This window comes from Pseudomonas sp. Mb7 (assembly GCF_054790525.1).
Window position 1 is genome coordinate 6,113,555 of the sequence record NZ_CP186501.1, and the last position, 115,343, is coordinate 6,228,897.

The 115,343-nt window shown below is 60.1% G+C and carries 93 protein-coding genes and 2 pseudogenes (2 of these 95 running past the window's edge); 47 read left to right on the forward strand and 48 right to left on the reverse strand.

Annotated elements, in window-relative coordinates:
• From hslU to argS, 4 genes are all read right to left on the reverse strand, one after another.
• On the reverse strand, positions 1-275 hold the 5' portion of the coding sequence (gene hslU / locus ACOYXH_RS27710) for an ATP-dependent protease ATPase subunit HslU (RefSeq protein ID WP_220557399.1). Its footprint begins 1,063 nt before the window's first position; only the first 275 of its 1,338 coding nucleotides appear in the window; its start codon is at positions 273-275; the stop codon falls past the left edge of the window.
• 54 nt (positions 276-329) lie between these two features.
• A complete protein-coding gene (gene hslV, locus ACOYXH_RS27715) occupies positions 330-860 on the reverse strand; it encodes an ATP-dependent protease subunit HslV (RefSeq protein ID WP_016984593.1) in 531 nt (176 codons plus the stop codon).
• Between the two features lie 232 nt (positions 861-1,092).
• Positions 1,093-1,809 carry an SPOR domain-containing protein gene (locus tag ACOYXH_RS27720; protein ID WP_460410116.1) on the reverse strand — a complete coding sequence of 239 codons (717 nt, stop codon included), beginning with the start codon at positions 1,807-1,809 and terminating at the stop codon, positions 1,093-1,095.
• Position 1,810: 1 nt separating this feature from the next.
• Positions 1,811-3,547: an arginine--tRNA ligase gene (argS, locus tag ACOYXH_RS27725; RefSeq protein ID WP_095047202.1), complete on the reverse strand. Its 1,737-nt coding sequence runs from the start codon at positions 3,545-3,547 to the stop codon at positions 1,811-1,813.
• Between argS and ACOYXH_RS27730 the strand changes: the two genes are divergently transcribed.
• Positions 3,546-3,668 carry a hypothetical protein gene (locus ACOYXH_RS27730; protein ID WP_256579857.1) on the forward strand — a complete coding sequence of 41 codons (123 nt, stop codon included), beginning with the start codon at positions 3,546-3,548 and terminating at the stop codon, positions 3,666-3,668. The two genes, argS and ACOYXH_RS27730, sit on opposite strands and share 2 nt — an antisense overlap.
• A gap of 93 nt (positions 3,669-3,761) precedes the next feature.
• On the opposite strand, the gene ACOYXH_RS27735 is transcribed toward ACOYXH_RS27730, so the two are convergent.
• The gene (locus ACOYXH_RS27735) at positions 3,762-5,981 is read right to left on the reverse strand and encodes a primosomal protein N' (protein ID WP_258709122.1); all 2,220 of its coding nucleotides are present in this window, start codon (positions 5,979-5,981) and stop codon (positions 3,762-3,764) included.
• Between the two features lie 287 nt (positions 5,982-6,268).
• On the opposite strand from ACOYXH_RS27735, the gene rpmE reads away from it, so the two are divergent.
• The 3 genes from rpmE to ACOYXH_RS27750 all read left to right on the forward strand — a co-directional run bounded on the left by rpmE (position 6,269) and on the right by ACOYXH_RS27750 (position 8,763).
• Positions 6,269-6,496, forward strand: coding sequence for a 50S ribosomal protein L31 (rpmE, locus tag ACOYXH_RS27740; RefSeq protein ID WP_016984589.1), 228 nt, complete (start codon positions 6,269-6,271; stop codon positions 6,494-6,496).
• A gap of 14 nt (positions 6,497-6,510) precedes the next feature.
• A complete protein-coding gene (locus ACOYXH_RS27745) occupies positions 6,511-7,311 on the forward strand; it encodes a thermonuclease family protein (protein ID WP_460410117.1) in 801 nt (266 codons plus the stop codon).
• Between the two features lie 183 nt (positions 7,312-7,494).
• The gene (locus ACOYXH_RS27750; RefSeq protein WP_090280412.1) at positions 7,495-8,763 is read left to right on the forward strand and encodes a malic enzyme-like NAD(P)-binding protein; all 1,269 of its coding nucleotides are present in this window, start codon (positions 7,495-7,497) and stop codon (positions 8,761-8,763) included.
• Positions 8,764-9,083: 320 nt separating this feature from the next.
• On the opposite strand, the gene ACOYXH_RS27755 is transcribed toward ACOYXH_RS27750, so the two are convergent.
• Positions 9,084-11,531 carry a penicillin-binding protein 1A gene (locus ACOYXH_RS27755; RefSeq protein ID WP_095047204.1) on the reverse strand — a complete coding sequence of 816 codons (2,448 nt, stop codon included), beginning with the start codon at positions 11,529-11,531 and terminating at the stop codon, positions 9,084-9,086.
• A gap of 216 nt (positions 11,532-11,747) precedes the next feature.
• Here ACOYXH_RS27755 and ACOYXH_RS27760 point away from each other — a divergent pair, with 216 nt between their 5' ends.
• From ACOYXH_RS27760 to hemE, 11 genes are all read left to right on the forward strand, one after another.
• Positions 11,748-12,812 (forward strand): pilus assembly protein PilM, encoded by a 1,065-nt coding sequence (locus ACOYXH_RS27760; protein WP_093430076.1) that lies wholly within the window; start codon positions 11,748-11,750, stop codon positions 12,810-12,812.
• Entirely contained in the window at positions 12,812-13,378 is a 567-nt protein-coding gene (locus ACOYXH_RS27765) for a PilN domain-containing protein (RefSeq protein ID WP_095047205.1), read from the forward strand. The genes ACOYXH_RS27760 and ACOYXH_RS27765 overlap by 1 nt, the downstream gene beginning before the upstream one ends.
• A complete protein-coding gene (pilO, locus tag ACOYXH_RS27770; RefSeq protein ID WP_095047206.1) occupies positions 13,375-13,998 on the forward strand; it encodes a type 4a pilus biogenesis protein PilO in 624 nt (207 codons plus the stop codon). Before ACOYXH_RS27765 ends, pilO begins: the two co-directional genes overlap by 4 nt.
• Positions 13,995-14,522, forward strand: coding sequence for a pilus assembly protein PilP (locus tag ACOYXH_RS27775; RefSeq protein WP_258709124.1), 528 nt, complete (start codon positions 13,995-13,997; stop codon positions 14,520-14,522). The genes pilO and ACOYXH_RS27775 overlap by 4 nt, the downstream gene beginning before the upstream one ends.
• A gap of 13 nt (positions 14,523-14,535) precedes the next feature.
• A complete protein-coding gene (pilQ, locus tag ACOYXH_RS27780) occupies positions 14,536-16,614 on the forward strand; it encodes a type IV pilus secretin PilQ family protein (RefSeq protein WP_095047208.1) in 2,079 nt (692 codons plus the stop codon).
• Positions 16,615-16,618: 4 nt separating this feature from the next.
• A complete protein-coding gene (aroK, locus tag ACOYXH_RS27785) occupies positions 16,619-17,137 on the forward strand; it encodes a shikimate kinase AroK (protein WP_011332081.1) in 519 nt (172 codons plus the stop codon).
• A 152-nt stretch (positions 17,138-17,289) separates the two neighbouring features.
• A complete protein-coding gene (gene aroB / locus ACOYXH_RS27790; RefSeq protein WP_093430081.1) occupies positions 17,290-18,390 on the forward strand; it encodes a 3-dehydroquinate synthase in 1,101 nt (366 codons plus the stop codon).
• Between the two features lie 10 nt (positions 18,391-18,400).
• Positions 18,401-19,990 (forward strand): AAA family ATPase, encoded by a 1,590-nt coding sequence (locus ACOYXH_RS27795; RefSeq protein WP_095047209.1) that lies wholly within the window; start codon positions 18,401-18,403, stop codon positions 19,988-19,990.
• A 349-nt stretch (positions 19,991-20,339) separates the two neighbouring features.
• On the forward strand, positions 20,340-24,785 hold the full coding sequence (gene gltB, locus ACOYXH_RS27800) for a glutamate synthase large subunit (protein ID WP_258709125.1): 4,446 nt from the start codon (positions 20,340-20,342) through the stop codon (positions 24,783-24,785).
• Between the two features lie 33 nt (positions 24,786-24,818).
• Positions 24,819-26,237, forward strand: coding sequence for an FAD-dependent oxidoreductase (locus tag ACOYXH_RS27805; RefSeq protein ID WP_007909438.1), 1,419 nt, complete (start codon positions 24,819-24,821; stop codon positions 26,235-26,237).
• A gap of 247 nt (positions 26,238-26,484) precedes the next feature.
• Positions 26,485-27,552: a uroporphyrinogen decarboxylase gene (gene hemE / locus ACOYXH_RS27810; RefSeq protein WP_008077242.1), complete on the forward strand. Its 1,068-nt coding sequence runs from the start codon at positions 26,485-26,487 to the stop codon at positions 27,550-27,552.
• A gap of 178 nt (positions 27,553-27,730) precedes the next feature.
• Here hemE and ACOYXH_RS27815 read toward each other — a convergent pair whose 3' ends face one another.
• A complete protein-coding gene (locus ACOYXH_RS27815) occupies positions 27,731-29,005 on the reverse strand; it encodes an MFS transporter (RefSeq protein ID WP_095047211.1) in 1,275 nt (424 codons plus the stop codon).
• Between the two features lie 118 nt (positions 29,006-29,123).
• Between ACOYXH_RS27815 and ACOYXH_RS27820 the strand changes: the two genes are divergently transcribed.
• Entirely contained in the window at positions 29,124-30,026 is a 903-nt protein-coding gene (locus tag ACOYXH_RS27820) for a LysR family transcriptional regulator (RefSeq protein WP_099757784.1), read from the forward strand.
• A gap of 104 nt (positions 30,027-30,130) precedes the next feature.
• Here ACOYXH_RS27820 and ACOYXH_RS27825 read toward each other — a convergent pair whose 3' ends face one another.
• From ACOYXH_RS27825 to ACOYXH_RS27930, 22 genes are all read right to left on the reverse strand, one after another.
• A complete protein-coding gene (locus ACOYXH_RS27825; RefSeq protein WP_095120715.1) occupies positions 30,131-30,568 on the reverse strand; it encodes an excinuclease in 438 nt (145 codons plus the stop codon).
• 151 nt (positions 30,569-30,719) lie between these two features.
• Positions 30,720-31,523, reverse strand: coding sequence for a hypothetical protein (locus ACOYXH_RS27830; RefSeq protein ID WP_095047216.1), 804 nt, complete (start codon positions 31,521-31,523; stop codon positions 30,720-30,722).
• 25 nt (positions 31,524-31,548) lie between these two features.
• Positions 31,549-32,775 carry a beta-ketoacyl-ACP synthase gene (locus ACOYXH_RS27835; RefSeq protein ID WP_095047217.1) on the reverse strand — a complete coding sequence of 409 codons (1,227 nt, stop codon included), beginning with the start codon at positions 32,773-32,775 and terminating at the stop codon, positions 31,549-31,551.
• The gene (gene fabG, locus ACOYXH_RS27840) at positions 32,775-33,503 is read right to left on the reverse strand and encodes a 3-oxoacyl-ACP reductase FabG (protein WP_095047218.1); all 729 of its coding nucleotides are present in this window, start codon (positions 33,501-33,503) and stop codon (positions 32,775-32,777) included. The genes ACOYXH_RS27835 and fabG overlap by 1 nt, the downstream gene beginning before the upstream one ends.
• Positions 33,496-33,960: a hotdog family protein gene (locus ACOYXH_RS27845; protein ID WP_095047219.1), complete on the reverse strand. Its 465-nt coding sequence runs from the start codon at positions 33,958-33,960 to the stop codon at positions 33,496-33,498. Before ACOYXH_RS27845 ends, fabG begins: the two co-directional genes overlap by 8 nt.
• Positions 33,957-35,153: a beta-ketoacyl-[acyl-carrier-protein] synthase family protein gene (locus tag ACOYXH_RS27850; protein WP_095047220.1), complete on the reverse strand. Its 1,197-nt coding sequence runs from the start codon at positions 35,151-35,153 to the stop codon at positions 33,957-33,959. Before ACOYXH_RS27850 ends, ACOYXH_RS27845 begins: the two co-directional genes overlap by 4 nt.
• Complete coding sequence (locus tag ACOYXH_RS27855) at positions 35,150-35,617, reverse strand: hypothetical protein (RefSeq protein WP_309475310.1); 468 nt, start codon at positions 35,615-35,617, stop codon at positions 35,150-35,152. The genes ACOYXH_RS27850 and ACOYXH_RS27855 overlap by 4 nt, the downstream gene beginning before the upstream one ends.
• A gap of 140 nt (positions 35,618-35,757) precedes the next feature.
• A complete protein-coding gene (locus ACOYXH_RS27860) occupies positions 35,758-36,483 on the reverse strand; it encodes a class I SAM-dependent methyltransferase (protein ID WP_095047222.1) in 726 nt (241 codons plus the stop codon).
• Positions 36,480-37,727 carry an NAD(P)/FAD-dependent oxidoreductase gene (locus tag ACOYXH_RS27865; protein WP_095047223.1) on the reverse strand — a complete coding sequence of 416 codons (1,248 nt, stop codon included), beginning with the start codon at positions 37,725-37,727 and terminating at the stop codon, positions 36,480-36,482. The genes ACOYXH_RS27860 and ACOYXH_RS27865 overlap by 4 nt, the downstream gene beginning before the upstream one ends.
• Complete coding sequence (locus ACOYXH_RS27870) at positions 37,714-38,877, reverse strand: cation:proton antiporter (protein WP_258709131.1); 1,164 nt, start codon at positions 38,875-38,877, stop codon at positions 37,714-37,716. Before ACOYXH_RS27870 ends, ACOYXH_RS27865 begins: the two co-directional genes overlap by 14 nt.
• Positions 38,874-41,213 (reverse strand): MMPL family transporter, encoded by a 2,340-nt coding sequence (locus tag ACOYXH_RS27875; RefSeq protein ID WP_099757790.1) that lies wholly within the window; start codon positions 41,211-41,213, stop codon positions 38,874-38,876. The genes ACOYXH_RS27870 and ACOYXH_RS27875 overlap by 4 nt, the downstream gene beginning before the upstream one ends.
• Positions 41,197-41,799, reverse strand: a complete 603-nt coding sequence (locus tag ACOYXH_RS27880; RefSeq protein ID WP_095047226.1) for an outer membrane lipoprotein carrier protein LolA — start codon at positions 41,797-41,799, stop codon at positions 41,197-41,199. Before ACOYXH_RS27880 ends, ACOYXH_RS27875 begins: the two co-directional genes overlap by 17 nt.
• Entirely contained in the window at positions 41,796-42,221 is a 426-nt protein-coding gene (locus ACOYXH_RS27885; RefSeq protein WP_095047227.1) for an acyl-CoA thioesterase, read from the reverse strand. The genes ACOYXH_RS27880 and ACOYXH_RS27885 overlap by 4 nt, the downstream gene beginning before the upstream one ends.
• Positions 42,214-43,758, reverse strand: coding sequence for an HAL/PAL/TAL family ammonia-lyase (locus tag ACOYXH_RS27890; RefSeq protein ID WP_186621263.1), 1,545 nt, complete (start codon positions 43,756-43,758; stop codon positions 42,214-42,216). The genes ACOYXH_RS27885 and ACOYXH_RS27890 overlap by 8 nt, the downstream gene beginning before the upstream one ends.
• The gene (locus ACOYXH_RS27895; protein ID WP_095047229.1) at positions 43,739-44,686 is read right to left on the reverse strand and encodes an LpxL/LpxP family acyltransferase; all 948 of its coding nucleotides are present in this window, start codon (positions 44,684-44,686) and stop codon (positions 43,739-43,741) included. Before ACOYXH_RS27895 ends, ACOYXH_RS27890 begins: the two co-directional genes overlap by 20 nt.
• Positions 44,683-45,417: a glycosyltransferase family 2 protein gene (locus ACOYXH_RS27900; protein WP_220557426.1), complete on the reverse strand. Its 735-nt coding sequence runs from the start codon at positions 45,415-45,417 to the stop codon at positions 44,683-44,685. The genes ACOYXH_RS27895 and ACOYXH_RS27900 overlap by 4 nt, the downstream gene beginning before the upstream one ends.
• A 77-nt stretch (positions 45,418-45,494) precedes the next feature.
• Positions 45,495-47,174 (reverse strand): acyl-CoA synthetase family protein, encoded by a 1,680-nt coding sequence (locus tag ACOYXH_RS27905; RefSeq protein WP_258709134.1) that lies wholly within the window; start codon positions 47,172-47,174, stop codon positions 45,495-45,497.
• Positions 47,171-47,716: a COG4648 family protein gene (locus ACOYXH_RS27910; RefSeq protein WP_093430103.1), complete on the reverse strand. Its 546-nt coding sequence runs from the start codon at positions 47,714-47,716 to the stop codon at positions 47,171-47,173. The genes ACOYXH_RS27905 and ACOYXH_RS27910 overlap by 4 nt, the downstream gene beginning before the upstream one ends.
• On the reverse strand, positions 47,713-47,967 hold the full coding sequence (locus ACOYXH_RS27915) for an acyl carrier protein (protein WP_007909503.1): 255 nt from the start codon (positions 47,965-47,967) through the stop codon (positions 47,713-47,715). The genes ACOYXH_RS27910 and ACOYXH_RS27915 overlap by 4 nt, the downstream gene beginning before the upstream one ends.
• A gap of 9 nt (positions 47,968-47,976) precedes the next feature.
• Positions 47,977-48,252 (reverse strand): phosphopantetheine-binding protein, encoded by a 276-nt coding sequence (locus tag ACOYXH_RS27920; protein WP_093430104.1) that lies wholly within the window; start codon positions 48,250-48,252, stop codon positions 47,977-47,979.
• Positions 48,230-49,042, reverse strand: coding sequence for a lysophospholipid acyltransferase family protein (locus ACOYXH_RS27925; protein ID WP_095047232.1), 813 nt, complete (start codon positions 49,040-49,042; stop codon positions 48,230-48,232). Before ACOYXH_RS27925 ends, ACOYXH_RS27920 begins: the two co-directional genes overlap by 23 nt.
• Positions 49,018-49,743, reverse strand: a complete 726-nt coding sequence (locus ACOYXH_RS27930) for a beta-ketoacyl synthase chain length factor (protein ID WP_095047233.1) — start codon at positions 49,741-49,743, stop codon at positions 49,018-49,020. The genes ACOYXH_RS27925 and ACOYXH_RS27930 overlap by 25 nt, the downstream gene beginning before the upstream one ends.
• 356 nt (positions 49,744-50,099) lie before the next feature.
• Here ACOYXH_RS27930 and ACOYXH_RS27935 point away from each other — a divergent pair, with 356 nt between their 5' ends.
• Positions 50,100-50,870: a ParA family protein gene (locus tag ACOYXH_RS27935; protein ID WP_034152927.1), complete on the forward strand. Its 771-nt coding sequence runs from the start codon at positions 50,100-50,102 to the stop codon at positions 50,868-50,870.
• 126 nt (positions 50,871-50,996) lie between these two features.
• On the opposite strand, the gene trxC is transcribed toward ACOYXH_RS27935, so the two are convergent.
• Positions 50,997-51,431: a thioredoxin TrxC gene (trxC, locus tag ACOYXH_RS27940; RefSeq protein ID WP_460410118.1), complete on the reverse strand. Its 435-nt coding sequence runs from the start codon at positions 51,429-51,431 to the stop codon at positions 50,997-50,999.
• 195 nt (positions 51,432-51,626) lie between these two features.
• Here trxC and ACOYXH_RS27945 point away from each other — a divergent pair, with 195 nt between their 5' ends.
• Entirely contained in the window at positions 51,627-51,923 is a 297-nt protein-coding gene (locus ACOYXH_RS27945) for a type II toxin-antitoxin system HigB family toxin (RefSeq protein WP_095047235.1), read from the forward strand.
• Positions 51,920-52,321, forward strand: a complete 402-nt coding sequence (locus tag ACOYXH_RS27950) for a helix-turn-helix domain-containing protein (RefSeq protein WP_095047236.1) — start codon at positions 51,920-51,922, stop codon at positions 52,319-52,321. The genes ACOYXH_RS27945 and ACOYXH_RS27950 overlap by 4 nt, the downstream gene beginning before the upstream one ends.
• 7 nt (positions 52,322-52,328) lie before the next feature.
• Here the strand turns inward: ACOYXH_RS27950 and selO are convergent, their stop codons facing one another.
• The 5 genes and pseudogenes from selO to ACOYXH_RS27975 all read right to left on the reverse strand — a co-directional run.
• Complete coding sequence (gene selO / locus ACOYXH_RS27955; protein WP_460410119.1) at positions 52,329-53,792, reverse strand: protein adenylyltransferase SelO; 1,464 nt, start codon at positions 53,790-53,792, stop codon at positions 52,329-52,331.
• A 48-nt stretch (positions 53,793-53,840) separates the two neighbouring features.
• Positions 53,841-57,194 (reverse strand): mechanosensitive channel MscK, encoded by a 3,354-nt coding sequence (gene mscK, locus ACOYXH_RS27960; protein WP_095125321.1) that lies wholly within the window; start codon positions 57,192-57,194, stop codon positions 53,841-53,843.
• A 34-nt stretch (positions 57,195-57,228) separates the two neighbouring features.
• Positions 57,229-58,971 (reverse strand): potassium/proton antiporter, encoded by a 1,743-nt coding sequence (locus tag ACOYXH_RS27965; protein WP_007909521.1) that lies wholly within the window; start codon positions 58,969-58,971, stop codon positions 57,229-57,231.
• A 547-nt stretch (positions 58,972-59,518) separates the two neighbouring features.
• Positions 59,519-60,391 carry a methyl-accepting chemotaxis protein gene (locus ACOYXH_RS27970; RefSeq protein ID WP_371042268.1) on the reverse strand — a complete coding sequence of 291 codons (873 nt, stop codon included), beginning with the start codon at positions 60,389-60,391 and terminating at the stop codon, positions 59,519-59,521.
• Positions 60,392-60,421: 30 nt separating this feature from the next.
• Positions 60,422-61,213, reverse strand: a pseudogene (locus ACOYXH_RS27975) (MCP four helix bundle domain-containing protein); the annotation flags it as partial.
• A gap of 210 nt (positions 61,214-61,423) precedes the next feature.
• Here ACOYXH_RS27975 and ACOYXH_RS27980 point away from each other — a divergent pair.
• Positions 61,424-61,654, forward strand: a complete 231-nt coding sequence (locus ACOYXH_RS27980; protein WP_007909525.1) for a hypothetical protein — start codon at positions 61,424-61,426, stop codon at positions 61,652-61,654.
• Positions 61,651-61,953 carry a cell division protein ZapA gene (locus tag ACOYXH_RS27985; protein ID WP_016987569.1) on the forward strand — a complete coding sequence of 101 codons (303 nt, stop codon included), beginning with the start codon at positions 61,651-61,653 and terminating at the stop codon, positions 61,951-61,953. The genes ACOYXH_RS27980 and ACOYXH_RS27985 overlap by 4 nt, the downstream gene beginning before the upstream one ends.
• 58 nt (positions 61,954-62,011) lie before the next feature.
• On the opposite strand, the gene ACOYXH_RS27990 is transcribed toward ACOYXH_RS27985, so the two are convergent.
• Positions 62,012-62,383 (reverse strand): hypothetical protein, encoded by a 372-nt coding sequence (locus ACOYXH_RS27990; RefSeq protein WP_095047240.1) that lies wholly within the window; start codon positions 62,381-62,383, stop codon positions 62,012-62,014.
• 296 nt (positions 62,384-62,679) lie between these two features.
• On the opposite strand from ACOYXH_RS27990, the pseudogene ACOYXH_RS27995 reads away from it, so the two are divergent.
• Positions 62,680-63,705: pseudogene (locus tag ACOYXH_RS27995) on the forward strand (HAMP domain-containing protein); the annotation flags it as partial.
• A 135-nt stretch (positions 63,706-63,840) separates the two neighbouring features.
• Positions 63,841-64,572 carry a methyl-accepting chemotaxis protein gene (locus tag ACOYXH_RS28000; RefSeq protein ID WP_412072053.1) on the forward strand — a complete coding sequence of 244 codons (732 nt, stop codon included), beginning with the start codon at positions 63,841-63,843 and terminating at the stop codon, positions 64,570-64,572.
• A gap of 201 nt (positions 64,573-64,773) precedes the next feature.
• Here ACOYXH_RS28000 and ACOYXH_RS28005 read toward each other — a convergent pair whose 3' ends face one another.
• Together ACOYXH_RS28005 and putA are read right to left on the reverse strand one after the other, a co-directional pair.
• Positions 64,774-66,576: an acyl-CoA dehydrogenase gene (locus ACOYXH_RS28005; RefSeq protein ID WP_220557434.1), complete on the reverse strand. Its 1,803-nt coding sequence runs from the start codon at positions 66,574-66,576 to the stop codon at positions 64,774-64,776.
• A gap of 244 nt (positions 66,577-66,820) precedes the next feature.
• Positions 66,821-70,774: a trifunctional transcriptional regulator/proline dehydrogenase/L-glutamate gamma-semialdehyde dehydrogenase gene (gene putA / locus ACOYXH_RS28010; RefSeq protein ID WP_460410120.1), complete on the reverse strand. Its 3,954-nt coding sequence runs from the start codon at positions 70,772-70,774 to the stop codon at positions 66,821-66,823.
• Positions 70,775-71,232: 458 nt separating this feature from the next.
• On the opposite strand from putA, the gene putP reads away from it, so the two are divergent.
• From putP to ACOYXH_RS28030, 4 genes are all read left to right on the forward strand, one after another.
• On the forward strand, positions 71,233-72,717 hold the full coding sequence (gene putP / locus ACOYXH_RS28015) for a sodium/proline symporter PutP (protein ID WP_099757805.1): 1,485 nt from the start codon (positions 71,233-71,235) through the stop codon (positions 72,715-72,717).
• Between the two features lie 351 nt (positions 72,718-73,068).
• Positions 73,069-75,084, forward strand: coding sequence for a type VI secretion system Vgr family protein (locus tag ACOYXH_RS28020; RefSeq protein ID WP_460410121.1), 2,016 nt, complete (start codon positions 73,069-73,071; stop codon positions 75,082-75,084).
• On the forward strand, positions 75,074-75,787 hold the full coding sequence (locus ACOYXH_RS28025; protein ID WP_095047247.1) for a DUF4123 domain-containing protein: 714 nt from the start codon (positions 75,074-75,076) through the stop codon (positions 75,785-75,787). Before ACOYXH_RS28020 ends, ACOYXH_RS28025 begins: the two co-directional genes overlap by 11 nt.
• A gap of 336 nt (positions 75,788-76,123) precedes the next feature.
• Positions 76,124-76,444 carry a hypothetical protein gene (locus ACOYXH_RS28030; protein WP_095125325.1) on the forward strand — a complete coding sequence of 107 codons (321 nt, stop codon included), beginning with the start codon at positions 76,124-76,126 and terminating at the stop codon, positions 76,442-76,444.
• Positions 76,445-76,469: 25 nt separating this feature from the next.
• On the opposite strand, the gene ACOYXH_RS28035 is transcribed toward ACOYXH_RS28030, so the two are convergent.
• Positions 76,470-76,886: a hypothetical protein gene (locus ACOYXH_RS28035; RefSeq protein WP_095125326.1), complete on the reverse strand. Its 417-nt coding sequence runs from the start codon at positions 76,884-76,886 to the stop codon at positions 76,470-76,472.
• Positions 76,887-77,217: 331 nt separating this feature from the next.
• Here ACOYXH_RS28035 and ACOYXH_RS28040 point away from each other — a divergent pair, with 331 nt between their 5' ends.
• Entirely contained in the window at positions 77,218-78,057 is an 840-nt protein-coding gene (locus tag ACOYXH_RS28040) for a 23S rRNA (adenine(2030)-N(6))-methyltransferase RlmJ (RefSeq protein WP_095125327.1), read from the forward strand.
• 129 nt (positions 78,058-78,186) lie between these two features.
• On the opposite strand, the gene msrA is transcribed toward ACOYXH_RS28040, so the two are convergent.
• The 5 genes from msrA to aceE form a co-directional block, all read right to left on the reverse strand.
• Entirely contained in the window at positions 78,187-78,852 is a 666-nt protein-coding gene (msrA, locus tag ACOYXH_RS28045) for a peptide-methionine (S)-S-oxide reductase MsrA (protein WP_095047250.1), read from the reverse strand.
• A gap of 96 nt (positions 78,853-78,948) precedes the next feature.
• Positions 78,949-81,645, reverse strand: a complete 2,697-nt coding sequence (locus ACOYXH_RS28050; protein ID WP_093430121.1) for a putative bifunctional diguanylate cyclase/phosphodiesterase — start codon at positions 81,643-81,645, stop codon at positions 78,949-78,951.
• 252 nt (positions 81,646-81,897) lie between these two features.
• A complete protein-coding gene (locus ACOYXH_RS28055) occupies positions 81,898-83,295 on the reverse strand; it encodes an alkaline phosphatase D family protein (protein ID WP_460410122.1) in 1,398 nt (465 codons plus the stop codon).
• Between the two features lie 276 nt (positions 83,296-83,571).
• Positions 83,572-85,536: a dihydrolipoyllysine-residue acetyltransferase gene (aceF, locus tag ACOYXH_RS28060; RefSeq protein WP_095125329.1), complete on the reverse strand. Its 1,965-nt coding sequence runs from the start codon at positions 85,534-85,536 to the stop codon at positions 83,572-83,574.
• Between the two features lie 11 nt (positions 85,537-85,547).
• Complete coding sequence (gene aceE, locus ACOYXH_RS28065; protein WP_007915682.1) at positions 85,548-88,193, reverse strand: pyruvate dehydrogenase (acetyl-transferring), homodimeric type; 2,646 nt, start codon at positions 88,191-88,193, stop codon at positions 85,548-85,550.
• A gap of 384 nt (positions 88,194-88,577) precedes the next feature.
• On the opposite strand from aceE, the gene glnE reads away from it, so the two are divergent.
• From glnE to ACOYXH_RS28125, 12 genes are all read left to right on the forward strand, one after another.
• The gene (glnE, locus tag ACOYXH_RS28070) at positions 88,578-91,517 is read left to right on the forward strand and encodes a bifunctional [glutamate--ammonia ligase]-adenylyl-L-tyrosine phosphorylase/[glutamate--ammonia-ligase] adenylyltransferase (protein WP_258709142.1); all 2,940 of its coding nucleotides are present in this window, start codon (positions 88,578-88,580) and stop codon (positions 91,515-91,517) included.
• A 310-nt stretch (positions 91,518-91,827) separates the two neighbouring features.
• Complete coding sequence (gene waaF, locus ACOYXH_RS28075; RefSeq protein WP_449122624.1) at positions 91,828-92,862, forward strand: lipopolysaccharide heptosyltransferase II; 1,035 nt, start codon at positions 91,828-91,830, stop codon at positions 92,860-92,862.
• A 1-nt stretch (position 92,863) separates the two neighbouring features.
• Positions 92,864-93,925, forward strand: coding sequence for a lipopolysaccharide heptosyltransferase I (gene waaC / locus ACOYXH_RS28080; RefSeq protein ID WP_077570514.1), 1,062 nt, complete (start codon positions 92,864-92,866; stop codon positions 93,923-93,925).
• Positions 93,925-95,046 carry a glycosyltransferase family 4 protein gene (locus ACOYXH_RS28085; RefSeq protein ID WP_095047255.1) on the forward strand — a complete coding sequence of 374 codons (1,122 nt, stop codon included), beginning with the start codon at positions 93,925-93,927 and terminating at the stop codon, positions 95,044-95,046. Before waaC ends, ACOYXH_RS28085 begins: the two co-directional genes overlap by 1 nt.
• On the forward strand, positions 95,046-95,852 hold the full coding sequence (gene rfaP / locus ACOYXH_RS28090) for a lipopolysaccharide core heptose(I) kinase RfaP (RefSeq protein ID WP_258709143.1): 807 nt from the start codon (positions 95,046-95,048) through the stop codon (positions 95,850-95,852). Before ACOYXH_RS28085 ends, rfaP begins: the two co-directional genes overlap by 1 nt.
• Positions 95,852-96,586, forward strand: a complete 735-nt coding sequence (locus tag ACOYXH_RS28095) for a lipopolysaccharide kinase InaA family protein (RefSeq protein ID WP_093430128.1) — start codon at positions 95,852-95,854, stop codon at positions 96,584-96,586. Before rfaP ends, ACOYXH_RS28095 begins: the two co-directional genes overlap by 1 nt.
• A complete protein-coding gene (locus ACOYXH_RS28100; RefSeq protein ID WP_460066873.1) occupies positions 96,583-97,335 on the forward strand; it encodes a lipopolysaccharide kinase InaA family protein in 753 nt (250 codons plus the stop codon). Before ACOYXH_RS28095 ends, ACOYXH_RS28100 begins: the two co-directional genes overlap by 4 nt.
• Entirely contained in the window at positions 97,335-98,786 is a 1,452-nt protein-coding gene (locus ACOYXH_RS28105) for a lipopolysaccharide kinase InaA family protein (RefSeq protein WP_460066875.1), read from the forward strand. Before ACOYXH_RS28100 ends, ACOYXH_RS28105 begins: the two co-directional genes overlap by 1 nt.
• Positions 98,787-98,905: 119 nt before the next feature.
• On the forward strand, positions 98,906-99,241 hold the full coding sequence (locus ACOYXH_RS28110; protein WP_093430131.1) for a YceK/YidQ family lipoprotein: 336 nt from the start codon (positions 98,906-98,908) through the stop codon (positions 99,239-99,241).
• Between the two features lie 172 nt (positions 99,242-99,413).
• A complete protein-coding gene (locus ACOYXH_RS28115; protein ID WP_095047258.1) occupies positions 99,414-101,168 on the forward strand; it encodes a carbamoyltransferase family protein in 1,755 nt (584 codons plus the stop codon).
• The gene (locus tag ACOYXH_RS28120) at positions 101,161-102,069 is read left to right on the forward strand and encodes a glycosyltransferase family 2 protein (protein WP_095047259.1); all 909 of its coding nucleotides are present in this window, start codon (positions 101,161-101,163) and stop codon (positions 102,067-102,069) included. Before ACOYXH_RS28115 ends, ACOYXH_RS28120 begins: the two co-directional genes overlap by 8 nt.
• A gap of 75 nt (positions 102,070-102,144) precedes the next feature.
• Complete coding sequence (locus tag ACOYXH_RS28125; protein ID WP_245398016.1) at positions 102,145-103,584, forward strand: hypothetical protein; 1,440 nt, start codon at positions 102,145-102,147, stop codon at positions 103,582-103,584.
• A gap of 3 nt (positions 103,585-103,587) precedes the next feature.
• On the opposite strand, the gene ACOYXH_RS28130 is transcribed toward ACOYXH_RS28125, so the two are convergent.
• A complete protein-coding gene (locus tag ACOYXH_RS28130) occupies positions 103,588-104,241 on the reverse strand; it encodes a toluene tolerance protein (protein WP_095125335.1) in 654 nt (217 codons plus the stop codon).
• A gap of 125 nt (positions 104,242-104,366) precedes the next feature.
• Here ACOYXH_RS28130 and msbA point away from each other — a divergent pair, with 125 nt between their 5' ends.
• From msbA to ACOYXH_RS28165, 7 genes are all read left to right on the forward strand, one after another.
• Positions 104,367-106,193, forward strand: a complete 1,827-nt coding sequence (gene msbA, locus ACOYXH_RS28135; RefSeq protein ID WP_095047262.1) for a lipid A export permease/ATP-binding protein MsbA — start codon at positions 104,367-104,369, stop codon at positions 106,191-106,193.
• Positions 106,187-107,083: a GNAT family N-acetyltransferase gene (locus ACOYXH_RS28140; protein ID WP_116255770.1), complete on the forward strand. Its 897-nt coding sequence runs from the start codon at positions 106,187-106,189 to the stop codon at positions 107,081-107,083. The genes msbA and ACOYXH_RS28140 overlap by 7 nt, the downstream gene beginning before the upstream one ends.
• A 4-nt stretch (positions 107,084-107,087) precedes the next feature.
• Positions 107,088-108,488: a PIG-L deacetylase family protein gene (locus ACOYXH_RS28145; protein ID WP_220557452.1), complete on the forward strand. Its 1,401-nt coding sequence runs from the start codon at positions 107,088-107,090 to the stop codon at positions 108,486-108,488.
• A 64-nt stretch (positions 108,489-108,552) separates the two neighbouring features.
• Positions 108,553-109,974: a bifunctional D-glycero-beta-D-manno-heptose-7-phosphate kinase/D-glycero-beta-D-manno-heptose 1-phosphate adenylyltransferase HldE gene (gene hldE / locus ACOYXH_RS28150; RefSeq protein WP_093430139.1), complete on the forward strand. Its 1,422-nt coding sequence runs from the start codon at positions 108,553-108,555 to the stop codon at positions 109,972-109,974.
• Between the two features lie 130 nt (positions 109,975-110,104).
• A complete protein-coding gene (locus tag ACOYXH_RS28155) occupies positions 110,105-111,079 on the forward strand; it encodes a glycosyltransferase family protein (RefSeq protein ID WP_220557456.1) in 975 nt (324 codons plus the stop codon).
• Positions 111,080-111,787 (forward strand): hypothetical protein, encoded by a 708-nt coding sequence (locus ACOYXH_RS28160; protein WP_258709148.1) that lies wholly within the window; start codon positions 111,080-111,082, stop codon positions 111,785-111,787. It abuts the gene before it with no gap.
• A gap of 58 nt (positions 111,788-111,845) precedes the next feature.
• Positions 111,846-112,646, forward strand: a complete 801-nt coding sequence (locus ACOYXH_RS28165) for a hypothetical protein (protein ID WP_460410123.1) — start codon at positions 111,846-111,848, stop codon at positions 112,644-112,646.
• Positions 112,647-112,650: 4 nt separating this feature from the next.
• On the opposite strand, the gene ACOYXH_RS28170 is transcribed toward ACOYXH_RS28165, so the two are convergent.
• The 3 genes in view from ACOYXH_RS28170 to ACOYXH_RS28180 are tightly spaced (at most 31 nt apart) and all read right to left on the reverse strand, a layout consistent with a single transcriptional unit that may run on beyond the window.
• Complete coding sequence (locus tag ACOYXH_RS28170; RefSeq protein ID WP_095047269.1) at positions 112,651-113,613, reverse strand: metal ABC transporter ATPase; 963 nt, start codon at positions 113,611-113,613, stop codon at positions 112,651-112,653.
• 31 nt (positions 113,614-113,644) lie between these two features.
• Positions 113,645-114,457, reverse strand: coding sequence for an aldo/keto reductase (locus ACOYXH_RS28175; protein ID WP_460410124.1), 813 nt, complete (start codon positions 114,455-114,457; stop codon positions 113,645-113,647).
• Positions 114,454-115,343, reverse strand: partial view of an NAD(P)/FAD-dependent oxidoreductase gene (locus ACOYXH_RS28180; RefSeq protein ID WP_095047271.1) — the 3' portion only. The gene runs 286 nt beyond the window's last position; 890 of the gene's 1,176 nt are visible here — the last part of the coding sequence; its start codon lies beyond the right edge, outside the window; it ends in the stop codon at positions 114,454-114,456. Before ACOYXH_RS28180 ends, ACOYXH_RS28175 begins: the two co-directional genes overlap by 4 nt.

Sequence of the window (115,343 nt, forward strand, 5' to 3'; positions counted from 1 at the left end):
CCGACGTAGCCGACTTCGGTGAACTTGGTCGCTTCGACCTTGATGAACGGCGCGTTGGCCAGTTTCGCCAGGCGACGGGCGATTTCGGTTTTACCGACACCGGTCGGGCCGATCATCAGGATATTTTTCGGGGTCACTTCAACACGCAGCTCTTCAGGCAGCTGCATGCGGCGCCAGCGGTTGCGCAGGGCAATCGCGACGGCGCGCTTGGCATCGTCCTGGCCGATGATGTGGCGGTTGAGTTCGTGGACGATTTCGCGGGGAGTCATGGACATAATAATTGACGGTCCTCAAGCAGAAACAAGCCGTGGCACAGGGCCGCGTCAGGCTTATTCAGCGAGATCCTGCTCCTCAATGGTCTGAGTGTGGTTGGTGAATACACAGATGTCGCCGGCGATACCGAGGGCGGTTTCGACGATTTCACGGGCCGACAGATCGGTCTTTTTCAGCAGGGCGCTGGCCGCGGCTTGCGCGTAGCCGCCGCCGGAACCCATGGCGATCAGGCCGTCTTCGGGCTCGACCACATCACCGTTGCCGGTAATGATCAGCGAGGCGTCCTTGTTGGCGACCGCGAGCATGGCTTCGAGGCGGCTCAGGGAGCGGTCGGTGCGCCATTCTTTGGCGAGTTCGACAGCGGCGCGCACCAGGTGGCCCTGATGTTTTTCAAGTTGGCCTTCGAAACGTTCGAAGAGGGTAAATGCGTCGGCGGTGGCACCGGCAAAACCGGCGATGACCTGGCCGTGGTACAGGCGACGGACTTTTTTCGCGTTGCCTTTCATCACGGTATTGCCGAGAGAAACCTGGCCGTCGCCGCCCATGACGACTTTGCCGTGACGGCGGACTGAAACGATGGTGGTCAAGGGAAGAGTCTCCACACAGCGGGGCGAAAGTGCCTTATGCCCATTCATATGGGGGTGCTGGAGAGGATTTCAACCGTAGCGCGGCAGAGGGGACGAGCGGCGTGTTGCACCTGATCGTTCCCACGCTCTGCGTGGGAATGCAGCCCGGGGACGCTCCGCGTCCCTTCACTGCTGGGACGCAGGGCGTCCCTTGAGGCGTTCCCACGCAGAGCGTGGGAACGATCGGCGGTGATCAGCGGCTCTGGCGTTGTTGTAACAACAGGTTGCTGAAGCCGGCGCCAGCCAGTTGTTTCTGTGCAGTAGTCAGTTGCTCACGGTTGCTGAACGGCCCGACCAAAACGCGATACCAGGTTTCATCCTTCACCGTGCCGGACTCAACCGCTACCGCCTGACCGAGCAGAATGATCTGCGCACGAACCTTGTCAGCATCGGTTTCCTTGCGGAACGAGCCGGCCTGCAAGAAGAACTTGGTTACCGGTGCCGCTTTGCTCACCGGCGGTGCTGGTGGCGGGGTAATCCCGGCCAACGCTGCCTGCGCGCGCGCGGTGTCGATCTTCGCCGCGTCCGCCGGGGTCACCGGCGTGGTCGGAATGGCCGGCACTTGTGGCGTCGGCAAGGTCTTCTCCGGGACGGCGTCCGGCGGCACGATCACTTCCGATTCCGGCAGCAGGGTGTAGAAGTCGTACTTCGGCTTCACCGGTTGCGTCGGGCTCGGCGGGGTCTTGTTGGCCTCGGCGATCTTCGACGCTTTCTGCTGTTGCGCCTGTTCGACTTTCTCGCGCTTGACCGTGTCGCTGCCCTTGCCCGGCTCCAGCTTCATCAGAAACACGATGAACGCGCCGACCGTGAGGCCGATGGCCATCCACAGCCAACCCGGAATCGGTTGCTTCGCAGGAGCTTGGTAACGGCTGGCGCCACGCTTGGGTGCAGGTTTTTTCTTGGCAGCCAACTTACATACGCTCCAGAGTTTCCAGACCCAACAGCTCCAGGCCTTGCTTGAGGGTGCGACCGGTCAACGCGGCCAGGCGCAGACGGCTCTGCATCTGGGCCGGGGTTTCGGCGGCGAGGATCGGGCAGTTCTCGTAGAAGCTGGAGAACAGACCGGCAACGTCGTACAGATAAGTGCAGAGAATGTGCGGCGTGCCTTTGTCGGACACGTTGTTCAGCACTTCGCCGAACTGCGCCAGTTTCGCCGCCAGCTCTTGCTCATGTGCGGCTTCCAGCACAATCTGGCCATCGACTTCGCTGAAGTCCTTGCCCAGTTTGCGGAACACGCCGGCGACGCGGGTGTAGGCGTAGAGCAGGTACGGTGCGGTGTTGCCTTCGAAGTTCAGCATCAGGTCGAAGTTGAAGCTGTAGTCGCTGGTGCGGTGCTTCGACAGGTCGGCGTATTTCACCGCGCCGATGCCGACGACTTTGGCGATGTTGCGCAGCTCGTCTTCGGCCAGTTCCGGGTTCTTCTCTTTCACCAGGTTGTAGGCGCGTTCCTGCGCTTCGGTGAGCAGATCGATCAGCTTCACGGTGCCGCCGTCACGTGTCTTGAACGGACGGCCATCGGCGCCGTTCATGGTGCCGAAGCCCATGTGTTCCATCTCCATCGGATGGGTGACGAAACCGGCCTTGCGCGCCACGGCGAAGACTTGCTGGAAGTGCAAGGCCTGACGCTGGTCGACGAAGTACAGCGCGCGATCGGCTTTCAGTTTGCCGCTGCGGTAGCGCACAGCCGCGAGGTCGGTGGTGGCGTACAGGTAACCGCCGTCAGCCTTGACGATGATCACCGGCAGCGGGTCGCCGTCGGCGTTCTTGAACTCGTCGAGGAACACGCACTGCGCGCCGTTGCTTTCGACCAGCATGCCGGCGGCTTTCAGATCGTTGACCACGTTGATCAGGTCGTCGTTGTAGGCGCTTTCGCCCATCACGTCGGCCATGGTCAGTTTGACGTTGAGCAGTTCGTAGATCTTCTGGCAGTGCGACAGCGAGATATCCTTGAACTTGGTCCACAGCGCCAGGCACTCGGCATCGCCGGCCTGCAGCTTGACCACCAGGCCACGAGCGCGGTCGGCGAATTCTGCGGATTCGTCGAAACGCTGCTTGGCGGCGCGGTAGAAGTTTTCCAGGTCCGACAGCTCATCGCTGGTGATCGGGTTTTCCTGCAGATACGCCATCAGCATGCCGAACTGGGTGCCCCAGTCGCCGACGTGGTTCTGACGGATCACTTCGTCGCCGAGGAATTCCAGTACGCGCGCCACGCCGTCGCCGATGATGGTCGAGCGCAAGTGGCCGACGTGCATCTCTTTGGCCAGGTTCGGTGCCGACAGGTCGACCACGGTGCGCTGCGCCGGGCCAGCCTTGCGCACGCCAATGTGAGCATCAGCCAGTGCGGCATCGAGGCGGTTGGCCAAGGCCTGGGTGTTCTGGAAGAAATTGATGAAGCCCGGGCCGGCGATTTCGGCCTTGGTGACGTTCTCGTCGGCAGGCAGTGCGGCAATGATTTTTTCCGCCAGGTCGCGCGGCTTCATGCCCGCAGGCTTGGCCAGCATCATGGCGATGTTGCTGGCGAAGTCGCCGTGGGTCTTATCACGGGCGTTCTCCACCTGGATCGCCGGCGACAGGCCTTCAGGCAACACACCTTCGTTGACGAGTTGGGTGAGGGCTTGTTGGATCAGCTGGCGAATGGTGTCTTTCATGGTCTTCTCTTTCGACCGCAAGCGCGGCGGGCGCATCGATGCGCGGGTGGAAAAACTGGGCATTATCCGTTGCGAAGACGGGCTTGCCAACCTTAGCAGGCAGCTTATGGATATGTGGTGACATTCAGATCAAAAGATCGCCGCCTGCGGCGGCTCCTACACGGGGATACGCATTTTCCTGTAGGAGCTGCCGAAGGCTGCGATCTTTCGATCTTCAATACAAATCGACGGGATCGACATCCAGCGACCAGCGCACCGCGCGCCCACTCGGCATCTGCTCCAGCACCAGCAACCAACTGGCCAGCAACCGATGCAGCGGCGCCCGCGCCGTCGCCTGCAACAACAACTGCGCGCGATAACGGCCAGCACGACGCTCCATCGGCGCCGGCACTGGCCCAAGCAGTTCAATCCCGCTCAGATTCTGCTCGGTCAGCAAGCGCTCGGCTTCGCTGCACGCTTCATCGAGAAAGCCTTCCGCTTGCCCCGGCTTGTGCGCTTCGGCACGCAGCAGTGCCAGATGCGCAAACGGCGGCAACCCGGCGGCGCGGCGCTCGCTCAAGGCCTGTTCGGCGAAGGCGAAATAGCCCTGTTCGGTGAGTTGCACCAATAAAGGATGGTCAGCGAGGTGTGTCTGGATAATCACCTTGCCCGGCTCTTCCGCTCGCCCGGCACGCCCGGCCACCTGCACGATCAGCTGCGCCATGCGCTCGCTGGCGCGGAAGTCGCCGGAGAACAGGCCTCCGTCAGCATCGAGGATCGACACCAGCGTCACCCTTGGAAAATGGTGCCCCTTGGCCAACATCTGCGTGCCGACCAGAATGCACGGCTGGCCCTTCTGGATCGTCGCGAACAGTTGATTCATCGCGTCCTTGCGCGACGTGCTGTCACGGTCGACGCGCAGCACCGGGTAGTCGGGGAATAGAATCGCCAGCCGTTCTTCGGCACGTTCAGTACCCGCGCCGACCGGGCGCAGATCGACCTTGTTGCACTTTGGGCACTGGCGCGGCGTGCGCTCGACGTAGCCACAGTGATGGCAACGCAGTTCGCCGTAGCGCTGGTGCACAGTCATCCGCGCATCGCAGCGCGAACACTCGGACATCCAGCCGCAGTCATGACACAACAGTGTCGGGGCGAAGCCGCGCCGGTTGAGGAACACCAGCACTTGCTGGCCGTTGGCGAGGGTCTGGCCGATGGCTTGCTGCATCGGCCCGGAAATACCGCTGTCCAGTGGACGGCTTTTCACATCCAGCCGCAGGAAGCGTGGCTGCTTGGCACCGCCAGCACGTTCATTCAGGCGTAGGAGGCCGTAACGGCCGGTGTAGGCGTTGTGCAGGCTTTCCAGCGATGGCGTCGCGGAACCGAGGACGATCGGGATGTTTTCCTGCCGCGCACGTACCAGCGCCAGATCGCGGGCGTGGTAGCGCAAACCTTCCTGCTGTTTATAAGAACCGTCGTGCTCTTCATCGATGATGATCAGCCCGGGGTTTTTCATCGGCGTGAACAGCGCTGAACGGGTACCGATAATAATGTCGGCCTCGCCATCGCGGGCGGCGAGCCAGGCGTCGAGGCGCTCGCGATCATTGACCGCCGAGTGCAGCAGAGCGATGCGCGCGTTGAAGCGCTGCTCGAAACGCGCCAGGGTCTGCGGGCCGAGGTTGATCTCCGGGATCAGCACCAGCGCCTGTTTGCCGGCTTCGAGGGTTTCGCGGATCAGTTGCAAATAGACTTCGGTCTTGCCGCTGCCGGTGACCCCGGCCAGGAGGAACGCGTGATAACTGTCGAACCCGGCACGGATCGCTTCGTAGGCGGCACGTTGCTCGGCGTTGAGTGGCAACTCCGGTTGTGCCAGCCAGTGTTCGTGACGCGCGCCCGGTGCGTGGCGGCGGATTTCCACCTGCACCAGATTTTTCGCCAGCAGCAGATCAAGGCTGTCCTTGCTCAGCATCAGTTTGCTCAGCAACTGATGGGCGACGCCGTGCGGGTGTTGAGCCAGCGTCGCCAGTGCTTCGCGCTGGCGCGGTGCGCGGGCGATGCGCGGATCATCAAGGCTGGCGCCGGGGACGATCGACCAGAAGCGCTCCTGTCGGGCCTCGGCCAGTTCGCCTTGGCGCAGCAGCACTGGCAGCGCCCAGCTCAGGGTGTCGCCGAGGCTGTGCTGATAATACTGCGACGTCCACAGGCACAGCTTGAACAGCGCCGGTGGCAGTGGCGCTGTGGCGTCGAGCAGGGCCAGTGCTGGTTTCAGTTTCTCCACCGGCACTTCGCTGGTGTCCGTGACCTCGACCAGAATCCCGATCATCTCGCGTCGACCGAACGGCACTCGCAGGCGCATGCCCGGCTGCAATTGCTCACGCAGCACACCGGCCGGGGCTCGATAGTCGAACAGGCGGCGCAAGGGTGAAGGCAGGGCGAGGCGCAGAATGGCGTCGGGCACGCGGGGGGATCTCTATAAACGGGCGGTATGGCTCGGCACATAACCTTGTAGGAGTGAGCCTGCTCGCGATAGCGGTCTGTCATTCAACATTTATGTCGTCTGAAATACCGCTCTCGCGAGCAGGCTCACTCCTACAAAGGAATCGCGTATTGGGCCGGGAGCCTAGCAGACGGTCGGTCTCGGTGACAGCTTGCGTGTTTGAAAAGGTCTGGTAGAATCCGCGGCCTAATTACGTGCGGTATTCAACAATAGTGTTGGGTGGCGGCACGCTAGCTGAGGAAGACACCATGAAAGCTGATATCCACCCGAATTACCCAGTCATCGCTGTTACCTGCAGCTGTGGCAACAAGTTCGAAACTCGTTCGACTTTCGGCAAAGCTCTGCCAATCGACGTTTGCAACGAATGCCACCCGTTCTACACCGGTAAGCAGAAGACTCTGGACACTGGCGGCCGCGTTCAGCGCTTCGCAGACCGTTTCGGTGCTTTCGGCAAGAAACCTGCTGCTGCAGAGTAAGGTTGAAGGGCCCGGTGGGCTTTTCCTCGTTGCTGAAAAAGGCGTCCCTCGCGGGCGCCTTTTTTGTGTCTGCGATTTGGCTGTCCGGCGCGCAGGCCTTTTGCCCGGCGCCTGCTGGTCTGACCAGCGTCGCAGTGCAGCGCGTGGTCGATGGCGACACGCTGCGCCTGAGCGACGGTCGCAGCGTACGCATGATCGGCCTCAACACGCCTGAGCTGGGCAGACAGGGCCGCAGCGACGAACCCTTCGCCGTGGCGGCACGCAAACGCCTGCAAGCGCTGGTCGATGCCAGCGGCGGACGTGTCGGTTTGCGCCCCGGCAAGCAAGCCAAAGACCATTACGGGCGTACGCTCGCGCATATTTACAGCACCAGCGGCGCCAATCTCGAAGCGCAAATGCTCGCCGATGGCCTCGGTTTCCAGGTCGCGGTTGCGCCGAATGTCGATCTTGTTGCCTGCCAGCAAGCCGCCGAACGCAGTGCGCGAAAGGCCGGGCTGGGCCTCTGGCGGCAATCACCTGTACTGAAAGCGGAGCAGATCCAGCGCTCGGGTTTCGCCGTGATCAGTGGGCGTGTGAGCAAGGTTCAGCGCAATCGCGGCGGAATCTGGATCGAGTTGCAGGACACGCTTGTATTGCGTGTTGCACCCAATCTGGTCGGACAATTCGACAATGCCCGTTTGCAGGCGCTCAAAGGCAAGCAGATCGAGGCTCGCGGCTGGATCGTCGATCGTTCGCGGCGCGGTGGGCTTCAATCCGGTCAGTCGCGGTGGTTGCTTCCGCTGACGGATCCTTCAATGTTGCAAACGCCGCGCTGAAGAAAAATTGTAGACATTTTTTCTGTCGATTGTGAACAGTCTAGCCCTTGTGCGCCGTGGCTCTTGGCCCAAAGTCGTAGGGCAGGGCGCTTGACAGGGGTGACCGCTCAGTCTTGTGGGGACTTTGCGAGGCGCGTATCCTCGCTGACCAGTCTGTCCAACAGTAAAAAGCGGAATGCCAAAATGTCTGATCTGAAAACTGCCGCTCTCGAATATCATGCCAATCCTCGTCCAGGGAAGCTGAGTGTCGAGCTCACCAAGGCCACTGCTACCGCTCGCGACTTGTCGCTGGCCTACAGCCCCGGCGTAGCTGAACCAGTGCGTGAGATCGCTCGCGATCCTGAACTGGCCTACAAATACACCGGCAAGGGCAACCTGGTTGCAGTCATTTCCGATGGCACCGCGATTCTCGGTCTGGGCAACCTCGGCCCATTGGCTTCCAAGCCGGTAATGGAAGGTAAAGGCGTACTGTTCAAGCGCTTCGCCGGCATCGACGTTTTCGACATCGAGGTCGACTCCGAAAGCCCGCAAGCCTTCATCGATACCGTAAAACGTATCTCCATCACTTTCGGTGGTATCAACCTGGAAGACATCAAGGCACCCGAGTGCTTTGAGATCGAACGTGCTCTGATTGAGCAGTGCGACATTCCGGTATTCCACGATGACCAGCACGGCACCGCGATCGTGACCGCTGCGGGCATGATCAACGCCCTGGAAATCGCTGGCAAAACCCTGCCAGAAGCGAAAATCGTCTGCCTGGGCGCCGGCGCTGCCGCTATCTCCTGCATGAAACTGCTGGTGAGCATGGGCGCACGCATCGAAAACATCTTCATGGTTGACCGTACCGGTGTGATCCACTCCGGCCGTGACGACCTGAACCAGTACAAAGCGGTATTCGCTCACGCCACCGAGAAGCGCAGCCTGGCTGACGCACTGGCAGGCGCTGATGTGTTCGTCGGTCTGTCCGGTCCGAACCTGCTGAGCGCTGAAGGCCTGCTGTCGATGGCGGCCAACCCGATCGTGTTCGCCTGCTCGAACCCGGATCCGGAAATCTCCCCGGAGCTGGCGCACGCTACCCGTAGCGACGTGATCATGGCTACCGGCCGTTCGGACTACCCGAACCAGGTCAACAACGTGCTGGGCTTCCCGTTCATCTTCCGTGGTGCTCTGGACGTTCGCGCCAAGCGCATCAACGAAGAAATGAAAGTGGCTGCCGCCAACGCCCTGCGTGAACTGGCCAAGCTGCCTGTTCCTCAGGACGTGTGCGATGCCTACGGTGGTGCTCCGCTGGAATTCGGCCGTGAGTACATCATTCCGAAGCCAATGGACAAGCGCCTGATCACCCTGATCTCCGACGCTGTGGCCAAAGCCGCGATCGAGACCGGTGTGGCCACCCTGCCGTATCCGAAGAACTACCCGCTGAAAAGCGTGGATGACGTGTTCAACGGCTAAGCCGTTGTAGCGCTTCAAACGAAAGCCCCGGCTCGTGAGAGTCGGGGTTTTTTATTGCCTGAAGATCAAGAACCCCCTCACCCTAGCCCTCTCCCAGGGGGAGAGGGGACTGATTGGGGGATGTTCGGGAGTTACGCCGACCTGAACGTATTGTTTTGAATCCATAATCGACACAGCTCTCTCAGGTCGATGTAGAGCGCTAGACAACTCGGTCAGTCCCCTCTCCCTCCGGGAGAGGGCTAGGGTGAGGGGCTCTAGATCTTCAGCCATAAAAAAGCCCCGCACATCTCACGAAGGCGGGGCTTTTTGCTACTTCAGGATCAGAACAGATCGATCGGCGCCTGCTCATCCGCTGGCAGCGGGCTGCCCGGTACGGCGCCATTACCCAGCTCATTCACCGACGGCGGCGTGTCTTCAGACTTGAACAGCTCGAAATACGCGCCCGGCGTACTCGGCGTCGCCGCACGGCCACTGACCGGATCCACGCGCAGACTCAGCAAACCTTCCGGCTCAGGCTGCACGTGCGGCGGCTTGTCCTTCAGCGCAGCCGACATGTAGTTCATCCAGATCGGCAGCGCCACAGTACCGCCGAACTCGCGACGACCGAGGCTTTCCGGCTGATCGAAGCCAGTCCAGACCGTGGTCACGTAGTCGGCGTTGTAACCGGAGAACCAGGCATCTTTCGATTCGTTGGTGGTACCGGTTTTGCCGGCGATATCGCTGCGGCCCATGGCCAGCGCGCGACGGCCGGTGCCGAGCTTGATCACGTCCTGCAACATGCTGTTGAGGATGTAAGTGGTGCGGCCATCGACAATTCGCTCAGCCACTGCCGGTGTTTGCGGCACGGCCGCGCTGCCCGGCGCCTCGCCCGCAACCGGTGTGGTGTTGACCGTAAACGAATCGGTGTGCGGTGCGGCGATACCGTCCGTCGCCGAACCGCCCTGAGGCACGGTTGGCGGGTTGGCGAGAAACAGCGTATCGCCATTACGGCTTTCGATCTTGTCGATGATGTACGGGGTGATCTTGTAACCGCCGTTGGCGAACGTACTCCAACCGGTCGCAATCTCCATCGGTGTCAGCGTTGCAGTACCCAGCGCCAGCGACAGGTTGGGCGGCAGATCCTGCTTGTTGAAGCCGAAACGGGTGATGTAGTCGATGGTCTTGCCTACGCCCATCGCCTGCAGCAAGCGGATCGACACCAGGTTACGCGACTTGTACAGCGCCTCACGCAGGCGGATCGGGCCGAGGAAGGTGTTGGTGTCGTTCTTCGGGCGCCAGACCTTGTCCAGATATTCGTCGACAAACACGATCGGCGCGTCGTTGACCAGCGTGGCGGCGGTGTAGCCGCTATCCAGCGCGGCACTGTAGACGAACGGCTTGAAGCTCGAGCCGGGCTGACGCTTGGCCTGCATCGCACGGTTGTAGTTGCTCTGTTCGAAGGCGAAACCGCCGACCAGCGAGCGAATCGCGCCGTTCTGCGGATCCAGCGACACCAGCGCACCTTGCGCCTGGGGGATCTGGCTGAACTTCAGTGAATTGTCTTTCTGACGCTGCACGCGAACCAGATCACCGACCGCCGCGACATCCGACGGCTGGCGCGGATTGGCGCCCATGCTGTTGGTGTTGAGGAACGGTCGTGCCCATTTCATGGTGTCCCAGGCGACGTGCTCTTCGCCGGTACGGGTCAGCACTTGCAGGCCGTTCTTGTCGACCTGGGTGACGATGGCCGGCTCCAGGCTGCTGATGGTGCGCTGCTTGGTAAGTTCACTTGCCCAGGCCTCACGGGTCTTGCCCGGCAGACGCGATTCGGGGCCACGGTAGCCGTGACGCTGGTCGTAGGTCATCAAACCTTCGTGCAGCGCGGTGTTGGCCATTTCCTGCAGGTTGCTCGGCACCGTGGTGGTAACGCGGAAACCTTCGGTGTAAGCGTCGCTGCCATAACGACCGACCATCTCGGCACGAGCCATTTCAGCGATATACGGTGCATTCACTTCCGGGGTCGGCACGTGATAGCTGGCGTTCAGCGGTTCGTTGATCGCAGCGGTGTAGTCCGCTTCGCTGATCTTGCCAAGCTTGTACATGCGCCCGAGGATCCAGTCGCGGCGTTCTTTGCTGCGCGCCGGGTTGGCTAGCGGGTTGAAACGCGACGGGGCTTTCGGCAGGCCGGCGATCATCGCCATCTGCGCCAGGCTGACATCACGGATCGACTTGCCGTAATACACCTGCGCCGCTGCTTCGATGCCATAGGCGCGGTTGCCCAGATAGATCTTGTTCACGTACAGCTCAAGGATTTCATCCTTGGTCAGCTGTCGCTCGATCTGCAGGGCCAGAAGAATTTCGGTGGTTTTGCGCGAGAAGCTGCGTTCGCTGGTCAGGAAGAAGTTCTTCGCTACCTGCATGGTGATGGTGCTGCCGCCGGACTGAATGTGTCCGCTTTTGACCAGTTGGGTCGCGGCGCGCATCAGGCTGCTCGGATCGACGCCATAGTGGTTGGCGAAATTGTCGTCTTCAGCACTTAGTAACGCATTAATGAAATTGGGGGGAATGTCGGCGAAACGGATCGGTGTGCGGCGCATTTCGCCAAATTCGGCGATCAACTTGTTGTCGCTGGAGTAGACCCGCAGCGGAATCTGCAACTGAATGCTTCGCAGAGCCTCCACAGACGGCAAACCCGGACTAAGGTAAAGAAACGCGCCGCTGAGACCTAAAAGCAGTCCGCAGAAAACGGCGACGATGGACCAACCGAAAAATTTCAGCAGACGAATCAAGGCTTTTGGACATCCAGTGCAAAGAATGAATTTGGCGACGGGGCTCCGGCTACACACAGAACCATCCGCGCTTGCAGTAAAAAGCGGAAAAAAACGCTGGGCATTATAAGCACTTTTCTGCTGGGGGCGTCATTTGCGCTTCTGTCAAGACGGGGTGAAGGAACGCAATGCGTATTACAGAGTCCGTAACTCACGGAAAGTCATAGGGAATTGGTAGTGCTGGGACTCTTCAATAAAAAGGCCAATACGTTACTGGGGATCGACATCAGTTCCACGTCAGTGAAGCTGCTGGAACTGAGCCGTCAGGGTGATCGCTACCGGGTCGAGGCGTATGCGGTAGAGCCATTGCCAGTCAACGCCGTGGTCGAAAAGAACATCGCCGAACTTGAAGGCGTCGGTCAGGCCCTGAGCCGTTTACTGGTCAAGGCGCGCACCGGGCTCAAGAGCGTGGCAGTCGCAGTGGCCGGTTCTGCCGTGATCACCAAGATCATCGAGATGGACGCCGGGCTGTCCGACGACGAGCTGGAAAACCAGCTGAAGATCGAGGCCGATCAGTACATTCCCTACCCGCTGGACGAAGTCGCCATCGATTTCGAAGTCCAGGGCGTGTCACCGCGCAACCCTGAGCGGGTCAATGTGTTGCTCGCTGCCTGTCGCAAGGAAAACGTCGAAGTTCGTGAAGCGGCGCTGGCCCTCGCCGGGCTGACCGCACGGGTAGTCGACGTCGAAGCCTATGCGCTGGAGCGCTCGTTCGGCTTGCTGGCCACGCAACTGGCGGCTTCTCAGGAGCGTCTGACTGTCGCTGTGGTCGACATCGGCGCGACCATGACCACGCTCAGCGTCCTGCACAATGGCAAGATCATCTATACCCGCGAGCAATTGTTCGGCGGCCGGCAACTGACCGAGGAAATCCAGCGCCGCTATGGCCTGACCCTCGAACAAGCGGGGCTGGCGAAAAAGCAGGGCGGTCTGCCCGATGATTACATCAGCGAGGTCTTGCAACCGTTTCGCGAGGCGCTGGTGCAGCAAGTGTCGCGCTCGCTGCAGTTCTTCTTCGCCTCCGGGCAATACAACGCGGTCGATCACATTCTGCTGGCCGGCGGCACGGCTTCAGTGCCCGGACTGGATCGGCTGATCGAGCAGCGCCTGAGCACGCCGACTCAAGTAGCCAACCCGTTTGCCAACATGGCCTTGAGCAGCAAGGTCAACGCCGGGGCTTTGGCCAGCGACGCGCCGGCGCTGATGATCGCCTGCGGGCTCGCGCTCAGGAGTTTCGACTGATGGCGCGGATCAACCTCCTACCCTGGCGCGAGGAGCGTCGCGAAGAACGGCGCAAACGCTTTCTGCTGGCCTTGATCGGCGTGGTGGTTGGCTCGGTCGGTGCGGTGCTGATTGCCGATCAGGTCATCAGCACCGCCATTGCACGACAAGTGGCGCGCAATGATTACATCGGCAAGCAGATTGCTGTGGTCGACGAACGGATCAAACAGATCAGCGATCTCAAGGCGCGTCGTCAGCAACTGGTCGAGCGCATGCGCATCATCCAGGACTTGCAGGGCAACCGGCAGATCAGTGGGCGAATCTTCGATCAACTGGCGCGCACGCTGCCGGACGGTGTGTATTTCACCGACGTGAAGATGGTTGGCAAAACCCTGTCGATCAGCGGTGCAGCCGAATCGAACAACCGGGTCTCCGAATTGATGCGCAATCTGGATGCTTCCGACTGGTTCGACGCGCCCAGTCTCAACGAGGTGAAGGCGACGACGGCGGGCCAGGTGGATCAGGCCAACACGTTTGAGTTGACCGTACGGCAGACCCAGCCCCGCACCGTGGAGGACGAGCAATGAAGCCGTCCGAATGGCTGGAAAGTCTGCGCGACATCGATTTCAACGACCTCGATACCAGCAACATCGGCTCCTGGCCGGCAGCAGTGAAAGCCATCGCCGGGGCGCTGTTGATGGTGTTGGTCCTGGCGCTCGGTTATAACTTTTTCATCAGTGACCTGGAAAACCAACTCGAAGCCAAGCGCGAGGAAGAAGCCACGCTCAAGGAGCAGTTCGCCAGCAAGGCACGTCTTTCGGCCAACCTTGAGTTGTACACCCAACAAATGAAGGCGATGGAAAACACCTTTGGCGTGCTGTTGCGCCAATTGCCCAGTGACACCGAAGTGCCGGGCCTGCTCGAAGACATCACCCGCACGGGGCTGGGCAGCGGCCTGGAGTTCGAAGAGATCAAACTGCTGCCGGAGGTCACCCAGCAGTTTTACATCGAGCTGCCGATCCAGATCACCGTCACCGGTGCCTATCACGACCTTGCGACCTTCGTCAGTGGCGTGGCCGGGCTGCCACGCATTGTCACCTTGCACGATTTCGAACTCGCTCCTGCCGATAAAGAGGGCGGGCCGAAGCTGCGCATGAGCATCCTTGCCAAGACCTACCGGTATAACGACAAGGGGCTGCAGAAATGAGCCCGACTCGTTACATCGCGTTGTCGATTACGCTGCTCGCGTTGAACGGTTGTGGTGGCAGCAATGACTTCAGCGATCTTGATGCCTACTTGAATGAAGTACGCCTGCGCCCGGCAGGCAAGATTGAACCAACCCCGACATTCCGGTCTTACCCAACATTCACTTACAGCGCGGCCAACCTGCGCAGTCCGTTCTCGCGCCAGGTGCGGGTTGATCTGGCCGGGCAGAAACATGGCTCACGCAACGTCAAGCCCGATCCCAATCGGGTCAAGCAATACCTCGAAGGTTTCAACATCGAGCAGTTCGAGATGGTCGGCACGATTGCCAATGCTTCCGGCTCCTTTGCGTTGCTGCGCGGCGCTGGCGGCGTGCATCGGTTGAAGGTCGGCGATTACCTGGGGCGCAATGACGGTCGCATCGTCGCCATCAGCGCTACCCAGGTCGATGTCGTCGAAATCGTGCCCGACGGCGAAGGCGCCTGGCTGGAGCGTCCGCGCACCATTCCTTTGAAAGAGCACTCATAGTGGAAGTCGAACAATGAACAGGATTTTCTCCACCCTCGGTTTTTCGCTATGGATAGCGCTGATGTCACCGATGGTACTCGCGGCCAATCTGAAGACGCTCGACGTGGCGGCGTTGCCGGGTGATCGCGTCGAGCTGAAGTTGTCGTTCGACGGCCCGCCGCCACAACCCAAGGGCTACACCACCGAATCGCCGGCGCGGATTGCCCTGGACCTGCCCGGTGTCGCCAGTCAGTTGGCCAGCAAGAACCTCGATCTGGGCAGTGGCAATGCGCGCACCGCCACTGTGGTTGAGGCCAAGGAGCGCACGCGGCTGATTGTCAGCCTGACGCAATTGGCGCCTTACACCACGCGGGTCGAAGGCAATAACCTGTTCGTGGTGGTCGGTCAGGGCGCACCAGCAGCTGCGTCGCGCCCTGCAGCCGTTGCGCCCCGCACTACGGCTAAAGCGGCCGCACCCGCCAAGGCATTTGTGCCGAAAAGCCGGGCGATTCGCGGTGTGGACTTCCAGCGTGGTACGGCGGGGGAAGGCAATGTGGTCATCGACCTGTCCGATCCGACCATCGCCCCGGATATCCAGGAACATGACGGCAAGATCATCCTCAGCTTCGCGCGCACGCAGTTGCCGGACAAGTTGCGGGTACGCCTCGACGTCAAGGATTTCGCCACCCCGGTGCAGTTCGTCAATGCCGGAGTAACCGCTGATCGGACAGTTATTACGGTTGAACCCAGTGGCACCTACGAGTACTCCACCTTCCAGACTGACAACAAACTGACCGTCAGCATCCGCCCGATGACCGTCGATGACCTGCAAAAACGCAACGCTGACCGTCAGGCGTACGTCGGCGAAAAGCTCTCGCTGAACTTCCAGGACATTGATGTGCGCTCGGTGCTGCAACTGATCGCCGACTTCACCAACCTCAATTTGGTTGCCAGCGACACGGTGCAGGGTGGCATCACCTTGCGTCTGCAAAATGTGCCGTGGGATCAGGCCCTGGATCTGGTGTTGAAAACCAAAGGCCTGGATAAGCGCAAGATCGGCAATGTGCTGCTGGTGGCGCCGGCCGATGAAATCGCTGCCCGCGAGCGTCAGGAACTGGAGTCGCAGAAGCAGATCGCCGAACTGGCGCCGTTGCGCCGCGAGCTGCTACAGGTGAACTACGCTAAAGCCGCGGACATCGCCAAGCTGTTCCAGTCGGTGACCAGTGCCGAGGCGAAAATCGATGAACGCGGTTCGATTACCGTTGATGAGCGCACCAACAACATCATTGCCTACCAGACTCAGGATCGCCTCGACGAACTGCGGCGGATCGTGGCGCAACTGGATATTCCGGTGCGTCAGGTGATGATCGAAGCACGGATTGTCGAGGCCAACGTCGATTACGACAAAAGTCTGGGCGTGCGCTGGGGCGGCTCGATCCAGAACAAGGGCAACTGGAACGCTTCCGGGGTCAACGGTTCATCGACCACCATTGGTACGCCGGGCAGTACCAGCACCAATTCGCCGTTCGTCGACATGGGCACTGTGGGTAATACATCGGGGATCGGCATTGCCTTCATTACCGACAACGTCCTGCTTGATCTTGAGCTGACTGCCATGGAGAAGACCGGCAACGGCGAAATCGTCTCGCAGCCGAAGGTTGTCACCTCCGACAAGGAAACCGCAAAAATCCTCAAAGGCACCGAGATTCCGTATCAGGAAGCCAGCTCCAGCGGCGCGACGTCGGTGTCGTTCAAGGAGGCCTCGCTGTCGCTGGAAGTCACCCCGCAGATCACCCCGGACAACCGCATCATCATGGAGGTCAAGGTCACCAAGGACGAACCGGATTACCTGAACAAAGTGCAGGATGTGCCGCCGATCAAGAAAAACGAGGTCAACGCCAAGGTACTAGTCAATGACGGCGAAACCATCGTGATTGGCGGTGTTTTCTCAAATACTCAAAGCAAGGTCGTAGATAAGGTGCCATTTCTTGGCGATGTGCCGTATCTTGGCCGCCTTTTCCGGCGTGATGTGGTATCGGAGAAAAAATCCGAGCTGCTGGTATTTCTCACACCACGTATCATGAATAACCAGGCGATTGCTGTGAGTCGTTGATTCTGTGCGAAATTTGATTCTTGTAGGACCGATGGGTGCTGGCAAAAGCACCATCGGCCGGTTACTGGCCAAAGAGCTGCGCCTGCCGTTCAAAGATTCCGACAAGGAAATTGAATTGCGCACGGGCGCCAATATCCCGTGGATCTTCGACAAGGAAGGCGAACCCGGCTTTCGTGACCGTGAGCAGGCGATGATCGCCGAGCTGTGCGCGTTCGATGGCGTGGTGTTGGCGACCGGCGGTGGCGCAGTCATGCGCGATGCCAATCGCAAGGCCCTGCATGAGGGTGGGCGAGTGGTGTATCTGCACGCCTCTGTGGAGCAGCAGGTCGGCCGCACGTCGCGCGATCGCAACCGGCCGTTGCTGCGTACTGCCAATCCGGAAAAAACCCTGCGTGACCTGCTGGCGATCCGCGATCCGCTTTATCGGGAAATTGCCGATCTGGTGGTGGAAACCGACGAGCGGCCGCCACGTATGGTGGTGCTCGACATTCTCGATCGTCTGGCGCAGCTTCCTCCCCGTTAAAGCAGCGCTCGAAATGCGCTATCCTCGGCGTCCTGTCACAGTCCGCCGAGGTTGTGGCGGATGGCGTGCAAGCGGCGTCATACCCGCTATAGGCCGCAGATAACCAATAATTCAGGGCAGGACGCCTGCTTCCATCTTCACTGTGGGGACACATGCAGACACTCAAGGTCGATCTAGGCGAGCGCAGCTACCCGATTCATATTGGCGAAGGTTTGTTGGATCAGCCCGAGCTGCTGGCTCCGCATATCCATGGGCGGCAGGTGGCAATCATCTCCAACGAGACCGTTGCGCCGCTCTATCTTGAACGTCTGACCCGCAGCCTGGCGCAGTTCTCGGTGATCTCCGTGGTGTTGCCGGACGGCGAAGCCTTCAAGAACTGGGAAACCCTGCAACTGATCTTCGACGGTCTGCTGACTGCCCGTCATGACCGCCGTACCACCGTGATCGCTCTTGGCGGCGGTGTGATCGGTGACATGGCCGGTTTTGCCGCTGCCTGTTACCAGCGCGGCGTCGACTTCATCCAAATTCCGACGACATTGCTGTCCCAGGTCGATTCTTCGGTGGGCGGCAAGACCGGTATCAACCATCCACTAGGCAAGAACATGGTTGGCGCGTTCTACCAGCCGAACGTGGTGCTGATCGATACGGCGTCCCTGAAAACCCTGCCAGAGCGCGAACTGTCTGCCGGTCTGGCCGAAGTCATCAAGTACGGGCTGATCTGCGACGAGCCGTTCCTGACCTGGCTCGAAGAAAACGTCGATGCCCTGCGCGCGCTGGACCAGAAAGCCCTGACTTACGCGATCGAGCGCTCTTGCGCGGCCAAGGCTGCGGTGGTTGGCGCCGATGAGAAAGAAACCGGCGTACGTGCCACGCTCAACCTCGGCCACACTTTCGGCCACGCCATCGAAACCCACATGGGCTATGGTGTCTGGTTGCACGGGGAAGCGGTCGCGGCTGGCACCGTGATGGCGCTGGAGATGTCCGCGCGTCTGGGCTGGATCAGTGACGAGGAGCGTGATCGCGGTATTCGTCTGTTCCAGCGCGCCGGCTTGCCAGTGGTGCCGCCGACTGAAATGACCGAAGCCGATTTTCTTCAACACATGGCAATCGACAAAAAAGTGATCGACGGTCGTCTGCGCCTGGTGCTGCTGCGCCGGATGGGCGAAGCGGTAGTGACCGACGATTATCCGAAAGAGGTTCTACAGGCCACGCTGGGAGCGGATTACCGCGCCCTGGCTCAGCTTAAAGGTTGAAAAGATTCCAATGACTAGTTTGCATGCCGACGAGGCGTTCCTCGGCCATTTCCAGTTAAGTCACGACCCGTTCGCGCCACGCGTGCCGGGCTTCAAGTTCTTCCCGGCTCAGCGCAAACCGGTGCTGGGTCAACTGCATCATCTGGCGCGTTACAGCCAGTTGCTGCTGGTGGTCACCGGCCCGCAAGGCAGCGGCAAGACGTTGCTGCGTCAGGCGCTGGTCGCCAGCACCAACAAGCAGTCGGTGCAGAGCGTGGTGGTTTCCGCCCGTGGCGCCGGTGATGCTGCCGGTGTGTTGCGCCAGGTGGCGCAGGCGCTGAACGTCGCTCAGGCCGAAGTTGGCGCGATTCTGGATCAAGTGGTGCAACTCGCACTGACCGGCCAGGAAGTCTATCTGTTGGTGGACGACGCTGAGCAGCTCGACGAGTCCGCTCTCGAAGCGCTGATGGCGCTGGGTGCCGGCGCACCGGAAGGTCGCCCGCATGTGTTCCTGTTCGGTGAATCGTCGCTGATCGCTCAGCTCGAGGCTTTGCACCTTGAGGAGGAGCGTTTCCACGTCATCGAGCTGCAGCCGTACACCGAAGAAGAGACCCGCGAATATCTCGACCAACGGCTCGAAGGTGCGGGCCGGGGTGTCGAACTTTTCAGCGCAGATCAGATCTCTGATATTCACGAAAGTGCCGAGGGTTGGCCGGGCAACATCAACCAGGTCGCTCGCGATGCTCTGATCGAAGTCATGATTGCCAGCCGCTCTGCGGTCAAGCGTCCAAGTATGGGGTTCAACATGCCGAAGAAACACGTATTGGCGATTTCCGCCGTCGTTGTGGTCGCGGTCGCCGCCGCCTGGTTGATGCCGGGTCGCAATAAGGCGCCAACCACCGGCGCTCCTGCCAATGAACAGGCACAGTTGCCATTGGGGCAGGGTGCCAATGGCGGCGCACCGAACGTCGAGTTCGCCGGCAATACGCAACCGATGCCGTTGCCGCTGGTCGGTAACTCCCAGCCGGTCATGCGCGGCCCGCTGGCTGAAGCCGCTGGCGGTATTACCGAAGGCGACGACGGTGTGCCTCTGGAAGGCTCCAGCGCCACACCGCCAACCGTGACCACTTCGGCGCCACCGGCAGGTGTTCCCGCAGGTCCTGCGCCGACACCGGTGCCAGTTCCGGCGGCCAAACCGACTCCTGCGCCAACACAAGTCGCCACCGCCAAGCCTGCTCCGGCAGCGCCAGCGACGAAACCGGCTCCAGCGCCGGCCAAGCCCGTCGCCGCGACGAAACCGGCCGAGAAGCCTGTGACCGTCGCCAAAGCCGCCGGTGGCAGCTGGTATGCCGGTCAGCCGACCGGTAATTACGTGGTGCAGATCCTCGGCACCAGCTCTGAAGCGGCAGCGCAAAACTTCGTCAAAGAGCAGGGCGGCGAGTACCGTTATTTCAAGAAAGTCCTCAACGGCAAACCGCTTTACGTGATCACCTACGGCAACTTCGCCAATCGTGATGCAGCCGTTTCTGCCATCAAGGCCTTGCCAGCGAAGGTTCAGGCTGGTAAACCTTGGCCTCGCACTGTCGCCAGCGTCCAACAGGAACTGGCAACAACTCGCTGAAGATTCGGCGGCCTTACCCAGGCCGCCTCTCCAAGCACCTCAAAATTTCTACGAGTGCGCGCTTCCTTCCAGGTCGCGTGCCTTGTGGTGTCTGCGTCACAGTAGTCTTTGAGTCGTTGCGGTCAAAATTAAAAAAGTTTTGACTAGCACAGCAGATCGCTTTAAACCTTTCACAAATGCGACATGAATTTGCGACATTTCGTCGTCAAATTTGTGAGCCTCTGTGTCGCTGTGTACAATGACCACCCTTTTGCCCCCGCGAAGCCGGCGTACGTTCGGCGCAGGATGCAAGTGGTTGAATTGAAAAGAAATTTGCCTCGAAAAGAGGCAGCCTGGTGAGAAAGTGTCTATGAAAGCAGGTCTGTACCAACCAGATGAATTCAAGGATAACTGCGGTTTCGGCCTGATAGCCCATATGCAGGGCGAGCCCAGTCATACCCTTTTGCAAACGGCCATTGAGGCCCTGACCTGCATGACCCACCGCGGTGGGATTAATGCCGACGGCAAGACCGGTGACGGTTGCGGTCTGCTGATTCAAAGACCTGATGCGTTCCTGCGCGCCATTGCCCAGGAAACCTTCAGCGTCGAGCTGCCCAAGCAATACGCGGTGGGCATGGTCTTCTTCAACCAGGATCCGGCCAAGGCCGAAGCCGCTCGCGAGAACATGAACCGCGAGATCCTCGCTGAAGGCCTGCAACTGATCGGCTGGCGCAAAGTGCCGATCGACACCAGTGTCCTCGGCCGCCTGGCCCTTGAGCGCCTGCCGCAGATCGAGCAGGTGTACATCGGCGGCGAAGGCCTGAGCGATCAGGACATGGCCGTGAAGCTGTTCAGTGCGCGTCGTCGTTCGTCGGTGGCCAACGCGGTCGACTCCGACCACTACATCTGCAGCTTTTCGCACAAGACCATCATCTATAAAGGCCTGATGATGCCGGCCGATCTGGCCGCATTTTATCCAGACCTGAGTGACGAGCGCCTGCAAACCGCGATCTGCGTGTTCCACCAGCGCTTCTCCACCAACACCCTGCCGAAATGGCCGCTGGCCCAGCCATTCCGCTTCCTCGCCCACAACGGCGAGATCAACACCATTACCGGTAACCGTAACTGGGCGCAGGCCCGTCGGACCAAGTTCACCAACGATCTGATGGATCTGGAAGAACTCGGCCCGCTGGTCAACCGTGTCGGTTCCGACTCCTCGAGCATGGACAACATGCTCGAGCTGATGGTCACCGGTGGCATCGACCTGTTCCGTGGCGTGCGGATGATCATTCCGCCTGCGTGGCAGAACGTCGAAACCATGGACCCGGATCTGCGTGCGTTCTACGAGTACAACTCGATGCACATGGAACCGTGGGACGGCCCGGCCGGCGTGGTCATGACCGATGGTCGTTACGCAGTGTGCCTGCTCGACCGTAACGGTCTGCGCCCGGCGCGCTGGGTCACTACCACCAACGGCTTCATCACCGTTGCGTCGGAAATCGGCGTCTGGAACTACCAGCCGGAAGACGTGATCGCCAAGGGCCGTGTCGGTCCGGGGCAGATCCTCGCCGTGGACACCGAAACCGGGCAGATCCTCGATACCGATGCGATCGACAACCGTCTGAAATCCCGTCATCCGTACAAGCAATGGCTGCGCAAGAATGCCCTGCGCATTCAGGCGACCATGGAAGACAACGATCACGGTTCGGCTTTTTACGACGTCGATCAGCTCAAGCAATACATGAAGATGTATCAGGTCACGTTCGAAGAGCGCGATCAGGTACTGCGTCCGCTCGGCGAGCAAGGCTACGAAGCCGTGGGTTCGATGGGCGATGACACGCCGATGGCCGTGCTCTCGCAGCGTGTGCGCACGCCGTACGACTATTTCCGCCAGCAGTTCGCGCAGGTCACCAACCCGCCGATCGACCCGCTGCGTGAAGCGATCGTGATGTCGCTGGAAATCTGCCTCGGTGCCGAGCGCAACATTTTCCAGGAGTCGCCGGAACACGCTTCGCGCGTGATCCTCAGCTCGCCGGTGATTTCGCCGGCCAAGTGGCGCTCGCTGATGAACCTCGACCGCCCGGGTTTCGAACGGGCGATCATCGACCTCAACTACGACGAAAGCGTTGGCCTCGAAGCGGCGATCCGCAACGTTGCCGATCAGGCTGAAGAAGCCGTGCGCGGCGGGCGGACCCAGATCGTTCTGAGCGACCGCCATATTGCCCCGGGCAAACTGCCGATCCACGCATCCTTGGCGACCGGTGCCGTGCACCATCGTCTGACCGAAAAAGGCCTGCGTTGCGATTCCAACATCCTGGTTGAAACCGCAACCGCGCGCGATCCGCATCACTTTGCGGTGCTGATCGGCTTCGGCGCCTCGGCGGTCTATCCGTTCCTGGCTTATGAAGTGCTGGGCGACTTGATCCGTACCGGTGAAGTGCTGGGCGACCTCTATGAGGTGTTCAAGAACTACCGTAAGGGCATCACCAAAGGTCTGCTGAAGATCCTGTCGAAGATGGGCATCTCGACCATCGCCTCGTATCGTGGTGCGCAGTTGTTCGAAGCCATCGGCCTGTCCGAAGAAGTGTGCGAGCTGAGCTTCCGTGGCGTGCCGAGCCGCATCAAGGGTGCGCGTTTCGTCGACATCGAAGCCGAGCAGAAAGCGCTGGCCACCGAAGCCTGGAGTCCGCGCAAGCCGATCCAGCAGGGCGGTCTGCTGAAGTTCGTCCACGGTGGCGAATATCACGCGTACAACCCGGACGTGGTCAACACCCTGCAAGCCGCCGTGCAGCAGGGCGACTACGCCAAGTTCAAGGAGTACACCTCGCTGGTGGACAACCGTCCGGTGTCGATGATCCGCGACCTGTTCAAGGTCAAGACCCTCGACAAGCCGCTGGACATCAGTGAAATCGAGCCGCTGGAATCGGTGCTCAAGCGCTTCGACTCCGCTGGTATCTCGCTGGGCGCCTTGTCGCCGGAAGCTCACGAAGCCCTGGCCGAAGCCATGAACCGTCTCGGTGCGCGTTCTAACTCCGGCGAAGGTGGTGAAGATCCGGCGCGTTACGGCACCATCAAGAGCTCGAAAATCAAGCAAGTCGCGACTGGCCGTTTCGGCGTGACCCCGGAATACCTGGTCAACGCCGAAGTACTGCAGATCAAGGTTGCTCAGGGCGCCAAGCCGGGCGAGGGCGGGCAACTGCCGGGCGGTAAAGTGAACGGTTTGATCGCCAAGCTGCGTTACGCAGTGCCGGGCGTGACCCTGATTTCGCCGCCGCCGCACCACGACATCTATTCGATCGAAGACTTGTCGCAGCTGATTTTTGACCTGAAGCAGGTCAACCCGAAAGCACTGGTTTCGGTCAAATTGGTAGCCGAAGCAGGCGTCGGCACCATCGCCGCCGGTGTGGCCAAGGCCTATGCGGACTTGATCACCATCTCCGGCTACGACGGTGGCACCGGTGCTTCGCCGCTGACCTCGATCAAATACGCAGGCGCTCCGTGGGAACTCGGTCTCGCCGAAACCCACCAGACCCTGCGCGGCAACGACCTGCGCGGCAAAGTCCGGGTGCAGACCGACGGTGGCCTGAAAACCGGCCTCGACGTGATCAAGGCAGCGATCCTCGGCGCCGAAAGCTTCGGCTTCGGTACTGCGCCGATGATCGCGCTGGGCTGCAAATACCTGCGCATCTGCCACCTGAACAACTGCGCCACCGGCGTCGCGACTCAGAACGAGAAGCTGCGCAAGGATCACTACATCGGTACCGTCGACATGGTGGTGAATTTCTTCACCTACGTCGCCGAGGAAACCCGTGAGTGGCTGGCCAAGCTCGGCGTACGCTCCCTCGAAGAGTTGATCGGTCGCACCGATCTGCTGGAAATCCTCGAAGGCCAGACCGCCAAGCAAAACCATCTGGATCTGACGCCGCTGTTGGGCAGCGATCACATTCCGGCAGACAAGCCACAGTTCTGCGGCGTTGAGCGCAACCCGCCGTTCGACCAGGGCCTGCTGGCCGAGAAAATGGTCGAGATGGCGTCGTCGGCGATCAACGACATGAGCGGCGCCGAGTTCGATCTGGATATCTGCAACTGCGACCGTTCGATCGGCGCGCGGATCTCCGGCGAAATCGCCCGCAAGCATGGTAACCAAGGGATGGCGAAAGCGCCGATCACCTTCCGCTTCAAGGGCACGGCGGGTCAGAGCTTCGGCGTGTGGAACGCCGGCGGTCTGAACATGTACCTCGAAGGTGACGCCAACGACTACGTCGGCAAAGGCATGACCGGTGGCAAGCTGACCATCGTGCCGCCGAAGGGCAGCGTTTACAAAACTCAGGAAAGCGCCATCATCGGCAACACCTGCCTGTATGGCGCGACCGGCGGCAAGTTGTTCGCCGCCGGCACCGCAGGCGAGCGTTTCGCCGTGCGCAACTCCGGTGCCCACACGGTTGTGGAAGGCACTGGCGATCACTGCTGTGAGTACATGACCGGTGGTTTTGTCTGCGTTCTGGGCAAGACCGGTTACAACTTCGGCTCTGGCATGACCGGTGGTTTCGCCTACGTGCTCGACCAGGACAACACCTTCGTTGACCGGGTCAACCACGAACTGGTGGAAATCCAGCGGATCAGCGGCGAGGCGATGGAAGCCTATCGCAGCCACCTGCAAAACGTGCTGAACGAGTACGTCGCGGAAACCGACAGCGAGTGGGGTCGTGAACTCGCTGAAAACCTCGATGACTACCTGCGCCGTTTCTGGCTGGTCAAGCCTAAGGCTGCCAACCTGAAGTCGTTGCTTTCCAGCACTCGTGCCAACCCGCAGTGATATGCGCCTGAAGAGTTTGATGAGGTTTTAACAATGGCTGAACGTCTGAATAACGACTTCCAGTTCATCGATGTCGGGCGCAAAGATCCGAAGAAGAAACTGTTGCGTCAACGCAAAAAAGAGTTCGTCGAAATCTACGAACCGTTCAAACCCCAGCAGTCGGCCGATCAGGCCCACCGCTGCCTGGGTTGCGGCAACCCGTATTGCGAATGGAAGTGCCCGGTGCACAACTTCATTCCCAACTGGCTGAAGCTGGTGGCCGAGGGCAACATCCTCCAGGCCGCCGAACTGTCGCACCAGACCAACACCTTGCCGGAAGTCTGCGGCCGGGTGTGCCCGCAGGATCGTCTGTGCGAGGGTGCCTGCACCCTTAACGACGGTTTCGGCGCGGTGACCATCGGTTCGGTCGAGAAGTACATCACCGACACCGCGTTCGCCATGGGCTGGCGCCCGGACATGTCCAAGGTCAAGCCGACCGGTAAACGTGTCGCCATCATCGGTGCGGGCCCGGCGGGCCTGGGTTGTGCCGACGTGCTGGTACGCGGCGGCGTGACCCCGGTGGTGTTCGACAAGAACCCGGAAATCGGTGGTTTGCTGACCTTCGGCATTCCTGAGTTCAAGCTGGAAAAGACCGTGCTGAGCAATCGTCGCGAAGTCTTCACCGGCATGGGCATCGAGTTCCGTCTGAATACCGAAGTCGGCAAAGACGTGACCATGGAACAACTGCTCGCCGAATACGATGCGGTGTTCATGGGCATGGGCACCTACACCTACATGAAGGGCGGTTTTGCCGGTGAGGATCTGCCGGGCGTGTATGACGCGCTGGACTTCCTGATCGCCAACGTCAATCGCAACCTGGGCTTTGAAAAGTCGCCGGAAGATTTCGTCGACATGAAAGGCAAGAAGGTTGTGGTGCTCGGCGGCGGCGACACGGCGATGGACTGCAACCGCACGTCGATCCGTCAGGGCGCCAAGTCGGTGACCTGCGCTTATCGTCGTGACGAAGCGAACATGCCCGGCTCGCGCAAAGAGGTGAAGAACGCCAAGGAAGAAGGCGTGAAATTCCTCTACAACCGCCAGCCGATCGCCATCGTCGGCGAAGACAAGGTTGAAGGCGTGAAAGTGGTCGAGACCCGTCTCGGCGAACCGGACGCCCGTGGCCGTCGCAGCCCAGAGCCGATCCCGGGTTCCGAAGAGATCATCCCGGCTGATGCCGTGGTCATCGCCTTCGGTTTCCGCCCGAGCCCGGCGCCGTGGTTCGAACAGTTCGAGATCCAGACCGACAGCCAGGGCCGCGTTGTTGCGCCTGAGCAAGGTCAGTACAAGCACCAGACCAGCAATCCGAAAATCTTCGCCGGTGGCGACATGGTGCGCGGTTCCGACCTGGTGGTGACGGCAATCTTCGAAGGCCGCAATGCTGCCGAAGGGATCCTCGATTACCTGGGCGTCTAAACCCGTCTAGCTGACTGCAATGCAATACCTGTGGGAGCTGGCTTGCCAGCGATAGCATCACCTCGGTCAATCTGACAAAACGAGGTGTCTGCATCGCTGGCAAGCCAGCTCCCACAGTGCGTTGTGTTGCTGCAAAATCAGCATTCCAACGCAATAAATTGACCCGATAGACAAAAGGCTGACCTGCATCCGTGCCTTTTGCGTCGCGCTCTGAGAAAATGCCCGCACTTTTTTTCCGGATGCCGACATGACTGCCCTGAAGAACGACCGTTTCCTCCGCGCCCTGCTCAAGCAACCCGTTGACGTCACCCCGGTGTGGATGATGCGCCAGGCCGGCCGCTACCTGCCGGAATACCGCGCCAGCCGCGCCCAGGCCGGTGATTTCATGAGCCTGTGCATGAATCCGGAATTCGCCTGCGAAGTCACGATGCAACCGCTCGACCGCTATCCACAACTGGACGCGGCGATTCTGTTTTCCGACATCCTCACCATCCCCGATGCCATGGGCCAGGGCCTGTACTTCGAGACCGGTGAAGGTCCGCGCTTCAAGAAAGTCGTCAGCACCCTCGCTGACATCGAAGCCTTGCCAATCCCTGATCCGCACAAAGACCTCGGCTATGTGATGGACGCAGTCAGCACCATCCGTCGCGAGCTGAACGGCCGTGTGCCGTTGATCGGTTTCTCCGGCAGCCCGTGGACCCTGGCGACCTACATGGTTGAAGGCGGTTCGTCGAAAGACTTCCGCAAGACCAAGGCGATGCTCTACGACAACCCGCAAGCCATGCACCTGCTGCTGGATAAACTGGCGCAGTCGGTGACCTCATACCTTAACGGTCAGATCATGGCCGGCGCGCAAGCGGTGCAGATCTTCGACACCTGGGGCGGTAACCTGTCGGCGGCGGCGTATCAGGAGTTCTCGCTGGCCTACATGAAGAAGATCGTCAGCGGCCTGATCCGCGAGCACGACGGTCGCAAAGTGCCGGTGATCCTCTTCACCAAGAACGGCGGCCTGTGGCTGGAAAGCATCGCCGAGGCGGGTGCCGACGCCCTGGGCCTGGACTGGACCTGCGACATCGGCAACGCCCGCGCCCGTGTCGGCGACAAGGTTGCGCTGCAAGGCAACATGGACCCGACCGTGCTTTACGCAAAACCGGAAGCGATCCGCACTGAAGTCGGGCGCATTCTGGCCAGCTATGGCAAGGGCAGTGGCCATGTTTTCAACCTCGGTCACGGCATCACGCCTGAGGTTGATCCGGAACATGCCGGTGCGTTCCTGCGCGCGGTGCATGAGCTGTCGGCGCAGTATCACGAGTGATCGCCACACCATAAAAAACGCCCGGCTAAATGCCGGGCGTTTTTGTTTCCACGATTCAACGTCGTACGCAGATCAATTGTAGGAGTGAGCCTGCTCGCGATAGCGGTGAGCCAGTCGCCCAATATGTTGGCTGACACACCGCTATCGCGAGCAGGCTCACTCCTACATGGGTTGCGCTTCAGGCTTTGACACCGCTGAGTGGCGGCAACTTCGCCAGTTTCAACGCCACCAACAGCGCGATCAGCAACAGCGCACCAATAAACAAACCAATCCCGTTCCAGCCTCCGAGATGCCAGAACACCCCGCCCGCCGTGCCGGCAATGCTCGACCCGGCGTAATAACTGAACAGGTACAACGACGACGCCTGGCCCTTGGCCTTGGTCGCGCGTCGACCGATCCAGCTACTTGCCACCGAGTGCGCACCAAAGAAACCAAAGGTGAAAATCAACATGCCGACAATCACCAGTAACAGTGGCGTAAACATCGTCAAGGCAAGGCCGGCGAACATCAGCGCAATGGTCGCCCACAACACTTTGCGTCGCCCCAGTTTGTCTGCCAGCGAGCCAATTTTCGCCGAGCTGTAGATCCCCGACAGATACACCACCGACAGCAAGCCCACGAACACCTGATCAAGGTTGTACGGTGCGGCCAGCAAGCGATAACCGATGTAGTTGAACAGCGTGACAAACGCGCCCATCAACACGAACGCTTCAAGAAACAGCAGCGGCAGACCGGCATCGCGAAAGTGCATGGTGAAGCCGTCGAGCAGACTGCGCGGGTGCAGCGAGCGTGAACGGAAGTTGCGCGACTCGGGAAGGATCTTCCAGAACACCGCTGCGGCAATCATCGCCAGACCGCCAATCACCAGCATCGCCGTGTGCCAGCTGACAAAATCGATCAGCACGCCGGTGATCAAGCGCCCGCTCATCCCGCCAATGGCGTTGCCACCGATGTACAAACCCATCGCCAGACCGATGTGTTGCGGATGGATCTCTTCACTCAGATAGGTCATTGCCACCGCTGCCAGCCCACTCAACGACAGCCCGATCAGCGCGCGCATGATCAGCACGCCTTCCCAACTCGGCATCATCGCACTGGCCATGGTGCACAGCGCTGCTGCGAACAGAGCGGTCACCATCACCGGTTTGCGCCCAACCCGATCGGAAATCGGCCCGGTGATCAGCAGGCCGATGGCGAGCATGCCGGTCGCCACCGAGAGGATCAGGCTGCTCTGCGCGGCGTTGATTCCGTACTCGTGGGACAACAGCGGCATCATCGGCTGCACGCAATACAGCAGGGCAAACGTCGCAAAACCGCCGCTGAACAGCGCCAGCACCGTGCGCATGAACATCGGCGTGCCTTTTTCGATGTAGATCTCTTGCAGCTCGGCGACGACATCGTCCGCAGCGGCGGGCGGGACTTCATGGGCAAGGGGCGCGACAGCAGTTTTCACTTCAGACCTCGGAGGGCACGGCCAGGCAGGCAATGAAAAAATCATATAGCTGGCTAATGTTTCTATCCAATATATTGTTCGACCTGTTTGATAGCTTTAACGACCTAATGAGGTTTCCATGGAATTGCGTCATCTGCGCTACTTCATCGCCGTTGCCGAAGAGCTGCATTTTGGCCGCGCCGCACAAGTGCTGGGGATTTCTCAGCCACCACTGAGCCAGCAGATTCAGGCGCTGGAGCAAGAGGTTGGCGCGCGTCTGTTCGAGCGCACCAATCGTCGGGTCGAGTTGAGTGAGGCCGGGCGGTTGTTTCTGGAGGAGGCGCGGCTGGTGCTGGCGCAGGTCGATAAAGCAGCAGACGTCGCCCGGCGTGCGCAGCTCGGTGAACTGGGCGAGTTGAAGATTGGTTTCACCTCTTCGGCGCCGTTCAATTCGACCATTCCCCAGGCGATCTTTGCCTTTCGTCAGCGTTTTCCGGCGGTGCACCTCAACCTTCGCGAGATGAGCAGCACGCAAGTCGCCGAGGGGTTGGTGGATGAATCAATCGAGGTCGGCATCATGCGCCCGCTGGGCCTGCCGGATTCGCTGAGTGTGGTGGAGTTGATGCGTGAGCCGCTGGTCGCCGTGCTCGGTTCCAAGCATCCGTTGGCGCAAGGCAGTGAAGAAGGGCTGTTCCTCTCGGCGCTGGCGCTGGAGCCGTTCGTGTTCTTTCCGCGCAGTTACGGCAGCGGGCTGTATGCGCAATTGCTGAGTCTGGCGCGCGATGCCGGGTTCAGCCCGCACTTCGCCCAAGAGGCGGGGGAGGCGATGACCATCATCGGTCTGGTCGCAGCAGGGCTTGGAGTTTCGGTGCTGCCGGCGTCTTATCAGCGGATGCGTATCGACGGCGTGGTCTATCGCCCGTTGCTCGATCCGGAGGCGGTGTCGGCGGTGTGGCTGGTGCAGCGCAAGGATCAGAAATCGCCGATGGCCAAAGCATTTGTCGACCTTCTTACGCGCAAGGTCGAACCTTCAAAGGCGTGATTGCTGCGCAATCAAATCGCGAGCAGGCTCGCTCCCACAGGGGAACGCATTCCAAGGTGGGAGCGAGCCTGCTCGCGAAGGCGTCCGCTCAAGCACCACCCAATTCAGGGCAACCGCACCAAATCCCCCTTCAACGCCACCCGCGTGACGAAAATCCCCGCCCGGCACTCGTAGGTATTCAAGTCCTTGCGCACATGCTGGTCGTAGTAACTGACGATATTCACCACCGCATTCGCTCCCACCCGCTTGGCATCAGCCTGCAACTTGATCAGATTCGACTGCAACACCCACTCGCAGGAGTTGTGGTCACTCTTGTTGAAGCCATTGGTCTTCAAATCACTGACCACCCCCCGGCGCAGTAACTGCTGAGTGCCCTGCGGCCCATTGCCGAGCAGATAGAACTTCACACTGCCATCCAGCCGTCCGGCGCGAATCGCGTCCGACAGCACGGTTTCGAAGGGCATGTACATCAGATTGGTGGCGTGGCTGGCGCTGGGCAGTAGCGCGAAAAGCGCAGCGGCGATCAGGGCTTTCACTTGCATGGTCATCTCCTTGACTGTGAAAGAGAACCGCGAGTGCAGGGCTGATAGGCTCGCCGTTCCATCAGGCGCGGTGCGACGGCCTGTCCGGACGAGTGTAGAGCTGAAATGAGCAGGGCGCCGAATGGCGCCCTTTGTCGTTTCTGCAATCCCATCAATCCACGTGCGCCAAGTCCCCGCGCAGCGCCACGCTCGACACCACCAGCCCGGCACGGCACTGGAATTTCTCAGTGTCCTTGTACAGATCACGCTGGTCGACGCTGGCGATGTTGATCACCGCGTTGGCGTCGGCTTTTTTTGCGGCGTTCTGCAGAGTCGCCAAGGCCGATTGCAGGGCCCAGAAGCAGGCGTCTTCGTTGGATTTGTTCGAGCCGTTGGTTTTGCGGCTGCTGCTCACGGTGTCGAGTTTACGCACCTGTTTTGGCAGCGTTTCACCGGCCAGGTAGAACTTCACGCTGCCGTCGAGCAGGCCGGCGTCGGTGGCGCGTTTGACGCCTTCGCGGAAGCTCAGGTAGGTCGGCTCGTCGGCGCCTTGTTTGACGATGCCCAGGTCGTTGACGAACTCGATGTCCGGGTTGATCGACAGCTCTTTGAGCACGTTGTCGCGCAGGCGGTTGACCCAGCGGTTGTAGTTGCCGTGGATCTTGCCGTCCTTGGCATCGAGGCCGTAGCTGCTGCGGTAGTCGATTTCGAACGAAGTCGGGGTGAACGGAATATCGACTTCGGCGTGATGGCGACCGCGTACGGTGATCGCCGCTTTGATCATGCCCGGACGTACCGATTGCACGACCCACTGGCGATCGTTCAGCGCAGTGACGATGGCGCGGCTCATCTGTTGCTGGGTGAAACCGAGGTTGGGCGAGAACTCTTCCTTGGCGTTGTAAACCGGTTTGCTGGTGCAACCGCCGAGCACAAAAGCCAGTGCCAACAGAGCGGCGATGCGGTGAAACTGAGTCATTCCCTTCACTCCAAACGTGTTGCGGTCAGTGCCAGCGGCGGAAAATCAACGAGGTGTTGACGCCACCAAAAGCGAAATTGTTGTTCATCACGTAGTCGTGATGCATCTGGCGGAATTCGCCGCGCAGGTAATCGAGTTTGCCGCAGTGCGGATCGACCTCGTCGAGGTTGAATGTGTGCACGTACAGGTCGCGGTTCATCATCTCGATGCTGAACCACGACTCCAGCGCGCCGCAGGCGCCAAGGGTGTGGCCGAGGAAACTCTTCTGCGAGCTGATCGGCATGCGTTCGCCAAACAAACTGCTGGTCGCCAGTGTTTCGGCAATGTCGCCCTGTTCTGTAGCGGTGCCGTGGCCATTTACATAACCGATGGCCTCCGGCGTCAGGCCGGCGTCTTCCAGCGCCAGTTCCATGGCACGGCGCATGGTCACTTGTTCCGGGCGTGTGGTGTGCTGGCCGTCGGCGTTGCTGCCGAAACCGACAATCTCGGCGTGGATGTGCGCACCACGCGCCAAAGCATGTTCCAGCTCTTCAAGCACCAGCATGCCGCCACCTTCACCGATCACCAGGCCATCGCGGCCCTTGTCGTACGGGCGTGGACTGGTCTGTGGCGCCTCGTTTTTCAGGCTGGTAGCGTAGAGCGCGTCGAAGACCATGGCTTCGGTCGGGCACAGCTCCTCGGCGCCACCGGCGAGCATCAACGGCAGGCGGCCGAACTTGATCGCCTCGTAGGCGTAACCGATGCCCTGGCTGCCGCTGGTGCAGGCGCTGGACGTCGGGATCAGCCGCCCGGTGAGACCAAAGAAGATGCTGATGTTGGCGGCGGTAGTGTGCGGCATCATCCGCACGTAGGAGTTGGCGTTGAGGCCTTCGGCCACCGAGTTGAGCAGCATGTTGCCGAACGCTTTGATCTCGTCGGTGCTGCCGGTGGACGAACCACAAGCGACGCCCATGCGCCCATCCTTGATCGATTCATTGCCGAGCAGACCGGCGTCAGCCAGCGCTTTTTCTGCTGCGCCGACCGCCAGCCGCGACACCCGGCCCATGCTGCGCAATTGCTTGCGCGTCCAGTGCGCAGGCACTGCAAAGTCATCGATCGGCCCGGCCAGGCGCGTGTTGAGTTCGCTGAAACGATCCCACTCGGCCATGCGGCGGATGCCGCTGCGGTTAGCCGCGAAGTTGCCGGCGATGGTCTCCCAATCGCTGCCCAGCGAAGTGATGCCGGCCATGCCGGTGACGACGACGCGCTTCATCAGCACAAGCCTCCGTTGACCGCCAGAACCTGGCGGGTGATGTACGAGGCTTCCGCCGACATCAGGAAATTCACCGCACTGGCGACCTCTTCCGGGGTGCCCATGCGTTGCGCGGGGATCATCTTCATCAACTCTTCCACCGGCACGTTTTCATCCAGCATCGCCGTGTCGATCAGGCCCGGTGCGACGCAGTTAACGGTGATTTTGCGCTTGCCCAGCTCGATCGCCAACGCCTTTGCCGCGCCAATCACGCCGGCCTTGGAGGCGCTGTAGTTGACCTGGCCACGGTTGCCGATCAGCCCCGACACCGAGGTGATGCAGACAATGCGACCAGCGGCACGGCGGCGGATCATCGGCATCATCACCGGGTGCAGGACGTTGTAGAAACCGTCGAGGTTGGTGCGCAACACCACGTCCCAATCGTCGTCACTCAGAGCTGGAAATGCGCCATCGCGGGTGAGCCCGGCATTCAACACCACGCCGTAATAGGCGCCGTGGCTTTCGACGTCGGCTTCCAGAATGGTTTTGCAGGTTTCCCGGTCGGCAACGTCGAATTGCAGGATGCGCGCCTTGCGCCCCAGTGCTTCGATTTCTGCCTGAACGCCTTGCGCTTCGGCTACGCCGCTGCGGCAGTGCAGGACGATGTCGTACCCGGCCTTTGCGAGGCGCAAGGCAATGGCGCGGCCGATGCCACGGCTGGAGCCGGTGACCAGTACGGATTCAGTCATCGTTCGACTCCTGTGTCTGTTGCAGATATTGATTGACCTGAGGCGGACGGAACACGTTCAGGCGCGCGCTGGCGTGAATGCCGGCGCCGTTGATATGGCATTCGAAGACGCCCATGCCGTTTTCATCTTCCAGCGAACGCAGACCATGGATGGTCAGTTCGCTGCCGGCGGGAAACGCTTCGACGTTGCACTCGAACTTGCGCGTACCGAGCAGAAAGCCCAGCTCCACCGGATTGCCTTTCTGCCGCGCGTGGCAACCGGCAAATGCGGCGACGCTCTGCGCCATCAGTTCGATGCCGACCCAGGCCGGCAGGCTGCCGTCGGGCAGGTTGAACAGGCCATCAGGCTGGACCGTCAGACGGGTGTAGATCTGCTCCTCGTCAAAGCTTGAGATGCTGTCGATCAGAATCATGTCGCCCGCATGGGGCAGCAGTTCGGCGAGCGGCCAGGGGATCATGGGGCGTCTCCGATAATCAGGCTGACGTTGTTGCCGCCGAAGGCAAACGAGTTGCTCATCAGGTAGCGGGGTGCAATGGACGTCAGGCGCTCGCTCGCGGTCACCCACTTCAGCGGTGGCAGCGCGGGATCGGCCTGAGCGTCCCAGACGTGCGGCGGCAAGGCGTGATCGGGGTTGTTGGCGCTCAGGCTCAGCCAGCAGAACGCCGCTTCCAGAGCACCGGCCGCGCCAAGGGTGTGGCCGGTCATCGGTTTGGTCGACGAGCACGCGACGCCTTCGGGAAACAGCGCGGCAACCGCCAGGCTTTCCATGGCGTCGTTGTGTTGGGTAGCGGTGCCGTGCAGGTTCAGGTAGTTGATCTGCGCTGCTTGCAGATGAGCGCGGCTCAAGGCTTTCTGCATCGCTTGCAGGGCGCCGCGCCCGGTCGGTTCAGGGGCAGAAATATGATGGGCGTCGGAGCTGGCGCCGGCGCCGAGCAAGGCAATGGCCGGGCCTTTGCCCTGTTGTTTGCTCATGACAAACAGCACCGCCGCTTCGCCGATATTGATGCCGCTGCGGTTGGCCGAGAACGGATTGCAGCGCTCGTCGGACATCGCTTCGAGTGACGAGAAACCGTTGAGGGTCAGTTTGCACAGGCTGTCGACGCCGCCGCACAGCACCGCGTCGCACAGGCCCAGATCGAGCAAACGCTGAGCGCTCATCAGTGCCCGGGCGCTGGAGGTGCATGCCGTGGAAATCACATAGGCCGGGCCGCTCAGTTGCAACCAGTCGGCGAGGAAATTGGCCGGGGCGCCGAGTTCCTGTTGACGATAATCGTATTCCGCCGGGAACTGCTGCTCGCGGATGTAGTGCGCCAGACCTCGGCTGGCCTCGTCGATGCCCGAAGTGCTGGTGCCGAGGACCACTCCGATGCGCTCACGGCCGAAGGTCTGGATCGCTTGATCGATGTCATCGCGAATCTGCAACGCCGCTTCCAGCAGCAGCTGATTGTTACGGCTGCGCTGATCGGCGAGTTCTGCCGGGATCGGCGCCAGTTCGCCCTGGACGGCCGCGACGGGCAACTCACGCTCCGCCACCCAGCCGGACTCGCGGCGCATGCCCGAGCAGTCGCCGGCGAACAGGTTGCGCGCGACGGCTTGTTTGTCGCGGCCCAGCGCGCAGATCACGCCGAGGGCATTCAGGTAAGCGGTCATGGCGTCGGTTCACCCAACGGAGAAACACGGTAGTGCGGGCCTTGAGGCAGGTTCAATTCGAAGCTCAACGGTTGTGAATAACGGATATCCCAGCGCGCCGGCAGGGCGCGTTGCTGGCCCTGTTGCAGTGCGGCGGGGTAATTGCGCAGCAGCTCGCCGGACGGGGTCAGGGCGAACAACAGCGCGGCAAACAGTTCTCGGGCTTCGGGGTTCGGCGGCAGCAGCCCATCGGCCTGCCAATGGCCGTCGATCAGTTGCTGCCGCGCTTGGGGAATGCCCAGCGGGTCCATCATCGACCAGCGAATGCCCGGGCCTTCGCGCTGGATCACCAGCAGCCAGTCCTGGCGTTGTTCGGCTTGTTGGCGTTCGATGTGCAGTTGCAGCGGCAGCGGGAGTGTTGGATTGCCCGCCGGCAACGGCGCCTGGCTGGCGCAGGCACTCAGGAGGACAAATACCACCAACATTAGCCACGCCACAAACCTTGTGGGAGCTGGCTTGCCAGCGATGGCGTCGGCACATCGAGCATTTTTGTTGACTGACACACCGCTATCGCTGGCAAGCCAGCTCCCACAGGGTTTCGGGTGTGCAGGTCGATAGCTTTGCATCAGAAAGTACCTTGCAGCGGCTTGCGCGCTACCACGTTGACCAGCGTTTCCTCACGCTGCCCGAACGGCTTGGGTTTGCGTAAGCCAAACCGCTCCAGCAAACCGAAATCCTTCGACCGGCTCCACCACAGATACGGGTACGAGACATTCTTCCCGGCAAACTCGAAACCCTGCCCACGAATCATCTGCAGATACTGCGCCGCACTCTTCTGCACATGCATCGGATGACGGAACAACCAGCGGATCACCCACGTATCAATGTAAGCCTCGGTGGATTCGGCGAACAGCAGATAGCCACCCGGTTTCAGCACTCGATAAAACTCGGCGAGGGCTTTTTCCTGCTCGACCAGATGATGAAAAGTCTGATGGCAGAACAGCAGATCAACACTGGCGTCCGGCACATTGAGCGTCGCGCAATCACTGCCGATCAGCTCTACATCGAGGCCCAGACGCGTCGCTTCTTCAGCGCTCAACTCCAGGCTGTGCGGATCGGCATCAACACCGATCAAACGCTGTGGCGCAAAGGTCTGGCGCAGATGAGCGAACGACTTGCCCTGGCCACAACCGGCGTCCAGCAGTACCGGGTTCTGCGGCAGTGCTTCACTGAACAAACCGCGCAAATCATTGATCGCCACCCGCAACACATGGTGCTGCCAGGTGTGGCTGCGCAGGAACCAGAAACCGAAGCGGGTTTCCTCGACGTAGCTGTCGCTCAAGTAGTTCATGTGGCGTCCTTTGCACAGAGTTCGGAAATCATCTTCAAGCGGCGGCGGGCTTCGCTGACGAACGGGTTGCGTTCATCCCAGGCGTAGCCGGCGAGGATCGAACAGATCATCCGACGGATTTCCGCCTGGCTGTCTTCATAAAAAATCACGTCCTGAAAGGTGCCGGCGTACCAGCCCTCGACGTAGCAGCGGAAGGTGTCGACGCCGCGCTTGAGCGGCTCAGCGAATTCGCTTTGCCAGTCGACGGTTTCGCCCTGCAACTGACGGTGCAAAACCGCTGCCGCCATGCTCGCCGAGCGCATGGCGATGGTCACGCCGGAGGAGAACACCGGGTCGAGAAATTCTGCCGCGTTGCCGAGCAAGGCGAAGCCCGGCCCGTGCAGGGATTTCACATTGGCGGCGTAACCGCCGAGCGTGCGTGCGGGGGTGTCCCACACAGCATTGTTCAGAACGCCGGCAAGGCTCGGGGTTTCGGCGATGAAGCTGCGCAGACAGGCATCCAGATCGTTGTCGCGACCCTTGAAATGTTCCTCGGCGGCGACCACGCCCACCGAACAGCGTCCATTACTGAACGGGATCGTCCAGAACCAGACATCGCGATGCTCTGGATGGGTGGTGACGAGGATTTTTTCGCGGTCGAACGCCGGGTTGTCGATGTGATCTTCGACGTGGGTGAACACCGCTTGGCGCACCGGGAAGTTCGACGGCGCTTCCAGATCCAGCAGCCGCGACAACACGCGGCCGTAGCCGCTGGCATCAAGGACGAAATCCGCTTCGACGCGATAGTCGCTGCCGTCCTCACGGCGCACGTCGAGGTGCGGTTTCGTCCGGTCGAAATCGACGCTGACGATGGCATCGCCGTAGCGGATTTCCGCGCCTTGCAGCGCCGCTTGATCGGCCAGCAGTTTGTCGAAATCGGCGCGTTGCACCTGAAACGTGGTCGGTTTGCCGCCGGTAAAGGTGTCACCGAAATCGAAGGCGCTGTAACGCTCGCCCCAGGCGAATGCGGCGCCGGTCTTGCGCTGGAATCCGGCGGCATTGACGGCGTCGAGCATGCCGGCTTCTTCGACGAAATCCAGGCAATGGCTGAGCAGGCTTTCACCGATCGAAAAGCGCGGAAAATGCTGGCGCTCGATCACCAGCACATCGTGGCCCTTGCGCTTGAGCAACGCCGCAGCGATGGCGCCGGAGGGACCGGCGCCGATGATCACGACCTGACGGGATTCCATTTCAACGATTGGCACGTGAGCTCCGGGGCAAAGGATGTTGCAGATTCAATGGCGCGCGATGCAGGCCGATCAGGGCCGGTAGCAGCGTCGCGATCAGGCCCATCAGCATCAGCGCGAAGTACAGCGCCGGGGTGATGAGCTGTTGTTGCAACAACAAATTGAGAAAGACGATTTCGCTCAGGCCGCGAATATTCAGCAGCACACTTTCGCGCCAGCGGCTGGCGCCTTCGAACGAGGCGCCGGCCCAGCCGAGGCCGAGCCAGTTGCCGAGCAGTTTACTGGCAATCGGCAACAGCAACAGCGCCGCCCATTGCAGCGGACCAAGGCTTGCGAGGGCACTGTGCACGTCGATCTGGACGATGCCGAACGTCAGGATCAGCGGGATCGCCAGCCACGTCTGCAAACGGCTCATCCAGCGCGCCGGTAATGGCAGCACCAGCGGCACTTTCAGCGCGGCCATGCATAGCAGGTAGCCGATGCCGAAGATCAGCGCGTTGAGTTTGTAGTGCTCGGCCATTACCAACAGCGCAAAGAAACCGAGGCTGTAGGTCAGCGGTCGACGCGCACGCAACAGATGCAACAGCAACGGCACAAGGGCGAGAGCCAGCGGCAGCAGCAGACTGCTCAGATGCAGACTGCCCTGGGCGAGGCCGAACAACGTCCAGCAGGTCAGATCGATGAGGATCGCGGTCTGCACCAACCGGCGAGTGGCGGCGGGCGGATAATCGATGTGGCGCAGATACAGGTACAGCACCGGGATCGCGGTAATCGCGAACACCAGGCCGATGGCCAGCGAGTTGAGCCACGGTTGCGCCGGCAGCAGCCAATAGGCAGCGGCCAGGCCACAGGCAAACGGCACGAGGAAACTCGGCACAGCGATTTTCACGCTCTGGCGATCGAGTTTCAGATCGATCACATCACTGAGGATATGCCCGAGCAGCAGGGCAAAACTCAGGCTGTAGAGGTTTTTCAGCCAGTCAGGCGCAATCAGTTGCGCGCCACTGAGCTGCCAGCCCGGTTCGATCCAGAAGTACATCAGCAGCGGCAAGCCGAAGCTCGCCAGCAGCAACTGACTGACAATCGGAATCAGACCGAAGTGGCGCCCGATGCGAGTGGCCACGGCGAACAACGCCAGGGCCATGAACCAGAAGGCGACGACCATCATGCTGCCGGCTCCACGACTGTCGCGGTGTGTTCGTGACGCCCCGCCCACGGTGCGAGCATGAAGCTGAACGCCAGACCGAGGCTCACCGACAGACCGAAGTTGCTCACCGCCGGCGTGCTGGAAACCGCCAGCAAACCGAACGACAGCCACGTCGTCACAGCCGCCAGCAGGGTGCCGAGCAGGCTCACCGCCGCGCCGCCGACTTGTTCACGCATGAGAATCGCGTAATCAACGCTGATCGCCGTCACTAGCAGCAAGCCGAACAGGCTAAACAGGGTCAGCGGCTGACCAAGCCAGCCAAGGCTGGCCAGGCTGCACAGCGCAGCGAGCAGAGGCAGGGCGACAATGCGCAGCGCGCCGCCGAGACCAAAGGGCAGCATCAGCACCAGCACGATCAGTGCGCAGGAGGCGAGTTTCAGTTCTGCGGCGCTGATTTGCGTCGCCGCAAAGACTTCATTCAACTCACCGAGGCGATCGACCAGCGTCACCCCCGGCAAATCCAGCGCCTGCACGCGCAACAGTGCCGGGTTGTTCAGGCCTTGCAGACTGGTCATTGCCGCTACGCCGTCTTCGCTGGGGCCAAGCCAGAGCGTGCGATAAGGCTCACCAAGGGGACCGGCCAGTGCCGCGTCGATGTCTTCGGCGGGCACGGCCTGCAATTGCTGTAGTTCGGTTTGCAGCGCGGCGAGCGGTACGCCGAGGTCGAGCAGTGGCTGCCAGTATTGCGGCAGTTTGTTCAGTGCCTGACGTACCTGTTCTTGCTGGTTCGGTGGGCTGACCAGTCGATCGAGGGCCAGATAGCCTTGCAGCTTGTCGAGGTTGACCAGTTGCTCCAGACGCTCGCTCAGCGCGGCCTGACGCTCGAGCAATTGCTGCTGATTGTCGGCGCGCACGAGGAAAAACTGGCTGGTCGGCTGATAGCCGGTGATGCGCGCGATGGCCTGCGCTTCGTCGGTCAGATGTTGTGGTGCGCCGACCCATTGGCGGATGTCATTCTTGCTTTGCAGCTGCACCAGACCGCCCACACAGAAGGCGATCAGTAGTGCCAGCAACACCGGCGTGCGTACGCGTTCGAGGAGTTTTTCGCGCAGGTTGACCATGCGCTCGGCCAGATGCAGCGGCCATTGCGCGGGGCGTAGTTCGACGTTTTTCAGCAACGCCGGCAACAGGCACACCGCCGACAAATAGGCGCCGAGCAAGCCAGCGGCGGAGAACACCGCGATTTGCGTCAACGCCGGGAACGGCGTCCACGCCAGTGCCAGATAACCGATGGCGCTGGTGATCAGGCTCAGGGTCAGCCCGGACAGCGTCAAACGCAACGCCGGCCAACTGCGCCAAGGCTTCAGGCTCCAACTCTTCGACAAATAGTGCAGCGGATAATCCACGGCCACGCCGATCAGGCTGGAGCCGAGCACCAGCGTCATCACATGCATGTGGCCGAACAGCGCCACACACGCCACCGCACCGAACAACATGCCGACCAGCACCGGCACGAACGCCAGCAACACGCGCCAGCGGCGGAAAGCGAGCAACAGCAGCAAGAGAATGCCGACCGTCGCACCACCACCGACCCAGGTCATTTCGCGCGTGGCTTGCTGCTGACCATTGGCCGCGTAGAGCAAGCCGCTGGCGGCCAGCAATTGCACGTCGGATTTCGCCGCCTGCTCGCGGCTGGCTTGCAGCAATGCCGCGACTTGCAGCGGCAGGTCCATGTCGAAAGCATTGCCGGTGGTGCGTGCACGCAGCAGCACCCAGCTCTTGCCGTCCGCATCGGCAATCAACGCGCCGCTGCCGATGTCCAGTTGCACCGAACCGTGCTGCGGCTGGCTGTTCTGAATGCGCCCGGTCAGGCCCAGCCAGTCATCCTGACTCGGCACCAGACTGAAACCGCTGAACGGATCGAACAGGGCCTGCACGCGTTGTTGAATGAATGCGTCTGGGTGTTCGATCAGCAGTTGCCGGTCATCCGCCGAGAGCATCGCCAGTCGCCCTTGCAGCAGTTGTGTGCGCAGCGCTGGCAGGTCTGCTTGCAGGTTCCACTGCACCTTTTCGAACAACCCGCTGGCCTGCCATTGCTCGCCCAGCGTCTGCGCCATGGCCACCGCTAGCTGGCGGTCGGCGTGGCCGACCAGCACCAGCATTTCGCGGTTGAGCGGTTCCTGCATGCGCTGCTCGGCGCGCTGTTCGAGGGCGTCGGGGTGGGTGCCGGGCACCAGTTCCATCAGGTTCGCCGACAATGGCGCACCGTCACGCCACTGCCAACCGGCCAGAGCGACGACCGCCAGCAGCAGAATCAGAAACAGCCAGGGCAGCCTGCGTTCACTCGGCAAAGTCATGTTGCTCCGCGTCGTTCAACGGTTGCCCGGCGGTGCTGTCCTGCATGCGCAGCACCGTGCTGTCGCCCTGGGTTTCCAGCAGTTCGATGGTCTGCACCAGCGTGCCGCCGTCGATATTGATCTGGTTGAATACTTGCTTGAGCAGCAGCGAGCGCGGGGTCAGCGTGAGTTTCCACTGCTGTGCGTCGCCGCTCAGGGCCAGTTCGAAGTCGCGTTGCAGGCCGCTGCTGTCGCCTTGCAGCACGGCGAGGAACAAGCGGTTCTGCTCGGCCCCGGCGCTCTTGTTCGGCAGCAGTTGCCAGCCGTTGCCGTCACGCCGGGCGATGCCCTTGGCGGTGATGCGGTAGTCCTGTTGCAGCGGGGTCTTCAGCAGCCAGAGCAGGCCGTGGTTTTTCGCCAGAACAAAACTGCCCTTGCTGATCAGCGGCTGCGGTAATGCACGCAGGTGTTTTTCCTGAATGAACTGACCGTGGATCACGTCCGGTTTCGCCAGTTGCTCGCTCAGTTGTTGCAGGTCGAAGGCGTTGGCCAGAGAGGACATCACTAGCAGCGCCAGTACACTCAAGCCTTTAACAAAAACATTCATCGCAGCATCCTTTCCACGGCATCGGTGAAGACCTTCGGTGAAGCCAGTTGCATCTCGCGGCTGCTCACTTCGACGGCAACCTGCACCGAGCTGGCACGGGTGAGGCGTTCGCCGCTGTGCAGGTCGGTGATCAGGTAATTGATCTTCAGACGGTTTTCCCATTCGACCAGACTGGCGCGCACATTCAGGCGCTGACCAAACACCGCGCCACGCACGTAGCGCAGTTGCAGGTCGATGATCGGCCAGGCATAACCGGCCTCGACCATGTGCGTGTAGTTGTGGCCGATCTTGTCGAGCAGCGCGCAACGCGCCACTTCGAGGTATTTGACGTAATGGCCGTGCCAGACGACGTGCATGGTGTCGACGTCGAAAAACGGTACGAGGATTTCCGTGTCGGCGTGAAGCACTCCGGCGCTACGCATGCAGCCTCCAGTGTTGCGCGGCGATGCGTTGCAGGCACAGACGCAGCTCGCCTTCCAGGGCGCGGTCTTCGATCACCGGCGGGAAATCCTTGGCCAGTTCTACGTGCATCGCCGCCAGCGATGGCGGCAACGGCCGGGCATCTTCGGCTTGAGCACGCAGCCACACGCCCTGGTTGGCGGCGAGCAATGTCGCGGCAGCGACCTGTTCGGTCAGCTCCAGCACGCGGATCGCATCGCGAGCAGCGATGGTGCCCATGCTGACTTTGTCCTGGTTATGGCACTCGGTGGAGCGCGAGAACACGCTGGCCGGCATGGTGTTTTTCAGCGCTTCGGCGGTCCACGCGCTGGTGCCGATCTGCACGGCTTTGAAGCCATGGTTGATCATCGCTCGATCCGCCGGAGCACCGGAGAGGTTGCTTGGCAGACCGTGGTTGTAACGCTCGTCGACCAGCAGCGCGAGCTGGCGGTCCAGCAGGTCAGCGACGTTGGCCACGAGGTTTTTCAGGCTGTCCATGGCGAACGCGATGTGGCCGCCGTAGAAGTGCCCGCCGTGCAAAACGCGCTCGGCTTCGGCGTCGATAATCGGGTTGTCGTTGGCGCTGTTCAGCTCGGTTTCGATGAACGAACGCAGCCAGTTCAGGCTGTCGGCCAACACGCCGAGCACGTGCGGTGCGCAGCGCAGCGAATAGCGATCCTGCAGGCGATGCAGCGGTGCGGTCGGCGCGTCGATGGCCAGATCCTTGCGCAGCCACGCGGCGACCTGCATTTGCCCTGGATGTGGTTTGGCGGCGAACAGACGTTCGTCGAAGTGCTCTGGATTGCCTTGCAGCGCGACCACATTGAGCGCGGTGATGCGCGTGGCCAGTTGCAACAGATAGTCGGCACGGGCGAAAGCGAGGCAGGCGAGACCGGTCATTACGGCGGTGCCGTTCATCAGCGCCAGCGCTTCTTTCGGGCGCAGTACCAGCGGTGTCCAGCCGAGTTCACGATGCACATCGGCAGACTGGCGACGTTCGCTACGGAACATTACTTCACGTTCACCGGACAGCGTTGCAGCGACGTAGGACAGCGGCGTCAGATCACCGCTGGCGCCGACTGAGCCTTCTTCAGGGATCAGCGGCAGGATGTCGTATTCGAGGAACGCGTGCAGACGCTCCAGCAACTCCACGCGCACCCCGGAGACGCCATGGCACAACGACTGCAAACGCGCCGCCAACACCGCGCGGGTGGCTTGCGCGTCGAGCAGTTTACCCAGCCCGCAACCGTGGAAGGTGTAGAGGTGACGCGGCAGGGCCTCTACGTGATGCAGCGGCACCGCGACCACGCAGGAATCGCCGTAACCGGTGGTCACGCCGTAGATCACGCCTTCCTTGTCCAGCAGCGAATCGAGGAACCGCGCGCCCTTGGCGATGCGCTCGCGATAGTCGGCGTCGCTCTGCAATTGCACGGGCGCCTGACGGTTGGCCAGGGCCAGCACGTCTTCGATGCGCAAAGGGCGTTCGCCGAAGGTTACCGGCTCATGGGTTGGCGTCGTCATCGGTCTTCCAGAAAGGGTAAAAGTTGAACCATTGTTGCGGCGCTTCGAGGCAATAGTGACTCAGGCGCTGCGCATAGCGGGTGGCCCACTGATGAATGACCTGCTCGCGCTCGCTGCGCTTCCACACCACGGCATCGGCGAAGGGCTCGAGAGTCAGGCGATAGTGGCCGTCCGGTTGCTTGAGGCACATCAACAGGTTGACCGGGCATTTGAGCAGGCCGGCGAGCAGCCACGGGCCTTGTGGGAACGGCGCCGGATGGCCGAGAAAGTCCACGGTTACGCTGCGCCCGCCATGCAGGGGGACGCGGTCGCCGGCAATCGCCAGCCACTCACCGCGCTCCAGGCGTTCGTGCAGTTGCAGCATGATCACCGGGTCGAGTTCGCTGACCTGAATCAGGCGCAGATTGGTCGCCCCGGCCTCGCCCAGCAAACGGTTGAATTGCTCGGCGTGCTTGGTGTGTACCAGCACGTTCATGGTGACCTTTTCGCCGATCTCCGCCAGTGCGCGACATACTTCCAGATTGCCCAGGTGCGCGCCGACCAGCAGTTGTCCGCGACTGCCTCGCAACTGATTGCGCAGCAGGGCCGGGTCGATGATTTCGATTTGTTCGATACGCAGTTTGCCGTTCCACACGTCGAGCTTGTCGAGCATCGAATCGGCGAATGCCATGAACTGGCCGAACACCCGCCAATGCGTCGGGCGCAACACGTCGCGCTGACTCCATGCGGCCAGGCGTTGCTGGTATTGCCAGGCGCTGTGTCGCGCGGTGCGGCCAAACAGGAAGAAGTACAGGACGATGCCGTACAGCAACGGGCTGAGCAGGCGTCGGCCCAGGACCTTGGCGGCGAACGCGGTGAATTTCATCAGCAGGAAGCTGCCGCGCTCTTCGCGGTCAGCCCAGTGCTTTTTGTCGGCTTCGCCGGTCATGTTCGCCACCGCCGCCAGAGGATCACCGGGAAGCGCAGCAACATGCCGAGAAACAGCCGTGTGTGCATGCTGGAAATCAGTGCGTTGTCATGGAACAGACGGAAGTGCGACACACCGTCCAGCGGATAATGCACGCTGGTTTGCAGCCAGCGCATCGGCTGATTGCGCCACGACAGGCGCACGAGAATGTCCGAGTCGAAATCCATGCGCTTGCCGACTTTCGCCGAATCAATCACCGCCAGCGTCGGGGCGAGCGGATAGACACGGAAACCACACATTGAATCGCGGATCTGCAGCGACAGCGTGTTGATCCAGACCATCACGTGGGTCAGGTAGCGCGCGTACAAACGACCTTTCGGCACGCTGTCGTCGAACAGCGGATAACCGCAGATCATCGCCTCGGGATGGGCACGGGACTCGGCGACAAAACGCTCCACATCGTGCAAGTCGTGCTGGCCGTCGGCATCAACCTGTAGCGCATGGCTGAAGCCCAACAGCGAGGCTTCGCGCAAACCGGTCATTACCGCGCCGCCCTTGCCCTGATTCGCGGTCAGGCGTACCAGATGCACGTTGTCGCGCTCGGCCAGTGCGTCGAGCACTCTGGCACAAGAGAGCGTGCTGGCGTCGTCCACCAGAATGCACGGCAGGCCTTGCGCGAGCAGGGCGTCGACCACGGTGCCGATCGCAGTTTCGTGGTTGTAGACCGGGATCACGGCGCAAGGGTTATGCATACGTTTTCTCCACTGGAAGACCGCGATCCCTGTAGGAGTGAGCCTGCTCGCGATTGAGTGCGCAGCACTCACCAAGGTCAACCATGCTCTACACCCAAAAGAATCCGCCCACTGGAACAGGTCGCCGTGTCATTGCGATAAGCGAAATACAATTTGCCGCGCTCAGGATCAAAGCGCAGGTGCAGCTGAATTTCATCCCCAGGCCGCACCAATTGCTGGAACTTCAGCACTTCCATCCCGGCAAACGGACCGGTCAGATTGAGCAGTTGGCGACCGAGGTTCAGTGCCCATTCCACCTGCACCACGCCGGGCAATACCGGGGCTTTAGGGAAGTGACCACTGAAATAAGCCAGGTCCGGCGGCACACTCAGTTGCAGACTCCATTCACCCTCGGTCTCGACCTGCGACAGCACTTCCGGCGCTTTCGCTCGCGGGGCCATCAGCAGCGCTTCGATATCGGCCTGCGGCAGTTTGCCTTGGCTGTTCAACGGTAATTGCCGCACCAGCCGCCAACGTCGCGGTAAAGCCAGGGCTTCACAGTGTTGGCGCAAATGCTGGCGCAGGGTTTCGGTCAGGCTGCGGCGACCGTGCTCACGCAAGGCAAACAGGCCGGCCTCGCTGAGCACCAGTAGAGCACCGAGAGAGGCGCGATTTTCCTGGACCACGCCCAAGCGCGCTTCGGCGACCCAGTCGTGGTCAACCAAGGCTTGCTCAAGCATGGGCAGCGAGATGCGTTTTTCTTCCAGTTTGACGATCCGGTCCAGCCGTCCGAGCAGTTCGAAGCGGCCATCGATGCCGATGCGCGCGGCGTCAGCGGTGTGCTCGACGTGCCCGGCAGGCAAGTAAGGTGAGGCGATCAGCAGGGCGCCGTCGCTGTCCTGGCTCAGTTGGACACCGGCGAACGGTTGCCACAGTAGTTGGCCCTGACGCCAGGCAATGCCGCCGGTTTCCGAGCTGCCAAGGATTTCCGTCGGCCATTGCTGCAAGCGTTGCTGCAGACTTTGCGCAGCTTCGACCGGCAACGCACCGCCGGAGGAAAACACCCGGCGCACGGCGCTCAGGGCCGGCCAGTCGAGGTTGTCGCCCATGCGTTTGAGTAACGCCGGGCTGGCCACCCACGCAAAGGCTGGATGTTCGCGGCTGGCACGCTGCAAGTCTTCGGGGAACGCCAGTTGCTTGCGCACAAACGGGCGCCCGGCACACAGCGGCCACAGCACGCGAAACAGCAAACCGTAAATATGCTGGGTGGCGACGCTGCCGATGATGCAGGCCTCACCGAGATCCGCGCCCCACAACTGTTCCAGTGCTTCGACCTCGTTGGCCAGTTGGCGCAGGGTTTTGTCGATGCGCTTGGGCTCGCCGCTGGAGCCGGACGTGCACAGGCTCAGGCGGCACTGGTCGAGGTCCAGTGCGGCGCCTGCTAGCGGCGGCTGCTGAACGTCGCTCAGTTGCGCGTCATCGGCTTGATCCGTCAGCCACAGATCGACCTCAGCCGACCAGCGCTGGCGGGTTTGCGCTTGCAGGTCCGAGGGCAGCAGAACACTCACACCTGCACGCCATGCACCTAGCAATGCGATGGCCAGTTCGGCGGCATCTTCCAGGTGCACAGCCAGACGTTTCACGCCTTGCGCTTGCAGACCGGCGGCAACGCTCAGCGCCTGCTCGCACAGTTGCGCATGTTCGAGGGCCGGTGCGTGGCTGATGGCCCGCGCCGGCACAGGCTTGAGCAACAGCTGCTCAAGTTTTATCCAGTTCATGTACGGCCTCTTACCCGTTGTCGTATCAGCCATTCAATGGCAAACATCAGGCCGATCAATCCATAGGAGATCAGGCCGGTGTACAACATCCACCAATTCAGCGGCGCCCACAGGGTCAGCAGGGCGGCGCATAAACCGTTGCAGAAGAAAAACACGCTCCAGGCCACGGTGACCTTGCGCGTATAGCGAATCGCAATATCCGGTAGTTCTGGCTCACGCAAGCGCGCCAGGCGCTCCACCATCGGCGGGCCGTATTTCAGGCTCAGGCTGAACAGCACCAGCATGAAGCCGCTGATCAGCACCGGGTACCAACGCAGCAACAGCGGACTGTCGAACAGCGCCAGCAGCAGGCAAAAGGCGATCGCCACACAGGCCATCCACAGGCTGCCGGGTTTACGTTCACCGGTCAGCGCTCGCGCCAGCCACAGGCTGCCCAGCAGCAGACCGAACTGCCACGGGGCAAAATGCTCCATGCCGAAATACACCGCAAAGGGGTACAGCAGACCGGCCAGCAGCAGGCCGAGGCCGATCAATCGGCTCATGCGGCCGGTTGAACCAGACGGTAGACCGCCTCGACCACGTCGCCGACGGTACGCACCGATTTGAACTCTTCGGCGGCGATTTTCTTGCCGGTCTGGCGCTTGATGTGATCGATCAGATCGACCGCGTCGATGCTGTCGATTTCCAGATCCTGATACAGGTTGGATTCCAGGCTCACACGGGCCGGATCCAGTTCGAACAGCTCGACCAAGGCATCGCGCAGGGTGTTGAAAATATCGTCACGAGTTTGCATGGTCCGGTCTCAAGCTGCCTGTTTTGCCGTGACGAACGCCGCAAGGCTGGCCACGTTGGTGAAATGGTTACGGGTGTCTTTGGCGTCGGCATCGATCTTGATGCCGTATTTTTTCTGGATGGCCAGACCCAGTTCCAGCGCGTCGACGGAATCCAGGCCCAGGCCTTCGCCGAACAGTGTTTGCTCGTCTTCGATGTCGTCGACGCTGATGTCTTCGAGGCCGAGGGCGTCGATGATCAGCAGTTTGATGTCACGCACCAGGCTAGGGGTGTTCAGATCGCTCATCTTCGGCGAGCTCCTTAATAAAATATGAGTGCAAATAATCGTTGAGCTTGCGCGAGGCTTGCGGTGCAGGGCCTTGCGCGGCGAAGGCTTGTGGGTCTATATCGGCCCCGACGCGAAAACTGAAGTGCACGCGGCGGCTGGGGATCCGGTACCAGGGTTCGGCTTTGGTCAATGTGGTCGGGCTGACCTTGATAATCACCGGCGTGAGGATTTTCGCACCGCGCAGGGCAATCGCCGCAGCGCCCCGATGAAAGGCCGGCGCCTGACCGGGCTGGGTGCGCGTGCCTTCCGGGAAAATGATCAGGGTCTGGCCGTTTTGCAGGGATTGGGCGGCAGCATCGAGCATGTCCATGCTGCCGTCGTTGCTGATGTATTCAGTGCTGCGCAACGGGCCACGGGTGAAGGGGTTTTCCCACAGGCTTTTCTTCACCACGCAATTGGCCTGGCGCACCAGACCGATGAGGAACACCACGTCGATCAGCGACGGGTGATTGGCGATGATCATCTGTCCGGGTCGCCCGAGACGTTCGGCGCCCTGAATGTCATAGGTCAGCACACCGGTGCGGGCCATGAACCGGACGAAAAACCAGAACAGCCGGCTGACGGTCTGCCGCGCACGTTGGCGATGCGCAACGGCGTCACCGGGCAGGCAAGCCAACAGCGGAAACACCAGCACACGCAGGCACAGCCCGCCAAGCCCGAACAGGGCGAAGCTTGCGGCGGTGGCCAGCAGGCGCCAGTAATAGGCATCGCGGTTTTTTTCGGTCACGGGTTGCGTTGCCAGGTCCATACACGATTTTTCCAGGCATGTTGGCAATGGGTTTGCTGGCCGAGCAGGGTTTGCAACAGATTGAGCGCGTGGGGCCAGTGAGCTTTTGACCGTGTTTCTGTGGTGCTGTTCAGGGTCAGCCGCCAGTCGGTACCGGGGGTGAGCAAAAGGCCGAGTGCGTAGGGAAACGGCACGTCATCGATCCACGCTGAATAGGCTTCGGGCGGTTGTTCTTCGGTGATTACCAACAGCACCGCCGGGGCGCCTTCATTGAGTAGCGCCGCTGCTTCGAGCATGCCGTGCTCAAGGCCGTCGCCGGCCGCGGCGAGGGCGGTCATCTCACTGGTTTCGCCACGCATGATCGACCACAGACCGATGATCGCGTTATGTACGGACAGGCTGAACTGGGTCGGCGACAGCGGCTGTTCGGTCGCCAGATCACTGAGGATGTCGTAAGTCCGTGGGGTTTCACCGTGGCGCGAGACGAACACCAGCGGCAGGCTGTCCCGCCCGTCGGCCAGGGGCCAGCCAACGCTGAACGCCATGCGTGCCAGACGACTGAGGCGGCGGCGCTGCATGGCCGGCAAAAACGACACATCGGGCGCGGCATCACTGCGCTGGAGCACGACCGGTTGTCGGCTCCAGGCCTGCCAGGCGTCCACGCTGTCGAGGCCAGGGGCCCACGCGCGCCATTGGGCGATGTTGAAGTTGATCACGGACATTCATCCCGCCCCTGCAGGCTTTTGTTGACGCGTTGAATCGCCAAAGCCGCAGCAGGCTTGACGTGGCGCTTGGCGCCGGGTGGCGCGCATTATCCCGGTGCGACGAGTGTGTAGCAAATGCTGGTTACATTTTGCGCAACGAAATGTACCGAACGGTTCGCAAGAGAGCTGTCAATTTGCCATTATCCAGATTCCCAGCGGTTTGTCTGTCGGGGATCTCGGCGATCAATGGCGGTTATTGCGCTATCTGTCCGCGGATATTTGCACCTGACTCTGTAGTCCATGTCCATGAAGGTAGCGAAGCGAGGTCGCGCGCATCTACACTCGGTCATTCTTTGATACACGGAGGTTTTGTCATGCGGCGCGTGGTGTTCAATCAGAAAGGTGGGGTAGGCAAGTCCAGCATTGCCTGCAATCTGGCGGCGGTCAGCGCCAGCGAGGGTTATCGCACGCTGTTGGTGGACCTCGATGCCCAGGCCAACTCCACTCAGTATCTGACCGGGCTCACCGGCGACGACATTCCGATGGGTATTGCCGACTTCTTCAAGCAGACCCTGTCTTCCGGGCCGTTCTCGAAGAAGAATCAGGCGGACATCTACGAAACGCCGTTCGACAACCTCCACATCATTACCGCCACCGCCGAGCTGGCCGACCTGCAGCCCAAGCTCGAGGCCAAACACAAGATCAACAAACTACGGAAGTTGCTCGATGAGCTATCCGAGGATTACGACCGGATTTATCTTGATACGCCGCCGGCGCTGAATTTTTATGCGGTATCGGCGTTGATTGCTGCGGATCGCGTGCTGATCCCTTTCGATTGCGACAGCTTTTCCCGTCAGGCGCTGTACGGCCTGATCGCGGAGATCGAGGAGTTGAAGGACGACCACAACGAAGGCCTGGAAGTCGAAGGCATTGTGGTCAACCAGTTCCAAGCCCGGGCGAGCCTGCCGCAGCAGATTCTCGATGAGCTGATTGCCGAAGGTCTACCGGTGCTGCCGGTGTACCTGACCAGTTCGGTGCGCATGCGCGAATCGCATCAGGCCAGCATGCCGCTGATCCACCTCGACCCGCGCCATAAGCTGACCCAGCAATTCGTCGAACTGCACAACTTGCTCGAAGATCACTGATCTTCTGAGCTACGCAGAACCCTGTAGGAGTGAGCCTGCTCGCGATAGCATCCTTTCAGTCACTCAAGTGTTGGCTGACAGGACGCTATCGCGAGCAGGCTCACTCCTACATTGCTTTACGGTGTGTCAGATGCCTTGGCTACGCAGCCACGCCATCAACTGCGGCAACGGCAACGCACCACTCTGCCGCGCCACTTCCCGGCCGTTCCTGAAAAGAATCAGACTCGGAATCGAGCGAATCCCCAACTGCGCCGACAACTGCTGATTCGCTTCGCTATCAAGCTTGGCCAAGCGGCACTTACCCGCCAACTGCGCCGCCGCTTGCTCGAACACCGGCGCAAACGACTTGCACGGCCCACACCAGTCCGCCCAGACATCCACCAGCAACGGCAGATCACCCTTGATCTGACTGGCGTAATCGCCTTGCTTGAGTTCGAAGGGTTTTTTCAGCAGCACGGCGGATTTGCAGCGTCCGCACTTGGGCTGGTCGGCGAGGCGCTCTGCGGGGATGCGGTTGAGGCCGTTGCAGGAGGGGCAGGGGATGAGGAGTGGGGTGGTCATGAGCGAAATCCGGAATTGATCTGATAACACCTAGTTGGAGACGTTTGCTCATATTTTCAATCGTGCAGGCTCTCGCGTTGTGCCTAGGCTGAAGACGCAGCAGGCCAATCCATTGGTCTGCCTAGTGTTATCGCAACTTGCGATATTTTTGGTTTGTGATTAACTCCCCATAGCAGAATGCGATAAGGATGTTGCATGCATGTGTTCAGTGAAAAACCCATTCGACAGGCCAAGGAGCAATGGCCACAAGCAGCAAGTGCTCTGGCGCAGTGGTTTCGTTTGGCGAGCAGAATTTATCCAAAGGATTTTTCTGCGATGAAATCGATATTTCCTGCGACCGACAAGGTTGGCGAGTTTCATGTCTTCGATATCGGTGGCAATAAATTGAGACTGATTGCTTTTGTCAGTTACCGCTCTCAGAGACTCTACATAAAGCATGTGATGGATCACCGCGAATATGACCGCGGTAAATGGAAGGAGGGTAGGGTATGAATGCTTTGATTAAAACGGTTGTCGAGCACTGGGAATTTGTCTCTCCAGTGGTTCGGAAACCGAAAAACGAAGACGACTACGATGCTTTGGTATTGGCAGTCGACGAACTGCTGGAAATTACCGGCGATGATGAGTCGCACCCGTTGATGAGCTTGGTCGACATCATCGGTGACTGGATCGAAGAATGGGATCACACCCATCACCCCATGGCCCAGGCAAGTGGCGAAGAGGTTCTCGGTTACATGATGCGTGAGCACGGCCTGACTCAGAGCGACTTGCCGGGTGTTGGTACTCAGTCGGTTGTTTCGGAGATTTTGAACGGCAAGCGCAAGCTTAACTTGCGCCAGATTCGTTGGTTGGCAGAGCGCTTCAATGTGCCAATCGATGTGTTTACCTGATGCTGGTTCAAGACGAACAACTGATCTCCAAATGCTTGCCCCACTCCGGTGGCCGCTCGGCATAAGCCTCCATCCCCGGCTGCTCTTCAAACGGTTTGCTCAGCACTGCATGCAGCCGGCGTACCTCCGAGTAATCCCCTTGCTCTGCCGCATCGATGGCCTTTTGCGCCAGATAGTTGCGCAGGATGTACAGCGGATTGACCGCGTGCATGCGGGTGCGGCGCTGTTCCTGATCGGCGTCGCCATCGCGGGCAACGCGGGCGATGTAGCGTTCGCCCCAGGCGTCAAAGCCCTTGATGTCGATGAAGTCGTCGCGCAAACGGGCGACGGCTTCTACGGCGGACTCTGCACCGAGTCGGCGGAAGAACAGCGTGTAATCAACGCCGCTGTTCTGCATCAATTGCAGCAGGTTTTCCACCAGTGTTTGGTCGTCATCTTCAGCTGTGGTGAGGCCTAAACGGCGGCGCATCAGGTCGAGGTAGTGCGCCTGAAACAGTGGCAAGTACAAACCGAGAGTTTCGCGCAGGGCTTCAACGCTGATGAACGGCGTCAACGCTTGAGCCAACGCACTTAGGTTCCACTGGCCGACCGGCACCTGATTGCTGAACGAGTAACGGCCCTGATCATCCGAATGGTTGCAGATGAAGTTGGCGTCGAAATCGTCGAGAAAGGCGAACGGGCCGAAGTCGAAGGTGATGCCGAGGATCGACATGTTGTCGGTGTTCATTACGCCGTGGCAGAAGCCGTAAGCCTGCCATTTGGCGATCAGCTCGGCGTTGCGCTCGACGATTTCACGGAACATCGCCAGATACGGTTCCGGTTGCTCCAGGCACTCGGGGAAGTGCATGGCCAACACGTGCTCGCCGAGCTGCTTTTGCTGCTCGGGGCGTTTGGTGTAATAGAAGTATTCAAAGTGGCCAAAGCGGATGTGGCTCGGCGCCAGGCGCAGCACCATCGCCGCGCGCTCCTGCTTTTCGCGCCAGACTGGGGTGTCGGAGCCGATCACGCAGGCCGCGCGCGAAGAAGGGATATTCAGCGCGTGCAGCGCTTCGGAGGCGAGAAACTCGCGGATCGACGAACGCAGCACCGCCCGGCCGTCGCCCATGCGCGAAAACGGCGTCTGTCCGGCGCCCTTCAGGTGCAGGTCCCAATGCTCGCCGGCAGTGTTGTAGACCTCGCCGAGCAGCAAGCCCCGACCGTCACCAAGTTGCGGCGTGTAGCCGCCGAACTGATGCCCGGAATAGACCATTGCCCGCGGTTCGGCATCGGCCCACAGCTTGTGGCCGCCAAACAGTTCGGCAAATTCCTGAGTTTCGGCTGCGGCCGGATCGAGATCGAGCAAGGCCAGGGCCGCCGGGCTGGCGACGACCAGACGCGGATTATCGATCGGCTCGGGCAGCACATGGGCGGAGAACGCATCGCCCAGGCGGGCGAAGCGATTGTCGAAGGTCAGTTCGTCGAGGGCTTTCAAGGGCCGGCTCCAGCAGAATGTCCGAGCATTCTGCTGGGAATAAACCGGTTAGTCGAGTTTGGCCGGCGGTGGCTCTTGCAGCGGTTTCTGATCGTCGGCGATCGGCACGATGGTTTTGGTTTCCGGCTCGATCGGCACCATCTTGTATTCCTGACCGTGAAGGTTCTTCAGGTAAACCTCCATCTGGCGGAACGAGATGTTGATGTGCTGCTTCTTGAACTCACGGTTGATGAAGCGGTTGACCTCATCGAGCACCGGGTTGCGGTCACCGAGGTCGCGCACGTGCATGCGCAACTCGTGGTCGAGGGTGCTTTCGCCGAAGTTGAGGAAGTACACGTGCGGCTCGGGTTCCTTGAGCACGCGCGGGTTCTCGCGGGCAGCCTTGAGCAGCAGTTCCTTGACCAGATCCAGGTCCGAGCCGTAATCGACGCCGAGTTTCAGCGTGACGCGGGTGATGGTGTCGGTCAGCGACCAGTTGATCAGTTGCCCGGTGATGAACGTCTTGTTCGGGACAATGATGTCCTTGCGGTCGAAGTCGGTGATGGTCGTGGCGCGGATGCGGATCTTGCTCACCGTGCCCGACAGGTTGCCGATGGTGATGGTGTCACCGATTCGCACCGGGCGTTCGAACAGAATCATGATGCCGGAGATGAAGTTCGCAAAGATCTCCTGCATACCGAAACCGAGGCCCACCGACAGCGCCGCCACCAGCCATTGCAACTTGTCCCAACTCACGCCGAGGGTCGACAGGGTCGAGACGAAACCGACACCGGCGATCACATACGACAGCAACGTCGTGGTCGCGTAGGCACTGCCCTGAGCGAGATTGAGCTTGGACAGCACAAACACTTCGAGCAGACCGGGCAAGTTGCGCGCGAGGGCGAAGGTGATGCCGATGATGATCAGCGCGCCGAGCATGTCGCCGATGCTGATCGGCACCATGCTCATGTTGGCGCCGGTGCCGCTGGTGTATTCGTAGAGAGTGATGTTGTCGAGGTAGGAGAACACCGAAATCAGATCCGACCAGACCCAGTACAGCGCCGCGATGAAGCCGCCGAGCAGCGCCAGACGGATCAGGCGCAGGGACTGTTCGTTGACCTTTTCGATGTCCAGCGTCGGCTCTTCGATCACCGCTTCGCCGTCGCCGGCCTCTTTCGCCGCCTGCCGTTTGGCCAGGGCACGCTGGTAGGCCAGACGTCGCGCGGCAACGCTCAGACCGCGCACGAAGGTGGCTTCGATCACCAGCCAGAACATCAGCAGGTACAGGGTGTTGATCAAGCGGTCGCTGAGCTTCAGCGCGGTGTAGTAGTAGCCGAAGCACACCGCCACGAACAACGCGATCGGCAGCAGGGTGAACATCACGCCGACGGCTTTGCGGAACAGCGAAGTGTTTTCGTGGGCCGGGCTGCTGATCAGCAGGCGGCTGAGCAGCCAGGCCATCAGGGCATAGCAGGTCAGCACCACCGGCATGCCGAGCACGTCGTCTGCCAGTGCGGCCGGCTGCAATTCGGCGACGGCAACAATGGTCACCAGCGCCATGACCACCAGGCCCAGTCGTCGGATCCAGCCTTGCAGGAACTCGACCTGCGGCTTTTCCCAACGGAAGTGCAGTTCCGCCACGCCGCCCGGCGCCAGAATCCGGTAAGCGGTGTAGAACACCAGCCACGCCTGACCCATTTGCAGCAAAGCCGCACCCATATTGGCGTTCTGTCCACGGGCATCGATTTGCAACGCCAGACCGCAGAGCGCCAGGCCCAGCGCCACCGGCATCGCCAGCAGAATATTGATCAGGATCGCCTGCGGGGTGTGCCATTGGCTGTCACGCTTGAAGTGACCGATGTCCTGGTGAACCTTGTTAAGCCGCGCGTACAGATTCTTGCGCCGCCACAGCAGGGCGCCGATCAACAAGGCCAAGGGCAGGAACAACAACGGTCGCTGAGTCAGGCCGTCAGTCAGTTCACTGAGGCTGGATGCCCATGGCAAGGTGTCGACCTGGCGTTTCAGGCGCTCCGGCACCGCGCGCATCCATTCCAGATCCAGCGGCTTGTTGCTTGGAATCCAGAACATCTGCTCATCGAGCGTCGCACGCAGACCCTGCGCGGTGCTCAGCAGTTGTTTCTGATTGAGTTGCAGGGTGATCGACTCGTTGAGCATGGCGCTCAGTTCGCGGTTCAGCCGCTCCAGCAGATCGGCGCGGGTGTTGGCCAGATCCAGCAGGTTTTTGCGCAATTGCGGGGTGACCTGCTCCGGCGGCTGCGTCGATAGCAGGTTGTCGACATAGGCGGCCGGATTGCTCAGTTGCTCACGCTGCTGGCTGACGTCGAATTGCCACAGGCGAATGTCGGCGATCTGATCCGCCAGATCGCGGTCGACTTTGAGACGTGGCAGGGCTTGTTTCTGTTTGTAGAGAATCTTCGACAGCAGCAGGCTGCCCTTGAGCACGCTGATCTGCTCGTCCAGCGCTGAATCGCTCTGGGTCAGGCTGTCGAGCTGTTGTTTAGTCTGCAGATTCTGCTGGGTGACTTCGTTGAGGCGGTCAGTGCTTTTGAGCAGGTAGTCGGAGAGCTTGAGATTCGCCGTGCTTTCGATGGCCAGCAGACTGCTGCTACCGGCCTTCTGCGCTTCGATCGACTGTTGGGTAACGGTTTCCTGCGACTGCGCCAGACGCTTCTGGTTGATCAGGGTTTGCAGTTCCTGGATCTCGCGGTCGAGGCGATCGGACTTCTCCGAAAGCAAGTCATGCTGAGCATTGCCCAGATCCTGCAGCTGGCTATTGCCGGCCAGCTCCTGACGACGCAGCGGGATCAGCGCATTCAGCGCCGCCAGTTCGGCGTTCAACTGGTCGCGCTGCTCAGCGGTGACGGTTTTACCCGCGTCCTTGCCGGATTTGAGGATGTTGTTGATCTGCTGGATGCGCGTCTGGCTGGCGGATATCTCCGCTTGCGCGCGCTCGGGGCGAGTCTGCGCAGTGATGATCAGGCTGTTAGCGTCGGCGAGGGCTTTCTGCAGGTCACTTTGCTGAGTCGAGCGATCGGTGAGGATTTGCTCCAGTTGCTGAATCGACTCCTTGGGAAAACGCTGCGCCACCGACACCACGGCGTTGGCTTTGAGGCGGGCCAGCTCGCGAGTGTTTTCAATGGTCTGCTTGGGGGCGGTCGCCAGTTGCTGCTTGAGATCGATCAGTTTCTGTTCGTAATCACGCTGATTGTTCAGCTGATTGAGCGTGTTCTGCAGGACGGTCTGCAGGGCCTTCTTATCGGCATCCGGCAGTTTGCTGTCGGCGAGTTTGTCCAGGCTGGCCTGCACGGCGTCGCTGGAGGGCGGTTCGGCGGCGTAAAGCGGGCCGACAGTGAGACTCAGGCCCAGCAGGGCCGCGACGAAAAAGGAGCGCAGGGTAGGCATAGAGACCGGTCAAACAAGTGATAGTGGACGCAGTTTAGAGGAAGAGCCCGGGGCCCGGGCGACTTCCTTCGGGGAATCTGACGCCCACTTTGCCGATCTTGTTCCCGTCCATGACCGCAACCGTCCAGTGAGTGTTGTTCCACTCCACTTGGTCACCAACGATCGGTGCACCACCGACCTTGTGGGCAATGAACGCGCCCAGGGTCATGTCCGGATCGATGCCCTCGGCCGGCAGGCCATACAGCGCTGCAACCGCTTTAAGCTGGGCGTCTCCTTCGAGTACAAAATCGCCGAAGAAACGCAGATCGAGGCCGCGTTGCGGCGCCTGGCTGAACAGTTTTCCGAGGGCGCCAAGGTTGTGTTCATGGCCGATAACGCACAGTAGATCATCGACTTCCAGCACTGTACTACCCGACGGATGGAGCAGTTGCTGGCCACGAAACAGCGCAGCGATACGTGTACCTTCGGGCATTTTCAGTTCGCGCAGGGGCGAACCGATGCACCATTTCTCCGCGCCCAGCTTGTACACGAACAGCTCCCACTCGCTGGTGACATGGACTTCCAGCGCTGCGCGAGAAATCGGCGCCGGCTCTGGCGGCACGGTCACCTTCAATAGCTTGGCGACCCATGGCAGGCTCGTGCCCTGCACTAGCAGCGACACCAGCACGATGAAGAAGGCGAGGTTGAAGTACAGCTGCGCATTCGGCAGCCCGGCCATCAGCGGGAACACCGCGAGAATGATCGGCACCGCGCCGCGCAGGCCAACCCAGGAAATAAAGGCTTTTTCACGCCCATGGAACGCTTTGAACGGCAGCAGGCCGACCATCACCGACAGCGGTCGCGCAAACAGAATCATCCACAGCGCCAGACCGAGAGCGGGCAAGGCGATCGGCAGCAAATCATGCGGCGTCACCAGCAGCCCCAGCACCAGGAACATACCGATCTGCGCCAGCCACGCCATGCCGTCGAGCATGTGCAGAATGCCGTGGCGGCTGCGCACCGGACGGTTGCCGATCACCAGCCCGCACAAATAAACCGCGAGGAAGCCGCTGCCATGCAGGGCGTTGGTCAGGGCGAATACCACCAGACCGCCAGCGATCACCAGAATCGGATACAGACCGGCAGCGAGGTTGATTCGATTGACCAGTTGCAGCATCAGCCAGCCACCGCCCAGGCCGATCACACCACCGATGCCGAACTCGCGGATCAGGTGGGTCAGGAGGCTCCAGTGCAAACCGGTCTGGCCGCTGGCGAGCATGTCGATCAGGGTCACGGTGAGAAACACCGCCATCGGGTCGTTGCTGCCGGATTCGATTTCCAGGCTGGCGGTCACCCGTTCGTTCAGGCCTTTGCCGCCGAGCAGCGAGAACACCGCTGCGGCGTCCGTCGAGCCAACGATGGCACCGATCAACAAGCCTTGAATCAGATTGAGATCGAACAGCCAGGCAGCGGCCATGCCGGTCAGCCCGGTGGTGATCAACACCCCGACCGTGGCCAGCGACAACGCCGGCCATAACGCCACGCGGAAACTCGACACCCGCGTGCGCAAACCGCCGTCGAGGAGGATCACCGCCAGGGCGAGGTTGCCGACCAGATAGGCCGTCGGGTAGTTATCGAAGATGATCCCGCCGCCATCGACCCCGGCGGCCATGCCGACAGCGAGGATGATGACCAGAATCGGGATGCCGAGACGGGAAGAAAGCGAACTGACGAGAATGCTTGCGCCTACCAGCAACGCGCCGATCAAGAACAGGCTGTTGATGGTCGTCGCATTCAAAGGCAGTACTCCAGAAGCGTAAAAACGGGCACAAACTGACCATGCAGTCTGCGTGCCAGCGATTCTAACCTGTTGAAATGTGATGCTGTCAAAAAGGTTTTTGCGCTGGGGGATTCGAGGTTTGGGTTCGACTGTCGGTTGCTGCCCTCACCCTAGCCCTCTCCCGGAGGGAGAGGGGACTGATCGCAGTGTTTGTGCAAGGTACATCGACCTGAAAATCCTGAGTCGAACTCAGGTTTTGAAAACACGAAGATCTGCCCCCTTTCCCCCTCTCCCGGGGTGAGAGGGGGACCGAGCGCGGTGTTTGTTCAAGTTGCACCGACCTGAAATTCCGAGTCGAGCGCAGGTTTTGAAAAGCATGAAGATCTGCTCCCTTTCCCCCTCTCCCGGGGTGAGAGGGGGACCGAGCGCGGTGTTTGTTCAAGTTGCACCGACCTGAAATTCCGAGTCGAGCGCAGGTTTTGAAAGGCATGAAGATCTGCTCCCTTTCCCCCTCTCCCTCTGGGAGAGGGCTGGGGTGAGGGGCTTTTGATCTTGATCTCAAAATTTACAGGCTAAACCGCCCAACCATGTTGTTCAGGTCCAGCGCCAACCGCGACAGTTCATTACTCGCCGCACTGGTCTGATTCGCGCCGGTCGCCGATTGCACCGACAGATCACGAATATTCACCAGATTACGATCCACTTCCCGCGCCACTTGTGCCTGCTCTTCGGCGGCGCTGGCGATCACCAGGTTGCGCTCGTTGATCTCGACGATGGCGGTGTTGATGGTGTCCAGCGACATGCCGGCACCTCGAGCAATGTTCAGCGTCGACTCGGCACGCTCGGTGCTGTTACGCATCGAATCCACGGCGTGTTCGGTACCGCTCTGAATGCTGCCGATCATCCGCTCGATTTCGCTGGTCGACTGCTGAGTACGGTGCGCCAGGGCACGCACTTCATCCGCTACCACGGCAAAACCACGCCCGGCTTCACCGGCACGCGCCGCTTCAATCGCCGCGTTCAGCGCCAGCAGGTTGGTTTGATCGGCCAGGCCACGAATCACGTCGAGCACCTTGCCGATGTCACGGGATTCATTGGCCAGATCGCCGATCAGGCTGGCAGTGCTCTGTACATCGGCACTCATGCGTTCGATCGCGCTGACTGTTTCCTGGACCAGGTCACGACCGTCGCCAGCCGAAGTGGTGGCGTTCTTCGAGGCTTCGGAGGTGCTCACCGCATTGCGGGCGACTTCTTCTACGGCGCTGGTCATTTCGTTGACCGCAGTGGCCGCTTGTTCGATCTCGTTGTTCTGCTGAGTCAGGCCACGCGCGCTTTCGTCGGTGACGCTGTTCAGCTCTTCAGCCGCTGAAGCCAGCTGAGTGGCCGAGCCGGAAATGCGTTGCAGGGTGTCACGCAGCTTCGATTGCATCTTGGCCATGGCTGCGAGCAGGCGACCGGCCTCGTCTTCACCGTCAACATGGATCGGCTGGGTCAGGTTGCCTTCGGCGATGGTTTCCGCAGCGTCCAGTGCTTTGGAAATTGGTTTAGTGATGCTCACCGTCAGCAGCCAGGCGAACAGGAAGGTCAGACCAGTGGCGATCACCAGCAGGGTCACCACCAGATCAAACGCCGAAGAGTACTGATCGGCCGCTTGCTGATTGGTCTCGCTGATCTGCTCGCCGTTGATCTGCATCAGACGGTTGAGCACGGTGTTCACCGCTTCGGAGTTGTTCAGCAACTCGGTGTTGAGCAGGGTGCGCAGCTCATCCACCTGGTTGTTGCGCGACAGGCTCTTCATGCGGTCTTCGATCTGGCGGTACTGGCCGAGCAACTGCACGTACTGGTCATAGGCAGCACGCTCTTCGGGGCTGCCGATCAGCGGCTCGTAATCGCTCTGGGCCTTGCGGATCTGCTGGTTACGCATGTCCAGCAGCTCAACGGTTTTCTGCTGCACGTCTGGCTCGCGGTTGACCAGCAAGCGGTACGACAGCACGCGCAGGCGCAGGGTCAACTGGGTGAACTCGTCGAGGTTCTTGATGCTCGGTACGCTGGTGGACGAGATGTTCTCGGCTGCACCGCGGATTTTGCTCATCTGATTCAGTGCGAACACACCCAGAATCAGCATCAGGCCGCCAATCAGGGCGAAGCCGGTAAACGCCCGTGGGGCGATATTCATATTGCGAAGGGACATGGGGCGGATACCAAGAGAGGGCCGCATCCATGCGGGCTGAGACTGCTGTATGGATGACTTATCGGTCATGCGACTAAAGTCTTGAGGCACTGTGCGTATTTGTCGCAGAAGGGCCTGGGCGACGAAGTGCAGGAACCAGATCGGCAGATCACAGTCTTTAAAACTCGCAGGAACGGTCCGCCACCAGGAAAATCAAGGCTTTGCGCCGGTTTAACCCTGGCATCCGTGGTGACTTTTCTTTATCGTACGCGCCCTTTGAAAAACGCTTGGAAGATCAAAATGTTGGAAGCATCCCTCAGCCAATTGGAACAGCTCGTCAGCGACCTGGTGCAACAGAACCAGACCCTCGCGCAAACCAACCAGACCCTGTCCACGGAACTGGCCCAGGCCAAGGATGAAAACGAAAGCCTGCAACTGAACCTGATGGAACAGGAAGAAAAGCACGGCGCCACCGCGGCCCGCATTCAAGCCTTGGTTGATCGCGTCAACGCAGGTCCTGTCAGCGCATGAACCACCACACAGCAGGGGTAAAAGTCGTCTCCATTCTCGGGGAGGACTATTCGATCAAGGCACCGGCCGGGGAAGAACAGACCCTGCTGGACGCGGCCATGATGCTCAAGGCAGCGCTGGATGACACCAAGCGCAAATACCCGACACTGATCGGTGACCGTTTGCTGGTGCTGGCGGCGATGAATCTGTGCTCGCAGCAGATCGAAATGAAGAAGCAACACCAGGAAGAACTCGACCGTTACCAAGAGCAAGTCAGCGCCACGGTCGACACCATCGCCAAGACCATCAATCAGGGTTGAAGCGCGTTTTTGCAGCGCCTCGGTACTTCGAGGCGCTCATATATGAACGGCTCTGTGTTTATTGAGTTTTAGTCACTGGTTGCCAGTAGATCTTCCTCAACCACTCTCCGTTGGTTTGCTTCTTAAACTCTCCGTGGGAGACCCTGTAGGTCGTCTCGTCGATCGTCACTTCATCTCCGCGCGAAAGCAGGTTTATATATTCTGATCCTGCGATCGGCTGAGTTGTACTGAACGTCGCGCCTGAGAACGTAGTGATCGTAGCTTTGTAATGGATTACGGGGAAAACCATGACTTCGGTGAAGTGTTTTCGGGTGATCATCGATAGCATGCTGGATCCGTCGACAAAGTCGCCGACCTGCGCTGATTTCACAAACGTATCGTTGTCAGAAATTGTCTGTACAAAGCTTTCAGCTGGACTTGTATCAGCCATGATCTTTCTCCTGCTAGTACAGCATGAGTCTGTGAAGCGAATGCTTGGGCACAGACAGGGAAACTGCAATCTATGCCACGCGATGCGCCCTGTAACCTGTCAGAGTTGACAGTGTTCTCCCTATGAAATCGGCCCGCTTCTTGCTGGTCGAAGATCGCTGCTTTAGGGTTTGTCTCTTGTTTGCGTGATTTTTGTATACATCTGGCGCGACAGTTGCAGTGTTTCTGCCTCTTATTCTTTGGGGGTGCTCCATGCAGTTGTGGCGACGCAGTATTCAATGGCAGCTGATTCTCAGCATGGGCACCGCCCTGCTGGTCAGTATCCTGATCGTGGTTGGCATTTATACCCTGGTGGTCAACCGCCTCGCCCAGAGCTATCTGGTCGAACAAGCACTGCCGTCGAGCATCGAAGCGACGCGCAACGATATCGAACGGATCCTTGTGCAACCGCTGACAGCCGCCAAGGATATTGCCAGTAATACGATGGTCCGTGACTGGCTCGCCTCAGGCGAAGACAGCAGCAAAACGGCTGGCTTCGCGCAGTATCTGGAAGGCATCCGCGCCGAACATAAAGCCTTCACTGCTTTGATCATCGGCACCGAATCCAATCACTACATCACCGAAAAAGGCCTGGATCGCACCCTCAGCCGTTCAAAACCGGCTGACGCGTGGTTCTATTCCTTCCTCGACAGCAATCAGCCGCGCACTCTCAATATCGACAACGATGGCGCCACCGGAGAACTGGCGCTGTTCATCGATTTGAAGGTCGAGCAGGCCGGTACAGTGGTCGGTGTGGCTGGGCTCGGTTTGAGCATGAAAGAGCTGTCGGAGCTGATTCACAACTTCAGCTTTGGCGAGCGCGGCAAGGTCTATCTCGTGCGTTCCGATGGTTTGATCCAGGTGCATCCCGAGGCGCAATTCAGCGGTAAGCGCACCCTGACGGAGCAGATTGGCGCCTCCGCTGCTCAAGCCGTCATGGGTCAAAAAAATGCTGTGAGCAGCAGCTTCCAAAGGGAGGGTGAAGACTTCCTCGCCTTCAGCCTGCCGCTGCGCGATCTGGGCTGGACCCTGGTGGCCGAAGTGCCGCAATCGCAGATCTACGCCGAAGCCCGTAAAGCGATGTGGATGAGCGGCGGTATCGGTCTGGCCGTAGCGCTGGTGTGCCTCGCTTTGGTGGTGTGGCTGGCGCAAGGGCTGGTGCGGCCGATTCGTCAGGTAACAGCGGCGCTGGTAGCGATTGGTAGCGGCGGTGGAGATTTGACCCACCGGTTAGATTCCAGCCGTGCCGATGAACTGGGCGACCTCGCTCGCGGCTTCAATCGTTTCCTCGATAGCCAGCGCGGATTGATCGGCGAAGTACTGACCACCAGCGAGCGACTGCGTACGGCCGTGGGGCAAGTGGCGAAAGTGGTGGAGAACACGGCTGAACGCTCGGGCCGCCAGCAGGAAATGACCGACATGGTCGCGACGGCGGTTCACGAGATGGGTTTGACCGTGCAGGAAATCGCGCAAAACGCCGGTAACGCGGCGCTGGCCTCGCAGACCGCGCGGGATGAAGCAATGCAGGCGCGGGAGGTGGTCGGCGGCTCGATTCGGCATATTGAAAGCATGTCCGATGAGATTGGCGTGGCGGCGGGCGCGGTCGGTGAGCTGGCGCATCAGGTGGCTTCGATCGATTCTGTATTGGCGGTGATTCGTGGCGTGTCCGAGCAGACCAATCTGTTGGCGCTCAACGCCGCCATCGAAGCGGCGCGGGCCGGGGATATGGGGCGCGGTTTCGCCGTCGTCGCCGATGAAGTACGCACTTTGGCGCGCCGCACGCAGGCATCCACTGACGAAATCCAGCAGATGATCGGCAGCCTCAAGCAAGGCGCGGAAAACGCCGTGTCGTCGATGCGCACCGGTCAGGCCGCGACTGGCACAGGGGTTGAGTCGAGCCAGCGCACCGGAGCGTCGTTGACGGCGATTACCGGTCAGGTCGAGCGCATCAGCGATATGAACCATCAAGTGGCGACGGCGACGGAAGAGCAGTCGGCGGTGACTGAAGAGATCAACCGGAATGTGCAGGGGATTTCTGATCTGGCGCGGGCGACGGCGGGGGAGGTCAGGGCCTGCCGCGAGGATTGTCAGATGTTGCAGAAACTGGCGGATGATCTGGCGCGGCAGATGGGTGGGTTCAAGTTGAGTTGAGTGTTGAAGCAGAAAAGCCCCTCACCCTAACCCTCTCCCAAAGGGAGAGGGGACTGACCGTGGAAAATTCAGGAGGTACGCCGACCTGAAAGTACTGTACTGAATCCATAGTCGATGCGGTTTTTCAGGTCGATGTATAGCGCCAGGCACCTCGGTCGGCCCCCTCTCCCTTTGGGAGAGGGCTGGGATGAGGGTAGCGTTTCAGAACCACGCATCCTGCATCGCCAGGCACGTATCATCCCGCGCCTCCAGCAACGCCAGTTCATGGTGGCAACCCGGCACTTCCCACGTCAGGAAATACCTCGCTGCTTGCAGCTTGCCCTTATAGAAGTCAGCATCCGCTGAGTTCCCTATGGCCAACCCTTCCTCGGCACGAATCGCCTGCTCCAGCCAGCGCCAGCCAATCACAGCGTGGCCGAACACCTTCAGGTACAACGCCGAGTTCGCTAGGCTGCTGTTGACCTTGCCCTGTGCCAGATCGGTCAGCAGGCCGATGGTCACCGTTTGCAGGCGAGCTACCAGTTTCTCTAAAGGCTCCCGCAGTGCGGTCAGCGAATCGTACGCCGTAGCGCGTTCAGCGGTGGTGGCGATCAACCGAATCAACTGCTTCAGTCCGGCACCACCGTTTTGCGCCAGCTTGCGCCCGAGCAAGTCCAGCGACTGAATGCCGTGGGTGCCTTCGTGAATCGGGTTCAAGCGGTTGTCGCGGTAATACTGCTCCACCGGGTATTCGCGGGTGTAACCGTGGCCGCCAAGAATCTGGATCGCCAGTTCGTTGGCCTTGAGGCAGAACTCCGATGGCCAGGATTTGACGATCGGCGTCAGCAGATCCAGCAACTCATGCGCCTGTTTGCGCTCGGTTTCAGATTCAAGCGTGGTGGTGTCGTCGAATAAGCGTGCGGCATACAAGCCGAGGTCAAATGCACCTTCAACGTAGGACTTTTGCGTCAACAGCATGCGTCGTACATCGGCGTGCTGAATGATCGCCACCGGCGCTGTGGTCGGATCCTTGCTGTCCGGCACCCGGCCTTGCGGGCGTTCGCGGGCGTACTCCAGCGAATACAGATAACCGGCATAACCGAGCATCACTGCGCCCATGCCGACGCCGATCCGCGCCTCGTTCATCATCTGGAACATGTAGCTCAAACCGCGATGCGGCTCACCGACCAGATAACCGACGCACTCACCGTTATCGCCGAAGTTCAGCGCCGTGGAGGTGGTGCCGCGCCAGCCCATCTTGTGGAACAGCCCGGCCAGCAGCACGTCATTGCGTGGGCCGAGGCTGCCGTCATCGTTAACCAGAAACTTCGGTACGATAAACAGCGAAATGCCTTTAACGCCCGCAGGTGCGTCCGGCAGTTTGGCCAGGACCATGTGCACGATGTTTTCCGAGAGCGGGTGATCGCCGCCGGAGATGAAGATTTTGTTGCCCTTCAGGCGATAAGTGCCGTCGGACGCCGGCTCGGCGCGCGTACGAATATCCGACAGCGATGAACCTGCATGCGGTTCGGTCAGCGCCATGGTGCCGAAGAAGCGACCATCGATCATGGGCTGCAGGAAGCGTTGTTTCTGCTCCTCAGTGCCAAAGCTCTCGATCAGGTTCGCCGCGCCCATGGTCAGGAACGGATACGAGGTCGAAGCGGCGTTGGCCGACTGGAAGTGCGCGAAGCAAGCTTGAGACAGCAGCGTCGGCAGTTGCATGCCGCCAGCGTCGAAGCTGCGCGCAGCGTTGAGGAATCCGGCTTCAAGGAAGGCATCCACCGCCGGTTTCACTTCAGGAATCAGAATCGCCTTACCGTCCTCGTAGCGCGGCTCGTTCTCGTCGCCCTTGCGGTTGTGCGGTGCGAAGTACTTCTCGGCAATATTGCGCGCGGTGCCAATGGCGGCGTCGAAGGTTTCGCGATTGTGCTCGGCAAAGCGCTCACGCCGGGTCAGGCCCTCGGCATCGAGGACTTCATACAGCTCGAAAGCCAGATTGCGGGAACTGAGCAGCGTCTCGGACATGGCGGCCTACCTGAAATTGGGGTTGGGCCGAGTCTAAGGTGGGGGAATAGAGGCTGGATAGGATGATTGATGAGAGTGATGCAGAGGTGAGGGCGACACTAATCAAATGTAGGAGTGAGCCTGCTCGCGATAGCGGTCTGTCAGTCGAATAAATGTGTCTGATAGATCGCTATCGCGAGCAGGCTCACTCCTACAGGGAATTGCATTCCAGGCGACTATTGCGGTCGCCTGGATTTAGACCGGTTTAGCCGATAGTCATCAAGCTGGCATTACCCCCCGCCGCAGCGGTGTTAACACTCAACGCCCGCTCAATCACCAGGCGCTCGAGCGCAATGTTGGTCTCGCCCTGGGACAAGCCCTGAACCCCAACGATCGCACCGGCACGCTTGGCAATCTGCTGGCAAACGCCGCGCAACTGGTCGGAATGGCCGTGATGCAGAACCGCATCAAACACCACGTCGTCTTTATTCCAGTCGGCAACCAGCTTGATCCGCGCCTGAATCTCCTTCGGCAGGCGTGCGAACAAGGCCTTGCTGATGTCGGACTCCGGCCATACCGCCGAACCGCCTACCGCCAGCACCGCCGCCAGTTGCGTCAGCAAATCACCTTCAACCTCGGCCAGGCACAACACGTGCTCACGCGGGAGGATGGCATAGCTGTTTTTCTCACCGGTCGGGCCGGCCAGTACGCGGGTGATGCCGCTCTGCGATTGCGCAGCGTACTGCACGCACAGGGTGCTCAGGTCGGCAAACTTGTTGCTGTCAGCCCAGGCTTTCAGCGCGGTCAGCGGTTTACTCATGGCGTCGCGCAGACGAACGTCCGGTGCCACGGCAGCATCACCGCGAGCGAAGGATTGTTCGATGGCATCAGTAGGGCGCGTCGACAGCAAGCGGTACAAGTACAGCGGGCCACCGGCTTTCGGACCGGTACCCGACAAGCCTTCGCCGCCGAATGGCTGCACGCCGACCACAGCGCCAACGATGTTGCGGTTGACGTAGACGTTACCGGCGTTGACGTTGTCGATCACCTTGGCGATGGTCTCGTCGATGCGCGTGTGTACGCCCAAAGTCAGGCCATAACCGGAAGCGTTGATCTGGCCGATCAGTTGATCGATCTCTTTGCGCTTGTAGCGCACCACGTGCAGCACCGGGCCGAAGATCTCGCGTTGCAGCTCGTCGAAGCTTTCCAGTTCGATCAGGGTCGGCATGACGAAGGTGCCGCGTTTGACTTCTTCGGTGTCGGCAATCGCCACTTGGTAGACGTTGCGACCTTTGTCGCGCATGCCCTGGATGTGCTTGTCGATGCCCGCCTTGGCTTCGGCATCGATTACCGGGCCGATGTCCACGGAGAGGCGCTCCGGGTTGCCGAGACGGCTTTCCGCCATGGCACCTTTGAGCATCTCGATGACGCGATCGGCGGAATCTTCCTGCAGGCACAGTACGCGCAGCGCCGAGCAACGCTGACCGGCGCTGTCGAAGGCCGACGAAACTACGTCGATCACGACTTGTTCGGTCAGAGCCGAGGAGTCGACGATCATGGCGTTCTGGCCACCGGTTTCGGCGATCAGTGGAATCGGACGACCCTGGTTGTCGAGACGACCGGCAATGTTGCGTTGCAGCAGGCGCGCAACTTCGGTGGAGCCGGTGAACATCACGCCTTTGACGCGCTCATCGCCGACCAGACCGGCGCCGACGGTTTCACCGCGACCCGGCAGCAGTTGCAGCACGCCTTGCGGAATCCCGGCTTCGAGCATCAAGCGCACGGCCTGAGCGGCAACCAGCGGAGTCTGCTCGGCCGGTTTGGCCAATACCGGGTTACCGGCAGCCAATGCTGCAGCCACTTGGCCGCTGAAGATCGCCAGCGGGAAGTTCCACGGGCTGATGCACACTACCGGACCCAATGGACGGTGGGCGTCGTTGCTGAAATCGTTGCGCGCTTGTACTGCGTAGTAACGCAGGAAGTCGACCGCTTCGCGGACTTCGGCGATGGCGTTGGCGTAGGTCTTGCCGGCTTCACGAGCCAACAGGCCCATCAGTGGCTGAATCTCGCCTTCCATCAAGTCAGCGGCACGTTCCAGAATCGCCGCACGTTCGGCCGGCGGGGTGGCCTGCCAGATCGGTGCAGCGTTCAGTGCGCACTGGATAGCGTTGTCGACGTCTTCGACGGTAGCTTCCTGAACATGCCCGACCACATCGCGGTGATCCGACGGATTCAGCACTGGTGCAGGGGTTTCGTTGCTCGACGCGCAACCGAGCATCGGCGCAGCTTTCCAGTCGGTATGGGCCGTGGCGAGCAGGGCGCAGGACAGCGAAGCCAGACGATGTTCGTTGGCCATGTCGATGCCGCTGGAGTTGGCTCGCTCGGCGCCGTACAGGTCACGCGGCAACGGAATACGCGGGTGCGGCAGGCCGAATCCACCTTCCACGGTCGCCATCTGCTCGATCTGCGCCACCGGATCGGCCACCAGTTCCTGAATCGAAATCGACTGGTCGGCGATGCGGTTGACGAACGAGGTGTTCGCACCGTTTTCCAGCAAGCGACGTACGAGGTACGCCAGCAGCGTTTCGTGAGTGCCGACCGGAGCGTAAACGCGGCACGGACGGTTCAGCTTGCCTTCGGAAACTTTGCCTACAACCTGCTCGTAGAGCGGTTCGCCCATGCCGTGCAGGCATTGGAATTCGTACTGACCCGGGTAATAGTTCTGACCGGCAATGTGATAAATGGCCGACAGGGTGTGGGCGTTGTGCGTGGCGAACTGCGGGTAGATGACTTCCGGCACCGACAGCAGTTTGCGTGCGCAAGCGATGTAGGAAACGTCGGTGTACACCTTGCGGGTGTAGACCGGATAGCCTTCCAGGCCTTCGACCTGGGCGCGCTTGATTTCGCTGTCCCAGTAGGCGCCCTTCACCAGACGGATCATCAGGCGATGACGGCTGCGACGGGCCAGATCGATCACGTAGTCGATCACGTACGGGCAACGCTTCTGGTAAGCCTGGATCACGAAACCGATGCCGTTCCAGCCAGTCAGTTGCGGCTCGAAGCACAGGCGCTCAAGCAGATCCAGCGACAGTTCGAGACGGTCGGCTTCTTCGGCATCGATGTTCAGGCCGATGTCGTATTGCTTGGCCAGCAGGGTCAGCGACAGCAGACGCGGGTACAGCTCGTCCATCACACGCTCGTACTGCGCACGGCTGTAACGCGGGTGCAGTGCCGACAACTTGATGGAGATGCCCGGGCCTTCATAAATCCCACGGCCGTGGGAGGCTTTGCCGATCGAGTGAATGGCTTGTTCGTACGACGCCAGGTACTTCTGCGCGTCGTGTTCGGTGAGGGCCGCTTCACCGAGCATGTCGTAGGAATAACGGAAGCCCTTGGCTTCGAACTTGCTCGCGTTGGCCAACGCTTCGGCGATGGTTTCGCCGGTGACGAACTGCTCGCCCATCAGGCGCATGGCCATGTCGACGCCCTTGCGGATCATCGGCTCGCCGCTCTTGCCGATGATGCGGCTCAAGGACGACGTCAGGCCAGCTTCGTTGTGGGTGGACACAAGCTTGCCGGTCAGCAGCAGGCCCCAAGTGGCCGCGTTGACGAACAGCGACGGGCTGTTGCCCAAATGCGGGTGCCAGTTACCGGTGCTGATCTTGTCGCGGATCAGTGCGTCGCGAGTGCCCTTGTCCGGGATACGCAGCAGCGCTTCGGCGAGGCACATCAGCGCCACGCCTTCCTGGGACGACAGGGAAAATTCCTGCAGCAGACCCTGAACAATGCCTGCACGACCGCCGGCACTTTTCTGGTTACGCAGTTTTTCCGCGATGGAAGCGGCAAGTTTGTTGGTGGCTTCTGCCATCGGCGCTGGCAGGCGAGCCTGCTCGATCAGCATCGGCACGACTTCCGGCTCAGGGCGACGGTAAGCGGCAGTGATCGAAGCGCGCAGAACGGACTGCGGCAGGATGCTTTCAGCGAATTCGAGGAAGCATTGGTGGGCGTGATCGGTGTGCACTTCGGCCGCCTCATCGGCGTCCTTGGCGGTCAAACCGTTCAGCTCGGTCAGGGTTGCACCACCCTCGAGTTTTTCCAGGTAATTGAAAATTGCCTGCTTGATCAGCCAGTGCGGCGTGCGATCAATCGAGGTTGCGGCGGCCTTCAGGCGTTCGCGGGTCGGGTCATCGAGTTTGACCCCAAGGGTGGTGGTAGCCATATTTTTATCCTCATGGTTGCCACAGTTGCGTGGCATCAGCTGGCGGCAAGATTAGCCGTGCGCCGAAAGAGGTGCAACCGGGTGCAACCCTTTTTTTGTCGGAATAATAGGCAACTCGTCAGGAATTATTTTCTGGTACGAAAGTGCTGCTCCTGCTTGGTGCTTTTGCTTCTAGTAAAGGGTTGTGACTGCCACAAAAGGGAGCAAAAACGGGGTGATTGTCGATAAATCCGACTGGGTGCAACTAATTCTCACGAAACTGGTTGCACCTTATTTGATTTGTTGCATAGCATTCGCGCCCTAGGTGCAACCGGGAATAACCCGGTGTACCGGCTGATGGCTTTCCTGGGGAAACATCAGTCCTAAATGCGCGGGATCCCGGATCGTCTGCCAAACGTCGTCGTTTGCGTGCGGTTCACCACCGCCGCTACATAAAAACAAAGCCAGGGCGTAACTCAATGAGCGTAAGCAATCCAACCCTGATCACGTTCGTGATCTACATCGCAGCAATGGTGCTGATCGGCTTGATGGCCTATCGCTCCACCAACAACCTTTCTGACTATATTCTCGGCGGTCGCAGCCTCGGCAGCGTCGTCACCGCGCTGTCCGCCGGTGCGTCCGACATGAGCGGCTGGTTGTTGATGGGCCTGCCGGGCGCCATCTATATGTCCGGTCTGTCTGAAAGCTGGATCGCCATCGGTCTGGTCATCGGTGCCTACCTCAACTGGCTGTTCGTTGCCGGCCGTCTGCGCGTGCAGACCGAGCACAACGGCGACGCCCTGACCCTGCCGGACTACTTCGCCAGCCGTTTTGAAGACAAAAGCGGCCTGCTGCGGATCATCTCGGCGATCGTGATTCTGGTGTTCTTCACCATCTACTGCGCTTCCGGCATTGTGGCCGGTGCCCGTCTGTTCGAAAGCACCTTCGGCATGTCCTACGAGACCGCGCTGTGGGCCGGTGCTGCGGCGACAATTGCCTACACCTTTATCGGCGGTTTCCTGGCGGTGAGCTGGACCGACACCGTACAAGCCACCCTGATGATTTTCGCGCTGATCCTTACGCCAATCATCGTGCTGCTGGCCACCGGTGGCGTCGACACCACGTTCCTGGCCATCGAAGCGCAAGATCCAAGCAACTTCGACATGCTCAAAGGCACCACTTTCATCGGCATCATCTCGCTGATGGGCTGGGGTCTGGGCTACTTCGGTCAGCCGCACATCCTCGCGCGTTTCATGGCGGCGGATTCGGTGAAATCGATCGCTAAGGCGCGTCGCATTTCCATGACCTGGATGATCCTGTGCCTGGGCGGCACCGTGGCGGTGGGCTTCTTCGGTATCGCGTACTTCTCGGCGCACCCGGAAGTTGCCGGTCCCGTGACCGAGAACCACGAACGTGTGTTCATCGAACTGGCCAAACTGCTGTTCAACCCATGGATCGCCGGTGTGCTGTTGTCGGCCATTCTGGCTGCGGTGATGAGCACCCTGAGCTGCCAGTTGCTGGTGTGCTCGAGCGCCCTGACCGAAGACTTCTACAAAACCTTCCTGCGTAAATCTGCTTCTCAGGTTGAACTGGTCTGGGTCGGCCGTGCCATGGTGCTGTTGGTTGCACTGATCGCGATCGCCTTGGCGGCCAACCCGGAAAACCGCGTACTGGGTCTGGTGTCCTACGCTTGGGCCGGTTTCGGTGCTGCGTTCGGTCCGGTTGTGCTGATCTCGGTTATCTGGAAAGAAATGACCCGCGACGGCGCACTGGCCGGTATTCTGGTCGGCGCGATCACCGTGGTGGTCTGGAAGCATTTCGAACTGCTGGGTCTGTACGAAATCATCCCGGGCTTCATCTTCGCCAGCCTGGCCATCTACATCGTCAGCAAGATGGGCGAGCCGAGCAGAGGCATGGTGCAGCGCTTCGAAGCGGCGGAAAAAGATTTCCACCTGAACAAGTGATTGTTCTGAGCTGAGGCTCACCCGAAAACGGCCCGTTTCCTACAGGAGACGGGCCGTTTTTTTGTGCCTGTGATTTCTCTGATTCACCGCGTGTCCCTGTAGGAGTGAGCCTGCTCGCGATAGCGGTTCATCAGTAACGAAAATGTTGACTGACACACTGCTATCGCGAGCAGGCTCACTCCTACAAGGGATGGAGGTGAACTTGAGAGATTTGTCTGTAGTTGAAGGCGTCGCTTTTTGCAGGGTTTTTCGTCAATGAAAGTAGGGAAAATCTGATTTTCCCGTCACCCATTCATCACCCCTTGCCCCTCATGCAGAATCGCCCGCCCTCACACTGCAGAGAGACATCGGATGTTCGCGCCTGCCAATCAACCGCGTTTCACGTTGACCCTCGAAGGCGCCCAACATGACCTCAAGGTCCTTGAGTTCACGGGCAAGGAAGCCATCAGCCAACCCTTTCGCTTCGAGCTGGAACTGGTCAGTGAACGGCCGGACCTGGACCTCGAAAGCCTGCTGCACTGTCAGGCGTTTCTGAGCCTGGATGCTCAGGGTTCCGGTATTCACGGTCAGATTTATCAGGTCGGGCAGGGCGATTCCGGGAAACGTCTGACGCGTTATCACATCAGCCTCGTCCCGCGTCTGACCTACCTCGGCCAGCGGATCAATCAGCGGATCTTCCAGCATCTGACGGTGCCGCAAATTGTCGCGCGAGTGCTCAAGGATCATTCGATCCTGCGTGATGCTTTTGAATTTCGCCTCGGCAGCGATTACCCGGTGCGTGAGTATTGCGTGCAGTACGCCGAGAGTGACCTGGCCTTTATCCAGCGCCTGTGTGCCGAAGTCGGCATTCATTACCATTTTCAACACAGTCCCCAAGGTCACCTGTTGGTTTTTGGCGATGACCAGACTGTGTTCCCGCGTCTCGCCGAGCCAACGGTTTATCTGCCGGGCAGTGGCATGTCCGCTGGCGCGCGGGCGATTCAGCGCTTTAACGTTCGCGTCGAAACCCGTACCAGCGTGGTCACCCGGCGCGACTACAACTTCGAAAAGCCGCGGCTGCAGTTGCAAAGCCGTGTCGACGGCGAGCAGCGCCCGGTGCTGGAGGACTATCACTTCCCCGGCCAATTCAATGATCGGGAAACCGGCAAGCACCTGACCCAGCGGGCACTTGAGCGACATGTCGCCGATTACCGTCAGGCTGAGGGCGTCAGCGACGAATCCGCACTGGTTTGCGGGCATTTCCTGCAACTGACCGAGCATCCGCGCCACGACTGGAATGACCTCTGGTTGCTGACCGCCATCGAGCATCATGGCCGCCAGCCGCAGGTGCTGGAGGAATCGGTGACCAGCGATGGCGAGGGATTTCAGGGTTACCGTAATAGCTTTCTAGCCACGCCGTGGGACGTGTTCTTCCGCCCGGCGCTGGGGCCGGAAAAACCACGCATGCGCGGCTATCAAGCGGCGGTTGTGACCGGGCCGAAAGACACGGAAATCCACTGCGACGAGTACGGCCGGGTCAAGGTGCAACTGGCCTGGGATCGCGACGGCGAATTGAACGAGCATTCCAGTTGCTGGCTACGCGTTGCTACTAACTGGGCGCACGACCGTTACGGCAGCGTGCTGATTCCGCGAGTCGGCATGGAAGTGCTGGTCGGTTTCATCGATGCCGACGCCGACAAACCTTTGGTCGTGGGCTGCCTGCCCAACGCCGCGACGCCGATCCCGCTGGATCTTCCGGCGGACAAGACCCGTAGCATTTTTCGTAGTCAGAGCAGCCCCGGCGGTGGCGGCTACAACGAACTGCGCATCGAGGATAAGAAAGGCGCTGAGGAAATTTATCTGCGCGCCCAGCGTAACTGGACGCAGCATGTGTTGAACGATCAACAGGTGCAGGTTGATAACCAGCGCAGCATCGTCGTCACCGGCACCGCGCGGCATGAATTGAAGGCTGATGAGCAGCGCATCACCCACGGCCAGCGCCAAACCGAAGTGAAGCAGGACGATCATCTGAGCGTGACCGGCGACCGTCATGTTCGCGTGAGTAATCAGGCGATCAGCGCCAGTGGGCAATTCCACGTCAGCGCCGGTCAGCAAGTGGTGATCGACGGTGGCGCGAGTGCGACGATTCAGGCCGGTGGGCAGTGGATCAACATCGGCCCCGGCGGCATTTTCAGCAGCGTGCCGATTGTAGTGGGTGGTGCGCCGATGGCGGCGATGAGTGCCGCGCCGGTTGTACCGGGATTGCCGGAGAAACTCGCCGCCGCGCCGGCTGCCATGCTGACTGCTGCACAAATCATGAGCTTCAAGGGGGACGCGCCATTCTGCGAAGAGTGTGAACGTTGCAAGGACGGTCTCTGTGCAGCCTGATTTTCTATTGCCTGCCGATTGGTTGGCGCGGGAGCCGTTGAAAGCGTCCGAGCAATTATTCGCGGTGTTCAGCAATGCCAGCGAGGCGAAGCCGCTTGAGGCTTGGCCAGAAGCGGCCAGTGCGATCTGGGCCGAGACGATCTATGCCGAGTGGGATGCGGTGATGCCTCACGTGGGAGTTTTCGCCGCCGACAGTAAGTTTCTGCATTGGGTCGCCACTACCGAGTCGCTGGATTGGGGTTGGCTGGCGGTGTCTTCGGCGAGTCTTGAAGAGGTGGTGGCGCATTTTCGCAGCCTCACCCAAGTGCTGATGCCGGGCGGCAAAACGGTGTTTTTTCGTTTCTGGGACGGGCGGTTTCTGTTGCCGATTCTTCAGGCCGATGAGGTGGATGCGGCGCAACTGTTTCCGCTGATCGGGCGTTGTTTGATCAATGGTCAGGCGCTGGAAATTGGTGGCAGGGCGCAGGTTTCGGGGCAGATATTTCCTTGGTGGCAGGTGCCGGAATCGGTGCTGGCGCAGCAGGGTAATGACGTTCGAACGGCTAATGCGTTGCAGTGGTTGAGCGAAGAATATCCGGTTCTTTTCGAGGCCTTTCCCGAGGCGGTTTTGCGTTGCAAGGTGAGGCGGTTTTTTCAGGTTTCAATGTCGGAAGATTCGTCGCAATCGGCGTTGCTGGCGTTTTTGCTGGCAGAGTCAGAGTGAGTTTTCGGGGCGAAGGACTCGGACGATTCCTTCGAGTTGCGGCGGTTTTCATGAACTGGTGGGCGGTGGGTTGCAGGGATAGTCTTTTCGTTGTCACTGCGAGAGCGGTGACAGGGCGTAGGACCCCTGCGAAATTCACCGCGCACCAGCGTTGTCGTTTGATTGCGGCACTTAATATGTGTCCGTAGCATCGTTTGCGGCAGCTGTGCGCGGGAACGCTTCGGCGTGACTGAGTTTGGTGGGTTTCTCAGTTTCCTACTCTCGCGTACGGCTGCCACCTATACCCGTAGGAAGGTCACTTGGCAGCCTCTCTAAACCTATTGAGGTACAACTGATATGACTATGCTTAAACCCGATCCACCCTACGAAAAAATCATCCCCCATCCCGACAACCGCTTCATGGCCCTGACCGGCAATTGCAGCGACATGCCGACCCTGTTCATCGACACCCACGTGCCCCTCGACATCCTTATGGACGCGGCCAACCACCGCCTGCGCGCCGTGATCCAGGTGCTGGAAAACATGTGCATGCGCGGCTCGGTCGAATGCGACTCCGTTATCCTCAGCGACTTCGCCCAGCTCTGCGTGATTCCGTTGCGCGACGGCTGTGATGTGCTTGATGTCATCGGCAGGCGGTTGCGCGAGATGCCTTCCTGATGCTTAAAAGCAACATCAAAAGATGTCAATCATCAACGATGTAAGCATCCTGAGTCCGGATAAAACGGTCGAACGCTTCTGAGTTGTACACCTGTACGCAACCATGGAATATCATTTTTTTGTCCGAGTATTCTCTGTTGGCAGAGATCTGGTCAGACGCCGCAAACATATAGTTTCTGGTTTCTTTATAGGGATCGTGTAAAACCTTGTGCGTGTCTTCATTTTCCATGACGGTGTGCATGCCTTTGCCAAAATGCGAGTAGGCGCCGGCGGACATTTCGATGTCATGCTCCAGCTCAGACTTTTGATTGAATGGCTTGAGAATGCACTCGCTCAATCCATAGTTCTTCAGCGTTTGTCTGGCTTGATCGATGTGGTTTTCGTCGGCAAGTGCTAGATATGGGCTTAGCACGACGAGTAGGAAAATGAACGGGTATCGCATGAGTTTTTGACTTCCTGTCTCTGATTTTTCGCAAGTGTAACTGCGTAAAAGCAAAAACCCTCACCCTAACCCTCTCCCAGAGGGAGAGGGGACTGATCGAGTTGTCTGGGTGAGGTACGCCGACCTGCGACTTCAGCGGCGCACTTTGCTTCGCCAGGCTTGAGTTCGCGCTGATCTTTCAGGTCGACATAAGCCGCAAGATCACCACCGTCAGTCCTCTCTCCCTCCGGGAGAGGGCTAGGGTGATGGACAGGCTTTTGTCCACTCGGCTGCGAACCCCTGACTTGCCGCCCGGTAAAAGGTAAACTTTGCGCCCTTCGCAGGAGCAGCCATGAATTATCGTCACGCCTTCCATGCCGGCAATCACGCCGATGTGTTCAAACACCTGACCTTGACCCGCCTCATCGCCCTGATGTCGCGCAAGGAGCAGCCGTTTGCCTATCTCGACACGCATGCCGGCATCGGTCTGTATGACTTGCAGGGCGATCAGGCCAACCGTACCGGTGAGTACCTGGAAGGCATCGCGCGCTTATGGGATCAGCAGGATCTGCCGGCGTTGACCGCCGACTATATGAAGGTGCTGCACGAGATGAACCCGGATGGCCAACTGCGCTACTACCCGGGTTCGCCGGAGCTGGCGCGGCGCCTGACTCGCCCGCAGGACCGGGTGATGCTCAACGAGAAGCACCCCGAAGACGGCGTGTTGCTCAAGGACAACATGGCCGGTGATCGCCGTGTAAAAGTTCATCTCGGCGAGGGCTGGCACGTTGCACGAGCGATGCTGCCGGTGCAGGAAAAGCGTGCGGTGATGTTGATTGATCCGCCGTTCGAGCAGCTCGACGAGATGCAGCGTTGTGCGGCGTCGTTGAAAGAGGCGATTGGCCGTATGCGCCAAACCGTAGCGGCGATCTGGTATCCGGTGAAGGATCAGCGTGCGTTGCGGCGCTTCTATCAGGATCTGGCCGGCACCGGTGCGCCGAAGTTGTTGCGCGTGGAATTGCTGGTGCATCCGCTGGATACGCCGAACAGCCTGAACGGTTCGGGCATGGCGATTGCCAATCCGCCGTGGGGGCTGGAGGAGGAATTGCGTGAGCTGCTGCCGTGGTTGTCGAAGAAGCTGGGGCAGACTCAGGGTGGGTGGCAGATGGATTGGTTGATTGCCGAGAGCTGATCAACGGCAAGATCAAAAGATCGCAGCCTGCGGCAGCTCCTACACGGTTCGGTGTCGTCCACCAATGTGCGGACGATCACTGATCTCCTGTAGGAGCTGCCGAAGGCTGCGATCTTTTGCTTTTAAGGGTCAGTTACCCGCCAGGCTCGCTGGCATGCACACGCCGGTGCCGCCGATCCCGCAATACCCTTCAGGATTTTTCGCCAGATACTGCTGGTGATACGCCTCGGCGAAGTACACGGTCGGCGCCTGTTCGATCTCGGTGCTGATTTCCCCCAGACCCGCCTTCGACAGTTCCGCCTGATACACAGCTTTGCTTTTCAGCGCCGCGTCCAGATGCTCAGGCGAGGTTGCGTAGATCACCGAGCGGTACTGCGTACCGATGTCGTTGCCCTGACGCATGCCCTGCGTCGGGTTGTGCAGTTCCCAGAACATCGCCAGCAGCTCTTCGTAGCTGACTTTGGCCTTGTCATACACAACCAGCACGACTTCGGCGTGGCCGGTCAGGCCCGAGCAGACTTCTTCGTAAGTCGGGTTCGGCGTGAAACCGCCGGCATAACCCACCACGGTGCTGACCACGCCTTCGCGCTGCCAGAAGCGGCGTTCGGCGCCCCAGAAGCAGCCCAGACCGAAGATCGCAAAGTCGACGTCCTGGAAAAACGGGCCAAGCAGCGGGGTTTCTTCAAACACGAAGTGCTTTTCAGGCAGGGTCATCGCGGTTTCGCGGCCGGGCAGAGCTTGTTCTTTAGTCGGGAGCACGTTCTTGTTCACCAGAATTTCCGAGCGCAGAACCATGATCGTTCCTCTCAGTCAGGTTGGATGTGAAAAGTCAGACCGCCAGTGTGCCGAATGATGCCCGACTTCGCACTATCCAATGTAGGAGCGGCGAGGTCAGAGGCAGAGCGGGCCGCGCGGGTAGCGTTTCAGCGCTTGGATGAGTTCTGCGCCCGGAATCGGCCGGTCGAACAGGTAACCCTGTCCGACATCGCAACGGTGGCGGCGCAGGAACGCCAGTTGTTCGGCGGTTTCGATGCCTTCGGCCACAACCTTGAGTTTCAGGTTGTGCGCCATGGCGATCACCGCCGAGGTGATTTCCATGTCGTCCTGGTTGTCGGGAATTTCGTGGATGAAGCTGCGATCAATCTTGATGATGTCGATCGGGAATTTCTTCAAATAACTCAGCGATGAATACCCGGTGCCGAAGTCGTCCATGGCTAGCGTCAACCCAAGGCGCTTGAGCTGGTCGAGCTGCAAGTGCGTGTCTTCGGTGGCTTCCAGCAGCAGGCCTTCGGTCAGCTCCAGCTCGAGCAGATTGGCCGGCAGCGCTTCTTCCTTGAGGATGTTGGCGATGGAGGCCACCAGATCCGGGTCGGAGAACTGTTTCGGCGACAAATTGATCGCCACTTGCAGATTGCCCATCCCTGCTGCGGTCAGCGCTTTGCTCATGCGGCAGGCCTGACGGGCGATCCACTTGCCGATCGGAATGATCAGGCCGGTTTCTTCGGCGACGCTGATGAACTGGTCCGGGCGAATCATGCCGCGTTCCGGGTGGTTCCAGCGCAGCAGCGCTTCCATGCCCAGCAGACGACCGCTGCGCAGGCACAGCTTGGGCTGGTAGAACACGTCCAGCTCGTTCTGGGTCAGGGCGCGGCGCAGGTTGTTTTCGACGAACAGTTTGTAGCTGGCCTCGGCGTTCAGTGCTTCGGTGAAGACTTGCACCTGATGTTTACCGTTGGCCTTGGCTTTGTGCAGCGCCAGGCCGGCGTTACGCATCAGCGTTTGCGGATCGCGACCGTGTAGCGGTGCACAGGCCAGGCCGACCGAACCGGTGACGCTGATCAACTGGTTGTCGACGAACATCGGCTTGTCGAGGGTCGCCAGCAATTGGTTGGCGATCTGCTGACCGGTCGCCAGGTCGGTGTCGTCGAGCAGCACGGCAAATTCGTTACTGGCGAACCGCGCGAGGCTGCCACTTGGGCTCAGGCTGTTGCGCAGACGCCGGGCCAGACTGATCAGCAGCTTGTCGCCGGTCTGGTGGCCGAGGCTGTCGTTGATCCGCTTGAAGTTGTCGATGTCGACCAGCAACAGGCTGATCGGCGTATCGCTATCGCGGGCGAAGCGTTCGTCGAGATTGCGGATAAACGCCGGCCGGTTGCCGAGGTTGGTCAGGTTGTCGGTGTACGCCAGGCGCTCAATGCGCTGCTGCGCCAGTTTGGTCTGGGTGATGTCTTCGTAGATGCCGATGTAATGCGTCAGCTCACGGTTGTCACCGTAGACTTTGGAGATCGACAGCTGACCCCAGTACGGTTCGAGGTTCTTGCGGCGGCTTTTGAATTCGCCCTGCCAACTGTTGCTCTTGGCCAGCGCCGAGGGCGCGTCGAACAACAGTTCACTGAGGTTTTCCAGCGCCGGCAGCTCGGACAGACGCTGGCCATGGACTTCTTCGGTGGTGTATTGGGTGATCGCGGTGAAACTCGGGTTGACGTACTCGACCACGCCGTCGCAATTGACCAGCAAAAACGCGTTGGCGCTTTGCTCGACTGCACGCTGGAACAGGTGCAGGGCGCTGGTGGCAGTGCGGCGGTTGTGGTTGTTGATGACTTGCGCGAACTGGTCAGCCAGCTCACCGGCAAAGGCGATTTCATCGGACTGCCAGGCGCGGGTGACGCCGGTCTGTTCCAGGCACAGCACGCCGACCACTTGCCCATCGACGCGAATACTGGCGTCGAGCATGGCGTTGACGTCGCGCGGGCGCAGGGCTTCGGCCATCTCCCGGGTACGCGGGTCGCGCATCGCGTTGTGCGCATCGATAGCGCGACTGCCGTGCAGGGCGTCCATGTAATCCGGGAAGCTACTGATGTCGATCACGTCCGGAAGGATGTATTCCTGGGTCGCGCGGTGGTACGCGGAGATCGGCACCAGATGCTGGCCTTCGAGGTTCCACAGGCTGGCGCAGTCGATTTCATAGATATCGCAGGCGCAGCGGGTGATTAGCTCGGCGGCTTCCTGCAACGAGTTGTGCGTGCTGTAGCGCTGGCGCGCGAGCAGCAGAATCAGGTCCTGCTGGGCGCGCACGCGTTCCAGGTGCTGCAGTTGTTCCTGCTGCGCGCGTTGATTGAGTTCAAGGGCGATTTGCAGGCGTGAATTCTGGGTTTCGAGGTCGACGCAGGGCACCTGCGGCACTTCGTCGAACACATCATCGACCGCCAATAGATAGCCGCGCAGCAGATGACGATTGTGCTGTTTATACGCTTCGCCCAATTCGAGGATGTTCAGCTTGCCTGCGGCGGTGTGCAGGGTATAGCGCACCAGATAATGCGGGCTGTCGCGCAGTTGCTGCTGGATCGCGTCGTGCAGTTGATAGCGCGCTTCGGGTTCCATCAGGCTGGCGTAGGGTGAGCCGACCAGCGCGCAAAGCTCGACGGCTGGCTGACCGAACTGGCGTTCACAGTTGGGATCGAGAAACAGCATCGCCCAACTGGCTTCATTCAAGCGCTCGAAACGCAGCATGCCGAGCCGCGAGGGCACAGGCAACTGCGTCACTACCTCGGCCGCCATACGGCTGGCGGCATCGGGTTGGCTCTTCATGAAGGGAACTCGCTTGGAAATATGCTGAACGCGCCGGGCTCTCGCCCTCTTTACTGTTGCCTGCGGCAAGGTTGCATCATTGCGGCACTGACTGACAAGAGACATGAAGGCCAAGTGCTATAAGAATATGTCGGCTGCGTCGGGCATTTCTCCAGCACGTCGTTGAAAAGAGTAAAAGATCGCAGCCTTGGGCAGTGTCTACAGGGGAATGCGCCCTCTGTAGCAGCTGTCGAAGGCTGCGATCTTTAAGGCTTAGCGCAGCTTTATGGCGATCGACTGCAGCCGTTTTCCATCCCGATCATGGTAATTGACCATAATCTGATCAGCCTCGACCACCAAGTGGGCGAAATTGTCTTCACTCACCACCGTGCTGGTCAGTTCATGCCGATAATCGCCCGCCGCCGTGCGCACCAGCGGCTGATCCAGGATGAACGTGGACGCTTTGGCATATGGCAGCAGTTTGCTGTTGCACAGCGGCGAGGACACCACCGTGTGGATTTCGAAGTCCGGGTCTTCGCTGTGTGTCAAACGAGCCGCCAGCGAGCCATGCACGTCCCCGGAAATGAACACGACATTCTTGATTCGCCGGGTGCGGATGGTTTCCAGCAGGCGCAGGCGTTGCTCGGGAAAGGCTTTCCAGGCGTCATCGCCGTGGCGTTTGCGATCGGGATAGAACATCACGCTGGTGACCACGAACTTGACCCGCGCTGTGCTGTGGCTCAGCCATTTGAGCAGGGCCTGTTCCTGTGCCTCGTCGAGGATGCGTCGGTCATCGGCTGACAAGTTGCGGCGGGTGCGACTATCGGTGACAAACCATTCGATATCGCCGTCGCTGAATTGATACCAGTAGTGCTCAAGTGTCGAGTGATCTATTTCACCGTTAGTTGTCAGCGGATGTACCGGGCTATGACTGGCCTGATACAACTCATAGGCAGCCATTGCGTTACGGTACAAGTCGCCGTCGGACTTGCTGGCATTGGCAGGCCAGTTATCTTCGATTTCGTGATCATCGAGAATCATGTAAGTCGACGTGCCAGACATCAACCGTTGAATGTTTGGTTGGGAAAACGCGGCGCGGTACTTGTTGAGGATGTCTTTGTATTCGCGATCCGGTGCGACCAGGTTCAAGTCGTCCACATAAATTTGATCGCCGGTCATCAATACCGCGCTGATCGGGGGTTGTATGCCCTCGATGAGCTGATTGATGGATGCAAAGATCCGGTCACCCAGTTGCGGCAGGGAGACAATGCCAGCAGTCATGCGCAAGTAGCGGCAGGAGCCGACGATGTAGGCTCTGGGTTGCAGGGCTTTGCTGGAGCGGGTACGCAGGCGATAGATTTCCCGTGGCCATTGCAACGGCAACTCGGCAACGCTGTCTGGCGTATGTACCGGATTCATCGGGCTGAACCAGCCGGTCTGATATTCATATTCGGTGTCGGCACTCAAGTTGTTGAGGGCGAACACATGTGACATTTCGCGTAATTCACTCAGTTGCGCAAAGTTACCTTTGGACCAATGTTGTGTGCTTGAAGCGCGATAACGAATCCCGGCAAATACCGGCGAGTTGTTCTGACGATCGCCACGCATGAAGATGCGCGCATGAACAGTTGTAACGTGGCCGGTAATTGGGCCGATAGTTGGTTTTAACATGTCGAATCCATTCGAATTAACTTGAGTTAACAGGATTTCACTAAGTTTTCTTAGTTGAATTGGTTGCGCCTAGGTTAGTTGCGTATCGAATAAAAAAGATCGGTACCAAGTCGACCGGAGTTGTGGCCGATGTCAGCGCGACGTGTGGGAAAAAGACGAGGGAGGTGTTTCTTCAGGCAAAAAAAAGCCCCGCCAAACTGACGGGGTTGAGGTACGAGCGTGTGGCGCTCGAAAGGGTGCAGCAATCGGCCCTCCGTTGCCGGAGGGCCGATCGAGTTACAGCAGGATCGTGCGGATGTCCGCCAGCAGGCTGCCCAGACGCTGGGTGAAGCGTGCGGCAGCGGCGCCGTTGATCACACGGTGATCGTAGGACAACGACAGCGGCAGCATCAGTTTCGGCTGGAAGGCTTTGCCGTCCCAGACTGGCTGGATGGTTGCCTTGGAAACACCGAGGATCGCCACTTCCGGCGCGTTGACGATCGGCGTGAAGCCGGTGCCGCCAATGTGGCCAAGACTGGAAATGGTGAAGCAGGCGCCCTGCATGTCGTCAGCGGTGAGCTTCTTGTCGCGGGCTTTGGCGGCCAGCGCAGCGGCTTCGGCTGCCAGTTGCAACAGGCTCTTCTGGTCGACGTTCTTGATCACCGGTACCAGCAGGCCATCCGGGGTGTCGACGGCGAAGCCGATGTTCACGTATTTCTTGCGGATGATCGCTTTGCCGCTTGGCGCCAGCGAACTGTTGAAGTCCGGCAGCTCCTTGAGCATGTGCGCGCACGACTTGAGCAGCAGCGGCAGGATGGTCAGCTTGACGCCAGCCTTCTCTGCAACGGCTTTCTGCGCCACGCGGAACGCTTCCAGCTCGGTGATATCAGCCGAATCGAACTGAGTCACGTGCGGGATGTTCAGCCAGCTGCGGTGCAGGCTCGACGCGCCGATCTGCATCAGGCGAGTCATCGGCACTTCTTCGATTTCGCCGAAACGGCTGAAGTCGACGACCGGAATCGGCGGGATGCCCGCGCCACCGGTTGCGCCCGCTGCAGCGGCCGGTGCTTCCTTGGCCTTCTGCATCATCGCTTTGACGTAAACCTGCACGTCTTCTTTCAAGATACGACCGTGCGGGCCGCTGGCACCGACAGCGTTCAGCTCAACGCCGAACTCACGGGCCAGTTGACGCACGGCAGGGCCGGCGTGAACTTTGGCACCCGGCTTGGCCGGTGCGGCGGCTGGAGCTGCAGCAGGTGCAGCGGCAGCCGGAGCAGCAGCGGCAGGTGCCGGAGCGCTCGGAGCAGCAGCGGCGGCAGCTGGAGCCGGGGCAGCAGCAGGCGCTGCGCCTTTGACTTTCAGCTTCAGAATCAGGTCGCCGGTACCGACTTCGTCATCTAGCTTGATGGAAACGCTTTCCACCACGCCAGCGGCAGGCGATGGGATTTCCATGCTCGCTTTGTCGGATTCCAGGGTGATCAGCGACTGGTCGGCTTCAACGCTGTCGCCAGCCTTGACCAACACTTCGATGATCTTGGCTTTGCCAGCCGAGCCGATGTCCGGAACGTGGATGTCCTGAACGCTGTCAGCCACCGGTGCTGCTGGCGCGGCTGCCGGAGCAGGCGCAGCGGCAGCGGCCGGTGCAGCAGCCTGGGCCGGAGCGGCAGCCGCAGGGGCCGCAGCACCCGCCACTTCCAGATCCAGAATCAGGTCGCCAGTGCCGACTTCGTCGTTGAGCTTGACGCTGATGGCTTTAACCACGCCAGCGGCAGGCGACGGGATTTCCATGCTCGCCTTGTCGGATTCCAGAGTGATCAAAGATTGATCAGCTTCGACGGTGTCGCCGACCTTGACCTGGATCTCGATGATCTGTGCCTTGCCCGAAGAGCCGATGTCCGGCACGTGCACTTGCTGAACCGAAGCGGCAGCAGGGGCAGCGGCTGGTGCAGCGGCAGCAGGCGCGGCAGCCGGTTTGGCCTCCGCTTTTGCAGCCGGCGCAGCGGCAGGAGCAGGGGCCGCTTCAGCGGCGCCCTCGACTTCCAGCTCAAGCAGTTCGTCGCCTTCTTTCAGACGGTCGCCCAGCTTCACTTTCAGGCTCTTGATGACGCCGGCTTTCGGGGCCGGCACTTCCATGCTGGCCTTGTCCGATTCCAGGGTCAGGATGCTCTGGTCGGCTTCGATACGGTCGCCGACCTTCACAAACAGTTCAATTACTTCACCTTCACCGCTGCCGATGTCAGGTACGCGAATGAGTTCGCTCACAAAATGTCTCCTCAGCAGTCCAGTGGGTTGCGTTTTTCCGGGTCGATGCCGAACTTGACGATGGCCTCAGCCACGACTTTAGGTTCGATATCACCACGGTCAGCCAGTGCTTCCAGGGCTGCCAACACCACGAAATGACGGTCGACTTCGAAGAAATGACGCAGTTTCTTGCGGCTGTCGCTGCGGCCGAAACCGTCGGTGCCCAGGACTTTGAATTCCTTGGACGGTACCCACTGACGGATCTGCTCGGCGAACAGCTTCATGTAGTCGGTAGACGCGATGACCGGACCTTTACGGCCGTTCAGGCACTCTTCGACGTAGCTCAGCTTAGGCTTCTGGCCAGGCTTCAGACGGTTGCTGCGCTCGACAGCGAGGCCGTCGCGACGCAGTTCGTTGAAGCTGGTAACGCTCCAGACGTCGGCGCCAACGTTGAACTCTTCACGCAGGATCTTCGCCGCTTCACGCACTTCACGCAGGATGGTGCCGGAACCCATCAGCTGTACGTGGTGCGCCGCATCGCGGGTGTCTTCTTCGAGCAGGTACATGCCTTTCTTGATGCCTTCTTCGGCACCGGCCGGCATGGCTGGCTGCTGGTACGACTCGTTCATCACGGTGATGTAGTAGAAGATGTCCTGTTGCTCTTCGGTCATCTTCTTCATGCCGTCCTGAATGATCACCGCCAGCTCGTAGCCGTAGGTTGGATCGTAGGTGCGGCAGTTCGGGATGGTCGCGGCCAGCAGGTGGCTGTGGCCGTCTTCGTGTTGCAGGCCTTCACCGTTCAGGGTGGTACGGCCGGCGGTGCCGCCGATCAGGAAACCACGGGTACGGCTGTCGCCGGCAGCCCAGGCCAGGTCGCCAATACGCTGGAAGCCGAACATCGAGTAGAAGATGTAGAACGGCAGCATCGGCTGGTTGTGGCTGGAGTACGAAGTACCGGCAGCGATGAAGGAACTCATGGCGCCTGCTTCGTTGATGCCTTCTTCAAGGATCTGACCTTTCTGGTCTTCCTTGTAGAACATCACCTGGTCTTTATCGACTGGCTCGTAGAGCTGGCCGACGGACGAGTAGATGCCGAGCTGACGGAACATGCCTTCCATACCGAAGGTACGGGCTTCGTCCGGGATGATCGGGACGATGCGCGGGCCGATTTCCTTGTCCTTGACCAGTTGCGCGAGGATTCGCACGAAAGCCATGGTGGTGGAAATTTCACGGTCGCCAGAGCCGTCAAGGATGGCCTTGAGGGTGTCCAGGTCCGGAGTCGGCACGCTGAAGCTTTGTGCGCGGCGCTGAGGGACGAAACCGCCCAGTGCAGTGCGCCGCTCGCTGAGGTAGCGGGCTTCGGCGCTGTTTGGCTCTGGTTTGAAGAACGGCAGGTTCTCCAACTCTTCGTCCTTGACCGGGATGTCGAAACGATCGCGGAACAACTTCAGGCTGTCGACGTCGACTTTCTTGGTGTTGTGCGCAGTGTTTTTCGCTTCGCCGGCACCGGTGCCATAACCCTTGATGGTCTTGGCGAGGATGACGGTTGGTTGTTCTTTGTGGTTGACCGCTTCGTGGTACGCCGCATAGACCTTGTACGGGTCATGGCCGCCACGGTTGAGTTTCCAGATCTCGTCGTCGGACAGATCAGCAACCATCGCCTTGAGTTCTGGCGTGTTGAAGAAGTGTTCACGGACGAACGCGCCGTCTTTGGCTTTGTAGTTCTGGTACTCGCCGTCGATGACTTCGTCCATACGACGTTGCAGGATGCCGTCGACGTCTTTGGCCAGCAGTGGGTCCCAGAAACGGCCCCAGATGACTTTGGTCACGTTCCACTGAGCACCGCGGAACACGCCTTCGAGTTCCTGAATGATCTTGCCGTTGCCGCGAACCGGGCCGTCGAGGCGCTGCAGGTTGCAGTTGATGACGAAGATCAGGTTGTCCAGCTTCTCGCGGCCGGCCAGGGAGATCGCGCCCAGGGATTCCGGCTCGTCGCACTCGCCGTCGCCCAGGAAGCACCAGACTTTCTGTTTGCCCGGCTGGATGAAACCGCGGTGTTCCAGGTACTTCATGAAGCGTGCCTGGTAGATCGCTTGAATTGGACCCAGACCCATCGATACGGTCGGGAACTGCCAGAAGTCAGGCATCAGCCAAGGGTGCGGGTAGGACGACAGGCCCTGACCGTCGACTTCCTGGCGGAAGTTGTTCATCTGGTCTTCGGTGATGCGGCCTTCCATGAACGCACGGGCGTAAACGCCTGGCGAAGTGTGGCCCTGGAAGTAGATCAGGTCGCCACCGTGTTCGTCGGTCGGGGCCTGGAAGAAGTAGTTGAAGCCGATGTCATACAGGGTCGCACTGGAAGCGAAGCTGGAGATGTGACCACCCAGGTCAGAATCTTTCAGGTTCGTACGCATTACCATGGCCATCGCGTTCCAGCGTACCAGCGAGCGAATGCGGCGTTCCATGAACAGGTCGCCAGGCATGCGTGCTTCGTGGGTTACCGGGATGGTGTTGCGGTAAGGCGTGGTGATGGCGTAAGGGAGCTGCGAGCCGCTGCGGGTCGCGAGTTCGCCCATACGGGTCATCAGATAGTGAGCACGGTCTTCGCCTTCTTTGTCGAGAACCGATTCCAGGGCGTCCAGCCATTCCTGGGTTTCGACGGGATCGAGGTCTTGCATGGCTTGCTCCAGGGCGGAAAGGCTTCCAGAATCGGTTGCCTGAGTTTGCGACTGGCCTTGTGGGCAGACGATTTAAAATTCTTGGATTGCCGATAGGTTGTTCCGGCGGCGTGTAGTTTTACTACAAATCTTCCGGCATTTCAGCCTTTCGAATGTATAGACGAGTAGTAAAACTACAGAAGAATGGCTTGTGGCCTCCGGCTGCGTTGTGAGAATAATCGTTAAGGTTGGTCTTTTACCATCCGAAAAAGGTGAAACTTTGATGTTCGCTGCCAACGAGAAAGAAATTTCAGCTATTTCTAACTTTTGTTCGACAGTCTTCCGGGTAGCGGCTTTTCACCAATCACTACAAGCGGCCATTTACACGCCGATCAAGGATAGACCATGACCCTGCCCGTGCTTGCCGAACTGCCCGCCATTCTCCTGCCGTTGGTCACTCGATCGGAGCAGTCGTTCCGTACGGCCGTCGCCGCGCTGGAAGACGATCACGGCCTGGCGAACTGGACGCCAGAGCGCTGGGCGCAATTCGCCCGCGTCACCGCCGCCAGCGAATTCGTCATTGAACAGAGCGTTCGTGACCCTTTGATGTTGCTCACACTGGTGCAGTCCGGCGAACTCGACCGGGCCTTCGCACCGGGTGAATTGTGTGCGCAGATTGCCGCTGCGGTGAACGCGGCCCAGAATGAAGATGAACTCGGTCGCGCCCTGCGCCGCCAGCGCGCCCGTCATCAAGTGCGGATCATCTGGCGCGATCTCACCCGCCAGGCCGATCTGGTACAGAGCTGCCGGGATCTTTCGGACATGGCTGACGCCACCATCGACCAGGCTTATCAATGGTTGTACAGCCGCCATTGCGAACAGTTCGGCACGCCGACCGGCCGCCGCAGCGGTGAGCCGCAGCAAATGGTCATCCTCGGCATGGGCAAGCTCGGCGCCGTTGAGTTGAACCTGTCTTCGGACATCGATCTGATCTTCGCTTACCCCGAGGGCGGCGAAACGGTGGGCGTGAAGCGCTCGCTGGATAATCAGGAATTCTTCATTCGTCTCGGCCAGCGCTTGATCAAGGCGCTGGATCCGATGACCGTCGACGGATTTGTGTTCCGTGTCGACATGCGCCTGCGCCCTTACGGTTCGTCCGGCGCGCTGGTGCTGAGCTTCAATGCGCTGGAGCAGTATTACCAGGATCAGGGCCGGGACTGGGAACGCTACGCGATGATCAAGGCGCGGGTGGTGGCAGGCGATCAGGTGGCGGGTGCGCAGTTGCTCGACATGCTGCGGCCGTTCGTTTACCGCCGTTACCTGGACTTCTCGGCGATCGAAGCGCTGCGCACCATGAAGCAACTGATCCAGCAGGAAGTGCGGCGCAAGGGCATGGCCGACAACATCAAACTCGGCTCCGGCGGTATCCGCGAGGTCGAATTTATTGCTCAGGCCTTTCAGTTGATCCACGGTGGTCGCGACTTGAGCTTGCAGCAGCGTCCTCTATTAAAGGTGTTGAGCACGCTGGAGGGGCAGGGTTATCTACCGCCGGCGGTGATCAGCGAGTTGCGCGAGGGTTACGAATTTCTGCGTTACACCGAACACGCGATTCAGGCGATTGCCGACCGCCAGACCCAGATGCTGCCGGATGGCGCGCAGGATCAAGCGCGCATTGCCTTCATGCTCGGCTTTGCCGATTGGGATTCTTTCCATGAAAAACTGATGTTCTGGCGCGGTCGCGTCGCTTGGCACTTCGCCCAGGTGATTGCCGATCCCGATGAAGATGAGGGCGCCGAAAGCGAAGTGGTGGTCGGCGGTGAATGGCTGCCGCTGTGGGAAGAGGCGCAGGACGAGGAGGCCGCGTGCCGGCAGTTGGAAGAGGGCGGTTTTGCTGACGCGAGCAAAGCCCTGAAAGCGTTGGCCGGATTGCGCAGCAGCCCGCAATTGCGCGCGATGCAGCGGTTGGGGCGTGAGCGTCTGGATGCCTTTATTCCGCGTCTGCTCGCACAGGCTGTGGAACACGCCAATCCGGATCTGGTGCTTGAGCGGGTGTTGCCGCTGGTCGAAGCGGTCGCTCGGCGCTCGGCTTATCTGGTCTTGCTGACGGAAAACCCCGGTGCACTGCGACGCTTGCTGACGCTGTGCGCGGCGAGCCCGTGGATCGCAGAGCAGATCACGCGCTTCCCGTTGCTGCTCGATGAACTGTTAAACGAAGGCCGACTGTTCAAGCCGCCCTTGGCGCCGGAACTGGCGGCTGAACTGCGCGAGCGCCTGACGCGGATTCCCGAAGACGACCTCGAACAACAAATGGAAGCCTTGCGCCATTTCAAATTGGCGCACCGCTTGCGCGTGGCGGCGTCGGAAATCGCCGGCAGCCTGCCGCTGATGAAAGTCAGCGATTACCTGACTTGGCTGGCCGAGGCGATTCTCGAGCAAGTGCTGGCCCTGGCCTGGCGCCAGACGGTGGCCAAGTACGGCACACCGCTGCGCACCGACGGCACCTTGTGCGATCCCGGCTTCATCATTGTTGGTTATGGCAAAGTCGGCGGCCTGGAACTGGGGCATGGTTCGGATCTGGACCTGGTGTTTATCCACGACGGCGATCCGCAGGCGGAAACCGACGGGCCGAAGTCGATTGATGGCGCGCAGTTCTTCACGCGATTGGGGCAGCGAATCATTCACTTGCTGACGGCGCAGACCAACTCCGGTCAGCTCTATGAAGTGGACATGCGTCTGCGGCCATCCGGTGCTTCGGGGCTGTTGGTCAGTTCGCTGGGGGCATTTGCGCGCTATCAAGAAAATGAAGCCTGGACGTGGGAGCATCAGGCGTTGGTGCGGGCGCGGGTGCTGGTCGGCAGTCAGGATGTCGGTCAGGCGTTCGAGAAAGTCCGCGCGCAGGTCTTGGGCAAGGCGCGCGATCTGGCCAAGTTGCAACAAGAAGTCAGTGAGATGCGCGCGAAAATGCGCGATAACCTCGGCACCAAGAGCACCGCAGCCGGCACGGCGGCAAATGCCTTCGACGCCACAGCGCCCTTCGACCTCAAGCAGGACGCCGGAGGTATCGTCGATATTGAATTTATGGTGCAATACGCGGCTCTGGCGTGGTCGCAAAGCCACCCGCCATTGCTGCGCTGGACCGATAACATCCGCATTCTGGAAGAGCTGGAACACGAAGGGCTGATGCCTGCCGAAGATGCCAGTTTGCTGCGCGAGGCCTATAAAGCCTACCGCTCCGCCGCTCACCGGCAGGCGTTGCAGAAGGACGCCGGGGTGATACCGGGTGACCAGTTTGCCGACGAACGCCGGCAGGTTTTACGGATATGGAAAGAGATGGGGCTAAGCTAAAACAAGCCAATGAAGGCAATGAGATTCAAGAGGTGGGAGCGAGCCTGCTCGCGAAGGCGGTCGGTCGGCCAGCATGGATGTTGAATGTGCTGGCCCCTTCGCGAGCAGGCTCGCTCCCACAGTGATCTGCGGTGAGTCGCAGATGTGTGAACAGAGGCAAAACCATGTGGGAGCGAGCCTGCTCGCGATAGCGGAGTGACAGTCGACAGTCATGTTGAAGGTAATGACCCATCGCAAGCAGTGCCGCTCCCTCAGTGATTCTCGAGGCGGGGAGGCGTAAATGCCTCCCCGGTTCGTTTTTGGAAACCACATGAATATTCTGATCGTTGGGCCCAGTTGGGTCGGTGACATGGTGATGGCGCAGACACTCTTTCAGTGTCTCAAGCAGCGCCACCCGCAATGCGAAATCGACGTCCTGGCCCCTGAGTGGAGCCGGCCGATCCTTGAACGCATGCCCGAAGTGCGCAAGGCCTTGAGCTTCCCGCTCGGCCACGGCGCGCTGGAATTGGCGACGCGTCGACGCATCGGCAAATCCCTGCGTGGTCAGTACGATCAGGCGATCCTGCTGCCCAACTCGCTGAAGTCGGCGCTGGTGCCGTTTTTCGCGGGCATCCCGAAACGCACCGGCTGGCGCGGCGAATTCCGCTACGGCCTGCTCAACGATGTGCGCACCCTCGACAAACAACGCTATCCGCTGATGATCGAGCGCTTCATGGCCTTGGCCTATGACGCCAATGCCGAATTGCCGAAGCCGTATCCGCGCCCAAGCCTGCAAATCGACCCGGTCACTCGCGAAGCAGCGTTGGCCAAGTTCGGCCTGACCCTCGACCGCCCGGTGTTGGCCCTGTGCCCTGGCGCCGAGTTTGGCGAGTCCAAGCGCTGGCCGTCCGAGCACTACGCTAAAGTCGCCGAAGCGCGCATTCGCGAAGGCTGGCAGGTGTGGCTGTTCGGTTCGAAGAACGATCATGCGGTCGGTGAAGACATCCGCGCTCGACTGATTCCTGGCCTGCGTGAAGAATCGGTCAACCTCAGCGGCGGTACCTCGTTGGCCGAGGCCATCGACCTGATGTCCTGCGCCGACTCGGTGGTCTCCAACGACTCCGGTCTGATGCACGTCGCCGCTGCGCTGAACCGCCCCTTGGTAGCCGTCTACGGCTCGACTTCGCCGGGCTTCACCCCGCCGCTGGCGGAGCATGTCGAAGTGGTTCGTCTGGGCCTCGATTGCAGCCCGTGCTTCGACCGCACCTGCCGCTTCGGCCATTACAACTGCCTGCGCCAGCTGATGCCGGACGCGGTCAATGATGCCTTGCAGAAGTTGCAGGGCTCTGTGGTCGAGGTTCATTAAGTTGCGGGTACTGCTGATCAAGACTTCATCGCTGGGTGACGTGATTCATGCGTTGCCGGCGCTGACCGACGCCGCCCGGGCCATTCCCGGAATCAAGTTCGACTGGGTAGTGGAAGAAGGTTTCGCCGAGATCCCGACCTGGCACCCGGCCGTTGGCAAAGTGATTCCGGTGGCGATCCGTCGCTGGCGCAAAAACCTCTGGAAAACCATCACCAGCGGCGAGTGGAAACGCTTCAAACAAAGTGTGCGCGCCAATAAATACGACTTGGTGATCGACGCTCAAGGCCTGCTGAAAAGCGCCTGGCTGACCCGCTACGTCAAAGCGCCGGTAGCCGGCCTCGATAAAGGTTCGGCGCGAGAGCCGATGGCTTCGCGTTTCTATGACCGCAAACTGGCTGTGGCCCGCGGTCAGCACGCCGTCGAGCGAGTGCGCCAACTGTTCGCCATCGCTCTCGGCTACGACTTGCCGAAAGGCTTGGGCGATTACGGCCTCAACGTCGAGCGTCTGGTCGAGCTGCCGCGCAAAAACGCCTTTGTGGTCTTCCTGCATGGCACTACTTGGGACACCAAACACTGGCCGGAAAGTTACTGGCGCGAACTGACTGAACGCGTCGGCTACCTCGGCGTCGGCGTCAAACTGCCGTGGGGCAACCCACAGGAAAAGGCCCGCGCCGAACGCATCGCCGCCGGTTTCAAACACGCCGAAGTGCTGCCGAAGCTCAATCTGGCCGGCGTCGGCAAAGTCCTCGCTGGTGCGCAAGCCTGCGTCGCGGTGGATACCGGTCTCGGCCACTTGGCCGCCGCGCTGGACGTGCCGACCATCTCGCTGTTCGGCCCGACCAACCCGGGCCTGACCGGCGCCTACGGCAAGTTGCAGATTCACCTGGCCAGCGACTTCCCATGCGCGCCATGCCTGCAAAAGAAATGTACCTATCAACCGACCGCGCAGGATGCCCGTCAGTTTGACCTGAAGCGTGAACAGCCGCTGTGCTTCACGCGTCTGAACCCCGAGCGTGTCGCCAGCCGACTGAGCACGTTGTTAATGGCTGAGGAGCTGCGCTGATGCAATTGGCATTCGTCCTGTACAAATATTTCCCGTTCGGTGGTTTGCAGCGCGACTTCATGCGCATCGCCCTTGAATGCCAGAAGCGCGGTCACCAGATTCGCGTCTACACGCTGATCTGGGAAGGCGACGTGCCGCCCGGTTTTGAGGTGCTGGTGGCGCCGGTCAAGGCGTTCTTCAACCATCGTCGCAACGAAAAACTCAGCGCGTGGATGGCAGCGGACCTGGCCAAGCGCCCGGTCGATCGCCTGATCGGGTTCAACAAGATGCCGGGGCTGGACGTCTACTACGCCGCCGATGGCTGCTTCGAAGACAAGGCGCAGAACTTGCGCAATTCGCTGTACCGCCGTTGGGGTCGCTATCGCCACTTCGCCGAGTACGAGCGCGCAGTGTTCGCCAAGGATGCGAAGACCGAAGTGCTGATGATTTCCGAAGTGCAGCAGCCGCTGTTCATCAAGCATTACGACACGCCACTTGAGCGTTTCCATCTGCTGCCGCCAGGCATCGCCCAGGATCGTCGTCGCCCGGCGGATGCCGCTGAAATTCGCGCCGGTTTCCGCGCTGAATTCAATCTCAAGGACGACGAACTGCTGCTGGTGCAGATCGGCTCCGGCTTCAAGACCAAAGGCGTCGATCGCAGCCTGAAAGCGCTGGCTGCATTGCCTGCCGAACTGAAGAAACGCACCCGGCTGTTTGTAATCGGCCAGGATGACCCCAAATTATTCCAGATGCAGAGCGCAACTTTGGGTCTGGGCGATAACGTGACGTTCCTCAAGGGGCGCAGCGATATCCCGCGTTTCCTGCTCGGCGCCGATCTGTTGATCCACCCGGCCTACAACGAAAACACCGGTACTGTGCTGCTTGAAGCGTTGGTCGCCGGTTTGCCGGTGCTGGTCAGCGCGGTCTGCGGTTACGCCCATTACATTGCCGAGGCGGATGCCGGGCGAGTGCTGGACGAACCGTTCGATCAGGCGCAACTGACGCAATACTTGACTGAAATGTTGCATGACGACGCTGCACGCGCGGCCTGGAGCCGCAATGGTCTGGCCTTCGCCGAGACGGCCGACCTCTACAGCATGCCGCAGCACGCGGCCGATGTGATTCTGGCGGAGCACGCTTAATGAAGTTGATGCTGGCTGAACCGTTCAAAAGCCTGTGGGCCGGCCGCGACCCGTTCGCTGAAGTCGAAGGCTTGCAGGGCGAGGTATACCGCGAGCTGGAAGCACGCCGGACGCTGCGCACGGAAGTCGATGGCAACGGATTTTTCGTCAAGATCCACCGAGGTATCGGCTGGGGCGAGATCTTCAAGAATCTGCTGACCGCCAAGCTGCCGGTTCTCGGCGCGGGCCAGGAGTGGCAAGCCATTCAGCGTCTGCAGGAAGTCGGCGTGCCGACCATGACTGCCGTGGCTTACGGCGAGAAGGGCAGTAACCCGGCAGATCAGCACTCGTTTATCGTCACCGAAGAACTGGCGCCGACCATCAGCCTCGAAGACTTCAGCATCGATTGGGTCAAGCAGCCGCCCGAGCCGAAACTCAAGCGCGCGCTGATCGCCGAAGTCGCACGCATGACCGGCATGATGCACCGCGCTGGCGTCAACCATCGTGACTGCTACATCTGCCACTTCCTGCTGCACACCGATAAACCGGTGACGCCAGACGACTTCAAACTCTCAGTGATCGACCTGCACCGTGCCCAGACCCGCGCGAAAATCACGCAGCGCTGGCGCAATAAAGATCTGGCCGCGCTGTACTTTTCCGCGCTGGACATCGGCCTGACCCGCCGCGACAAACTGCGTTTCCTCAAAGGCTATTTCCAGCAACCGCTGCGCCAGATCCTGGCTGAAGAAGCGCCGTTGCTGAGCTGGCTGGAAGGCAAGGCCAACAAACTCTACGCGCGTAAACAGCGTTACGGGGATGCGCTCTGATGGCGGGTTGGACTCTCGAGCCGCAATACAGCGAGCTCGCCGAAGACTTCGGCAGTCTCGAAGCGGTATTTGCGTTGCAGGGCGAACGCCTGACCCGTGATCCGCTGTCGGAAGTGATTCGCGTGCAGCGCAACGGCGTCAATTATTACGTCAAACGCTATGTCGGCGCCGGTAAAGGCTTGCGCCGTTACCTCGGCAAGCCGCGGGTGAAGATGGAGTGGCAGAACCTCAAGCGCTTCGCCAAGTGGGGCATTCCCACCGCTGAAGTGGTGGCCTGGGGGCTGGAGCGACGTGGCGCGGCGTATGATCGTGGCGCCATGATCACCCGTGAACTGCCTGACACCGAAGACCTTTCGGCGCTCGCCGAGCGCAAGGATCCGAAACTCAAGGATCGCGCCTGGGTCGACGGTGTCAGTCGGCAATTGGCCGGCTATACCCGGACGATGCATGATCACCGATTTACCCATAACGATCTGAAATGGCGCAACCTGTTGATCGATGATCAGGCGCGGATATTTCTGATCGATTGCCCTAACGGCGAGTTCTGGCGCGGCTTCTGGCTCAAGTATCGGATCACCAAGGATCTGGCCTGTCTCGATAAACTCGCCAAATACCACCTGTCCAATACCCAACGCCTGCGCTTCTATAAGCAATACCGCCAGTGCGATCGGCTTGATAGCGCCGACAAGAAACGGATTCGGCACGTGGTGAGATTTTTCGAGGGACGCGAATGACTGATTTTCTCGCCGCTGAAGACCGCGCACTGCTTGAGCGCCATGGTCTTGGCACTTTTGACGCGCTTTGGGCGAAGCAGCTTGAGGCCGTGGACGAACCCAATACCGCCCGTGGCGGTTGGAGCAGCGTCTTCCGTCTGGATCTTGAAGGGCAAGGTTATTACCTCAAGCGCCAGAGTAACTACCTGACGCGGACCTTGCATGCGCCTTTCGGCGAGCCAAGCTTTGCCCGCGAGTTTCGCAATATCAGTCGCTATCGCAAGCTCGGTATCCCGGCGCTGCAAGCAGCGTTTTTCGGAGAGCGTAAGGTCAACGGCGAAGTCCGTGCCATTCTGCTGACTCGGGCACTCGATGGCTGGAGTGATCTGGAATCGCTGTTGCAGCGTTGGGCGCAGCTCAGTACCGCGCAACAGTCGGCCACTCTCAAGGCCTGCGGATTGCTCGCGCGGCATCTGCACGGCGTGCGTCAGGTGCACGGCTGCTTCTATCCCAAACATATTTTTCTGCGAGCCACCGGTGACGGGTATCAGGCGCAATTGATCGACCTGGAAAAGACCCGGCCGTTGTTGTTTGGTATGCGCGACCGGATCAAGGATCTGGAACCGCTGCAACGTCGCGCACCGGAATGGAACGAGGCGCAACTGCGTGAATTGCTCGCGGCTTATCTCGATCAGCCCACTGACAGCGCGCTGCTGGACAGTTGGCTGGCCCGGCTGACCGCGCGTCGCAGCCACAAGGAGACCCGCTGATGCAATTGTCCGAGCTGGCCGGTGCCGGACGAGCCCCGCAATTGCCACTGACGGTGACGCTGGCCGATGCCGCCGGCAGTGCTGATCTGCAATTGCTGAGCCTGCTGCGGGTGTTGCCGGGACAGCGTTACGTTGGCGCCGGTGTCTGGCGCGGGCGTCCGGTGCTGGCCAAATTGCTGGTCGGCGGCAAAGCTGCCCGGCATTTTCAGCGCGAGCTGGAAGGCGTGCGCTTGCTGGCTGCGCAAGGCCTGACCACGCCGCTGCTCCTGGCCGATGGTTTGCAAAATGGCGAAGGTGGCTGGTTGCTGTTCGATTTCCTTGAGGGTGCCGAAAGCCTTGGCGATGCCTGGGCGAAAGTCGAGTCGCTGCCGGTGTTGGCCGATGAACAATCGGCGGTGCTGGCCGAGGCGCTGGGCGCTATTGGCCAATTGCACGGCAAAGGGCTTTGGCAGGAAGATCTGCACCTGGACAATCTGTTGCGCCACGGCGACCAGTTGTACTTGATTGACGGTGCCGGGATTTGCGCAGAAACCGCCGGCCAGCCGTTGTCGCGACAAAAAGTCCTGGAAAATCTCGGGGTGTTTTTCGCCCAGTTACCCAAGGCGTTGGAACCGTTCACTGAAGAGCTGCTGGTGTATTACCTGTTGAGCAACAGCGAGCATGCGTTGCCGCTGGAGGCCTTGCAGAAACAGATCGACAAAGTGCGGCGCTGGCGTTTGAAAGACTTCCTGATCAAGGTCGGTCGCGAGTGCACGCTGTTCAGTGTGCAGCGTGGAGCGTTCGCTCTGCGCGCGATCCGCCGCGAAGAAGAGTCAGCCATGCTGCCGGTGCTGGAGCAGGCTGATGCGTTGCTTGATCAGGGTCACCTGTACAAGACCGGTGGTGCGGCGAGCGTTGGCAAGATTCAGGCCGGTGCGCGCACGCTGGTGATCAAGCGCTACAACATCAAGGGCTTTGCGCATTGGCTCAAGCGTTTCTGGCGGCCAAGTCGGGCCTGGCATTCGTGGCGCGAAGGCAATCGCCTGGCGTTTCTCGGCATCGCCACACCCAAACCGCTGGCGGTGCTGGAAAAGCGCTTTTTGTGGCTGCGCAGCCGTGCGTATCTGGTGACCGAGTTCCTGCCGGGGCCGGATATCATCGAGCGCTTTGCGCCGTACGTTGAAAGTGGTGAAGCGCCGGAAGCGGAGTTGCAGGCGCTGGATCAGTTGTTCGCCAGATTGATTGACGAGCGGATCAGCCATGGCGACTTCAAGGGACACAATCTGTTCTGGCAGCAGGATCGCTGGGCGCTGATCGATCTGGACTCGATGTGCCAGCATGGATCTGTCGGCAGTTTCGCGCCGGCCTATGCCCGTGACCGTGCGCGATTCATGCGCAACTGGCCCGAAAGCAGCGCGCTGTATCAGATTATTGATCTGCGGTTGCCGAAAGATATTTCCAGCGTGCCCTGAGACAAACCAGCAGTAGAGGACAAGATTCAGCGACTTGTCCTACAGCTTCTCCAGAAGCCATGAACTGTGCCCTGTTCAGTCCCGATGCTAATTTGCCCAACGACCTTGGAGGGCGAATTTTGACCATTAAACAGGCTGCAACGCTGGGTGTATTTTCATGGATTCTGGCTGGCTGTGGCAGCGCCATGACTGTCTTGCAGGACGATGCCGACGTGGCGCGGGACATGCGCAAACAAAAAACCTATTGCCAGTCCATTCCGCGGATTTACAGCGGTCTGGCCTTCGACTTCTGCGTGTTGAACGCGCCGCCGGATCCCAGCGGTTTTCTGGTGCCATTCGTGTTGCTGGATCTGCCATTGTCCGGAGTATTCGATACAGTAGCGTTGCCCTATACGGTTTATCGTCAGCTCACCGACGGCAATCTTGGTATTTACTGGCGCAAGGGCAGTTATTGAGTAGCAGGGTAAGGTTTCTCCAAACCATTCACCCCGAGGGCAATCGCACAGGGTAATTCCCTACTCGTTTACGCTATAATCCCGCCCTTTAGCTGTCACTCGCCCTGTGCGGGGGCACATCAATTTTCAAGGCGCATCGCGCCTGCACGCAGACTAAAGAGGCTAGACCCCTGTGGCATTGACGATTCTTGGCCTGTCCGGCGCCCTTAGCCATGACCCTTCAGCAGCCTTGTACATCGACGGCAAGCTGGTGGCGGCGGCTGAAGAAGAGCGCTTCGTACGCGATAAGCATGCAAAGAACCGCATGCCCTACGAATCGGCGAAGTTCTGTCTTGAGCAGGCCGGCATCAAGCCGTCCGACGTTGACGTAGTTGCGATCCCGTTCGCTCCGATCAGCCTGTTCGGCAAGGCGCGCTGGCACTACGCCAAGCGTTACTGGTACGCGCCGGATCGCGCCCTGGATGCGATCCTGATGGGCAACCGCCGCTACAAGCGCTACCGCAACAAGATTGTCTGGTGCCTGGAGCAATTGGGTTTTGATCCGAAGAAGATCAAGATCGAACCAGTCGAGCACCACTTGGCTCACGCCTCCAGCGCCTACCACTGCTCTGGCTTCAAAGAAAAAACCGCGATCCTCGGTATCGACGGCAAGGGCGAGTACGCCACGACCTTCTTTGGCTACGGTGAAAACGGCAAGATCCACAAGATCAAGGAATTCTTCGATCCGGACTCCCTCGGCGGCCTGTATGGCGCGATCACCGAGTTCCTCGGCTTCGAGATGCTCGACGGTGAGTTCAAGGTCATGGGCATGGCGCCGTACGGCGATGCCAGCAAGTACGATTTCTCGCGTCTGGCCTCGTTCGAAAACGGTGAGCTGGTGATCAACACCGACTACGCCAACGTTATTGGCCTGCGCCGCTATAAAGAGAAGGGCAAAGGCTTCTACTTCTCGCCTAAGCTGATCGAGTGGCTGGGGCCGAAGCGCGAAGGCGATATTGCTGACGAACCTTACATTCACTACGCCGCGAGCATGCAAGCGCTGTTCGAGAAGCTGGCGCTGCAGATGATCGATCACTATTTGGGTGACGTGCTCAAGGAAACCGGCAAACTGGCCTTCGCCGGTGGCTGTGCGCTGAACGTCAAACTGAACCAGAAAATCATTGCCCGCGACGACATCAAAGAGCTGTTCGTGCAGCCGGCGTCCGGCGATGCCGGCACTGCGGTCGGCGCCGCTGCCTACGTGTCTCACGCCCGTGGCGTGCCGGTCGAGAAGATGGAGCACGTCTACCTCGGCCCGTCGTACAGCAACGAGGACGTGATCGCCGCTTGCGCCCGTCACGAGAACAAGCCAGCGTGGCGCAAGCTCGATAACATGCCGGAACAGATCGCCAAAATCATGGTTGATGGTAATCCCGTGGCCTGGTTCCAGGGACGTATGGAGTTCGGCCCGCGTGCATTGGGTGGTCGTTCGATCATTGGTTGCCCAAGCGTGGCTGGCGTGGCTGATCGCATCAACCACCAGATCAAGTTCCGCGAGCGCTGGAGGCCTTTCTGCCCGTCGATGCTCGACACTGTTGCGCCGCAAATGATCAAGATCGATCACCCGGCACCGTTCATGACCTTCACGTTTGAAGTGGCGGAAGAGTGGAAGACCCGTGTGCCGGAAGTCGTCCATGAAGATGGCACTTCTCGTGCCCAGGTCCTCAAGCGTGAATACAACCCGCGCTACTACGACATGATGAAGGCGCTGGAAAACCTGACCGGTAACGGCGTATCGCTGAACACCTCGCTCAACCGTCGTGGCGAACCGATGATTTGCTCGCCGACCGACGCGTTGAACATGTTTTTCGGTTCGGATCTGGAATACCTGATCATGGAAGATATTCTGGTCGTAAAAGAGGGTGTGAAAGGATACGAACTTGACTGAAACACTGATCAGCGTCGTCATTCCGGTTTACAACTATGCGCGAACGCTGCCTCGTGCAGTGGAGTCGGTGTTGGCACAATTGGATGAAACGACGGCGGATCTGCTGGTCATCGACGACGGGTCGACGGACGATACGCCTGAGGTAGTGGAAAGGCTCCTGCTCAAGCATGGCGGTCGTTTTCGCGCGCTGCGTAAAAGCAACGGCGGATTGTCGTCGGTACGCAATCGGGGGCTGGAAGAGACAACCGGGCAGTATCTGGTGTTTCTCGACTCTGACGATGAAATGGCTCCCGGTGCATTGGCTGCGCTTGCGCAGCACATTGCCAGTCATCCGCAGACCCTTATGGTGATCGGTGCGCACTGGTCAGTGTTCGCTGACGGCCGCCGCAGTTTGCAGGCGGCCAGGCCTTTGCCTGTGACGCCCCGCCAGCGCCTGCAGGGTTACCTGCTGAACAAGACGGTGTCGATTTCCAACGGTGCCTGTGCGATGCACCGCGAAGTGTTCGCTCTGGGCAATTACCCGGAACATTTGCGCAACGTCGAGGACCTGCCAGTGTTTGCCCAAGTGCTGGCGCGCTACCCCTGCACCGTTCTAGACAAGCCTCTGGCACTGATCCACAAGCACGCCGACAGCATGCGCCATGATTTGCGCCAGAGTCTTGCTGCCGGTACGGAGCAGGTCGTCAGCGAAGTGTTTTCCAGTCGAAGAATGCCCGAAGAAATGTGTGATCTGCGCCAGGCGTTTCTGGCACAGCGCTGTTTGTCGCTGTTTCGCGACTGTTATTCCCATGGCGAGTACAAGCTGGCCAGGTCGTTCTATTTCCAGGCTTTGCGTGCAGACTGGCGGACGTTTTCACGCTGGTCATACACCCGCAAGGCTTTGCGGTTGCTGTTTCGGTAAGTGGGTCGCGGTGATGTGCGCGTACCTTGTAACGGATGTCGGTGAGGTGGCTGGGTGAAAGGTACGGGCGGTAGTGTGGCAACTCGAGTCTCCAGAATCATCGACAAATACCCGGTCTGGCTGGCGTTTGTGGGCAGCGCGCTGTTATCGCTGATAGCCGTCCTGGGCACTGCGACAGTGGGGCGTGATGCCGCGCTGTATATCGATATTGCGCAACAGGTCACCGAGCACGGGCCGAATGTGGCTTGGGCTACTTTCGACTGGCCCTGGTTTTCCTTTCTGCTGGCCGCTACGCATTCCATCCTGCATTTGCCGCTGGAGCTGAGTGCCTATCTTTGGTGTGCACTCTTTTTTGCCGGCACCAGCGCGTTGATGGTGGACTGCGTGCGTCAGCGGTCTGCGCTGGTCACCCGTTGGGCGTGCCTGGTGGTATTGGCCATGCCGGCGGTGAATGCCTTTCGAAACGACATCATCCGTGAGTGCGGTTTCTGGTTCTTCTGCACGCTGACGCTCTGGCTCGCGCTGCGCTGGCAAGCTCGTGGCGGCTGGTTGCGCGCGGCATTCATCCACCTGGCAATCGTCGCAGCAGCCTTGTTTCGGCTGGAGGCCTTATTGCTGGTGCCGGCGTTGGCTCTGTGGCAGTTGCCCAACCTGTGGTCATCTGGCCGACGGATGCAGTTTGCCCAGTTTTCGCTGCTGCCGGTTTTGGGGCTGCTGGCCATTTCGGCAACCAGTGTACTCATGTCGGCGCGAGTGATGCTGTATCTGGACATGATTGCCCCGCACAGTGTGTTCGCGTCCTTTCAGATGCTGTGCGATCAGTTTGCCAATTCGCTCATCAACAAGTACTCCCAGGATGAAGCCGGGCGGATCATTTTCTTCGGCATCCTGGCGACCATGACCATCAGTTTCGTGAAGTTGATGGGGCCTTTCGCCGTTCCCTTCATTCTGCGGCGTAACTGGGGGGTGCTAGGCGTCTACTGGCGCGACTATCGACCCTTCGCCTGGGCGGCGCTGCTGTATCTGATCGTGCTGGTGCTGTTTTTCATCAAGCAACAGTTCATGAATACGCGCTACCTGAGCTTTCTCAATCTGTTGTTTGTGCCCGTGCTGGCGATGGGGCTGGCGGCGTTTGTTCGCGAGTTCCCGCGTTGGGGCAGGTGGCTGGTGGTTCTGTGTTTGCTGGTGATGCTGTCGAACGTCATCTCCACCGGGGCCGGCAAAACCCATTACGTCCAGGCCGGACGCTGGTTGTCGGCCCATGTCGAGCCAGGGGCGAAGACCTATTTCGAGGATGGACGGATCAGCTATTACGCCGGTCGCGGCTACGTGTTGCCGGTACTGACCGCAGAGGAAGCGATGTCGGCAGCGCACGCGGGCGACTATCAGTACTTCCTCATCGAGGCCAAGGGTGACGAGCCTTGGCTGAATGAGTGGCTGGTGGCGCACAAGCTGCGCATCATCGAGCATTTCGCCAATCGCAAAGGTGCCACTGTAGTGGTCATCGGCCGCTAAGGCTTAACCGAGCAGCGGGCGCAGGCGCGAGATCAGCGGCGCTTGCCGGTTGCTCGGGAGTGCCTGCCGATAGCCCTCGATAAACGTGTCGCCGGCGTCCTGGCCGAGCAGCCATTGGCGGTCTTCCTTGTAGCGCAGCAAATGCGCGAAGTTACGCAGGCGTTTACTGTCACTGAGCGCGTGCTTCTGGCAGCGCAGGTCGGCAATATCGATCAGGCCCAAACGCTTGTCGGGGGTCTGCACGACGTTGCCAAAGTGCAGTGATCGAAAGTACACACCTTTTTCGTGCAGCAGGGCGAAGTACCCGCCCAGCTGGAATCTCAGTGTGTCAGCCTCTTCGTCAGTGCCTTGTAGCTGACGCACTGTATTGCCTTCCAGCGGGCTGTAATACACGCAGTCACGTTCGATGCTCGGGATGCGGTAGACCGCGATGACTTTGGGGCAGAGGATGTCGCGTTGTTCGAGGATCCGTGTATTGTCGGCAAAGCGTTGTGCATAGGGGTAGAACAGTGCCGAACTGAGCAGCCGCTTGCGGCGGAACAGCTTGAGCATGCGTCCATCGGCCAATCTGAGCACTTTGTCGCCGGAACCGTCGGCTTCCAATACGTGTGCACCCTCGCGCAGTGCCTCGTAAGTGCTGTGATCAATCGATTGCATATCCGGCTCCCCATCATTAGCGGGGTATCTTAACCGACTTGGTCGAAAGCTGGTTCGAAGTCATGTTTATCGGGGCAAAAACGCGTGTGATATCATCGGCGCCTCACTGAATTGCGCGGATCACCATGAGCAGTCCTGAACCGAAAGCCCAGTCCACGCTGGCGATCTATTTCCGCCTTTTGGCTTACGTGCGGCCTTATGCCGGCCTTTTCCTTCTCAGCATCGTCGGGTTTCTGATTTTCGCATCGACTCAACCGATGCTCGCCTACATCCTCAAGTACTTTGTCGACGGTCTGGCCAATCCTGAAGCCAGTCTGTTCCCGGGCAACCCTTATCTGGGCAAGCTGCAGTTGCTCGAAACAGTGCCACTGATGATCGTCTTCATCGCGTTGTGGCAGGGCGTGGGTTCTTACCTGGGCAACTTCTTCCTGGCGCGGGTTTCTCTGGGCCTGGTGCATGACCTGCGGGTGGTGTTGTTCAATAAATTGCTGGAGTTGCCCAATCGCTTCTTCGACAAGAACAATTCCGGCCACCTGATTTCCCGGATCACCTTCAACGTGACCATGGTCACCGGCGCGGCAACGGATGCAATCAAAGTCGTCATCCGTGAAGGCATGACCGTGATTTTCCTGTTCTGCACACTGTTGTGGATGAACTGGAAGCTCACGCTGGTGATGGTCGCCATCCTGCCGTTGATCGGTTTGATGGTGAACAGCACCAGCAAAAAATTCCGCAAGCAAAGCAAGAAGATCCAGGTCTCGATGGGCAACGTCACGCACGTCGCGTCCGAGACCATTCACGGCTATCGCGTCGTGCGCAGTTTTGGCGGCGAGCAGTACGAAAAGGATCGCTTTCGCGATGCCAGCCAGAGCAACACCGACAAGCAGTTGACGATGACCAAGACCGGCGCCGTTTACACGCCGATGCTGCAGCTGGTGACTTACAGCGCCATGGCGGTGGTCATGTTCCTCGTCCTGTACCTTCGCGGCGATGCATCGCCGGGTGATCTGGTGGCCTACATCACCATGGCTGGCTTGTTGCCCAAGCCGATCCGTCAGTTGTCGGAGGTCAGCTCGACGATTCAGAAGGGTGTCGCCGGTGCCGAAAGTATTTTCGAGCAACTGGATGAGCCGGCGGAAGTGGATCAGGGCACGGTCGAGCAAGATCGTCTCGAAGGCCGTCTGGAAGTGCGCAATCTGAGCTTCCACTATCCTGACACCGACAAAGCGGTGCTCAATGACATCAGTTTCGTCGTCGAACCGGGGCAAATGGTTGCCTTGGTCGGCCGCTCGGGCAGTGGCAAATCGACCCTGGCCAGCCTGATTCCGCGCTTTTATCAGCATGATGATGCGCAGGGCCAGATCTTGCTCGATGGCGTGCAGGTGCAGGACTTCACCTTGCGCAGCCTGCGTCGGCAGATTGCTCTGGTGACCCAACAGGTCACGCTATTCAACGATACGGTGACCAACAACATCGCCTACGGTGATCTGGCCGGTGCGCCGTTCGATGAGGTCAAGCGCGCGGCTACCGAAGCCTATGCCGATGAGTTCATCATCAAGATGCCGCAAGGCTACGAAACCATGGTCGGCGAAAACGGTGTGCTGCTGTCCGGCGGCCAGCGTCAGCGCATCGCCATTGCCCGGGCGTTGCTCAAGGATGCACCGCTGCTGATTCTCGACGAGGCCACTTCCGCGCTCGATACCGAGTCGGAGCGGCATATCCAGGCTGCCCTGGATCATGTGGTGAAAAACCGCACGACCTTGGTGATCGCCCACCGTTTGAGCACCATCGAGAAAGCCGACCTGATTCTGGTCATGGACGAAGGTCGCATCGTCGAGCGCGGCTCTCACGCACAATTGCTCGAGCAGAACGGCTATTACGCCCGTCTGCACGCCAAAGAGTTTGAAGAGGGTGACGAGCCTCAGCCGGCACACGCGACCGACGTATGCTGACGATGTTTCGCAGCTTTCGCGAGCGTGGCTGGACCGAAATCGACCGGGACAGCTACGCCCGTGCCTGGCAACGTTTCGGCGGCAGTTTTGCTACACACCCCGAAGTCGTCGAGCGCTTGTCGACGTTCCTTGGCATCGAGTTGCGCTACCTGGGCTGGGTCGTTGGCGGTGATGTGCTGGCCGCCATCCCTTGCTGGGGGCGGCATGTTGCCTTGTCCAAGGAAGTGCTCAAGCGCGAGGGCAAGCGTGGCTTGCTGGACATGGGCAATGCGGAAATCATTCTGCCGATCGCGCCAGACGTCATCGTGCCGGTGCGCCAGCGCGTGGCTTATGTGTCCCAGCTCAATGCCGGGCAGATCAGCACGCTGAAGCCACAGCCTGAGGGCCTGGCGCTGGCCCGGTTGCCGGAAGAATATTCGAAGAAGTTCCGCTATAACCAGCGTCGCGAACAGCGCCTGCTGGAAGAGGCGGGTGGATCGCTGGTGCCGATGTCCGACTTTACGCCGCAGGAACAGGCTGCCGCTTACGGCGATCTGTTTCAGCGGCGCTGGGGCTTCGAGGTGCCGGGCAAGGCCGGGCTGGTTGAGGTCTTTACCTTGCTGCGCGAGTTCATGACCGGTTCGGTGGTGATGCTCGAATCGGCGCCCGTCGCCATTCAGGTGCTCTATCGCGTCGAGGCCCCGCAATGGGTTTCGCTGGAATACATCAACGGTGGTGTCGACCCGCAGAGCCGCGAGTTCAGCCCCGGCAGTGTGCTGAGTTTCGTCAACACCCAAGAGGCCTGGGCGCACGCGCAAGCGCTGGGCAAACCTCTGCGTTATTCATTCGGTCGTGCCGACCGAGAGTACAAGGATCGCTGGTGCCACACGGTGCCGGTCTACAAGGTCTGAATTCATGAGCGCTCGCAAGCAACAGCTTCTCAAGGCCCATCGGCGCAACAAGCGTCTGTTCCTGATCGCCTTTGTGCTGGCGCTGTTGCTGATCGGCGTGCTGATCGCGTGGTGGCTGGTGCCGCTGTTGCTGGTGCTGGCCTGGGTCGTTCACGAGGCCTGGTTTGCCGACCATTTGTTCTACCGGCCTACCGACGACTATCAATACGTCTTTCCGCCGCAAACCGCGCGGCAGGCCGTGAGTCTTGAGGGCGGCGTGGTAGGCCTGAGCGAACCGCTGGCGCAGGGCGAGACATTGGTACTCGAACTCGAAGTGAAGTCCTCCTGGCTGGGGCGCTGGCTCGATCCCTATGTTGAGGTGGGCGATGATCGTCAGGATCTGGAGCGGGGCGTCAGAGGGCGGCGTTTCCTTAATCTGTCGGGGCAGGTCGATGCGCTGGCGCAAGGGACTCTGACGCTGCGTGGCCGATATTGCGTACCTGCTGCGACGGGCGTGTTGTGGGTCATGGCCAATCCGGACTACAGCCGCCAGCGGGTCATGGTCATCGCGCCCCATGCCGATGATGCAGAGCTCGCCGCCTTCGGTCTGTACAGTCGATGCGAAGACGTCAGCATCGTCACCCTGACCCAGGGTGAGATCGAGGCTGAAGACTTTCAGCGGCTGGGCCTTGATCAAGCCGCAGCCGCTCGATTGAAGGGCCGCTTGCGCAGTTGGGACAGCCTGGTGATTCCGCTGTGGGGGGGCGTGCCTGCCGAGCGTTGTGTGCAATTGGGCTATTACTGCCTGCAACTGCCGTCGATGGTCGAAGCGCCGACCCAGGCGTTCGGCTCCCGGGAATCGCAGGAAAACGATATTCGCAGTGTGCGCCAGCATAACCCGTTGACCCTGCCCGCCGACGTTGACGGGCAGCCGACCTGGCAAAACCTGCTGGGTGATCTGACGGCCCTGCTTGAGCACTATCGCCCGGAAGTGGTCGTTACACCGCATCCTGAACTCGATCCCCACAGTGATCATATAGCGTCGACCCAAGCGTTGCTTGAGGCTATCGAACGCAGTAGCTGGAAACCGGCGACCCTGCTGCTGTACGCCAATCACCTGCACGACAATGATCGCTGGCCCATGGGGCCTGCCGGTGCGGGTGTTCCGCTGCCTCCCGCCATCGAGCCGCTACCGGCTGATCGCCTGTGGAGTCCGCTGCTGTCGGCCGACGTGCAACTGGACAAAGCCATGGCGCTGGCCATGGAGCACGATCTGCAGGGCGGACAGGCGTTCAAACGGCAATTGCGCCGCAGGATCCAGCAGGCTCTGGCCGGCCGTCGCTGGCCTGAAACGGGCAGTAACGAGTTTTTCCGCAAGGCGGTCCGGCGTCACGAGCTGTTCTGGGTGCGCGACCTTTCAGATTGAGGCGGACGGCGCTTTACCCTGTGTTAATATCGCGCCCCTGTTCATTTTGTATGTGGGTTGCTCCATGAAGTTGTCCATGCCGCGTTTCGATCAAGCCCCGGTCTTGGTAGTCGGCGATGTCATGCTCGACCGTTACTGGCATGGCGGAACCTCACGGATTTCCCCTGAGGCGCCGGTGCCGGTCGTTAAGGTCGAGCAGATCGAAGACCGTCCGGGCGGTGCCGCGAACGTTGCCTTGAACATTGCCGCGCTGGGTGCGCCGGCGTCGCTGGTTGGTGTGACCGGCGATGACGAAGCCGCCGACAGCCTGAGCAACAGTCTCAAAGGCGCGGGCGTACGCGCTCTGTTCCAGCGCATCGCGCACCAGCCAACCATCGTCAAGCTGCGGGTCATGAGCCGGCACCAGCAACTGCTGCGTATCGACTTTGAAGAACCGTTCGCCACCGACGCTCTGGCCCTTGGTTCGCAGGTCGACGACCTGCTCGAAGGCATCAAGGTGCTGGTACTCTCCGATTACGGCAAAGGCGCCCTGAAAAACCATCAGGCGCTGATCCAGGCCGCCCGCGCGAAGAACATTCCGGTGCTGGCCGATCCAAAGGGCAAGGACTTCTCGATTTATCGCGGCGCCAGCCTGATCACCCCCAATCTCAGCGAATTCGAAGCCATCGTCGGCGGTTGCGTCGATGAGCATGAGCTGGTGAGCAAGGGCGCCGCCCTGATGCACGACCTCGAACTCGGTGCGCTGTTGGTGACACGCGGCGAACACGGCATGACCCTGTTGCGTCCGGATCAGCCAGCGCTGCACCTGCCGGCCCGTGCCCGTGAAGTGTTCGATGTCACCGGTGCCGGTGACACGGTGATCTCCACCCTGGCGGCAGCGATTGCCGCCGGTGAAGACCTGCCCCACGCCGTTGCGCTGGCCAACCTGGCCGCCGGCATCGTGGTCGGCAAACTCGGTACGGCCGCCATCAGCGCCCCGGAACTGCGTCGCGCCATTCAGCGCGAGGAGGGTTCTGAACGGGGTGTCCTGGGTCTGGAGCAGTTGCTGCTCGCCGTGGCCGATGCCCGTGCGCACAACGAGAAGATCGTCTTCACCAACGGCTGCTTCGACATCCTCCATGCCGGCCATGTGACCTACCTGGAGCAGGCGCGGGCACAGGGCGACCGGCTGATTGTCGCGGTCAACGATGATGCTTCGGTCAGCCGTCTCAAAGGCCCGGGCCGCCCGATCAACAGTGTTGACCGACGCATGGCGGTTCTCGCCGGCCTCGGCGCTGTGGACTGGGTGATCAGTTTCCCTGAAGGCACCCCGGAGAACCTGCTGCGCGAGGTCAAACCGGACGTGCTGGTCAAGGGCGGCGATTACGGCATCGATCAGGTAGTCGGCGCTGATATCGTCACTGCTTATGGCGGTACCGTAAAGGTGCTGGGACTGGTGGAAAACAGCTCGACAACTGCGATTGTCGAGAAGATCCGCAGTCGTTGATCAGATGAATTTTTACCGTTGTGTACTGCGTGTGAACGGATTTTGCCTTGGGGATTTTACCGTTTCCGTTGATGTAGGCAGCTTTGAATCCGATGCGCTTGCCTGCCTACGTCGCGTGGTCAATTAACCTATGAAAGTCATGCTCCTGGTGATGGACGAGCAGCGGGTCATTCTCGACCGGCTCTACGACATCGTGCAGCAGAACTGTGATGAGTGTTTCATCTATCGTTTGAGCAAAAAACAGCAGTTGAATCTGGGGTCGTTTCTGGCCTCGGTCGATTACCAGACTTTCGATCGCGTGGTGATTTTCTCCCGGGTCAAACGCCTGGCAACGCAACTGCAGGTGCTCAAATGCATCCCCGGGCTGGTCTTCCTTGAACACGACGCCTACCAGAACTACATGCCAGCGAGTAAATACCGCGGCGTGTATTCACGGCTCTACCGTCGCCTGCCGAGTTGCCGGGCGCTGGTGTCCGGTGCCGTGGTCGCGCGCAAGATGCTCGCTGAAGGCATCGACACGGTGTTTGTCTCCAAAGGTTATGACGAGCAGATGCTGCACAATACCGGCGTCGAGCGGGACATTCCCATCGGTTTTCTTGGCAGCTTGAAAAGCACCGAATATGCCGAGCGCAAAGCCATGCTCGAGTCGCTCTCGCAGCGAACCGGGATGCTGGTGACCCGTACCAAGTCGGGTGCGGAATACCTGCAGATGCTCAATCGCATCAGGATTTTCGTCAGCGCCGACATCGGCATGAACGAGTTCATGATCAAGAACTATGAGGCCATGGCCTGCGGTTGTGTGCTGCTGGCCTGGAGTCAGGGCGAAGAAGACCGTCTGCTCGGCTTTGAAGACATGCACAACACCGTGTTCTACCGCAGCGAAGATGAAGCGGTGGAAAAGATCCAGCTGCTGCAGAGCGACCCTGAACTGGCAGAGCGCATCGCCCGCAATGGCCAGGAGTTCGCGCAAAGCCGTTATTCCTTTGCCCGTGTCGGTCAGGCACTGGCTACGGAAATCCAGCGTGAGATGCGCCCATGGCAGCCGCCCTCGGCGTTCACGCGATTCTGGGTGAAGCTGCGTTACGGGATGAAGGTGCCAGTCTGAATGAAGGATCATCTATCGTCGCAACTCGGCGAGCACATGGCGCTGGATGCGCTGCCCGGTGGTGATCAGTCCGTACTGGGGGCGTTACCGACAGAACTTCTCGACTGTCTGAGCCGTGCGCCTCGGGTGGTGCTGATTGCCAACAACCCGGCCATCACTGCGGCGGACTTTCAGGCGTTGAACATTGGCGCCGATGACGTCGTCGTCAGCTTCAATACCTGCATCAAAGCGGCGCTGCTCAACAAGCAGAGCGTCAATGTCTTTGTGCATGGCTACAACGCGCCGGACGCGTATTTTTTTGGTCTGCCTTACGCGCCGCCGGTACAGCAGATGTTCGAACAGGCGAGCGAACGTTGTTTCAGCATGCTGGTGGGCTGCGCCGCACCAATGTGTCCACTGCCACGCGTGGCCATGTATTGGGATCGCATTCCACTGCCGCCACTGTGGAACTACCCGGTCGATCGCCCGGGTGGCAAGCGCTACGTTGGGCCTTCTACCGGTTTCAACACGCTGGTGGTGTTCGACTGGTTGCGCGCTCATGTCGGTTATAACTATCAGCTCATGACCCTGGGGTTTTCCAACGAAGCAGGAAAACTGTGGGGCGGCCATGCCTGGGACTATGAGCGTGACTGGCTGCAAAAGTCGGACATCATTGTGGTGCCCCTGCTACCTCGTCGCTGGTGGCAAAAGCTGTTTCGGCAGAAGTAAGCGACATCGTCTGTCCGGTTGCCAGCAGGCCCGAACTACTTTCAAAAGGTGCTGTTGAGTGTTGAAAATTGCCGTGGCTTTTTTCGGGATCCCGAGAAATTCGCCGATCTGTTTCCCCTCCATCGAGCAGAATGTGCTGGCGCAGTTGCCTGCGGGCAGCGATGTAAAGTGCTTCTACCATCTGTACAAGATCGATGAGGTGCAAAACACGCGATCCGGTGAGAAAGGCGAACTGAAGGCGGACAACTACCAACCATTCGAATCGATGACCGGCACACTCACCTCGACCGAGGGCGTGCTGGAGCGCTGGGATTTCGAACAGGTCAAAGCACAGGGCGATACCTGGGCAGATGACTTTGCGTCATTGCGCAATTTGATCTTTCAGCTCAACTCATTGCGAACCGTGACCAGCATGATCGAGCCGTTCAATCCGGATTTCGTTGTGTTCGTGCGCCCGGACAATTTCTTTCACAGCGCATTGCCTGCCTATGTCTTCGCTCACCCCGAGGCTCGCAAGCACAACGCTTATATTCCCGACTGGCAGTGGTGGGGCGGGTTGAACGATCGCTTTGCGGTGTGCGGGCGCGATACTTATGTCGCGTACGGCAAGCGCATCGAGTGTATTTTCGACTTCTGCAAGGCAACAGGCCGAAAGCTGCATTCCGAACGCTTGCTTAAATATGCCCTGCAGCAGGTCGATGCCAAAATCTGCACGCTGCCGACGCAGGCATCGCGGGTACGCATTACCGGTGCATTTGCCGAGGAATCGTTCTCGCCCAAGCGTGGCATGGGCAAGCGCGAAAACCGCTACTTTCATTTCTTCGCCGGGTTGCGTACCTGGTGGGACCGTCGCCGCTAAACCGTTATTTACCGGTTTTCTTGCCCAGACCGACCAGTCGCAGCGCCTTGATACTCAGTTGCTTGAGTCCCTGACGCGGGGCCTTCGCCGGTTGCAGGCCCTGCTGCACCAACCAGTCCTTCCAGCGAATCCTCTCTTCGCGCACAACCCAGCCGGATTGTGTGGCAAAGCTCTCGGCCAGATAAAGACCCCGGGTGCTGGCCGGTACCAGTTTGTCGCGCTTGAGCGTGTACAACTCTGCCAGTGGCGCGCCGTCCTTGAGTGGCATCAAGTACAGGTCGGGCCGTTTGCGGTCGAGTCGGGCCACCAGTTGATCACCCTCCAGGCGTTCGTCGACGTGGAACAGGCTCAGGGACTTGGCTTCCTTGGGCACATCCAGACGCAAGTCGTAGATCAATTGCAGCGATGCGGTCGGCAGATGCACGTAGGCCCGTGGGCGTTCGAGCAATTGCAGATTGGCGCTACGTATCGGTCGCGCTGAGCCGGACAACGGGGTCAGGCGAAACGGCAGCGCTTCGCGATAATGCAGTGCAGCGGAGTAGGGCGCCGGCAGCCAGGTGTCGTTGAAACGTCCGCCGAGCCAGCCTTCCGGTGTTTCCAGCAAGCACTCTTCGGCAATTTCCTGAATGGCCGTGTGTAGCGGAATATTCAGTTCATGCGCCGGCACGTAACCGGAAATCAATTTGAGCACGACGTCGCCACGATCCTGACGGCGTTGGCGCACCAGCACCCAGTAATCGCGATTCTGCCAATGCAGGGTCAGGCGCACCGAGACCCCGAGGTTGGCCAGTTCCAGCGAGAAGCGCTCGGTGTCAGCCACGCTCACCGGTTTGCGCCGCTGCAAGGTCTGCGCAAAGTTCAGCGGCATGCCGACGCTCTGGTAGGTCAGACCTTCGGGGGTGGCTTCGACGTACAACGGCAGGGTCTTGAAGTTGCTCGGGTTCTTTCTGATGAGCGTGCGCGGCATATCGGCTCCTGCTTAAGGCCGCGAAGCGGCGTCAGTGACCACGTAGGACCTGGGCAACGGTCGCAACGTTGTGGGCGAGGTGCAGCGGATTGATCGTCCCGACAATAGCACTGGCCACGCCAGGTTGCGCGAACAGCAATTCGAAGCTGGCGCGCACCGGATCCACGCCCGGACTCAAACAGACGTGACCGCTGGCCAAGGCTTTTTTCACCAGAATGGCTTTGCCGTGGGCAGCAGCATAGTCAATGACAGCTTTCTCGTTTTGTTCGTTCAGATTGTAGGTGACCATCGCGCAGTCGCCTTGCTCCAGTGCTTTCAAGCCACCTTCGACGGTTTTTCCGGAGAAGCCGAAGCCGCGAATCTTGCCTTCGGCCTTGAGCGCCGCGAGTGTCGCGTAAACCTCTTCGTGCTCGAGGATCGCCATGTCGTTGCCGTCGGAATGCACCAGCACCAGGTCGATAAAATCGGTTTCAAGACGTTGCAGGCTGCGCTCCACCGACATCCGTGTGTGTGCTGCGCTGAAATCGTGTTGCGAGAGGCCATCGGCAAACTCTTCGCCGACCTTGCTGACGATCACCCAGTCTTGCCGCTGGCCGCGTAGCAGCGGGCCAAGGCGTTCTTCGCTGCGTCCATAAGCCGGAGCGGTGTCGATCAGGTTGATGCCCAGATCGCGGGCCTGACGCAGCAGCATGCGCGCTTCGTCGTCGCCGGGGATCTGAAAACCGTTGGGATATTTCACCCCTTGGTCGCGGCCAAGTTTGACCGTACCCAGGCCCAGTGGCGAAACCATCAGGCCGGTGCTGCCCAACGGTCGATGAAGGTCGTGCAGGTTGGCAGTGGTCATGGCAGCAGTTGCTCCCAGGCTGGAACGCCCAGCGGTGGTTTTGGCAGCGCGGGCAATGGTTCGGTGGCTTGTGGCTGGATGCCGTCGCGCTCCAGGGCGGCGATGACCCGGTCAGCGAAGTCCGGCGCCAGCGCCAGTTTGGTCGGCCAGCCGACCAGCAAGCTGCCTTGCTCGGCAAGGAAGGCGTTGTCCGGGCGCGTCAGCCCGGTTTGCAGTGGCTCGGCACGGTCAACCCGCAGGGTCGCCCATTGCGTAGTGCTGAGGTCGATCCACGGCAACAACTGGGCGATCTCTTTCTGCGCGGTGGCAATCTGCTCGGCCGGCTCGCGGTTCACACCTTCGCTTTCGGCGATGTCGCCGCCCATATACCAGACCCACTGGCCGTCAGCGGCCGGATGTGTGGTCACAGTGATGCGCGGTTTGGTGCCGCCGCCCAGGCAGTGGGCGTACAGCGGCTTCAGACCTGGGCCTTTGGCGATGATCATGTGCAGCGGGCGGCGTTGCATGGCCGGCTGGTTCAAACCGAGGTCTTCGAGCAGTTGGGCAGTACCGGCACCGGCACTGAGGACAATACGCTGCGCGCGAATCTCGCGACCGTCGACTCGCAAACCAACCAGCACGCCCGCTTCCAGCAGTGGCTCGATGGTTTGTCCGGCGAGCAGGCCATCGCCGGCCAGATCGGCCAGGCGCTGGATCAGGCTCGGCACGTCGACTACCAGCTCGGCAAGGCGATAGACCTTGCCCTTGAAGCGTTTGTCTTGCAGGGCCGGCGGCAGTTGCTCGCCCTTGACCTGGTCGACCCGGCCGCGCACGGCCTTACTGGCGAAGAAACTGGTGAGGTTGCCCGCCAGAGTACCCGGCGACCACAGGTAATGGGCCTCGGACA

Coding starts and splice junctions, on each gene's coding strand:
- ACOYXH_RS27730 (WP_256579857.1), top strand. CDS start 3,546: ATGGTCTTCTCTTTCGACCGCAAGCGCGGCGGGCGCATCGATGCGCGG.
- argS (WP_095047202.1), bottom strand. CDS start 3,547: ATGAAAGACACCATTCGCCAGCTGATCCAACAAGCCCTCACCCAACTC.
- rpmE (WP_016984589.1), top strand. CDS start 6,269: ATGAAAGCTGATATCCACCCGAATTACCCAGTCATCGCTGTTACCTGC.
- ACOYXH_RS27750 (WP_090280412.1), top strand. CDS start 7,495: ATGTCTGATCTGAAAACTGCCGCTCTCGAATATCATGCCAATCCTCGT.
- ACOYXH_RS27765 (WP_095047205.1), top strand. CDS start 12,812: ATGGCGCGGATCAACCTCCTACCCTGGCGCGAGGAGCGTCGCGAAGAA.
- pilO (WP_095047206.1), top strand. CDS start 13,375: ATGAAGCCGTCCGAATGGCTGGAAAGTCTGCGCGACATCGATTTCAAC.
- ACOYXH_RS27775 (WP_258709124.1), top strand. CDS start 13,995: ATGAGCCCGACTCGTTACATCGCGTTGTCGATTACGCTGCTCGCGTTG.
- pilQ (WP_095047208.1), top strand. CDS start 14,536: ATGAACAGGATTTTCTCCACCCTCGGTTTTTCGCTATGGATAGCGCTG.
- aroB (WP_093430081.1), top strand. CDS start 17,290: ATGCAGACACTCAAGGTCGATCTAGGCGAGCGCAGCTACCCGATTCAT.
- ACOYXH_RS27795 (WP_095047209.1), top strand. CDS start 18,401: ATGACTAGTTTGCATGCCGACGAGGCGTTCCTCGGCCATTTCCAGTTA.
- gltB (WP_258709125.1), top strand. CDS start 20,340: ATGAAAGCAGGTCTGTACCAACCAGATGAATTCAAGGATAACTGCGGT.
- ACOYXH_RS27805 (WP_007909438.1), top strand. CDS start 24,819: ATGGCTGAACGTCTGAATAACGACTTCCAGTTCATCGATGTCGGGCGC.
- hemE (WP_008077242.1), top strand. CDS start 26,485: ATGACTGCCCTGAAGAACGACCGTTTCCTCCGCGCCCTGCTCAAGCAA.
- ACOYXH_RS27820 (WP_099757784.1), top strand. CDS start 29,124: ATGGAATTGCGTCATCTGCGCTACTTCATCGCCGTTGCCGAAGAGCTG.
- ACOYXH_RS27825 (WP_095120715.1), bottom strand. CDS start 30,568: ATGCAAGTGAAAGCCCTGATCGCCGCTGCGCTTTTCGCGCTACTGCCC.
- ACOYXH_RS27830 (WP_095047216.1), bottom strand. CDS start 31,523: ATGACTCAGTTTCACCGCATCGCCGCTCTGTTGGCACTGGCTTTTGTG.
- ACOYXH_RS27835 (WP_095047217.1), bottom strand. CDS start 32,775: ATGAAGCGCGTCGTCGTCACCGGCATGGCCGGCATCACTTCGCTGGGC.
- fabG (WP_095047218.1), bottom strand. CDS start 33,503: ATGACTGAATCCGTACTGGTCACCGGCTCCAGCCGTGGCATCGGCCGC.
- ACOYXH_RS27845 (WP_095047219.1), bottom strand. CDS start 33,960: ATGATCCCCTGGCCGCTCGCCGAACTGCTGCCCCATGCGGGCGACATG.
- ACOYXH_RS27850 (WP_095047220.1), bottom strand. CDS start 35,153: ATGACCGCTTACCTGAATGCCCTCGGCGTGATCTGCGCGCTGGGCCGC.
- ACOYXH_RS27855 (WP_309475310.1), bottom strand. CDS start 35,617: ATGTTGGTGGTATTTGTCCTCCTGAGTGCCTGCGCCAGCCAGGCGCCG.
- ACOYXH_RS27860 (WP_095047222.1), bottom strand. CDS start 36,483: ATGAACTACTTGAGCGACAGCTACGTCGAGGAAACCCGCTTCGGTTTC.
- ACOYXH_RS27870 (WP_258709131.1), bottom strand. CDS start 38,877: ATGATGGTCGTCGCCTTCTGGTTCATGGCCCTGGCGTTGTTCGCCGTG.
- ACOYXH_RS27875 (WP_099757790.1), bottom strand. CDS start 41,213: ATGACTTTGCCGAGTGAACGCAGGCTGCCCTGGCTGTTTCTGATTCTG.
- ACOYXH_RS27880 (WP_095047226.1), bottom strand. CDS start 41,799: ATGAATGTTTTTGTTAAAGGCTTGAGTGTACTGGCGCTGCTAGTGATG.
- ACOYXH_RS27885 (WP_095047227.1), bottom strand. CDS start 42,221: ATGCGTAGCGCCGGAGTGCTTCACGCCGACACGGAAATCCTCGTACCG.
- ACOYXH_RS27890 (WP_186621263.1), bottom strand. CDS start 43,758: ATGACGACGCCAACCCATGAGCCGGTAACCTTCGGCGAACGCCCTTTG.
- ACOYXH_RS27895 (WP_095047229.1), bottom strand. CDS start 44,686: ATGACCGGCGAAGCCGACAAAAAGCACTGGGCTGACCGCGAAGAGCGC.
- ACOYXH_RS27900 (WP_220557426.1), bottom strand. CDS start 45,417: ATGCATAACCCTTGCGCCGTGATCCCGGTCTACAACCACGAAACTGCG.
- ACOYXH_RS27905 (WP_258709134.1), bottom strand. CDS start 47,174: ATGAACTGGATAAAACTTGAGCAGCTGTTGCTCAAGCCTGTGCCGGCG.
- ACOYXH_RS27910 (WP_093430103.1), bottom strand. CDS start 47,716: ATGAGCCGATTGATCGGCCTCGGCCTGCTGCTGGCCGGTCTGCTGTAC.
- ACOYXH_RS27915 (WP_007909503.1), bottom strand. CDS start 47,967: ATGCAAACTCGTGACGATATTTTCAACACCCTGCGCGATGCCTTGGTC.
- ACOYXH_RS27920 (WP_093430104.1), bottom strand. CDS start 48,252: ATGAGCGATCTGAACACCCCTAGCCTGGTGCGTGACATCAAACTGCTG.
- ACOYXH_RS27925 (WP_095047232.1), bottom strand. CDS start 49,042: ATGGACCTGGCAACGCAACCCGTGACCGAAAAAAACCGCGATGCCTAT.
- ACOYXH_RS27930 (WP_095047233.1), bottom strand. CDS start 49,743: ATGTCCGTGATCAACTTCAACATCGCCCAATGGCGCGCGTGGGCCCCT.
- ACOYXH_RS27935 (WP_034152927.1), top strand. CDS start 50,100: ATGCGGCGCGTGGTGTTCAATCAGAAAGGTGGGGTAGGCAAGTCCAGC.
- trxC (WP_460410118.1), bottom strand. CDS start 51,431: ATGACCACCCCACTCCTCATCCCCTGCCCCTCCTGCAACGGCCTCAAC.
- ACOYXH_RS27945 (WP_095047235.1), top strand. CDS start 51,627: ATGCATGTGTTCAGTGAAAAACCCATTCGACAGGCCAAGGAGCAATGG.
- ACOYXH_RS27950 (WP_095047236.1), top strand. CDS start 51,920: ATGAATGCTTTGATTAAAACGGTTGTCGAGCACTGGGAATTTGTCTCT.
- mscK (WP_095125321.1), bottom strand. CDS start 57,194: ATGCCTACCCTGCGCTCCTTTTTCGTCGCGGCCCTGCTGGGCCTGAGT.
- ACOYXH_RS27970 (WP_371042268.1), bottom strand. CDS start 60,391: ATGGCCAAGATGCAATCGAAGCTGCGTGACACCCTGCAACGCATTTCC.
- ACOYXH_RS27980 (WP_007909525.1), top strand. CDS start 61,424: ATGTTGGAAGCATCCCTCAGCCAATTGGAACAGCTCGTCAGCGACCTG.
- ACOYXH_RS27985 (WP_016987569.1), top strand. CDS start 61,651: ATGAACCACCACACAGCAGGGGTAAAAGTCGTCTCCATTCTCGGGGAG.
- ACOYXH_RS27990 (WP_095047240.1), bottom strand. CDS start 62,383: ATGGCTGATACAAGTCCAGCTGAAAGCTTTGTACAGACAATTTCTGAC.
- ACOYXH_RS28000 (WP_412072053.1), top strand. CDS start 63,841: ATGGTCGCGACGGCGGTTCACGAGATGGGTTTGACCGTGCAGGAAATC.
- ACOYXH_RS28005 (WP_220557434.1), bottom strand. CDS start 66,576: ATGTCCGAGACGCTGCTCAGTTCCCGCAATCTGGCTTTCGAGCTGTAT.
- putA (WP_460410120.1), bottom strand. CDS start 70,774: ATGGCTACCACCACCCTTGGGGTCAAACTCGATGACCCGACCCGCGAA.
- putP (WP_099757805.1), top strand. CDS start 71,233: ATGAGCGTAAGCAATCCAACCCTGATCACGTTCGTGATCTACATCGCA.
- ACOYXH_RS28020 (WP_460410121.1), top strand. CDS start 73,069: ATGTTCGCGCCTGCCAATCAACCGCGTTTCACGTTGACCCTCGAAGGC.
- ACOYXH_RS28030 (WP_095125325.1), top strand. CDS start 76,124: ATGACTATGCTTAAACCCGATCCACCCTACGAAAAAATCATCCCCCAT.
- ACOYXH_RS28035 (WP_095125326.1), bottom strand. CDS start 76,886: ATGCGATACCCGTTCATTTTCCTACTCGTCGTGCTAAGCCCATATCTA.
- ACOYXH_RS28040 (WP_095125327.1), top strand. CDS start 77,218: ATGAATTATCGTCACGCCTTCCATGCCGGCAATCACGCCGATGTGTTC.
- msrA (WP_095047250.1), bottom strand. CDS start 78,852: ATGGTTCTGCGCTCGGAAATTCTGGTGAACAAGAACGTGCTCCCGACT.
- ACOYXH_RS28050 (WP_093430121.1), bottom strand. CDS start 81,645: ATGAAGAGCCAACCCGATGCCGCCAGCCGTATGGCGGCCGAGGTAGTG.
- ACOYXH_RS28055 (WP_460410122.1), bottom strand. CDS start 83,295: ATGTTAAAACCAACTATCGGCCCAATTACCGGCCACGTTACAACTGTT.
- aceE (WP_007915682.1), bottom strand. CDS start 88,193: ATGCAAGACCTCGATCCCGTCGAAACCCAGGAATGGCTGGACGCCCTG.
- glnE (WP_258709142.1), top strand. CDS start 88,578: ATGACCCTGCCCGTGCTTGCCGAACTGCCCGCCATTCTCCTGCCGTTG.
- waaF (WP_449122624.1), top strand. CDS start 91,828: ATGAATATTCTGATCGTTGGGCCCAGTTGGGTCGGTGACATGGTGATG.
- ACOYXH_RS28085 (WP_095047255.1), top strand. CDS start 93,925: ATGCAATTGGCATTCGTCCTGTACAAATATTTCCCGTTCGGTGGTTTG.
- rfaP (WP_258709143.1), top strand. CDS start 95,046: ATGAAGTTGATGCTGGCTGAACCGTTCAAAAGCCTGTGGGCCGGCCGC.
- ACOYXH_RS28095 (WP_093430128.1), top strand. CDS start 95,852: ATGGCGGGTTGGACTCTCGAGCCGCAATACAGCGAGCTCGCCGAAGAC.
- ACOYXH_RS28100 (WP_460066873.1), top strand. CDS start 96,583: ATGACTGATTTTCTCGCCGCTGAAGACCGCGCACTGCTTGAGCGCCAT.
- ACOYXH_RS28105 (WP_460066875.1), top strand. CDS start 97,335: ATGCAATTGTCCGAGCTGGCCGGTGCCGGACGAGCCCCGCAATTGCCA.
- ACOYXH_RS28130 (WP_095125335.1), bottom strand. CDS start 104,241: ATGCAATCGATTGATCACAGCACTTACGAGGCACTGCGCGAGGGTGCA.
- msbA (WP_095047262.1), top strand. CDS start 104,367: ATGAGCAGTCCTGAACCGAAAGCCCAGTCCACGCTGGCGATCTATTTC.
- ACOYXH_RS28140 (WP_116255770.1), top strand. CDS start 106,187: ATGCTGACGATGTTTCGCAGCTTTCGCGAGCGTGGCTGGACCGAAATC.
- ACOYXH_RS28145 (WP_220557452.1), top strand. CDS start 107,088: ATGAGCGCTCGCAAGCAACAGCTTCTCAAGGCCCATCGGCGCAACAAG.
- hldE (WP_093430139.1), top strand. CDS start 108,553: ATGAAGTTGTCCATGCCGCGTTTCGATCAAGCCCCGGTCTTGGTAGTC.
- ACOYXH_RS28155 (WP_220557456.1), top strand. CDS start 110,105: ATGAAAGTCATGCTCCTGGTGATGGACGAGCAGCGGGTCATTCTCGAC.
- ACOYXH_RS28160 (WP_258709148.1), top strand. CDS start 111,080: ATGAAGGATCATCTATCGTCGCAACTCGGCGAGCACATGGCGCTGGAT.
- ACOYXH_RS28170 (WP_095047269.1), bottom strand. CDS start 113,613: ATGCCGCGCACGCTCATCAGAAAGAACCCGAGCAACTTCAAGACCCTG.
- ACOYXH_RS28175 (WP_460410124.1), bottom strand. CDS start 114,457: ATGACCACTGCCAACCTGCACGACCTTCATCGACCGTTGGGCAGCACC.